Origin of the sequence: Streptomyces varsoviensis (assembly GCF_000718635.1) — a bacterium.
Taxonomy (GTDB): domain Bacteria; phylum Actinomycetota; class Actinomycetes; order Streptomycetales; family Streptomycetaceae; genus Streptomyces; species Streptomyces varsoviensis.
The window spans coordinates 341128-445802 of record NZ_JOBF01000013.1; the positions used below are offsets into that span (position 1 = coordinate 341128).

At 71.7% G+C, this 104675-nt stretch carries 89 protein-coding genes, 2 pseudogenes and 1 riboswitch (1 of these 92 running past the window's edge); of the genes and pseudogenes, 45 read left to right on the forward strand and 46 right to left on the reverse strand.

Features of this window, described 5'->3' with window-relative positions:
• Nucleotides 1-552: the 3' portion of a helix-turn-helix domain-containing protein gene (locus IF55_RS20120; RefSeq protein WP_030878606.1), read on the forward strand. The gene continues 309 nt to the left of window position 1, outside the view; 552 of the gene's 861 nt are visible here — the last part of the coding sequence; its start codon lies beyond the left edge, outside the window; it ends in the stop codon at nucleotides 550-552.
• A gap of 2 nt (nucleotides 553-554) precedes the next feature.
• On the forward strand, nucleotides 555-746 hold the full coding sequence (locus IF55_RS37385; protein WP_078644765.1) for a DUF397 domain-containing protein: 192 nt from the start codon (nucleotides 555-557) through the stop codon (nucleotides 744-746).
• On the opposite strand, the gene IF55_RS20125 is transcribed toward IF55_RS37385, so the two are convergent.
• The 6 genes from IF55_RS20125 to IF55_RS20150 all read right to left on the reverse strand — a co-directional run bounded on the left by IF55_RS20125 (nucleotide 718) and on the right by IF55_RS20150 (nucleotide 8919).
• On the reverse strand, nucleotides 718-1170 hold the full coding sequence (locus tag IF55_RS20125) for a hypothetical protein (RefSeq protein ID WP_048832208.1): 453 nt from the start codon (nucleotides 1168-1170) through the stop codon (nucleotides 718-720). The two genes, IF55_RS37385 and IF55_RS20125, sit on opposite strands and share 29 nt — an antisense overlap.
• Nucleotides 1171-1181: 11 nt before the next feature.
• Nucleotides 1182-5423 carry a DUF6531 domain-containing protein gene (locus IF55_RS20130; RefSeq protein ID WP_078644768.1) on the reverse strand — a complete coding sequence of 1414 codons (4242 nt, stop codon included), beginning with the start codon at nucleotides 5421-5423 and terminating at the stop codon, nucleotides 1182-1184.
• Nucleotides 5420-5788: a hypothetical protein gene (locus IF55_RS20135; RefSeq protein WP_030878615.1), complete on the reverse strand. Its 369-nt coding sequence runs from the start codon at nucleotides 5786-5788 to the stop codon at nucleotides 5420-5422. The genes IF55_RS20130 and IF55_RS20135 overlap by 4 nt, the downstream gene beginning before the upstream one ends.
• Before the next feature lie 243 nt (nucleotides 5789-6031).
• The gene (locus IF55_RS20140) at nucleotides 6032-7456 is read right to left on the reverse strand and encodes a M1 family metallopeptidase (protein WP_037963483.1); all 1425 of its coding nucleotides are present in this window, start codon (nucleotides 7454-7456) and stop codon (nucleotides 6032-6034) included.
• A 25-nt stretch (nucleotides 7457-7481) separates the two neighbouring features.
• Nucleotides 7482-8375: a M20/M25/M40 family metallo-hydrolase gene (locus tag IF55_RS20145; protein WP_037963486.1), complete on the reverse strand. Its 894-nt coding sequence runs from the start codon at nucleotides 8373-8375 to the stop codon at nucleotides 7482-7484.
• A 97-nt stretch (nucleotides 8376-8472) separates the two neighbouring features.
• Nucleotides 8473-8919 carry an ATP-binding protein gene (locus IF55_RS20150; RefSeq protein ID WP_030878620.1) on the reverse strand — a complete coding sequence of 149 codons (447 nt, stop codon included), beginning with the start codon at nucleotides 8917-8919 and terminating at the stop codon, nucleotides 8473-8475.
• Between the two features lie 275 nt (nucleotides 8920-9194).
• On the opposite strand from IF55_RS20150, the gene IF55_RS20155 reads away from it, so the two are divergent.
• Genes IF55_RS20155 through IF55_RS20165 form a run of 4 tightly spaced genes read left to right on the forward strand, consistent with a single transcriptional unit; the run spans nucleotide 9195 to nucleotide 10694 of the window.
• Nucleotides 9195-10076 carry a helix-turn-helix domain-containing protein gene (locus tag IF55_RS20155; protein WP_030878623.1) on the forward strand — a complete coding sequence of 294 codons (882 nt, stop codon included), beginning with the start codon at nucleotides 9195-9197 and terminating at the stop codon, nucleotides 10074-10076.
• Nucleotides 10077-10085: 9 nt separating this feature from the next.
• Nucleotides 10086-10268 (forward strand): DUF397 domain-containing protein, encoded by a 183-nt coding sequence (locus IF55_RS20160; RefSeq protein ID WP_030878625.1) that lies wholly within the window; start codon nucleotides 10086-10088, stop codon nucleotides 10266-10268.
• 27 nt (nucleotides 10269-10295) lie between these two features.
• A complete protein-coding gene (locus IF55_RS37390) occupies nucleotides 10296-10478 on the forward strand; it encodes a DUF397 domain-containing protein (protein WP_078644770.1) in 183 nt (60 codons plus the stop codon).
• A gap of 27 nt (nucleotides 10479-10505) precedes the next feature.
• The gene (locus IF55_RS20165) at nucleotides 10506-10694 is read left to right on the forward strand and encodes a DUF397 domain-containing protein (protein WP_030878629.1); all 189 of its coding nucleotides are present in this window, start codon (nucleotides 10506-10508) and stop codon (nucleotides 10692-10694) included.
• A 75-nt stretch (nucleotides 10695-10769) separates the two neighbouring features.
• Here IF55_RS20165 and IF55_RS20170 read toward each other — a convergent pair whose 3' ends face one another.
• Nucleotides 10770-11852 carry a ribonucleotide-diphosphate reductase subunit beta gene (locus IF55_RS20170; RefSeq protein WP_030878631.1) on the reverse strand — a complete coding sequence of 361 codons (1083 nt, stop codon included), beginning with the start codon at nucleotides 11850-11852 and terminating at the stop codon, nucleotides 10770-10772.
• A gap of 2 nt (nucleotides 11853-11854) precedes the next feature.
• Nucleotides 11855-14335, reverse strand: coding sequence for a ribonucleoside-diphosphate reductase subunit alpha (locus IF55_RS20175; protein WP_030878632.1), 2481 nt, complete (start codon nucleotides 14333-14335; stop codon nucleotides 11855-11857).
• Nucleotides 14336-14493: 158 nt separating this feature from the next.
• A riboswitch (cobalamin riboswitch) is annotated at nucleotides 14494-14616 on the reverse strand.
• Nucleotides 14617-15784: 1168 nt separating this feature from the next.
• Here IF55_RS20175 and IF55_RS20180 point away from each other — a divergent pair.
• Both IF55_RS20180 and IF55_RS20185 read left to right on the forward strand, forming a co-directional pair.
• Nucleotides 15785-17290: a TolB family protein gene (locus IF55_RS20180; protein ID WP_030878633.1), complete on the forward strand. Its 1506-nt coding sequence runs from the start codon at nucleotides 15785-15787 to the stop codon at nucleotides 17288-17290.
• A 302-nt stretch (nucleotides 17291-17592) separates the two neighbouring features.
• A complete protein-coding gene (locus IF55_RS20185) occupies nucleotides 17593-18828 on the forward strand; it encodes a TolB family protein (RefSeq protein WP_048832211.1) in 1236 nt (411 codons plus the stop codon).
• A 128-nt stretch (nucleotides 18829-18956) separates the two neighbouring features.
• On the opposite strand, the gene mctP is transcribed toward IF55_RS20185, so the two are convergent.
• The 3 genes from mctP to IF55_RS20200 form a co-directional block, all read right to left on the reverse strand.
• On the reverse strand, nucleotides 18957-20600 hold the full coding sequence (gene mctP / locus IF55_RS20190) for a monocarboxylate uptake permease MctP (protein WP_030878636.1): 1644 nt from the start codon (nucleotides 20598-20600) through the stop codon (nucleotides 18957-18959).
• A complete protein-coding gene (locus IF55_RS20195) occupies nucleotides 20597-20854 on the reverse strand; it encodes a DUF3311 domain-containing protein (RefSeq protein WP_030878639.1) in 258 nt (85 codons plus the stop codon). Before IF55_RS20195 ends, mctP begins: the two co-directional genes overlap by 4 nt.
• 198 nt (nucleotides 20855-21052) lie before the next feature.
• Nucleotides 21053-21826 (reverse strand): GntR family transcriptional regulator, encoded by a 774-nt coding sequence (locus tag IF55_RS20200; RefSeq protein WP_030878641.1) that lies wholly within the window; start codon nucleotides 21824-21826, stop codon nucleotides 21053-21055.
• A gap of 239 nt (nucleotides 21827-22065) precedes the next feature.
• Between IF55_RS20200 and IF55_RS20205 the strand changes: the two genes are divergently transcribed.
• The 6 genes from IF55_RS20205 to IF55_RS20230 all read left to right on the forward strand — a co-directional run bounded on the left by IF55_RS20205 (nucleotide 22066) and on the right by IF55_RS20230 (nucleotide 29980).
• Nucleotides 22066-23337 (forward strand): extracellular solute-binding protein, encoded by a 1272-nt coding sequence (locus IF55_RS20205; RefSeq protein ID WP_030878642.1) that lies wholly within the window; start codon nucleotides 22066-22068, stop codon nucleotides 23335-23337.
• Nucleotides 23338-23551: 214 nt separating this feature from the next.
• Nucleotides 23552-24544: a carbohydrate ABC transporter permease gene (locus tag IF55_RS20210; protein WP_030878644.1), complete on the forward strand. Its 993-nt coding sequence runs from the start codon at nucleotides 23552-23554 to the stop codon at nucleotides 24542-24544.
• Nucleotides 24541-25371, forward strand: coding sequence for a carbohydrate ABC transporter permease (locus tag IF55_RS20215; RefSeq protein WP_030878646.1), 831 nt, complete (start codon nucleotides 24541-24543; stop codon nucleotides 25369-25371). Before IF55_RS20210 ends, IF55_RS20215 begins: the two co-directional genes overlap by 4 nt.
• Before the next feature lie 9 nt (nucleotides 25372-25380).
• Nucleotides 25381-26916 (forward strand): glycoside hydrolase family 3 protein, encoded by a 1536-nt coding sequence (locus IF55_RS20220; protein ID WP_030878648.1) that lies wholly within the window; start codon nucleotides 25381-25383, stop codon nucleotides 26914-26916.
• 44 nt (nucleotides 26917-26960) lie between these two features.
• Nucleotides 26961-28031 (forward strand): SIS domain-containing protein, encoded by a 1071-nt coding sequence (locus IF55_RS20225; RefSeq protein WP_030878649.1) that lies wholly within the window; start codon nucleotides 26961-26963, stop codon nucleotides 28029-28031.
• A gap of 479 nt (nucleotides 28032-28510) precedes the next feature.
• Entirely contained in the window at nucleotides 28511-29980 is a 1470-nt protein-coding gene (locus IF55_RS20230; RefSeq protein ID WP_030878651.1) for a sensor histidine kinase, read from the forward strand.
• 135 nt (nucleotides 29981-30115) lie between these two features.
• Here the strand turns inward: IF55_RS20230 and IF55_RS20235 are convergent, their stop codons facing one another.
• Complete coding sequence (locus IF55_RS20235; protein ID WP_004937597.1) at nucleotides 30116-30373, reverse strand: WhiB family transcriptional regulator; 258 nt, start codon at nucleotides 30371-30373, stop codon at nucleotides 30116-30118.
• A gap of 321 nt (nucleotides 30374-30694) precedes the next feature.
• Entirely contained in the window at nucleotides 30695-31663 is a 969-nt protein-coding gene (locus tag IF55_RS20240) for a diacylglycerol/lipid kinase family protein (RefSeq protein ID WP_030878656.1), read from the reverse strand.
• Between the two features lie 264 nt (nucleotides 31664-31927).
• On the opposite strand from IF55_RS20240, the gene IF55_RS20245 reads away from it, so the two are divergent.
• Entirely contained in the window at nucleotides 31928-32368 is a 441-nt protein-coding gene (locus IF55_RS20245; protein ID WP_030878658.1) for a hypothetical protein, read from the forward strand.
• A gap of 51 nt (nucleotides 32369-32419) precedes the next feature.
• Here IF55_RS20245 and IF55_RS20250 read toward each other — a convergent pair whose 3' ends face one another.
• The 4 genes from IF55_RS20250 to IF55_RS20265 all read right to left on the reverse strand — a co-directional run bounded on the left by IF55_RS20250 (nucleotide 32420) and on the right by IF55_RS20265 (nucleotide 34848).
• The gene (locus tag IF55_RS20250) at nucleotides 32420-33337 is read right to left on the reverse strand and encodes an RNA polymerase sigma factor SigF (protein WP_037963494.1); all 918 of its coding nucleotides are present in this window, start codon (nucleotides 33335-33337) and stop codon (nucleotides 32420-32422) included.
• Nucleotides 33338-33353: 16 nt separating this feature from the next.
• Nucleotides 33354-33767 carry an ATP-binding protein gene (locus IF55_RS20255; RefSeq protein WP_030366270.1) on the reverse strand — a complete coding sequence of 138 codons (414 nt, stop codon included), beginning with the start codon at nucleotides 33765-33767 and terminating at the stop codon, nucleotides 33354-33356.
• A 198-nt stretch (nucleotides 33768-33965) separates the two neighbouring features.
• Complete coding sequence (locus tag IF55_RS20260; protein ID WP_030878664.1) at nucleotides 33966-34511, reverse strand: GNAT family N-acetyltransferase; 546 nt, start codon at nucleotides 34509-34511, stop codon at nucleotides 33966-33968.
• A gap of 76 nt (nucleotides 34512-34587) precedes the next feature.
• Entirely contained in the window at nucleotides 34588-34848 is a 261-nt protein-coding gene (locus tag IF55_RS20265; RefSeq protein WP_030878666.1) for a UBP-type zinc finger domain-containing protein, read from the reverse strand.
• 138 nt (nucleotides 34849-34986) lie between these two features.
• Here IF55_RS20265 and IF55_RS20270 point away from each other — a divergent pair, with 138 nt between their 5' ends.
• Entirely contained in the window at nucleotides 34987-36591 is a 1605-nt protein-coding gene (locus IF55_RS20270) for a Na+/H+ antiporter (RefSeq protein WP_030878668.1), read from the forward strand.
• Between the two features lie 25 nt (nucleotides 36592-36616).
• On the opposite strand, the gene IF55_RS20275 is transcribed toward IF55_RS20270, so the two are convergent.
• Nucleotides 36617-37540 (reverse strand): 1-aminocyclopropane-1-carboxylate deaminase/D-cysteine desulfhydrase, encoded by a 924-nt coding sequence (locus IF55_RS20275; protein WP_030878670.1) that lies wholly within the window; start codon nucleotides 37538-37540, stop codon nucleotides 36617-36619.
• A 354-nt stretch (nucleotides 37541-37894) separates the two neighbouring features.
• Here IF55_RS20275 and IF55_RS20280 point away from each other — a divergent pair, with 354 nt between their 5' ends.
• Complete coding sequence (locus IF55_RS20280) at nucleotides 37895-38680, forward strand: helix-turn-helix transcriptional regulator (RefSeq protein ID WP_030878673.1); 786 nt, start codon at nucleotides 37895-37897, stop codon at nucleotides 38678-38680.
• Nucleotides 38681-38754: 74 nt separating this feature from the next.
• On the opposite strand, the gene IF55_RS20285 is transcribed toward IF55_RS20280, so the two are convergent.
• Complete coding sequence (locus IF55_RS20285) at nucleotides 38755-39345, reverse strand: N-acetylmuramoyl-L-alanine amidase (RefSeq protein ID WP_030878676.1); 591 nt, start codon at nucleotides 39343-39345, stop codon at nucleotides 38755-38757.
• 166 nt (nucleotides 39346-39511) lie between these two features.
• On the opposite strand from IF55_RS20285, the gene IF55_RS20290 reads away from it, so the two are divergent.
• The 3 genes from IF55_RS20290 to IF55_RS20300 all read left to right on the forward strand — a co-directional run bounded on the left by IF55_RS20290 (nucleotide 39512) and on the right by IF55_RS20300 (nucleotide 41688).
• Nucleotides 39512-40423, forward strand: coding sequence for a glutaminase (locus IF55_RS20290; RefSeq protein ID WP_030878679.1), 912 nt, complete (start codon nucleotides 39512-39514; stop codon nucleotides 40421-40423).
• A gap of 75 nt (nucleotides 40424-40498) precedes the next feature.
• Nucleotides 40499-40720: a hypothetical protein gene (locus IF55_RS20295; RefSeq protein ID WP_030878682.1), complete on the forward strand. Its 222-nt coding sequence runs from the start codon at nucleotides 40499-40501 to the stop codon at nucleotides 40718-40720.
• Nucleotides 40717-41688, forward strand: coding sequence for a helix-turn-helix domain-containing protein (locus IF55_RS20300; RefSeq protein WP_037963499.1), 972 nt, complete (start codon nucleotides 40717-40719; stop codon nucleotides 41686-41688). Before IF55_RS20295 ends, IF55_RS20300 begins: the two co-directional genes overlap by 4 nt.
• Here the strand turns inward: IF55_RS20300 and IF55_RS20305 are convergent.
• Nucleotides 41622-42021 (reverse strand): annotated as a pseudogene (locus IF55_RS20305) (VOC family protein). The gene IF55_RS20300 and the pseudogene IF55_RS20305 overlap by 67 nt on opposite strands.
• Nucleotides 42022-42216: 195 nt before the next feature.
• Nucleotides 42217-43155, reverse strand: a complete 939-nt coding sequence (locus IF55_RS20310) for a beta-ketoacyl-ACP synthase III (protein ID WP_030878686.1) — start codon at nucleotides 43153-43155, stop codon at nucleotides 42217-42219.
• Between the two features lie 436 nt (nucleotides 43156-43591).
• Here IF55_RS20310 and IF55_RS20315 point away from each other — a divergent pair, with 436 nt between their 5' ends.
• Both IF55_RS20315 and IF55_RS20320 read left to right on the forward strand, forming a co-directional pair.
• Complete coding sequence (locus tag IF55_RS20315; protein ID WP_078644773.1) at nucleotides 43592-45169, forward strand: LCP family protein; 1578 nt, start codon at nucleotides 43592-43594, stop codon at nucleotides 45167-45169.
• Between the two features lie 118 nt (nucleotides 45170-45287).
• Nucleotides 45288-46667, forward strand: a complete 1380-nt coding sequence (locus IF55_RS20320) for a hypothetical protein (RefSeq protein ID WP_030878689.1) — start codon at nucleotides 45288-45290, stop codon at nucleotides 46665-46667.
• Between the two features lie 39 nt (nucleotides 46668-46706).
• Here the strand turns inward: IF55_RS20320 and IF55_RS37400 are convergent, their stop codons facing one another.
• Both IF55_RS37400 and IF55_RS20330 read right to left on the reverse strand, forming a co-directional pair.
• Nucleotides 46707-49874, reverse strand: a complete 3168-nt coding sequence (locus IF55_RS37400; RefSeq protein WP_078644816.1) for an HAD-IC family P-type ATPase — start codon at nucleotides 49872-49874, stop codon at nucleotides 46707-46709.
• Nucleotides 49867-50247, reverse strand: a complete 381-nt coding sequence (locus IF55_RS20330) for an ArsR/SmtB family transcription factor (protein ID WP_030878692.1) — start codon at nucleotides 50245-50247, stop codon at nucleotides 49867-49869. Before IF55_RS20330 ends, IF55_RS37400 begins: the two co-directional genes overlap by 8 nt.
• 336 nt (nucleotides 50248-50583) lie before the next feature.
• Here IF55_RS20330 and IF55_RS20335 point away from each other — a divergent pair, with 336 nt between their 5' ends.
• Nucleotides 50584-51459 (forward strand): RNA polymerase sigma factor SigF, encoded by an 876-nt coding sequence (locus IF55_RS20335; RefSeq protein ID WP_078644774.1) that lies wholly within the window; start codon nucleotides 50584-50586, stop codon nucleotides 51457-51459.
• 142 nt (nucleotides 51460-51601) lie between these two features.
• Here the strand turns inward: IF55_RS20335 and IF55_RS20340 are convergent, their stop codons facing one another.
• Both IF55_RS20340 and IF55_RS20345 read right to left on the reverse strand, forming a co-directional pair.
• Nucleotides 51602-51967 (reverse strand): hypothetical protein, encoded by a 366-nt coding sequence (locus tag IF55_RS20340; protein WP_030878695.1) that lies wholly within the window; start codon nucleotides 51965-51967, stop codon nucleotides 51602-51604.
• 216 nt (nucleotides 51968-52183) lie between these two features.
• Nucleotides 52184-53116, reverse strand: coding sequence for a LysR family transcriptional regulator (locus IF55_RS20345; RefSeq protein WP_030878697.1), 933 nt, complete (start codon nucleotides 53114-53116; stop codon nucleotides 52184-52186).
• Nucleotides 53117-53271: 155 nt separating this feature from the next.
• Between IF55_RS20345 and IF55_RS20350 the strand changes: the two genes are divergently transcribed.
• Complete coding sequence (locus IF55_RS20350) at nucleotides 53272-54633, forward strand: aspartate aminotransferase family protein (protein ID WP_030878701.1); 1362 nt, start codon at nucleotides 53272-53274, stop codon at nucleotides 54631-54633.
• A gap of 538 nt (nucleotides 54634-55171) precedes the next feature.
• On the opposite strand, the gene IF55_RS20355 is transcribed toward IF55_RS20350, so the two are convergent.
• Nucleotides 55172-55615, reverse strand: a complete 444-nt coding sequence (locus IF55_RS20355) for an ATP-binding protein (protein WP_063764011.1) — start codon at nucleotides 55613-55615, stop codon at nucleotides 55172-55174.
• Nucleotides 55616-55806: 191 nt separating this feature from the next.
• Here IF55_RS20355 and IF55_RS20360 point away from each other — a divergent pair, with 191 nt between their 5' ends.
• Both IF55_RS20360 and IF55_RS20365 read left to right on the forward strand, forming a co-directional pair.
• A complete protein-coding gene (locus IF55_RS20360) occupies nucleotides 55807-57216 on the forward strand; it encodes a carotenoid oxygenase family protein (RefSeq protein WP_030878707.1) in 1410 nt (469 codons plus the stop codon).
• A gap of 239 nt (nucleotides 57217-57455) precedes the next feature.
• On the forward strand, nucleotides 57456-57998 hold the full coding sequence (locus IF55_RS20365; RefSeq protein ID WP_245661257.1) for an N-acetyltransferase: 543 nt from the start codon (nucleotides 57456-57458) through the stop codon (nucleotides 57996-57998).
• Nucleotides 57999-58001: 3 nt separating this feature from the next.
• Here IF55_RS20365 and IF55_RS20370 read toward each other — a convergent pair whose 3' ends face one another.
• From IF55_RS20370 to IF55_RS20395, 6 genes are all read right to left on the reverse strand, one after another.
• On the reverse strand, nucleotides 58002-58487 hold the full coding sequence (locus IF55_RS20370; RefSeq protein WP_030878714.1) for a hypothetical protein: 486 nt from the start codon (nucleotides 58485-58487) through the stop codon (nucleotides 58002-58004).
• 175 nt (nucleotides 58488-58662) lie between these two features.
• On the reverse strand, nucleotides 58663-59139 hold the full coding sequence (locus IF55_RS20375; RefSeq protein ID WP_048832214.1) for a hypothetical protein: 477 nt from the start codon (nucleotides 59137-59139) through the stop codon (nucleotides 58663-58665).
• Complete coding sequence (locus IF55_RS20380; protein WP_157854298.1) at nucleotides 59136-59483, reverse strand: hypothetical protein; 348 nt, start codon at nucleotides 59481-59483, stop codon at nucleotides 59136-59138. Before IF55_RS20380 ends, IF55_RS20375 begins: the two co-directional genes overlap by 4 nt.
• A gap of 137 nt (nucleotides 59484-59620) precedes the next feature.
• Entirely contained in the window at nucleotides 59621-60031 is a 411-nt protein-coding gene (locus IF55_RS20385) for a hypothetical protein (RefSeq protein ID WP_157854299.1), read from the reverse strand.
• Nucleotides 60032-60134: 103 nt separating this feature from the next.
• Nucleotides 60135-61319, reverse strand: coding sequence for a helix-turn-helix domain-containing protein (locus tag IF55_RS20390; RefSeq protein ID WP_030878726.1), 1185 nt, complete (start codon nucleotides 61317-61319; stop codon nucleotides 60135-60137).
• Between the two features lie 100 nt (nucleotides 61320-61419).
• Nucleotides 61420-62058: an HAD family hydrolase gene (locus IF55_RS20395; protein ID WP_030878730.1), complete on the reverse strand. Its 639-nt coding sequence runs from the start codon at nucleotides 62056-62058 to the stop codon at nucleotides 61420-61422.
• A gap of 255 nt (nucleotides 62059-62313) precedes the next feature.
• Between IF55_RS20395 and IF55_RS20400 the strand changes: the two genes are divergently transcribed.
• From IF55_RS20400 to IF55_RS20410, 3 genes are all read left to right on the forward strand, one after another.
• Nucleotides 62314-62994: a nucleotidyltransferase domain-containing protein gene (locus tag IF55_RS20400; RefSeq protein ID WP_030878733.1), complete on the forward strand. Its 681-nt coding sequence runs from the start codon at nucleotides 62314-62316 to the stop codon at nucleotides 62992-62994.
• Nucleotides 62995-63202: 208 nt separating this feature from the next.
• The gene (locus IF55_RS20405; protein ID WP_030878736.1) at nucleotides 63203-63622 is read left to right on the forward strand and encodes a YciI family protein; all 420 of its coding nucleotides are present in this window, start codon (nucleotides 63203-63205) and stop codon (nucleotides 63620-63622) included.
• A 42-nt stretch (nucleotides 63623-63664) separates the two neighbouring features.
• Complete coding sequence (locus IF55_RS20410) at nucleotides 63665-64924, forward strand: RNA polymerase sigma factor (protein WP_030878738.1); 1260 nt, start codon at nucleotides 63665-63667, stop codon at nucleotides 64922-64924.
• On the opposite strand, the gene IF55_RS20415 is transcribed toward IF55_RS20410, so the two are convergent.
• A complete protein-coding gene (locus IF55_RS20415; protein ID WP_030878741.1) occupies nucleotides 64893-65939 on the reverse strand; it encodes an Lrp/AsnC family transcriptional regulator in 1047 nt (348 codons plus the stop codon). The two genes, IF55_RS20410 and IF55_RS20415, sit on opposite strands and share 32 nt — an antisense overlap.
• Nucleotides 65940-66082: 143 nt before the next feature.
• On the opposite strand from IF55_RS20415, the gene IF55_RS20420 reads away from it, so the two are divergent.
• Nucleotides 66083-67522, forward strand: a complete 1440-nt coding sequence (locus IF55_RS20420; RefSeq protein WP_078644777.1) for a carboxylesterase/lipase family protein — start codon at nucleotides 66083-66085, stop codon at nucleotides 67520-67522.
• A 63-nt stretch (nucleotides 67523-67585) separates the two neighbouring features.
• Here the strand turns inward: IF55_RS20420 and IF55_RS20425 are convergent, their stop codons facing one another.
• The 3 genes from IF55_RS20425 to IF55_RS20435 all read right to left on the reverse strand — a co-directional run bounded on the left by IF55_RS20425 (nucleotide 67586) and on the right by IF55_RS20435 (nucleotide 71394).
• A complete protein-coding gene (locus IF55_RS20425; protein WP_030878747.1) occupies nucleotides 67586-68593 on the reverse strand; it encodes a GNAT family N-acetyltransferase in 1008 nt (335 codons plus the stop codon).
• Between the two features lie 102 nt (nucleotides 68594-68695).
• Nucleotides 68696-70147, reverse strand: coding sequence for an amino acid permease (locus IF55_RS20430; protein ID WP_037963504.1), 1452 nt, complete (start codon nucleotides 70145-70147; stop codon nucleotides 68696-68698).
• Between the two features lie 290 nt (nucleotides 70148-70437).
• Nucleotides 70438-71394, reverse strand: coding sequence for a hypothetical protein (locus IF55_RS20435; protein ID WP_211270010.1), 957 nt, complete (start codon nucleotides 71392-71394; stop codon nucleotides 70438-70440).
• A gap of 336 nt (nucleotides 71395-71730) precedes the next feature.
• Here IF55_RS20435 and IF55_RS20440 point away from each other — a divergent pair, with 336 nt between their 5' ends.
• The gene (locus tag IF55_RS20440) at nucleotides 71731-72501 is read left to right on the forward strand and encodes a MerR family transcriptional regulator (protein WP_030878755.1); all 771 of its coding nucleotides are present in this window, start codon (nucleotides 71731-71733) and stop codon (nucleotides 72499-72501) included.
• Between the two features lie 178 nt (nucleotides 72502-72679).
• On the opposite strand, the gene sodN is transcribed toward IF55_RS20440, so the two are convergent.
• On the reverse strand, nucleotides 72680-73075 hold the full coding sequence (gene sodN, locus IF55_RS20445) for a superoxide dismutase, Ni (protein WP_030878757.1): 396 nt from the start codon (nucleotides 73073-73075) through the stop codon (nucleotides 72680-72682).
• 139 nt (nucleotides 73076-73214) lie between these two features.
• Here sodN and sodX point away from each other — a divergent pair, with 139 nt between their 5' ends.
• Nucleotides 73215-73676 carry a nickel-type superoxide dismutase maturation protease gene (gene sodX / locus IF55_RS20450; RefSeq protein ID WP_398243117.1) on the forward strand — a complete coding sequence of 154 codons (462 nt, stop codon included), beginning with the start codon at nucleotides 73215-73217 and terminating at the stop codon, nucleotides 73674-73676.
• A gap of 188 nt (nucleotides 73677-73864) precedes the next feature.
• Here sodX and IF55_RS20455 read toward each other — a convergent pair.
• Nucleotides 73865-74464, reverse strand: a pseudogene (locus IF55_RS20455) (CGNR zinc finger domain-containing protein); the annotation flags it as partial.
• A 93-nt stretch (nucleotides 74465-74557) separates the two neighbouring features.
• On the opposite strand from IF55_RS20455, the gene IF55_RS20460 reads away from it, so the two are divergent.
• Nucleotides 74558-75328: a class I SAM-dependent methyltransferase gene (locus tag IF55_RS20460; RefSeq protein WP_030878766.1), complete on the forward strand. Its 771-nt coding sequence runs from the start codon at nucleotides 74558-74560 to the stop codon at nucleotides 75326-75328.
• Nucleotides 75329-75660: 332 nt separating this feature from the next.
• On the opposite strand, the gene IF55_RS20465 is transcribed toward IF55_RS20460, so the two are convergent.
• The 3 genes from IF55_RS20465 to IF55_RS20475 form a co-directional block, all read right to left on the reverse strand.
• Nucleotides 75661-76413 (reverse strand): amino acid ABC transporter ATP-binding protein, encoded by a 753-nt coding sequence (locus IF55_RS20465; protein ID WP_030878769.1) that lies wholly within the window; start codon nucleotides 76411-76413, stop codon nucleotides 75661-75663.
• A gap of 5 nt (nucleotides 76414-76418) precedes the next feature.
• Nucleotides 76419-77366, reverse strand: coding sequence for an amino acid ABC transporter permease (locus IF55_RS20470; RefSeq protein ID WP_030878772.1), 948 nt, complete (start codon nucleotides 77364-77366; stop codon nucleotides 76419-76421).
• A 348-nt stretch (nucleotides 77367-77714) separates the two neighbouring features.
• Nucleotides 77715-78668 (reverse strand): ABC transporter substrate-binding protein, encoded by a 954-nt coding sequence (locus tag IF55_RS20475; protein ID WP_030878775.1) that lies wholly within the window; start codon nucleotides 78666-78668, stop codon nucleotides 77715-77717.
• Between the two features lie 663 nt (nucleotides 78669-79331).
• On the opposite strand from IF55_RS20475, the gene IF55_RS20480 reads away from it, so the two are divergent.
• The 3 genes from IF55_RS20480 to proP all read left to right on the forward strand — a co-directional run bounded on the left by IF55_RS20480 (nucleotide 79332) and on the right by proP (nucleotide 84058).
• Entirely contained in the window at nucleotides 79332-80600 is a 1269-nt protein-coding gene (locus tag IF55_RS20480; protein WP_030878777.1) for an NAD(P)-dependent malic enzyme, read from the forward strand.
• Between the two features lie 736 nt (nucleotides 80601-81336).
• Nucleotides 81337-82305 carry a zinc-binding dehydrogenase gene (locus IF55_RS20485; protein ID WP_030878779.1) on the forward strand — a complete coding sequence of 323 codons (969 nt, stop codon included), beginning with the start codon at nucleotides 81337-81339 and terminating at the stop codon, nucleotides 82303-82305.
• 301 nt (nucleotides 82306-82606) lie between these two features.
• Entirely contained in the window at nucleotides 82607-84058 is a 1452-nt protein-coding gene (gene proP, locus IF55_RS20490; RefSeq protein WP_030878781.1) for a glycine betaine/L-proline transporter ProP, read from the forward strand.
• Between the two features lie 133 nt (nucleotides 84059-84191).
• Here the strand turns inward: proP and IF55_RS20495 are convergent, their stop codons facing one another.
• The 3 genes from IF55_RS20495 to IF55_RS20505 all read right to left on the reverse strand — a co-directional run bounded on the left by IF55_RS20495 (nucleotide 84192) and on the right by IF55_RS20505 (nucleotide 86584).
• Nucleotides 84192-85265 (reverse strand): PadR family transcriptional regulator, encoded by a 1074-nt coding sequence (locus IF55_RS20495; protein WP_030878784.1) that lies wholly within the window; start codon nucleotides 85263-85265, stop codon nucleotides 84192-84194.
• The gene (locus tag IF55_RS20500) at nucleotides 85265-86152 is read right to left on the reverse strand and encodes a DUF4097 family beta strand repeat-containing protein (protein ID WP_030878787.1); all 888 of its coding nucleotides are present in this window, start codon (nucleotides 86150-86152) and stop codon (nucleotides 85265-85267) included. The genes IF55_RS20495 and IF55_RS20500 overlap by 1 nt, the downstream gene beginning before the upstream one ends.
• Before the next feature lie 243 nt (nucleotides 86153-86395).
• Nucleotides 86396-86584, reverse strand: a complete 189-nt coding sequence (locus IF55_RS20505) for a DUF6104 family protein (RefSeq protein WP_030878790.1) — start codon at nucleotides 86582-86584, stop codon at nucleotides 86396-86398.
• A 228-nt stretch (nucleotides 86585-86812) separates the two neighbouring features.
• On the opposite strand from IF55_RS20505, the gene IF55_RS20510 reads away from it, so the two are divergent.
• The 8 genes from IF55_RS20510 to fxsT all read left to right on the forward strand — a co-directional run bounded on the left by IF55_RS20510 (nucleotide 86813) and on the right by fxsT (nucleotide 99523).
• Nucleotides 86813-87178 (forward strand): CU044_2847 family protein, encoded by a 366-nt coding sequence (locus tag IF55_RS20510; RefSeq protein ID WP_048832215.1) that lies wholly within the window; start codon nucleotides 86813-86815, stop codon nucleotides 87176-87178.
• Nucleotides 87175-89259 (forward strand): VMAP-C domain-containing protein, encoded by a 2085-nt coding sequence (locus IF55_RS39790; protein WP_030878796.1) that lies wholly within the window; start codon nucleotides 87175-87177, stop codon nucleotides 89257-89259. Before IF55_RS20510 ends, IF55_RS39790 begins: the two co-directional genes overlap by 4 nt.
• Before the next feature lie 13 nt (nucleotides 89260-89272).
• The gene (locus IF55_RS20520; RefSeq protein WP_030878798.1) at nucleotides 89273-90274 is read left to right on the forward strand and encodes a MoxR family ATPase; all 1002 of its coding nucleotides are present in this window, start codon (nucleotides 89273-89275) and stop codon (nucleotides 90272-90274) included.
• A 14-nt stretch (nucleotides 90275-90288) separates the two neighbouring features.
• The gene (locus IF55_RS20525; protein WP_157854300.1) at nucleotides 90289-93564 is read left to right on the forward strand and encodes an SAV_2336 N-terminal domain-related protein; all 3276 of its coding nucleotides are present in this window, start codon (nucleotides 90289-90291) and stop codon (nucleotides 93562-93564) included.
• Nucleotides 93565-93629: 65 nt separating this feature from the next.
• The gene (locus tag IF55_RS20530) at nucleotides 93630-93833 is read left to right on the forward strand and encodes a hypothetical protein (protein WP_030878805.1); all 204 of its coding nucleotides are present in this window, start codon (nucleotides 93630-93632) and stop codon (nucleotides 93831-93833) included.
• A gap of 58 nt (nucleotides 93834-93891) precedes the next feature.
• Nucleotides 93892-95106, forward strand: coding sequence for an FxsB family cyclophane-forming radical SAM/SPASM peptide maturase (locus IF55_RS20535; protein WP_030878808.1), 1215 nt, complete (start codon nucleotides 93892-93894; stop codon nucleotides 95104-95106).
• Nucleotides 95106-96407 (forward strand): aKG-HExxH-type peptide beta-hydroxylase, encoded by a 1302-nt coding sequence (locus IF55_RS20540; RefSeq protein ID WP_078644782.1) that lies wholly within the window; start codon nucleotides 95106-95108, stop codon nucleotides 96405-96407. The genes IF55_RS20535 and IF55_RS20540 overlap by 1 nt, the downstream gene beginning before the upstream one ends.
• Before the next feature lie 104 nt (nucleotides 96408-96511).
• Nucleotides 96512-99523, forward strand: coding sequence for an FxSxx-COOH system tetratricopeptide repeat protein (gene fxsT, locus IF55_RS20545; RefSeq protein WP_030878814.1), 3012 nt, complete (start codon nucleotides 96512-96514; stop codon nucleotides 99521-99523).
• A gap of 106 nt (nucleotides 99524-99629) precedes the next feature.
• Here the strand turns inward: fxsT and IF55_RS20550 are convergent, their stop codons facing one another.
• Nucleotides 99630-99998, reverse strand: a complete 369-nt coding sequence (locus IF55_RS20550; RefSeq protein ID WP_030878817.1) for a MerR family transcriptional regulator — start codon at nucleotides 99996-99998, stop codon at nucleotides 99630-99632.
• A 170-nt stretch (nucleotides 99999-100168) separates the two neighbouring features.
• Here IF55_RS20550 and IF55_RS20555 point away from each other — a divergent pair, with 170 nt between their 5' ends.
• On the forward strand, nucleotides 100169-101110 hold the full coding sequence (locus IF55_RS20555; protein WP_030878819.1) for an alpha/beta hydrolase family protein: 942 nt from the start codon (nucleotides 100169-100171) through the stop codon (nucleotides 101108-101110).
• A gap of 70 nt (nucleotides 101111-101180) precedes the next feature.
• On the opposite strand, the gene IF55_RS20560 is transcribed toward IF55_RS20555, so the two are convergent.
• Nucleotides 101181-104675, reverse strand: a 3495-nt coding sequence (locus tag IF55_RS20560; protein WP_048832218.1) for a multifunctional oxoglutarate decarboxylase/oxoglutarate dehydrogenase thiamine pyrophosphate-binding subunit/dihydrolipoyllysine-residue succinyltransferase subunit, incomplete at its 5' end; no start/stop codon positions are given.

Consider the following 104675-nt stretch of genomic DNA (forward strand, 5'->3'; position numbering starts at 1 on the left):
GAGCTCGAACATCACTCGACAGCCGTGCGTGTAGCGGTGGTGGTCCATATCCCCGGACTGCTCCAGACCACTGAATACGCTCGCGCGACATTCCGCGAGAATCTCCCACCCCTGCGCCCGCACGAGGTCGAACACCGTGTCTCGTACCGCATCAAACGCCAAGCGATCCTCTTCGGGGCCAACCCGGCCCCCTACACCGCGATCGTGCACGAAGCGGCTCTGCGAATGGGCCATGGCGGCCCGAGGGTCACGAGCGAGCAGCTTGACCACCTCAATGAGATGAGCGAACACAGTCACATTTCCGTCTTGGTCATCCCGTTCGGCGAAGCCTCGTTTCCCATCTCGGGTCAGCCCATCACATATGCCGGCGGCCCGGTGCCCCAGCTCGACACGGTGGTGGTCGATACGGAGATGGGCTGCGACTTCCTGGACGCCGAAGCGCAGTTGACGAAGTACACCTCGGTACTGGACCGCATGGAATCCCGAGCCCTGGGCCCGACCCAGTCGCGGGACCTGATCCACCGCATCGCACAAGAGACTCGCAAGGGATGAGCATGCCTCCGCTTACTTGGCAGAAGTCCTCATACAGCAACGAGGGGGCCAACTGCATTTACGTGGCCGTGGCTCCTGGAGGAACTGTCCACATCCGCGAAAGTGACGCGCCTGAATCCCTCCTCACCACCAGGCCCGATGTGCTGCGCACCCTCATATCGGCCATTAAGGCCGGCCAGTTGGTGTTTGGCTGAAGACGACGGTCGGCCCGTCGTACGTGGTGAGTACCTGAACCTGGAAGCTGCGCGAGGGGAAGTTTCGGGCGAGGGCGGCTTCCCAGGAATGGGCGACTGCTTGCGCGATATCTTGGAGCGCGGCCTCGTCCTCGGCGGAATCGGTGCAATCGATGGCGTAGCCCAGGACGAGCCGGTTGAGCAGGTCCTCGATCCTGGGTACGTCGCCGTTCAGCTTCGTGTACCACTCTTCGAAGTTGCTCGGCTTGTACACGCGTTTCCGAAGGACGCAGTCGCGCACTACTACGAATTCGGGGTTCATGAAGTGGGAGAAAGCGAGCCACATTCCTATCGTGCAGTTGTCCGTCAGGAAGTCGACGGCGTCGAGGTTTCCTGTGTAGCCGTCAAGCCAAGACTTGATTTCGGAATGCTCTTTCGGGTCCACGGTTTCCTCTGCTAGTGGCCGATTGGAATCTCGTCCGGTCGGGCCGGCCTCGTCTCGCCCCAATTGTAATACGTCTTGCCGGTCTTCGGGTTTACGTGCTTTTCCATCGGTACCACGTGAGGTGGCGCGATTCCGTTGTGCACGGCAGAGTCGGGGTCTATGTCCACTCGCTTGGACATCGCCCCGTCGGCGTCGTAGACCGCGTAAGCCGTCACACTCCCGTCCTGTTTGCGGCGGACAAGAGTCTCATTCGGCTGTGCTGTCTTCGGGAAGCGGCCCTGGTGGTGGGTCGCGCCGGATAGGTCCAGGGTCCCGCACTTCAGCCCGAGCGCGTCCGACAGCGTCAACGGGTTGAGCACGTAGCGGTGATGGTTCGGGGCCGGTTCGAGGCCCAGCGGGTCCGGGCTGATGTAGCGGGCGGTTTCGGGGTCGTAGTGGCGGAAGTAGTTGTAGTGGAGGCCGGTTTCCGGGTCGGCGTATTGGCCGGGGAAGCGGAGAGGGCAGTCGGCGGTGTTGGTGTCCGTTGGGGACGGGAAACGCGAGCCCCACAGCGTGGTGCGGTGTTGCCAGGCCACCTCGGCCGAGGGGGTTATCAACTCCAGTGGTGTGCCGGCCGGGTCGGTGATGATGGCGTGGAAGTGCGTGGTCTCGGAGGGGTCCGAGAGGGTCGCGTATTTTGTTATCAGGGATTCGCCCGGCTCGCGGGTGAGGGGGCGGTGGTCGGTTTGGGTGAGGGGGCGGTGGGTGTCGGGGGCGTAGTCCCAGGTGGTGGCTCGGCCGGTGGGGGAGAGCTGTTCCGCCAGGCGGCTTTCGTCCCAGGTGAAGGTTGTTTCCGCCGCCACAGTGCCGTCTTCGCCGAGGCGCTGTTTGGATATTCGGCGGCCCAAGGGGTCGTACGTGTAGTGCCAGGTATCGCCCTCCGGGGTTACCGCATCCGTCAGGCGGTCTTCCGCGTTCCACCTGTACGTCCACGTTCTTACCTGGCCGTTGAGGAGTTTGCGGGTTTTGCGGATGAGGCGGCCTTGCGCGTCGTGTTCGTAGCGGGTGCGGCCCGCTCGCCGAATCAGCGTGCCGGTGAATTCTCGGTCGCCGGGTGATTCATGGGCCGGGGCCTCGGCCCGCGTCAGGTTCCCAGCGCCGTCATAGGCGTAGCGCTCCGTCCAGCCGTGGGCGTTCACGCCCGTTACCCGGCCCATCGGGTCGAGGTCGAATCGGCGCGTTCCCGAGGTCAGTTCGCGGATTTCGGTGAGGTGGCCGTCCGGGCGGTAGGCGTACGTCCGGTGTTGCAGCAAGCCGGCCGCTTCAGGGGTGTGGATGCTCTGCGTGGTCAGGCGGTCGTTCTTGTCCCAGGTCTGCGTCAGGCTCGCGCCGCCGGCCAGGGAGCGTTCCAATTCCCTTCCCGCCGCGTCGTACGCGAAGGTCAACGAACCGGCTTCCGAGTGGAGTTCGGTCGGCCTGCCCTCCGCGTCGTACGTCCACTCCGACGTCAGGCCCGACGGCGTCACCCTCCGCGTGCGGCGGCCCAGCGCGTCGTACTCGTACCGGGTGGCGCGGCCGTTCACCGTCTCCAGGACCGGCCGGCCCAGCGCGTCCCGCTCTATGGTCAGTGCCGCGTCCGCGTTCGTCGCGCCGGCCAGGCCGCCGGCGGCGTCGTACGCGTACGTCGTGATCTCGTCGGCGTCGGCGTCGGCGCCGGTGCGCTGTCCCACCACGCGCCCCAGCACGTCCCGCTCGAAGCGCAGCGTCTCGCCCGCCCCGTTCGTCCGGGAGATCAGTCCGCCCGCCGCGTCGTGCTCGTACGTCAGGGTGCGGCCGTTGAAGTCGGTCTCCGAGGCGAGGCGGCCCGCTTCGTCGTACGTGTACGACCAGGTCAGCCCTTGGGGGTTGGTGACCTCGGTCAGGCGCAGCTCCGTGTCGTACGCGAAGGCGTACCGCGTGCCGTCCGGGTCCGTCCGCGTCGCCGGTACGTCGAAGTGGGTGGAGGTCCGCCGGGTGGTGTTGCCGGCGGCGTCCGTGTGGGTCAGGAGGTTGCCCTCGCCGTCCCACGTCCAGGTCTCGTGCGTACCGTCCGGGTGTTCGCGGCGGCTCGGCTTGGACTCGGTGGTCCAGGCCATCCGGATGGTGTGCCCCAGCGGGTCGACGCTCTCGACCACGCGGCCGAAGGCGTCGCGGCGGACCGTGGTCGTGTGCCCCAGCGCGTCCGTCACCGCGACCGGGAGCCCCGCCGCGTCGCACGTCGCCGTCCGCGTGTGGCCGAGGGCGTCCGTGACCGATGCCAGGTGGCCGGCGGAGTCGTGCGCGTAATGCGTCTGCGCCCCGGTCGGGTCCGTTGTCGCGAGGACGTTGCCGCGCTCGTCGTACGCATGCCGCCAGACCGCGCCGCCCGGCTCGACGACCTCCAGCGGCCGGCACAGGTCGTTGTACGTGGCCCGGGCCGCCGCGCCGTCCGGCAGCGTCAGCTCGGTGAGATTGCCCGCCTCGTCGTACGCGTAGCGCGTCGTACGGCCCAGGGGGTCCGTGGTGGAGAGGGGGTTCTCGCCCCGGGCGTCCCACTCGGTCAGCGTGACGTGGCCCAGGGGGTCGGTCTCCGCGATCACCTGGCCGTCCGCGTTGTACCGGCAGGTCGTCCGGTGGCCGAGCGAGTCCGTGTACGTCGTCGTGCGCGCGGCGTCGTCGTAGGCGAAGGAGCCGTTGAAGACCCCGTCGCTGCCGTCGGTACGGACCACCCGCCCCCGGCCGTCGTAGATGTACGCGAAGGAGGTGCCGTTGCGGTCGGTCCAGGAGGTGATCCGGTCTTCGGCGTCGTAGGTGAAGCGCAGGGGCTTGCCGCTGGAGTTGATGACCTCGGCGAGGTTGCCGACCGCGTCGTAGCCGTAGCGCAGCACCACCGTCCCGCCGCCGGGGGACGGGCGTTGGTGCTCGTACGGCGACGGTGCCTCGTCCAGCAGGCGCAGCGCCGTGACCCGCGGGCCCTCGGTGTCCACGGCCAGGTAGTAGCCGCCCGAGTGACGGAGCCCCGTCGGGGCCCCGCCCGCCCCGCGCTCCACGTCGATGCGCGCGCCATTCCGGTCCGACCAGGACTCCAGCGGCAGGTGCACCGCGCCCTCGGCCGCGCTGGGGGCGATGTGACTGAAGGTGCGTACGACGCCGGTGTGCGGGTCGGTGACGGTGATGACGCCGTCCGGGCGGCCGTCCCACTCCAGCGGCCAGCGCGCGCCCTTCGAGGGGAAGACCCCCTCGCCCGGCCGCGGCACCGGGTACACCAGCCGCATCCCGTCCGCCGCCGCGAACACCACGCCCCGCGCGTCGAGCTGCAACGTCTCGTCCAGCGTCGAGACCCAGGTGGGGCCGAAGCACGTACCCGCCCGGTACGAGGACAGATGCGTACGCTCGAAGAGCAGCGGCAGGCTCCCCGGCAGCTCCACATCCGTGTGCGTCATCAGCATCGCCCCGGTGGCCACGTCCACCGGCTCGCCCTTGCAGGGCGTCTTGTCCGCCGGACGGGCAAACGGCCCCTCTTCGATGAGGTTGGGGCGCAGGTCCGGGCGGAGCAGGTTCTTGTACCCGCCGAACTGCCCGGCCCGTGAGGTGATCGGGCCGACGCCGCCGAACAGCCCGCCCCAGACCATGCCGCTCTCCGCGGCGTTGGAGACCTCGGTCAGGCTGAAACCGTGCTGCTGGCCCAGCGCGATGCGGACCGGCTGGGCGACGGCCGCGTCGATGGTCATCGAGAAGACGCCCTCGTAGACGGCGCCGGTCAGCATGCCGGCGGCGATCGCCGCGACCGATGCCTCGACCTCGACGCCCAGGCCGGCGGCCATCTCGATGATCCCGGCGGCGACCTCGTCCGACCCGCCCGCGGTGACGACGGTCAGCAGCACCCCGCCCGCGATGGCGAGCGCGTCGATGCCGATCTGCTCCCACAGCGTCTTGATGGCGTCGTCGACCGTGTCGGCGAACTTCTCCAGCGCCTCGGCCATCTTCCGGGACGCCTTGGCGAGGTCGCTGAGCCAGCCGCCGTCCGCGCCCTTGGCGTAGCGCTCCCAGAAGGTCCGGAAGGCGTCGATCGCCTCGCCCTTGTTGTTGTGGATGAGGGAGGTGGCCTCCCGGTTCGTCGCGCCCCGTACGTCGTCGACGCTGTCGGCGAACGTACGCCACGCGTCCGCGGCGTGCCGCAGGGTCCCGGAATTGGCGTCAGGCCACCACATGCCGAGCTTGAGGAGGATCTTCTTGGCCTCGTCCTCGATGCTCATTCGGCGCCCTTGCCGTGGCCCCCGCCGCCCTGGTGCTTCTCCTTCGTGAAGATCCCGGCGATCACCTCATCGTTGTCGACATGCCCGTCCGCCATGTCGTCGAGCGCCTCGTGGATGCTCACCAGCCCGAGGACGGCGATGCCCGCCACCCGCTCCAACTGCTTCTGGTTGGGGCTGTAGTCCTTGCCGAACTTCTTGCCCGGCTTGTCGTCGCCCCACGGCTCGCCGTACCCGTCCAACGTCGTGATCAGCAGCTTCAGCGCCTTGCTCAGCGCCACGCTCTGCTTCTGGAAGACGGGCGCCGCCGATTTGATGTCCGCCGTCTTGATGTTCAGTACCTTGCCGCTGTCGTGGCCCTCGCCCACCGCGCGCCGCCTCCCCCGTAAAACCAAGCCCCTCGCAAACCTTCAGCGTAGGAAGCGAGTGCCATGGGGCTGCCAATGGGGCGCAATGGATGAGTAAAGGGGGCGGGGGTCGTGGAGTGACATGCGGCACGGGGTGCGGCCTCATCGAAGTGCCGCACCCCGTATGCCCGTTGATCGCCGATCAGCGGACTACTCCGGCTACTCCGCCTACTTCACGTACTCCGCCTACTTCACGTACTTCGCCTACTTCGTCAGTTTCGCCAGCGAGCCCGGGTAGAGGTACTTCTTCTCCGGGATCTTGGTGCTGTGCACCCAGGCGTTGAAGAAGCCGGTGAGGTCCTTTCCGGAGACCTTCTGGGCGAGCTTTTCGAACTGCGGCCAGGTCGCGTTGGAGCCGCGATGGTCGTGGGTCCACTGCTTGAGCGTCGCGAAGAACGCCTTGTCGCCTACGGTGCGGCGCAGGGCGTGGATCATCAGCGACCCCTTGTCGTACAACGCCGGGTCCAATTCCCTGCCCTTTCCGGGGTCGTAGAGCTTTACGCCCCAGTACTCGGGGTTGTTCTTCTGCTCCTCGACGGTGTCGTGGTAGAAGTACCCGTCGATGTCGGCGCCCTTGTGCTCCTCCCAGAGCTGGCTGGCGTACTGCGCGAAGCATTCGTTGAGGCAGCCGTTGCGCCAGTCGGCGACCGTGACGCTGTCGCCGAACCACTGGTGGGCGTCCTCGTGGGTCATCGACATGTCGAACATCGACCCGTCGTACGTGGGGCGGGTCTGCGTCTCAAGGGCTCCCGGGCCGTCGCCGTCGCCGCCGCTCACGACGATGCCGCCGGCGGAGGAGAACGGGTACGGGCCGAATTTCGACGAGAAGAAGTCGAGGATGTCCGGGAGCAGCCCCTCCCATTTCTGGCTCGCCGCCTCGGTGCCGGGGCTGTACGCGTGAATGACGGGCGTACCGTCCTTGAGCTTCGAGTGGTGCACGGTGAATTTGTCGACGGCGAAGGCGGTCAGATAGGTGGCCACCGGGCTGTCCTCGCGCCAGCGGAAGGTCTTGGTGGCCTTGCCGTCGGCGCTCTCGCCGGTGGTGGTCTTGCCGGGCAGTCCGCTGCCGATCGCGGTCCAACCGTCCGGGACGGTCGCCGTGAGCTGGAAGGTGGCTTTGTTCGACGGGTGGTCATTGCTCGGGTACCAGTCCCGCGAGGAATGCGGCTCCCCGGATACGTACGCGCCGCCGTCTTTCATGGTGTTCCAGGCGCCGCCGACCGGTTTGCCGGCGTAGCGGACGCGGACCGTGAACTTCTTTCCCTTGGCGAGTCGCCGGCCGGGGGTGATGTCCAGCTTGTGTTCGCCGGAGCGGGAGAAGGATTTCGCGGGGGCGCCGTCGATGTCGACGGAGGCGACGGTGAAGCCCTTCAGGTCCAGGCTGAAGCGGTCCAGGTCCTCGGTGGCCTTGGCGGTGACGGTGGTGTCGCCGTCGAGGTAGCGGGTGCGGGCGGGGTCGTAGCCGACGCGCACGTCGTAGTGCGAGACCCGGTAGCCGGAGTTGCCGTCGTCGGGGTAGTAGGGGTCGCCCACGCCGCTGCCGCCGATGGCGGCGGAGGCGGGGCCGGTGGAGAGGGCGAGGCTGCCGACGAGCGCGCCGAGCAGGGCGAAGCGGTGGGGTGTACGCATGAGGTGGCGTCCGTTCCTGTCGGCGTCAGCGGGTGGTGGTGGCGAGCTTCCAGACCACGTTGGCGATGGCGTTGGCGCTCATGGTCTCGGTCTTCGGGTCCACGTTGTCGATGCGGTCGCACGCCTCGTGCAGGCAGTTCCCGACGCCCGTGGTGAAGCCGGAGGTGGGGATTCCGGCCTTCCCGAACGACTCGTGGTCCGAGCCGCCGACGCCGATGTCGAAGGTGGGGAGCTTCTTGGCCGCGAAATAGTCCTCGAACGCGTCCGTGGCCTCCTTGCCGTCGTGCACGACGAGCCACTGCCGCACGTTCTTGGAGCCGGTCATGTCGAAGTTCAGATAGGTGTCGATCTTCTTGCGCTCGGCGGCCGGGAGCTTCTTGAGGTACCGCGCGGAACCGACCAGTCCCTCCTCCTCCGCGTCCCACCACGCGAACCGCAGATGCCGCTTCGGCTTCAGATGCCCCTTGGCCACGGCCTGGGCCGTGGCCAGAACGGCGGCCGAGCCGGACCCGTTGTCGTTGATCCCCGGCCCCGCCGGGACGCTGTCGAGGTGCGCGCCCGCGAACAGCGTGTGGTTCGCGTCCCCACCCGGCCAGTCCGCGATGAGGTTGTGGCCGACGGCCCCCTTGTACGTGAAGGAGTCGACGCGGGTCTTGAAGCCCGCCTTGTCGAGCACGCCCTTCACGTATTCCAGCGACTGCTCATGCCCCTTGGTGCCGAAGGCGCGGTTTCCGCCGTCGCGGTCCGCGATCTTCTGGAGGGCGTTCAGGTGCGGCATGACGTCCTGCTCCGAGATGGCGGGCGGCCCCGCCTGGGTACGGGCCGGGTCGGCCCCAGCGGGCACGGCCCCGGTCCCGAGCAGCACGAGCCCGAGCCCCACGGCCCCGACCGTGTACGTACGACGGCTGGCCAACTTCATGGACACTCCTCCAGTCGGTCGAAACTCCAGCACCGAAAAGTGCCTTCGCCGACCAGACGCCCGACGGGGGCCGGGGTTGCGCCGCCCGCTCCGCGTATCACCCCGCGAGCTGAAACCACACGGCTTTCCCTGGCCCCGGCCCGTGCGCGCACACCCCCCACTCCGACGCGCACGCCCCGATGAGCAGCAGCCCCCGCCCGTTCTCCCGCGCGTCGCTCGGCGCGCTCTCCTTGGGCAGGCCCGGAGCCTCCTTGGGCAGGCCCGGAGCCCCGTCGTGGACCAGTACGCGCAGCGATCCTCCGACGTCCCACTCGGCGTAGAGCGTCACGGGAACCGAACACCCGCTGCCGATACAGGCGTTGACGGCGTTGGTGACGGCTTCGGAGGTGAGGAGTACGGCGACGTCGACGAGATCGGCCCGGCCCGCGGCCGCGAGTGCCGTGCGCATGGCCTGGCGGGCGGTATGGACCCACCCGGGGCGGGGTGGGAAGACGAGGGAGAAGTCTGGCCGCGGGGGTTCGGCGGTCGCGGTGCTGGGACACATGCGTGACTCCTTTGGTCACGGGGGGCCCAGTCCCCTGGCGGGCGCGGTCGCGTAGGCGCGGACATGTCGACGTGCTGAGGACACGTTGTGCGTACACGCCTACGGGACGCTTCCGGTTTACGCCGGGGCGGGCGATTCGTCTTCGACAGTAGGGAAGAGATTTCGTAAGTTACAACCGCTTCCGCGCTATCTCCCTCGGACGAGTGGGTCCGCAGCGCCTGCGTGGACTGGCAGTTGAGGGCGCGCGAGACTGTGCGGCGAGGTGAGGAGGGTGGATGCCACCGAGGAGTCAACCGAGCGAACGGCAGCGACGGCTAGGTGTCGAACTGCGAAAGCTGCGTATCGGCGCCGGGCTTTCGGGGGATCAGGCCGCGGCGATCATCGACGCGGACCGCCAACGCGTCAGCAATATCGAGGCCGGCCGTGTTGACGTGCCACGCAATGGCCTGCACAAGCTGCTCCGCGCCTACGGCTGCTCGGAGGGACCGCTCTTCGAGGGGCTCATGGCGATGGCACAGGACCGGGGGAAGGGCTGGTGGGATTCCTATGCGGATGTCATGGGGCGGCCAGCACTTGACCTGGCCGAATTGGAATCCCAGTCCGTCAGTATCCGGTCTCACGAACTGCTGCTCATCCCGGGCCTATTCCAGACTGTTGACTACGCGCGAGCCGTCTGCGAAACCGCTGACGGCCGCGAGGAGGTCGTGGGTCGGTATGTGGAGTTCCGCATTGCCCGACAGCAGATCCTCTATCGTGATACGCCCGTGGCCTGTCACGCCGTGATCCATGAAGCAGCGCTCCACACGCGGGCAGGCAGCCCCCGCACCATGCGGCAGCAACTGAGTCGGCTCATCGAGATGGCCCGGCTCCCCAATGTCACGGTGCAGATCTTCCCGTTCGAGGCGGGCGCGTACTCCGCGATCAGCCGTGCCTTCGTCATCTTCGGCCGCGCGACGCCGGACCTCGACACCGTGCGCCTGGAGCGTCCGGTCAACTCTGCAGTCCTGCGGGACGAGGATCAGGCGGGCAAGTACAAGAGGATTTTCGACAAGCTGACCGAGTTGGCGCTACCACCGGTTGACCCTGATACCCGCCCTGAGTCCCATGAAGCCCGGGATTCCTTGAGCCTCATTCAACATGTCATGTATGCCCTCTGAAGGAGTCACATGTCCAGCTTCATATGGCAGAAGTCGTCGTTCAGCGGTAGTGGCCAGGACGACTGCGTGGAGGTGGCGGCCGGGCTCGACGGCCGTATCCATGTCCGTGAGAGCGATGAGCCGGAGGCGGTGCTGGCGGCGAGTCGTTCCGCCTGGGGGGCGTTTCTCAGGAGCGTCAAGGCGGGTGGCTGAGGCGGTACGCGGCGTAGGAGGAGAGCCATGCCCAAGCTCATATGGCAGAAGTCGTCGTACAGCACCAGCGGGCAGGATGACTGCGTCGAGGTGGCGGTTGGGCCCGACGGTCGTATTCGTGTCCGTGAGAGCGATGCCCCGGATGTGGTACTGGCGGCGAGTCGTTCTGCCTGGGGGGCGTTGCTCAAGAGCATCAAAGCAGGTGGCTGAGGCGGTACGCGTCGTGAAAGGAAGGCCATGCCAGAGCCTCGTCAGTGGCAGAAGTCGAGCTTCAGCGGAGGCAGCACCAACGGTGAGTGCGTCGAAGTAGCGGCCGGGCTCGACGGCCGTATCCGTGTCCGTGAGAGCGACGCCCCAGACACCGTACTGGCGGCCGACCGCGCCGCCTGGAGCGCGTTCCTCAAGGCCGTCAAAGCCGAGAGCTGAGCCGCCGACGCGCCGGCGGGGGCATCCCCCAGCCGGCGCGTCGGCTCAGCCCGGTCCCGTACGGAACGGGACCGATCAGAAGTCGTCGTCGAAGGAGACCGAGCCCTCCACCGCCGTCTGGTAAGCAGACGCGCGGCGCTCGAAGAAGTTCGTCAGTTCCTGGACGTTCTGGAGTTCCATGAAGGAGAAGGGGTTCTCCGAGCCGTAGACGGGCGGGAAGCCGAGGCGCTGGAGGCGCTGGTCGGCTACGCACTGGAGGTACTCGCGCATGGAGTCGGTGTTCATGCCGGGGAGGCCGTCGCCGCACAGGTCGCGGCCGAATTGGAGTTCCGCCTCGACGGCCTCCTTGAGCATGGCGGTGACCTGGTGTTCCAGCTCGTCGTCGAAGAGGTCCGGCTCCTCTTCGCGGACGGTGTCGACGACCGAGAACGCGAAGTTCATATGCATCGTCTCGTCGCGGAAAACCCAGTTGGTTCCGGTGGCGAGGCCGTGCAGGAGGCCGCGGGAGCGGAACCAGTAGACGTAGGCGAAGGCGCCGTAGAAGAACAGGCCCTCGATGCACGCCGCGAAGCAGATGAGGTTGAGCAGGAAGCGGCGGCGGTCGGCCTTCGACTCCAGGCGGTCGATGTTCTCGACGGAGTCCATCCACTTGAAGCAGAACTGCGCCTTCTCCCGGATGGACGGGATGTTCTCGACGGCGGCGAACGCCGCCGCGCGGTCCTCCGGGTCGGGGAGGTAGGTGTCGAGCAGCGTCAGATAGAACTGGACGTGCACGGCCTCCTCGAAGAGCTGCCGCGACAAGTACAGCCGGGCCTCGGGGGAGTTGATGTGCTTGTAGAGCGTCAGGACGAGGTTGTTCGCCACGATCGAGTCGCCGGTCGCGAAGAACGCGACGAGCCGGCCGATCATGTGCTGCTCGCCCGGCGACAGCTTGGCGAGGTCGGCGACGTCGGAGTGGAGGTCGACCTCCTCGACGGTCCAGGTGTTCTTGATCGCGTCGCGGTAGCGGTCGTAGAAGTCCGGGTAGCGCATCGGGCGCAGGGTCAGCTCGAAGCCCGGGTCGAGGAGGTTCTTGGTGCCGGTGGTGGCAGTGGTGGCGGTGTGGGTGGCCGCGGCGCCGGTGTCGGGGGACGCGTTCTTCTCGGGTGCGGTGGTCATCGTTACTGGCACGCCTCGCAGGACTCGGGGTTTTCCAGGGAGCAGGCGACGGCCTCGGGATCGGCCGCCTGAGCGGGGACGGGGGGAGGGGTGGGGGCCGCCGCCCCGGGAGTGGGGTCGGGCGCGGGCTGCGCGCCGCCGCCCGTACCGCGCGCGGACTGGGCGATACGGGTCGCGGGCCGCGAGCGGAGGTAGTACGTGGTCTTGATGCCGCGCTTCCAGGCGTACGCGTACATCGAGCTGAGCTTGCCGATGGTCGGCGAGGCCATGAACAGGTTCAGCGACTGGCTCTGGTCCAGGTACGGCGTACGGGCCGCGGCCATGTCGATCAGGGCGCGCTGCGGGATCTCCCACGCCGTGCGGTACAGCTCGCGGGTCTCGGCGGGGATCCACTCCAGCTCCTGCACGGAGCCGTTGGACTCGCGCAGCGCGTCGCGGGTGCGCGCGTCCCACAGCCCCAGCGCCTTCAACTCCTCGATCAGATAGGCGTTGACCTGGAGGAACTCCCCGCTCAGCGTCTCGCGCTTGAAGAGGTTGGAGACCTGCGGCTCGATGCACTCGTACACGCCCGCGATCGACGCGATGGTGGCCGTCGGCGCGATGGCCAGCAGCAGCGAGTTGCGCATGCCGGTCGTGGCGATACGGGCGCGCAGCGCCGCCCACCGGTCCGCCCAGCGCGGCTCGGCGTTCGGGTAGTGGTCCGGATGGAGCACGCCCCGGGCCGTACGCGTCGCGGACCAGGCCGGATGCGGGCCGTGCCGCTCGGCGAGGGCGGCGGACGCCTCGTACGCGGCGAGCATGATGCGCTCGGAGATCCGGGTGGACAGCTCGGCGGCCTCGGGGGAATCGAAGGGCAGCCGCAGCCGGAAGAAGACGTCCTGGAGGCCCATCAGGCCCAGACCCACCGGCCGCCAGCGGGAGTTGGAGTTCCCCGCCTGCTCGGTCGGGTAATAGTTGATGTCCACCACGCGGTCGAGGAAGGTCACGGCGGTACGGACCGTGGCGTCGAGGCGCTCCCAGTCCATCTGGCCGTCCGCGCCCAGGTGCGCCGCGAGGTTGACGGAGCCGAGGTTGCAGACGGCCGTCTCGCCGTCGTCGGTGACCTCCAGGATCTCGGTGCACAGGTTCGAGGAGTGCACGACCCTGCCCGGCTCGGCGGTCTGGTTCGCGGTGCGGTTGGCGGCGTCCTTGAACGTCATCCAGCCGTTGCCGGTCTGCGCGAGGGTGCGCATCATGCGGGCGTAGAGGACGCGCGCCGGGATCTGCTTGACGGCCAGGCCCGCCGCCTCGGCCGCGCGGTACGCGGCGTCGAACTCCGCCCCGTACAGGTCGACCAGCTCCGGCGCGTCCACCGGCGAGAACAGCGACCAGTCGGCGTCGGCCTCGACGCGGCGCATGAACTCGTCCGGGATCCAGTGCGCCAGATTGAGGTTGTGCGTGCGCCGCGCCTCCTCGCCGGTGTTGTCGCGCAGTTCCAGGAACTCCTCGATGTCCGCGTGCCACGTCTCCAGGTAGACGCAGGCCGCGCCCTTGCGCCGGCCGCCCTGGTTGACGGCGGCGACGGAGGCGTCGAGGGTCCGCAGGAACGGGACGATGCCGTTGGAGTGGCCGTTGGTGCCGCGGATCAGGGAGCCGCGGGAGCGGATGCGGCTGTACGAGAGGCCGATGCCGCCGGCGTGCTTGGAGAGCCGCGCGACCTGGTGGTAGCGGTCGTAGATCGAGTCGAGCTCGTCCCGCGGCGAGTCCAGCAGATAGCAGGACGACATCTGCGGGTGCCGGGTGCCGGAGTTGAAGAGGGTGGGGGAGGAGGGCAGGTACGACAGCGAGCTGGTGAGCCGGTACAGCTCGGCGACGTCCTCCAGCGCCCGTACGGAACGGTCCTCGGCGAGGCCGCACGCCACGCGCAGCAGGAAGTGCTGGGGGGTCTCGATGACCTGCCGGGTCAGCGGGTGGCGCAGCAGGTAGCGGCTGTGCAGCGTACGGAGCCCGAAGTAGCCGAACCGGTCGTCGGCGCCGTCGGCGAGCGCCTGGTCGACCAGAGCGTCGAGCCGGTCGGCGTGCGCCGTCACGAACGCCGCGGTCTCGTCCGCGATCAGGCCCTCGCGGTGGCCGGTGGCGACGGAGGCCGAGAAGGAGAGCGCGCCCTGGCCGGCCGCCTCGGCGGCGATCGCGAGGGTCAGCAGCCGCGCGGCCAGCCGCGAGTACTCGGGCTCCTCCGCGATCAGCCCGGCGGCGGCCTCGGTGGCCAGCGACCGCAGTTCGGCCGCGTCCGAACCGGGATGGCGGCCGCGCAGCGCGGCGGCGGCGACCTTGCCGGGGTCGGTGGCGGGCAGATCGGCGGTGAGATCGGTCAGGGTGCGCAGCAGCGCGGTACCCGGGCCGTCGGCCGCTGCCTCGGCTGCCTCGGCTGAGGCGGCGTCGGCTGAGTCGGCGTTGGCTGAGACCGGATCGGCTGAGACCGGATCGGCGGGCGCGATGGTCACGGTGTGGCTCTCCCTCGCTCGGCGGGGGCCAGGAGGGGAGGGCGCGACGGGCGCGTACGGGCGCGACCCGGGAAAGGGCGCACCGCACGGCGTCCACCGGCCCAACCCACGAGGCCCGGACGTATTCGACGCCCAGGCCGGGCATGGCGGCTCGGCCAGGGGCGTACGTACTGTCGGCAGGTCCTCGGACTGGTGAGTGCTTAAATGCGCACACATACACCGTTGCGGGACAGTTCCGGATTCGCACCGGATTCCCCTGCGGCGACAGCGAGCATGAGCATACATCTTGTGCTGGCGGTCGCACGCACCCCCACATCTTGTGTCGCTCTCCGTGCGAAGTGGGAATAATGTGCCGGTGCCGGTGCCGGTGCCGGTGCCGGTGCCGCTGCCGCGGCGGGGCTTTGCCCCCTGGTGGTTCTGCCACGCTCCGGGGTGCAGTTCCCCCGCGCCCCGGGGGCCTTTCCGCGGCCGGCGGGCCGCTTCTCCGCGGCTGCCGCGCCCCTTCGGCACGGCCGTCCCGCCGCTTGGCCGTGACCTTCGCGCCGCTTCGGCGCGGCTTTGCCGGCCGCTGTTGCGGCGCGGGGCTTTGCCGCCGGCGGTTGCGGCGTGGGTCCGCCGCGGCTGCGGCGTGCTTTCGCCGCGGGGCGGCATAGCGACGGACGTAGGTCTGCCACGGGCTCGGCGTGGGCCGGGCGCGGGTCCGGGGCGGGTCCGCCGGGGGTCGGTTGAGGCCCGCTGTGGATCCGGCGGAGGCCCGCCGTGGGCTGGTGAAGGTCCGCCGTGGGCCCGGCGCGGGCCTGGCATGGGCCCGCCGTTGGCCCGCCGCGGGGCCGGCGGAGGTCTGCCGTGGGCCCGGCGGAGGCCCGCCGTGGGGCTGGCGGAGGCCCGCCGTGGGCTCGGCAGGGTTTCGCTGCGGGGGCGGCATAGGGACGGATCCCTGTGGGGCCGACGGAGGTCCGCCGTGGGCCCGGCGCGGGCCTGGCATGGGTCCGCCGTGGCTCTGGCGGAGGTGGGTGCGGCATGGGTTCGGTACGGGTCCGTCGTGGGTACCGGCCTGAGCCCGGCATGGGGCCGCCGTTGGTCCGCCGTGGGGCCGGCGGAGGTCTGCCGTGGGCCCGGCGCGGGCTTGGCGCGGCCCGGCATGGGTCCGCTGTGAGGTCGGCCGAGGCCCGCCGAGGGCCCCGCACGGGCCCCGTGGTTCCGGCATACGTCCGGCGTGGGGTGCCGTGGGTCCGCTGTCGTGGTGTCGGCTTCTTGCCATGCGCGTGGGCCCGGTGTGTTGGTTGTGCATGACACGGGCCCCGCTTTTCCCTGCTGCAACAAGCGTATTGACGCCTGGTCCCGTGCCCGATCCGTTGACCGTGCTCGGTCAGCGGAGTTGGCTCGTCCGCGGTCGGCCCGCCCCGGGCACCCGGCACCCGGCACCCCGTCACCTCAGGAGGAGACGAGATGGGCAGTCACACGCGTCACGCACGTCACGCGCGCATGGCCGTCGTCGGGGCCGGGATGTGCTCGCTCGTGCTGCTGCCGGTGGCGGCGGCAGCCGCCTGGCCGGAGGCGCCGCGTACGGAACGCGCCGGCTTCGTCTCCGGCGGCGCACAGGCCGCCGGCTCCTTCGGCGGCGCGGCCATCTCCGCGAACGGCCGCTACGCCGTCTTCTCCTCGGACGCCGCGGACCTGGTGCCCGGCGACACCAACGGACAGCAGGACCTCTTCGTCAAGGACCTGCGGACCGGCGCCACCGAGCGCGTCAGCGTCGCCTCCGACGGCACGCAGGGCGACTCCTGGTCGGCGGAGCCCGCGATCAGCGCGGACGGCCAGTACGTCGCCTTCACCTCGGCGGCCACCAACCTCGTACCAGGTGACGACAACGGCACGGCCGACGTCTTCGTACGCGACCGCCGCACCGGCCAGACCGAACGGATCACCGACGACGGTACGGGCACGAGCACGGGTACGGGCGCTGGCCCAGGGAACGCGACGGCCCGCGGCTCCCGAACCCCGGCGATCAGTGCCGACGGTACGGGCGCGGGAGCGGGAGCTGGTACGGGTGGCCGCACAGGGAGCGGGGCCCGCGGCTTCCGGTCACCGGCGATCAGTGACGACGGCGCGGGAGCGGGTACGGGAGTTGGCCCAGGGAACGCGACGGCCCCCGGCTCCCGAGCGCCAACGATCAGTGACGACGGCACTGGTACGGATACGGGGCCAGGCATCGGCGCAGGCGTTGGCACAAGGAGTGCGGCCCCCGGTGGCTCCCAGGCCCCGGCGATCAGCGCCCACGGTACGGACATGGGTAAGGGCACGGGCGTTGGAGCCGGCACGGCCCCGGGCCCAGGGCGCCCGGCCTCCGGCGGTTCCCGGGCCCCGGCGATCAGTGCCGATGGCGCTGTCGTCGCCTTCGTGTCCGACCGTTCCGATCTGGTGCCGGGGGACACCAACGAGGTGCAGGATGTCTTCGCGTACGACCGGCGTACGCGCGCCACTCGGCGTGTCAGTGTCGCGGATGGCGGCGGCCAGGCGGACGCGGCGTCCAACTGGCCGATCGTCAGCGCGGACGGCCGCCATGTCGCCTTCGCCTCGCGCGCGACCAACCTCGACGCCGGACCGCCGCCCCCGGATTCCCCCGCCCCGGAGCCCCGCCCGTACCCCTCGTACGTCCATGACCTGCGCACCGGCCGTACGCGCGCCGCGAGCGTCGCGTGGGACCCCGTACGGAACACCGGCAGGGTCGCCGCGCTCGGCGAGGACGGCCGTTGGGCGGTCTTCGAGGGCGGCGGCCCGGCCGTGCTGCGCGGAGGCGCGGGCCGCGCCATGAGTCTCTTCCTGCATGACCGCGACAGCGACAGCGACAGCGGCCTCGCGCCGACAGTCACCGCCCCCGGCCGGAACGTTTTCGCGCGCGGCGCCGCCCCCGGCGAGGCCGACGGCAGTCGGCCGAAGCACGGCACGGAGTAGGACACAAGCCGCAGTTCCCTCTGCCGCAACAGGCGTATTGAAGTCCTATGGGCCGTCCCACGCGTTGACCGTGTACGGCCGAGCGAGTTGGCTCGGTGGCCACGGAAGACTCTTGGGAGGGGAGAGTCAGGATGGACTTACCCAGACATGCGCCCAGACCTGCGCCCAGGCGCTCGCCAAAGCGCTTACCGGGTCGCCTGCTCCGACGCACGGCCGTCATCGGCACGGCAGCAGCCGCGCTCGCACTGCCGCCGACAGGAGCCGCCTGGGCCGGCTCGGGGGCGCGGCCGCACACGGAGCGCGTGAGCGTGGCCGCCGACGGGACGCAGGCGGCCGGCGGCTCGTACACGGAGGGGGTCTCGGCCAACGGCCGCTATGTGGTCTTCACCTCGGCGGCCGCCAACCTGGTGCCCGGTGACACCAATGGCGTGGACGACGTGTTCGTCAAGGACCTGCGGACGAAGAAAGTCGAGCGCGTCAGTGTGGCCACCGGCGGCGCCCAGGCGGATTCCCGGTCGTCCGGCGCGGCCATCAGCGCCGACGGGCGGTACGTCGCGTTCAACTCGGACGCCGCCAACCTGGTGCCGGGCGACGACAACGGCGCGGACGACGTGTTCGTACGGGACCGGCGCACCGGCCGCACGGAGCGCGTCAGCGTCGGCACGGCCACCGGCCCGCAGCTCTACAACGCCTGGATGCCGGCGATCAGCGCCGACGGGCGCGTCGTCGCGTACGCCTCGCGCCGCGCCGATCTGGCGCCGGGCGACACCAACAACGCCCAGGACATCTTCGCGTACGACCGCGGTACGCACACCACCCGGCGGGTGAGCGTCGCGAGCGACGGCGCGCAGGCGGATGGCCCGTCCACCGCTCCGGTCATCAGCGCGGACGGCCGCCATGTCGCCTTCACCTCGCGGGCGTCCAACCTGGACCCCGGCACGCCGACGGCCAAGGAGTCCGGCAAGCCCTCGGTCGCCAAGCCCAGGGAGTACCCCTCCTTCGTCCACGACCTGCGCACCGGGCGGACCCGCGCCCTGACGGTCGACTCCCAGGGGCGGACGGCCGGCGGCAGCGTCACCTCGCTCAGCGCCGACGGCCGGTACGCGGTCTTCCACAGCTACTGGCCCAACGTGGTGCCGCAGACCCCCACCCGCGAAGGGCGGATCTATCTGCGGGACCTCCGCGAGGGCAGTACGACCCTGGAATCGCTCGCGGGCGACGGCAGCCGGCCGGACAGCGCCTCGTACGGGGGCAAGCTCGCCGACGGCGGCCGGCTGCTGTTCTTCCACTCCTCCGCGACGAACCTCGTCCCCGGCGACACCAACAACGCCGCCGACATCTTCGTACGCGACCTGGAGACGGGCCGGGTCGAGCTGGTGAGCCTCGCCGACGACGACAGCCAGTCAACGACGTGGACGGACGCCGTCGACGTCGACGCCGCGGGCCGGATCGCCGTCTTCGATTCCGACGACAGCCACTTGGTCGCCGGCGACACCAACGGGGCCGCGGACGTCTTCGTACGGCACGTGGAGCCCTGAGCAGCACTGCTGAACGTACGGGCGGGGCCCCGGCTCGACAGCCGGGGCCCCGCCCTCTCCTCTCGTACGGCTCGTACGGCTCGTACGGCGCGTATGGCTCCCTGGCCCGTACGGTCCTTGCGTACGCCTCAGTGCCCGCCCGGCGCCCCCGCCGTCGCCGGCGGCAGCTCCGCCTGTACGCCCGGGTCGCCGACGTCCGCCGTGTAGTCCGACGGCGACGTCTCGTCCACGCCCGCCGGAGCCTTCACGGCCCGCAGCACGACGGTCAGCACGACCGTCACGATGACGTTGAGCACGAACGCGGTGAGCCCGATGTAGCCGATCTCGCCGATGCCCGGGATCTGGTCGTTGCTGCCGCCGAAGTGCTTCTGGGTGGGGCTCGCCACCCCGTACGCGGCGACGGTGCCGTAGACCATGCCGACCGCCCACCCGGCGAGCAGCGCCCACCGGTGGAACCAGCGCGTGAACAGGCCGCCCACCAGCGCCGGGAAGGTCTGGAGAATCCAGATGCCGCCCAGTAGCTGGAAGTTGATCGCCACCGTCTTGTCCATGGTGAGGACGAAGACCAGCGCGCCGACCTTCACCAGCAGCGACACCAGCTTGGAGACCTTGGCCTCCTGCGCCGGGGTGGCCGCGGGCTTGATGAAGTCCTTGTAGATGTTGCGGGTGAAGAGGTTGGCGGCGGCGATCGACATGATCGCCGCGGGGACCAGCGCGCCGATGCCGATGGCCGCGAAGGCGACGCCCGCGAACCAGTCCGGGAACATGTTCTCGAAGAGCTGCGGGATCGCGAGCTGGCCGTTCTTCACTTTGACCCCGGCCGCGATCGCCATGAATCCGAGCAGCGCCAGCAGTCCCAGCATCAGCGAGTACAGCGGCAGGATCGTGGTGTTGCGGCGGATCACGTTGCGGCTGCGGCTGGAGAGCGTCGCGGTGATCGAGTGCGGATACATGAACAGCGCGAGCGCCGAACCCAGCGCCAGCGTCCCGTACGCCCACTGCGCCTTGTCGCCGCTGGCCAGCTCGCCGCGCGGCTTCCCGGTGGCCGGATTGACCTGCTCGAAGGCGTGGCCCGCCTTCGCGAAGATGTCGTCGAAGCCGCCGAGTTTGATCGGGATGTAGATGATCGCGACCAGGATGACGATGTAGATCAGTCCGTCCTTGACGAACGCGATCAGCGCGGGCGCGCGCAGCCCGGACGAGTACGTGTAAGCGGCCAGCACGGCGAAGGCGATGAGCAGCGGCAGGTCCTTGACGAACCAGTTGGTGTTCTCGCCGCCGCCCACGCCCATCACGTCCAGGACCGCCTGGATGCCGACGAGCTGGAGCGCGATGTACGGCATCGTGGCGAGGATGCCGGTCAGCGCCACGGCCAGCGAGAGCCCCTTGGAGCCGAACCGGCCGCGCACGAAGTCCGAGGTGGTCACGTACCCGTGCTTGTGCGAGACCGACCAGAGCCGGGGCAGGAAGGTGAAGATCAGCGGGTAGACGAGGATCGTGTACGGGACCGCGAAGAACCCGGCCGCGCCCGCCGCGTACACGGCGGCCGGCACGGCGACGAAGGTGTATGCGGTGTAGAGGTCGCCGCCGAGCAGGAACCAGGTGATCCAGGTGCCGAAGCTGCGGCCGCCGAGGCCCCACTCGTCGAGGCTCGCAGCGTTGTCAACGTTATCCGCGCGCCGCCAGCGGGCGGCCAGGAAGCCCATGACCGTGACGGCCACGAAGAAGAAGACGAAGACGCCGAGGGCGACGCCGTTCACGCCGTGGTTCATCGCTGCGCACCCGCCTTACGGGCCCGCTCGTGGCGGCGCACGATGACGTACGCGATGGAGGTCAGCCCGGTCGAGATCAGCACCCAGGCCATCTGGTACCAGTAGAAGAACGGGATGCCGATGAAGGCCGGGTCGGTCTTGGCGTACGAGCCGACCCACAGGATCGCGATGAAGGGGATGACGAGGCAGACGCCCGCCACGACGAGCGGCGCCGTGACGATGGGCCTCCGCTCGGCCTTGGGTGGTTCCGACATGGCACGCGCTCCGTCCCCTTGACCGATCTTCTGCGTAATGCGCAGGAAATCTAGAGGAGCCGCCCTCCGAACGTCACCCCCCGTCCGCATATCGGTACGGACACGCTTCACGGACCCGCAGGTCAGGGGGTATGAGCGTCAACCCGCCACGAGCACGGGGCCCCCTCAGCCCCAGCGCCCCCCAGCCCGCAGACCCCCTCAGTCCGTCGGCCTCCGCAGCCGCGCGACGAACTTGTACCGGTCACCCCGGTACACCGAGCGCACCCACTCCACCGGCTCGCCCCGCGCGTCCAGCGAGTGGCGGGAGAGGAGCAGCATCGGCAGGCCCACGTCCGTGCCGAGCAGGCCGGCTTCGCGCGGGGTGGCCAGGGAGGTCTCGATCGTCTCCTCGGCCTCGGCGAGGCGCACGTCGTAGACCTCGGCCAGCGCGGTGTAGAGGGAGGTGTACTTCACCAGGGAGCGGCGCAGCGCGGGGAAGCGCTTCGCCGACAGGTGGGTGGTCTCGATGGCCATCGGCTCGCCGCTCGCGAGCCGCAGCCGTTCGATGCGCAGCACCCGGCCGCCCGCGGTGATGTCGAGGAGTCCGGCGAGCCGGTCGTCGGCGGTGACGTAGCCGATGTCCAGGAGCTGGGAGGCGGGTTCGAGGCCCTGGGCCCGCATGTCCTCGGTGTAGGAGGTGAGTTGGAGGGCCTGCGAGACCTTCGGCTTGGCGACGAAGGTGCCCTTGCCCTGGATGCGCTCCAACCGCCCCTCGACGACGAGTTCCTGGAGTGCTTGGCGTACTGTCGTGCGGGAGGTGTCGAACTCCGCGGCCAGTGCGCGCTCTGGAGGAACCGGGGTGCCCGGGGGTAGTGTTTCGGTCATCTCCAGCAAGTGCCGTTTGAGGCGGTAGTACTTGGGGACGCGCGCGGTGCGCGTCACACCGGCCGCGCCGACGGCGCCGCCCTCCGTGGTGTCCCCGTCGGTCGTCAAGGTGCGCCTTCCTGACTCCGAACCTGCTGCCGTCACCGGCTCCTCCGTCCATTCGCGTCACATCGTGGCACGGGCGCGGCCCGAGCGGACCTGTGCCGCGGCTCCGACCTCAGGTGTCGGTCCGATAACGGACCTGACAGCGACTCTTATACACCCTTGACACCCCAAAAGGTCTAGGCCAAGCTGCGAGAACTGGTCTAAACCATTAAAGACCACAGTCGGTCCTTGAGGAGAGTGCTGTGAAGCGTGGGCTCATAGCGGCGACGGGTGTCGCGGCCATGTTGGTGAGTGTTGCGGCCTGTGGGTCCGGCGACGGTGACAAGAAGTCGGGCGCCGACGGATTCAAGGGCGAGACCTTGAACGTCTGGTTCATGGATGGCTCGAATCCGGCGAAGTGGACCAAGGACGTCCAGGCCGAGTTCGAGCAGAAGACGGGCGCCAAGCTCAAGATCACCATCCAGAAGTGGAACGGCATCCAGCAGAAGCTGACCACGGCGCTCTCCGAGTCCAACCCGCCGGACGTGGTCGAGATCGGCAACACCCAGACGCCGATGTACGCGCAGACGGGCGGTCTTGAGGACCTGTCCGATCTCAAGAAGGAGATCGGCGCCGACTGGACCGAGTCCATCAACAAGTCCTCCATCTTCGACGGCAAGCAGTACGCCGCGCCGTGGTGGGCCGCCAACCGCGTCGTCGTCTACAACAAGAAGATCTGGGCCGACGCCGGCATCAAGGACACGCCCAAGACGCGGACCGAGTTCCTCAAGGACCTCGACACGATCAAGAAGAAGGGCGACGCCGAGCCGCTCTACCTGCCCGGCCAGAGCTGGTACGTCCTCGACGGCATGATCCTCGCCCAGGGCGCCGACGTGGTGAAGAAGGACGGCAACAAGCTCGTCAGCAACCTCGGCGACCCGAAGGTCGCCAAGGCCATGGACATCTACAAGCAGTACCAGGCGTTCAGCACCGCCCCGAAGGACAAGGACGAGGCCAACCCGCAGCAGGGCGAGGTCTTCGGCAAGGGCAAGGTCGGCGCGTTCATCGGCATGGGCTGGGAGGCGAACGTCGCCATCAAGACCAACCCGGCCATCGCCAAGGACATCGGCTACTTCACCCTCCCCGGCGAGACCGCGGACAAGCCCGAGGGCGTCCTCCTCGGCGGCTCCAACCTCGCCGTCGCCGCGGGCAGCAAGAAGCAGGACCTCGCCAAGGAGTTCCTGAAGGTCGCGCTGTCCGACAAGAACGAGGGCGCGCTGGCCAAGGAGGTCGGCAACATCCCCAACAAGCAGTCCCTGCTGGACAACGTCAAGGGCAACCCGGCCGCCGAGGCGGCGACCCCCGCCGTCGCGGGCGGCGGCACCACCCCGCTGGTCCCCGAGTGGGCCGCGGTGGAGAACGAGCCGAACCCGATCAAGGCCTACATGACGGCCGTCCTGACCGGAAAGTCCGCCGACGAGGCCGCCAAGCAGGTCGAGTCCGACATGAACAAGCGGCTCAGCCAGAAGCAGTGAGCCCGGCGGGCCCGCGCCCGCACGTCACCTCCGTACGGACCGGTGCACCCCGGTCCGTACGGACTTCCGTCCGTACGGACCCATAACGCCCGCCGGCCGACGGCGCCGCTCCGTCGGCCCCGGCCGCCCGGCCCGGGCCCCGGCTGCCCGCCGGCTCCGTACGGGCCCCTGGTACGACCACGCACGGCGCGCTCGGCGCAGGAAGAAGAACCCCATGTCCATCGAGTCGAAAGAGGTCCCCGCGGACCTCGTCGCCCCTGGGGCCGGGAGCGCCGGGCCACCACCGGGCAAGCGCGCCCGCGGCACCGGACAGGGCGCGAGAGGCGGCGCGGCGCCGTATCTCCTGATCCTGCCGGCGGCCCTGGTCACCGTCGTACTGCTCGGCTGGCCGCTGGTCAACAACGGCCTCATCTCGTTCCAGAACCTCAATCCGCGCCAGCTCATCCAGCACGTCACGGAGTGGACCGGGTTCGACAACTACTCCGGGCAGCTCGGCAGTTCGGACTTCTGGAGCGTCGTGCTCCGGACCGTCCTGTTCACCGCCGTCAACGTCTTCCTGATCATGCTGATCGGGTCCCTGATCGGGCTGCTCCTCGCCCGGCTCGGCAAGAGGATGCGGCTGCTGCTGATGCTCGGCCTCGCGCTCGCCTGGGCCATGCCCGTCATCGCCGCGACCACCGTCTTCCAGTGGCTCTTCGACGCGCGCTACGGCGTCGTCAACTACGTCCTGGACCAGCTCGGCTGGCACTCGATGGCCCACTACAACTGGATCGGCGACCAGCTCTCGACGTTCTTCGTCATCATCGTGCTGATCGTCTGGCAGTCGGTGCCCTTCGTCGCCTTCAACCTCTACGCGGCGACGACCACCATCTCCAAGGAGCTGTACGAGGCCGCGTCGCTGGACGGCGCCGGCGCCTGGAAGAGCTTCACCTCGGTGACGTTCCCGATGCTGCGGCCCTTCTTCCTGGCCACCACGTTCCTGGAGATCATCTGGGTCTTCAAGGCGTTCCCGCAGGTCTACGCCATCAACCAGGGCGGCCCCGACCACCTCACCGAGACCCTGCCCGTGCACGCGTTCGTGGAGGGCATGGGCAGCCAGCACTTCGGAGTGGGCGCGGCCATCTCCATCCTCACCATCCTGATCCTGCTGGCGCTGATGGCGTATTACTTCCGCATCGTCTTGAAGCAAGAGGAGGACGAGCTGTGAGGCGCTCACTTCTGGGCCGCGTCTGGCCGGGAGCGACCGCGGTCGTTCTCTTCATCGGCCTGGTGTTCCCCGTCTACTGGATGTTCGCCACGGCCTTCAAGCAGAACAAGGACGTCATCAGCGAGGTCCCGGTCTGGTTCCCGACCAGCCCGACCTTCGAGCACTTCGCCAAGGCCATGAACGCCGACGGCTTCTGGACGCTGGTCGGCAACTCCTTCACCGTCACCGTGCTCGCCGTCCTCTTCTCGCTGGTCATCGGCGTCTCCGCGTCCTTCGCGATCGCCCGTATGCGCTTCAAGGGACGCAAGAGCACCATCCTGGTCATGATGATGGCGCAGATGGCCCCCTGGGAGGTCATGGTCATCGCCATCTACCTGGTGGTGCGCGACGCGGACATGCTCAACAGCCTGGTGCCGCTCACCGCCTTCTACACGATCATGGTGCTGCCCTTCACCATCCTGACGCTGCGCGGCTTCATCGCCGCCGTGCCCAAGGAGCTGGAGGAGTCCGCCATGGTCGACGGCTGCACCCGCCGGCAGGCCTTCGTCAAGGTCGTCTTCCCGCTGCTGGCCCCCGGCCTGATGTCCACCTCGCTGTTCGGCTTCATCACCGCCTGGAACGAGTTCCCGCTCGTCCTCATCCTCAGCAAGGACCCCTCCGCCCAGACCCTCCCGGTCTGGCTCACCGGATTCCGCACCACCTTCGGCGACGACTGGGGCGCCACCATGGCCGCCTCCTCCCTCTTCGCCGTCCCCATCCTCGTCGTCTTCCTGATCCTGCAGCGCAGGGCGGTCGGCGGACTCACCTCCGGCGCAGTGAAGGGATAACGCTCGCCCATGACGACACTCGCACGCGACACCGACACCCTGACCCGAGACGCGCTCACCGTCCTGCAACCCGGCTTCACCGGCACCGAGGCCCCGGACTGGCTGCTGCGCAGGATCGGTGAGGGGCTCGCCTCCGTCGCCCTGTTCGGCCGCAACGTCGCCACGCCCGAGCAACTCGCCGCCCTCACCGCGCGGCTCCGCGCCGAACGCCCCGACATCCTCGTCGCCATCGACGAGGAGGGCGGCGACGTGACCCGGCTGGAGGTCCGTACCGGCTCCTCCTTCCCCGGCAACTTCGCGCTCGGCGCCGTCGACGACCCCCAGCTCACCCGGGCCGTCGCCCGCGAGCTGGGCCGCCGGCTCGCCGAGTGCGGCGTCAACCTCAACTGGGCGCCGTCCGCCGACGTCAACTCCAACCCCGGCAACCCGGTCATCGGCGTCCGCTCCTTCGGCGCCGACCCGCACCTCGTCGCCCGGCACACCGCGGCCTACGTCGACGGGATGCAGTCCGCCGGCGTCGCCGCCTGCACCAAGCACTTCCCCGGCCACGGCGACACCACCGTCGACTCGCACCACGACATGCCGCGCATCGGCGCCGACCTCGGCACCCTCTACGCCCGCGAGCTGACGCCGTTCCGGGCCGCCATCGCGGCCGGCACCAAGTCCGTGATGAGCGCCCACATCCTGCTGCCCGCGCTCGACCCGAGCCTGCCGGCCACCCTCAGCCCGACCACGCTGCACGGCCTGCTGCGCGCCCCCGAGAGCGAGGGCGGCCTCGGCTTCGACGGGCTGATCGTCACCGACGGCATGGAGATGCACGCCATCGCCGGCACCTACGGCATCGAGCACGGCAGCGTGCTCGCCCTCGCCGCGGGCGCCGACGCCATCTGCGTCGGCGGCAACACCGCCGACGGGGACACCGTGCTGCGGCTGCGCGACGCGCTCGTCGCGGCCGTACGCGCCGGGGAACTGCCCGAGGAGCGGCTCGCCGACGCCGCGGCCCGGGTGCGCGCCCTGGCGCGCTGGACCTCGGAGGCGGGCGCGGTGGGGCAGGAGGGGACCGCGCCCGCCCCCGAGGTCGGGCTCGTCGCCGCCCGCCGCGCGCTGCGGATCACCGGCGCGTACGAACCGGTCACCGGGCCCGCGTACGTCGCCGCCTTCACGCCCGTCGCCAACATCGCCGTCGGCGACGAGACGCCCTGGGGGCCCGGCGCCGAACTCGCCGAACTCCTGCCGGGCACCGCGACCGGGACGTACGACGGCGAACTCGCCGCCGCGCAGGGGACGCCCAAGACGATCGCAAATGTGCTCGACGCAGCCGGGGAACGTAGGATCGTCGCAGTGGTACGCGACGTCCACCGGCACCCCTGGATGGCCGACGCACTGGAAGCCCTCCTCGCCGCCCGGCCGGACACGGCCGTCGTCGAGATGGGCGTGCCCCAGGCGCCGCCCGCCGGAGCGCCGCACATCGCGACTCACGGGGCCGCCCGCGTCTGCGGACGGGCCGCCGCGGAGGTCATCGTCGGCAAGGGCGCCGGACGCTGAGCCCCGTGGTTCGTACGCAACACAGCCATTTGGAGGCACCCAGCATGTCCGCCACGATCCCCGATCGGCACAGCGAGCAGCCGGGCCGGATCATGTCCGGCGAAATCGTCGAGCAGCCCGCGGTGCTGCGCCGCATCCTCGACGAGGGCGGGCCGAAGATCCGGGAGATCGCCGAGGCCGTCGCCGCGAAGAAGCCGCGGTTCGTCCTCCTGACCGCGCGCGGCACCTCCGACAACGCGGCGCTGTACGCGAAGTACCTGCTGGAGGTGCGGCTCGGCATCCCGTGCGGCCTCACCTCGATGTCCACCACGACGGCGTACGGCGCCCAGCCGGACCTCACCGACGTGCTGGTCATCACGGTCTCCCAGTCCGGCGGCTCGCCGGACCTGGTGGCCTCCACCAAGGCGGCCCGCGAGGCCGGCGCGATCACGCTGGCGGTCACCAACAACGCCGAGTCGGAGCTGGCCGCGGTCTCCGAGTTCCACATCGACGTGCTGGCGGGCCCGGAGAAGGCGCTCCCCGCCACCAAGACGTACACCGCCGAACTGCTCTCCCTCTACCTCTTCGTCGAGGGGCTGCGGGGCGGCGACGGCGCCGCGGCGGCGGCCCTGCCCGACCTGGCCCAGCGCATCCTGGCCCGCGGCGCGGAGGTCAAGCAGCTCGCCGGCCGCTACCGCTTCGCGGAGCGGATGGTCCTGACCTCGCGCGGCTACGGCTACCCGACCGCGAAGGAGGCCGCGCTGAAGCTGATGGAGACCAGCTACATCCCGGCGCTCTCCTACTCCGGCGCGGACCTGCTGCACGGCCCGCTCGCCATGATCGACGCCATCTCGCCGGTCATCGCGATCGTCACCGACGGCAAGGGCGGCGAGGCGCTCCAGCCGGTCCTGGAGCGGCTGCGCGGCCGGGGCGCGGACCTCGTGGTCATCGGCGACGAGGCCGAGGTCGCCAAGGCGTCCGCGGGCTTCGCCCTGCCCACCGACGGCGTCCCCGAGGAGCTCCAGCCGATCCTGGAGATCCTCCCGCTCCAGCTCCTGGCCTACGAGGTCACCATCGCCCGCGGCCAGGACCCGGATGCCCCCCGCGCGCTGGCCAAGGTCACCGAGACCCGCTGAGCCCGTACGCACGCACGACAGGGCCCCTCACCCGCCGGGTGAGGGGCCCTGTCGCGCCGAAGTGGGCTCTCGCCGTCGTGAAAACACTTCGGGCCGCGGCGCCAGGACGGGACCCTCAACCCGACCGGCACCGCAGCCCGGAGCAGACATCGGCCGACCGGTGGCGCGAGGTGTGCGGGCCCCGCGGCCGGTGAGGCCGACTGAGGTCCGGGACGCGGTCAGGGCAGAGAGCGCCACGGTCCTCGATCCGCCCTCCTGTGCGGGGAGAGCGGAGGCTTTACCAGACCATTGTGGACTAGACCATTCGCCGCTGTCTATGCGTACGCCCGAGTAATGCGGGCCCGTACGCGGAAGATCCCGCGCCCCGGCGACTCCGGCGGCCGGCGGCCCGGCGGTCCGGCGCCTCGGCGACCGTACCGGGACAGCCGCCGACAACGGCCTCCCATGGGAACGCGGGTACGCTCACAGCCGTGCCTTCCATGAACGACCTGGTCCGCCAGCACACCGCCCTCAGCGACTCCGACCTGGAGTGGCTGCACCTGCTGGTCTCCGAGTGGCAGCTCCTCTCCGACCTCTCCTTCGCCGATCTCGTCCTGTGGGTCCCCACCCTCGACGGCACGCGGTACGTCTCCGTGGCCCAGATGCGGCCCAACACGGGGCCCACCTCGTACCAGGACGACATGGTCGGCCACCTGGTGCCGCGCGGCCGCCGGCCCATGCTGGACGCCGCGCTCGACGAGGGCCGGATCGTCCGCGAGGGCGACCCGGAGTGGCGCGAGGAGGTGCCCGTACGCGTCGAGTCCATCCCGGTCCGGCGCGAGGGCCGGGTGCTCGGGGTCATCGCCCGCAACACCAACCTGCTGACCGTACGGACCCCGAGCCGGCTGGAGCTGACCTACCTCCAGAGCGCCTCCGACCTCGCCCAGATGATCGCCGCGGGCGCGTTCCCCTTCCCCGGCCAGCAGGTCGACATGGACGCCTCGCCGCGCGCCGGCGACGGCCTGATCCGCCTCGACGCCGACGGCATCGTGCAGTACGCCAGCCCCAACGCGCTCTCCGCCTACCACCGGCTCGGCCTCGCCGCCGACCTCGTGGGCCACCATCTGGGCGAGACGACCGCCGAGTTGGCCCCCGCCCGGGGCCCCGTCGACGAGGGGCTGGCCAAGCTCGCCAGCGGCTGGGCGCCGCGCGAGTTCGAGGTCGAGGGCGAGGAGGGCGTCATTCAACTGCGCGCCATCCCGCTCAAACCGAAGGGCAACCACATCGGTTCGCTGGTGCTGCTGCGCGACGTCACCGAACTGCGCCGTCGCGAACGCGAATTGATCACCAAGGATGCGACCATCCGGGAGATCCACCACCGGGTCAAGAACAACCTTCAGACCGTCGCCGCGCTGCTGCGCCTCCAGGCCCGCCGGATCGGCTCGGGGGAGGGGCGGGACGCCCTGGAGGAGGCGGTCCGCCGGGTCGGCTCGATCGCCATCGTGCACGAGACGCTGTCCCAGAATCTGGACGAGCGGGTGGAGTTCGACGAGATCGCCGACCGCGTGCTGGCCATGGTCGCCGAGATCGCCCCGGGCAAGGTGACCGGCCGGCGCACCGGCCGCTTCGGCGTCCTCGACGCCGAGGTCGCCACCCCGCTGTCCATGGTGCTCACGGAGGTCCTGCAGAACGCCCTGGAGCACGGCTTCGGCCCGGGGGAGCAGGGCACGGTCGAGGTGCTGGCGGTACGCTCCGCCGCCCGCGAGGACGCGCGGCTGCGGGTCACGGTGCAGGACGACGGGCGCGGCCTGCCGCCGGGCTTCGACGCCCAGCGCGCCGGGAACCTCGGGCTCCAGATCGTACGGACGCTGGTGGAGGGCGAGTTGGGCGGGAAGTTCGACATGGTGCCCGCGCCCGAGCGGGGCACGCGCGTCATCCTCGACTTCCCGGTGCGCGGCGAGAAACGCTGAGAAGCCGCACCGCTGAACGGTCGCGGCGCACAGCACTGAGCCCCGGACCGTGGATACGGTCCGGGGCTCCACAACTCACGTTGCTGTGCGCATCGGGGGTACTGCGCGCTGCGGCTCGGGGGCCGAGGGGCGTCGTCAGGCGGTAGCGTTACGCGCCCGGTTGCGAGCGGCGCGGCGCTTCATCGCGCGGCGCTCGTCCTCGCTGAGGCCACCCCAGACGCCGGAGTCCTGGCCGGACTCAAGCGCCCACTGCAGGCACTGCTCCATGACGGGGCAGCGGCGGCAGACGGCCTTGGCTTCCTCGATCTGCAGCAGCGCAGGACCGGTGTTGCCGATGGGGAAGAACAGCTCCGGGTCTTCCTCACGACAAACGGCGTTGTGACGCCAGTCCATGGCTGCTACCTCTCCTCGTATTGCGGGTACGTCGCTTGTGAATGTGAACGCTTTCACGAATCCCCCCGCGAATGAAGGGCCGACGCCACGTCGAAGAACGCGTGTGGTCCTAGAAAAGAGGAGGGGGTTCGGGCTCTCAAGGGGGCCGGTGATGAGCGGCCGTCCCGATCGCCATGAAGAGAGTCGCAAACCTCGGCGACGGATACAACCCCTTCCGGAAAGTTTTTTTGGATTCCTCGGTGTCGGCTAGGTCACAGCCGTACTTCCAGTGGGTGGAACCCAGCCTAAACGTTCGAGTGGAAGGACTTTAGGCCCTACCACTCACACAATCACACGCAGTGCCCGGCGTACGCCTGTGAACGTCACACTCGTTCGCAGTCCCAGGTGGTCGCCGTCCATCTGGAAGGGCAGTGGCACCTGGGAATGCAAGGTGAAGGCCGTCAAGTCGTGCAGCCCCACCACATGCTTGCCGCGCGGGCCGCGCTCCGGCGTTGACGTCATCAACTGGGCCACGTACCGAGTCGCCGCAGGAGTCGACAACTTGGCGAATCCGAGCAGGTCAAGGGCGGTGTCGAAGGACGCCTCGGGGGTGGCGTAAACCGGCCTGCTGCCGAAATACGTCCACGGCGAGGTATTGCAGATTATCGACACCACGAGATCCTCGACCGGATCCTCGCCCGGCCGTTCGAGGGTGATGGTGCCGTGCCGGCGGTTCGCCTCGCCCAGGAATTGCCGCAACACCTGTCGTGCGTACAGGGCATGGGTCGAACGCTTGCCGCGCTCCCGCTGCTGTTCCACCCGCCCGATCACCCCGGCGTCGAATCCCAGACCCGCGCAGAAGGTGAACCAGCGTTCCGGGACGCCCTCGTCGTCCGTCCCCGGAGTTCCGGACGCGAGGCCGAGGCCGACCGTGCGCTCGGTGCCCTCGCGCAGCGCGTTCAGCAGCGCGCCGGTCGCCTCCACGACGTCGTTGGGCAGCCCCAGCGCGCGGGCGAAGACATTGGTGGAACCGCCGGGGACCACGGCGAGCCGGGGCAGGCCCGCCGGATCGGGGCCGCCGCTCAGCAGGCCGTTGACGACCTCGTTCACCGTGCCGTCGCCGCCGAGCGCCACCACCAGCTCGGTGTTGCCGTCCTCGGCGGCCCGGCGCGCGAGGTCGCGGGCGTGCCCCCGGTACTCGGTGGTCGCGACCTCCAGCTTCAGGTCGCTGGCGAGCGCGTGCACCAGGACATCGCGGGTGCGGGCACTGGTGGTGGTTGCCGACGGATTGACCACGAGAAGCGCGCGCATGGGCGCCAGACTACCTACCTGGGGGTATGTGTCCCGCTCCTGGCCCATCCCGCCACCCGGCTACCGGCCCGCCCCAGCCCCCGCTCCCGCCGCCCGCGCCCCGCCCGTACGGACGCGGCCGCGCCGGGCGTACGGAACGGGCCTCGCGGCCGTACACAGCCCGGCCCACCGGCCCGTACGGACGCGGCCCGCGCCGGGCGTACGGAGCCCGGCGGCGCACTCCCTGGAGGGCCCCGCGCGGGCCCGGCGGGCTACCCTTCAGGGGTGAGTCCCAAGCAGAGCCCCAACGCCGCCCCAGCCCCCGCGCCGGCCGGCCCGCGACCGGCCCGGCTGACCGCGGCGGCGGCGCTCGCCGCCGTCGAAGGCGTGGCCCTCGCCGGCCTCGGCATCTACATGCTGGTCATGGGGCTGGTGGGCGACCCCGACAACCGGATGCAGGCGGAGACGGGCGGGGTGACCGTGCTCGTCCTGGCCGCGCTGCCGCTGATCGCCGCGCGCGGGCTGCTGCTGCGGCGGCGCTGGAGCCGCGGCCCCGCGATGATCACGCAACTGCTGTCGCTGCCCGTCGCCTGGACGCTCATCAGCAACGGCGGCGCGCTGATCGCCGTCGGAGCGGTGCTCGCCGCCGTCGCCGTGGTCGTCCTGGTCTTGCTGGTCAATCCGACGGCCACCGAAGCGCTGGGCATCGGCCCCCGCGACGCGTAGCCCGGCTCAAGGCCGCCCCGAGGGGCGGCCGGGGTTTCCCGCGAGCCCGGGTCACTCCTCCACGAGCAGCTTGTCGCGGAGCTGCGCGAGCGTCCGGGCGAGCAGCCGCGAGACGTGCATCTGCGAGATGCCGACCTCCTGGGCGATCTGCGACTGCGTCATATTGCCGAAGAAGCGGAGCAGCAGGATCTTCTTCTCGCGCGGCGGCAGGTCCTCCAGCAGCGGCTTGAGGGACTCGCGGTACTCGACGCCCTCCAGCGCCTCGTCCTCCGCCCCCAGGGTGTCCGCGACGGCCGGGGACTCGTCGTCGGTGTCCGGCACATCCAGGGAGAGGGTGCTGTAGGCATTGGCCGACTCCAGCCCCTCCAGCACCTCCTCCTCGGAGATGCTCAGCCGCTCGGCCAGCTCGTGCACCGTCGGCGCGCGGCCGTGCTGCTGGGACAGCTCGGCGGTCGCCGTGGTCAGGGCGAGGCGCAGCTCCTGGAGCCGGCGCGGCACCCGCACCGCCCAGCCCTTGTCCCGGAAGTGCCGCTTGATCTCGCCGACGACCGTGGGCGTCGCGTACGTGGAGAACTCCACGCCGCGGTCCGGGTCGAACCGGTCCACGGACTTGATCAGACCGATCGTGGCGACCTGGGTCAGGTCGTCCAGCGGCTCCCCCCGATTGCGGAATCGCCGCGCCAGGTGCTCCACCAGCGGCAGATGCAGCCGCACGAGGTGGTTGCGCAGCTCGGCCCGCTCGGGCGAGCCCACCGGAAGCTCCCGCAGTTCGAAGAAGAGCGCTCGCGCACCACTGCGATCATGGGGGTCGTGGTGCTGGTGCCACGTCTGGTGCTGGTGCTGATCCATGTGGTCCGCCCGCTCTGGTCGGTCGCCGGGCTGCTCCGGCTCCACGTCCGCCGGGTGCGGCCGGGCAGGCTGTTGCGGGATGCCCGGGGCGCGCACTCCCCGCGATGATGCAGTACTCACGGAGCCCCCTCTTCTGTCACGGCTGTCCGGGACCTGCGCCGCGCTTCTTGTGCAGGCTGATGCTGACCGTACGGTCGTCGGCGACCGTCGAGTCGACCTCGCCGGCCAGCGCGGAGAGCACCGTCCAGGCGAAGGTGTCGCGCTCGGGGGCGCGGCCGTCCGTGGTGGGCGCCGAGACGGTCACCCGAAGCGCGTCCCCGACCAGGCGGAAGACGCAGCTCAGAACGGAGCCGGGAACGGCTTGTTGCAGCAGGATCGCGCACGCCTCGTCGACGGCGATGCGCAGGTCCTCGATCTCGTCGAGAGTGAAATCCAAACGGGCTGCGAGGCCGGCCGTCGCCGTTCGCAGTACCGACAGGTAGGCACCCGCAGCGGGCAGCCGGACTTCCACGAAGTCCTGAGTCCCGGGCTCGCCTGCGATAGGGGACACCCTCACCTCCAAGGTGGCACAAGCTTGTTGAGCTGTTACGAGCGCCGGTCCCGCAGTCCTCGTGACGGAGACTGGGGAGCCGGCGCGGCACATGGTTCGCCCGCGACGCTATCGCGATCCGGGTCGCGGTGCCGCAGCCCCGCGGCTGTCACTCATGGTAAGCCCATGAGTACGGACAGTGGCTAGGGGTCTGCGGCCTCAAATCGAAAGAGAAGTCGTCCTGTTGGCGTTTCCGTCACTCTCCGCTATCGCCGCGAGAGCGTGGAGCGGCTCCCCGGACAACCGTTGTACGGTCCAGCCGTCCATCGGCTCGGCGCCCATGGCCCGGTAGAAGTCGATCGACGGTTCGTTCCAATCCAGCACTGACCATTCGAAACGCTGATACCCACGCTCGACGCAGATACGCGCGAGCGCGGCCAGAAGCGCCTTTCCGTGACCTCCACCGCGCGATTCCGGCCGCACGTAGAGATCCTCCAGGTAGATACCGTGCGTGCCCGTCCACGTCGAATAGTTACGGAACCACAGCGCGAAGCCGACCGGTTGGGCCGGAACGCCGTCCGCGCCCGCGCCGTTTTCGTCGCTCTCCGCAACCAGAGCGAAGACCGCGGGATGCTCCCCGAAGAGCGCTTCGCGAAGCTGTTCCGCACTCGCCCGCGCGTCCTCCAGGGCCCGTTCGTACGCGGCGAGTTCGCGGATCATCGCGTGAATGACGGGTACGTCGGCGGGGACGGCGGCTCGGATCATGAGTGCATGCTAACCGGACGGTCCGACAACGCGATCGGCGCTCGCGGAGCGGGGGCCCCAGGGGCCGCCGGCGGCCTCAGACGATCCGCTGGTCCACGAAGCACCAGCGCCACGTCTCGCCCGGCTCGAAGCTGCGCATCACCGGGTGCCCGGTCTCCTCGAAGTGCCCCGTGGCATGCCGGAACGGGGAGGAGTCGCAGCAGCCGACGTGCCCGCACACCAGGCACAGCCGCAACTGCACGGGATGGCTGCCCGCCGCCAGGCACTCCGGACAGGTGTCGTTCAGCGGGGCCGGCTCGGGGCGCGGCAGCTCGGGAACATGGGGGCACTCGCTCATGATGACCAGGTTAGATCGGGTGGGCGGACACGGCCGCCCGTACGCCGCCCCGCACGACACCTCGTAGGGCCGTCCCGTACGGCCTCCCGCACGAGAAGGAGCCGTAACAGCACATGATCAGGATGGGTGCGTAGCTCGATGGACGTGATGCCACTGCTGATGCTCGTCGCGGTCAGCGCGGCCGTGGCGGGGGTGGCCCGCCGGGGGCCCGTGCCCGCACCGCTGCTGCTGGTCGCCGTCGGGCTCGCCGCCTCGTACGTACCGGGCACGCCGGACTACACGCTCGACCCCGAGATCGTGCTGCCGCTGCTGCTCCCGCCGCTCCTGCACACCGCCGCGCTCGACAGCTCGTACCTGGACCTGCGGGCCAACCTGCGGCCCGTCGCGCTGCTCTCCGTCGGCTACGTCCTCTTCGCGGCCGTGGCCGTCGGCTACGTCGCCTACCTCGTGGTGCCGGACCTGCCGCTCACCGTCGCACTGGTGCTCGGCGCGGTGATCGCCCCGCCGGACGCGGTCGCCGCCACCGCCATCGCGCGCCGGCTGCGGCTGCCCTCGCGGATCACCACGATCCTCCAGGGCGAGTCCCTGGTGAACGACGCCACCGCGATCACCGCGTACAAGGTGGCGCTGGCCGCGGCGGTCGGGGAGGGGGCCACCTGGGGCGAGGGCGTCAAGGAGTTCGCGCTCGCGGCGGTCGGCGGCATCGGCGTCGGCCTCGTCCTGATGGGGCCGCTGCACTGGCTGCGCAAGCGGCTGCGCGAACCCCTGCTCCAGAACACGCTCTCGCTGCTCATCCCCTTCGTCGCGTACGCGGCCGCCGAGCGGTTCGAGGCGTCCGGGGTGCTCGCCGTCGTGACCGTCGGCCTCTACCTCGGCCACCACTCCTGGCAGGTCGACTTCGCGACCAGGCTCCAGGAGGCGGCGGTCTGGAAGATGGTCGCCTTCGTCCTGGAGTCCTCCGTCTTCGCGCTGATCGGCCTCCAGTTGCGGGTCGTGCTCCGCGGCCTCGGCGAGTACGGGGTCGCCGAGGCCGTCTGGTACGCGGCGGCCGTCTTCCTCGCGGTCGTCGCGGCCCGCTTCGTCTGGGTCTTCCCCGCCACGTTCCTGCCGCGGGCCCTGTCCGCCCGCGTACGCGAACGCGAACCCGACACCAACTGGACGGCGCCGGTGATCGTCGGCTGGGCCGGGATGCGCGGCGTGGTCTCCCTCGCCATCGCCTTCTCCATCCCGCTCACCACGCACGAGGACACCGACTTCCCGGCGCGCAACCTGGTGCTGTTCCTGACGTTCACCACGGTGATCGCCACGCTCGTCGTCCAGGGCCTCACCCTGCCCACCCTGATCCGCGGCCTGAAGATCCCCGGCCGCGACGTACAGGCCGAGACCCTGGCCGAGGCCCAGGCCCAGAACGAGGCATCCACCGCCGCCGAGCGCCGGCTCGCCGAACTCCTCGCCGACGACCGCAACGCCCTCCCGCAGCCCCTCGCCGACCGCCTCCGCACCGTCATGGACCGCCGCCGCAATGCCGTGTGGGAGCGGCTCGGCACGGTCAACGAGACCACGGGGGAGTCCGCCGACGAGACGTACCGGCGGCTGGCCCGGGAGATGATCGGCGCGGAGCGGCGGGTCTTCGTGGAGCTGCGGGACGCGCGGCGCATCGACGACGAGATGCTGCGCACGCTGCTGCGGCGGCTGGACCTGGAGGAGGCCGCGGCGTATCGGGAGGAGGAGACGGCGGAGTAGCGGGACCGCCGCTTCGGGACTTCTTCTACGGGGCTGTGTCCCCGTGCCCCGTGATGACGGCCGCCAGGGTCGTGCCCCGGGGGAAGGCGCTCTCCTCGGCCAGGGTCGTCAGGCCGTAGAGCGCCTTGGCGACGTATACGCGGTCCAGGGGGAGGCCGTGCCGGGCGGCGAAGTCGTCGGTGAAGGCGTCGAGGCCCGCGGAGCGCTTGGCGTAGCCGCCGCAGTGGAAGCGCTCGTCGAGCCGCCAGTCGCCGCAGCGCGAGCCGAAGGCGGCGCGCTGGAGGCTTTCGACCTCGTCGGCGAGGAAGCCGCCGCGCAGCACGGGGAAGCCTATGGCGGACCCGGCGCCCGCGAGTCCGGCGGCGAGGCCGGCGAGGGTGCCGCCCGTGCCGCAGGCGACCGCGACGACGTCGGCGACGCCGCGCAGCTCCCGTCCGAGCGAGAGGCAGCCGGCCGCGGCGGCGGCGTTGCTGCCGCCCTCGGGTATGACGAAGCACTCCTCGCCGGGTGCGGCGGCGTCCAGCAGCTCCGCCAGCACCGCGGGCTCGGCCTTTCGGCGGTACGTACCGCGACTGACGAACACCAGCCGCATGCCGTCGGCGGCGCACTGGGCGAGGGAGGGATTCAGCGGCCGGCCGGCCAGCTCGTCGCCGCGTACGACGCCGATGGTGGCGAACCCCAGCAGCCGGCCGGCGGCGGCGGTGGCGCGCAGGTGGTTGGAGTAGGCCCCGCCGAAGGTCAGCAGCGTACGGCGGCCGGCCGCCGCGGCCGCCCGCAGATTGGGCGCCAGCTTCCGCCACTTGTTGCCCGGCAGATCGGGGTGGATCAGATCGTCCCGCTTCAGCAGCAACCGCACCCCCCGCCGCGCGAACCGCCCGTCCCGCACCTCCCACACCGGCGACGGCAACCGCGGCCGCAGCGCGCTCTCCACATCCAGGTACGGACTCACCCACCCATTCTCACCGCCGCCCCCGTACGACCGCGTGGCACCCCGTGCCGGGGCCTCACCGGGGCCCGCACCGGGGGCACCGGCACGGCGGCCAGGCGGCGGTGAGCAGGGGGACGGCCGGGCCGCCACTGCGGAATACGCGTTCAGGGCTCCAGGTGCGACCGCTGTCGCGGGACACCGCCATGCTCATCAAGCGGTACCCCTGGTCCGTCGGCGCTGCCGGTTCACGGTTCATCGGGGGATCGTGGCGCTTGCGCCGCTGCCCGCGCGGCGGCGTGGTAGGCGTCGGTCCGGCGTCGCTCGATAGGCGTCAAACCGGTGTCACTGACGGTGTCTCAGGGCTAACGTGAAGTCATGACTATCGCTGTGCATGTGCCGAATGACGCCCTGCGCGCTGTGCGGATCGGCTTGCGGCTGAGCCAGGACGACTTGGCGAAGGCGCTCCGCCGGGCGGGCAGCGAGCTGGGGGAGCCGAACGACGCCAGCAAGCGCCTCGTGCAGCGTTGGGAGGCGGGGATCAGCCGGGCGCCGAGGCCCGTGTACGCCCGTGCGCTGGAGCGCGTCACCGGGGTGCCCCTCGAAGCGCTCGGGTTCGCGCTTCCGGTGCCGATGGCCAGGGTCAGCGGAGACGGCAGGGGAGGCCACGACATGGCGCCGAGCCCCGGGGGCGTCGCCGCCGCGTCGGTGGGGCCTCAGCCCGGGTCACGCGCGGCCGGGCTGAGGTACGGGGGCGTGTGGCTGTCCCGGTACGAGTTCTACTCCTCCGGCCGGGACGCCGAACTCGAAGGCAGGCACTACGTGGTCCTCGTGCAGCACGGCAAGCGGCTGACGGGGCGGTCCCTGCGCGGGGCCTCGTCCCACCCGGACTCACCGCTGTCGCTGGACCTCACGGTGGAGCAGAGCGTGGTCACGGGCACATGGACCGAGCAGACGGCCGGCGAGGGCTACTACCAAGGGGCTTCGTACCACGGGGCGCTGCAGATGCTCGTGGAGCCGACCGGCCGCCGGATGGCCGGGAAGTGGGTCGGCTTCGGCAAGGACTTCGACATCAACACCGGCCCGTGGGAGCTGCGGCTGATGGACACGTCCACGTCCAAGGCCACGCTGGAGCGGTACAGCGTCCCGCCGGAGATTTCCTAGCCGGCGGGCGCGTGCGGCGGGGTGTCAGGCCGCCGCCCGCGGGGCGGTAGCAGGGCGCCTTGGTCGGTTGGGGGTTATTTGAGGAGGTCGTGGACGCGAGCGCGGAGGGAGTCCATGGTGAAGCCCTTGGGGTCTATCTTTCCGGGCTGCCATTCGAGGTGGCCGATGACGGAGCGCTCGGTCCAGCCGTGGTGGCGGCAGATGGCGGCGGCGGCCTTGGCGATGGCGGTGAGCTGGGGTTCGGGCCAGGGGTCTTTGCCGTCGCCGAGGTTCTCGCACTCGAAGCCGTAGAAGTGGACGTTGCCGTCGGTGTTGGCCTCGTTGACGTTCGGTAGGCGTTTCTCGGCGATGACGGCGCGCAGGACGTCGTCGTCGCCGCGCCCGGCGTGGTTGGCGCGGCCGTAGCCGACCAGGTGGATGGTGCCGTCCTTGGCGATGACGCCGTGGCACAGCGGGCCCGGCAGGTCCGCGTGGCCCTTGCGGCAGAGGTCGACGGTGTTCTTGGTGCCCTTGGTGACGGTGTGGTGGATGACGACGCCGTGGACCGGGCCCCAGTCGCCCTGCTTGTTGCGGTTGTGGGTGCGCCACTCGCCGACCTCCACGACGGTGATGCCCTCGTCCTTGAGAATGTCGATGAATCGGCTCGCGGACATGGGTGGGGCCATGGCCGCCTCCTTTCTCCGGTGCGGACGGGCGCCGGTCGCGTACACCCGTATGACCTGCTTCTACCGGAAAGTTCGCAGGTGAACCAGGTGTTCGGATATCGTGCGAGCCGATCCGGCCGCGGGCGGATCAGTACGTCGTCGCCGTAGGGACAGGAAGCTCGGGCCAGTGGATTACGAGGCCGTACTCGAAGAGGTCGCCGCGTTCGTGCGGCCGCTGGTCGGACGCGGCCAGGTCGCCCGGTACATTCCGGCGCTCGCCTGTGTGGACGCGAACGCCTTCGGGATAGCGGTCGCCGACGTCGACGGGGGTGTGTACGGGGTGGGGGACTGGCAGACCCCGTTCTCCGTGCAGTCCATCTCGAAGGCCTTCAGCCTCGCCCTCGTCCTCGCCGAGGGCGGCGACATGATCTGGGAACGGGTCGGCACGGAACCGTCCGGAAATCCCTTCAACTCGCTGGTGCAACTCGAATATGAGAACGGCATCCCCCGCAACCCGTTCATCAACGCCGGCGCCCTCGTCGTCACCGACCGCCTCCAGACCCTCACCGGCGACGCAGGGGCCGCCACCCTGGAACTGATGCGCGCCGAGAGCGGCAACCGCGACGTCCGCTTCGACCTGGAGGTCGCCGCCTCGGAAGGCGACAACGGCGACCGCAACGCCGCCCTCGCCTACTTCATGGCCAGCTACGGCAACCTCGACAACGACGTCCCCACCGTCCTGGACCACTACTTCCGGCAGTGCTCCATCGAGATGAACTGCCGCGACCTCGCCCTCGCCGGCGGCTTCCTCGCCCGCCACGGGCTGCGCGCCGACGGCACCCGGCTGCTGCCCCGCCGCGAGGCCAAGCAGGTCAACGCGGTCATGCTCACCTGCGGCACCTACGACGCCGCCGGCGACTTCGCCTACCGCGTCGGCCTCCCCGGCAAGAGCGGCGTCGGCGGCGGCATCGTCGCCGTCGTCCCCGGCCGCTGCACGATATGCGTCTGGAGCCCCGCCCTCGACCCCCGCGGCAACTCCGTCGCCGGCGTCGCCGCCCTCGACCACTTCACCTCCCTCACCGGCCTCTCGGTGTTCTGACCGCCCCGCACGCGGTGGCGTGCGCACCTTCGGGCACGAGAGCATCGTGGGACCTACCAGGAGGTGCGACACCCCATGGACCATGAGCTGCGCGCGGAGTACGAGAACGAGGCGGATGCCGGGCGGCCGGACGCCGAGATCAGGCTCTGGCACGTGGTGCGCCAATACGCCACCACCGCCATGTGCGGACGCGAACTCTCCCCCGACGCCCCCGTCCGCTCGGCCGACGCCTGGGGCAGCGGCGAGGTGAAGGTGTGCCACTCCTGCGGGGCGCTCTTGCTGCGCGAAGCGCCATGAGCGAGCCCTATCGCGAACGCCCCTCCGCCGCCGTGCGCGGCGCCGTCGTCTGGACGCGCACGGCCACCGGCGAACCTGGCCGGGTGCTGCCCGACGGGTGCGTCGACCTGCTCTGGATGGGCGGCCGGCTGCTCGTGGCCGGGCCGGACACCCGCGCCCACCTGCCCTCCCAAGCCCCCGGCGACCGCTGCTCCGGGCTGCGCTTCGCCCCCGGCACGGGCCCGCCGCTGCTCGGCGTCCCCGCCCACGAGCTGCGCGACCGGCGCGTACCGCTCGACGCCCTGTGGCCCGGCCCCGTCGTGCGGCGCCTCACCGAGCACCTCGCGGCCGCCCCACTGCCGGGGCGCGCCCTGGAGCGCATCGCTCTGGAACGCCTCGCGGCGGGTCAGCTCGCGTCGGACCGTCTCGCGGCGGATCGCCTCGCACCGGACCGTCTCGCCGCGGATCACCTCGCTGCGGACCGTCTCGCGGCGGATCAGCTCGCTTCGGATCGCCTCGCACCGGGCCGTACGCGGCAGCCCGGCCCCGGCGCGTACGGCCCTGGGCCCAGCCCCCTTCCGTACGGCCCTGGGCCCCGCCCCCTTCCGTACGACCCGGTGATCGCGCGGACCGTCGAGGCCATGCGCGCCGGGCTGCCCGTCGCGACGCTGGCCGCCGACGTCGGCCTGGGGGAGCGGCAGCTCCACCGGCGGTGCCTGAACGCCTTCGGGTACGGGCCGAAGACGCTGGCCAGGGTGTTGCGCATGAACCGGGCGCTGGAGTCGGCGCGGGCCGGGCGCCCGTACGCCGAGGTCGCCGCCGAGGCGGGCTACGCCGACCAGGCGCACCTCGCGCGCGAGGTGAAGTCCCTGGCCGGGGTCCCGCTCGGCGTCCTGCTCCGCGGGGCCCCGGCGGCCGGGGATCAGCCGGCGGGCAGCGGGGCGAAGAGGTCCACCCCATTGCCGTCGGGGTCGTGGACGATGGCGTAGCGCATACCCCAGGGGGCGTCCCAGGGAGCGTTCGCCCCCTCGTATCCCGCGCCCACCAGCTCGGCGTAGACGGCGTCGACCTCGGCCGGGCCGTCGCAGGCGAAGGCGAGCGAGACCCGCCCCGGCCCGCGCGACACCGCGAATCCGGGCTGGAACGTACGGATCGTCTCGACCGTGTCCCACGCCAGCCGCACCCCGCCGGGCAGCACCGTTTTCGACGTGCGGCTGTCCGTCGGCGTCGGCGGGGAGATCGAGGCCGAGCCTGCGGTAGAAGGCGAGGGAGGCGGGGAGATCGGCGGTGACGAGGGAGATGAGATCGAATCGCGGTGTCATGCGGGCAGGTTAGGCACCGCGCCGGCGCCGGGTCTTGAACGAATCGGACACCGCGTGGGAGGGACCGGCCGGGCGGGCGGGACCGGCCGGGCGGGCGGGCCCGCCGCTCGGCAGGCCACCGCACGGGCAGGCCACCGCACGGGCAGGCCACCGCACGGGCAGGCCCGCCCTCGCCGACGGGGCCGTCTCACGGGCTCACGGGCAGCGGATGACCTGGCCCGCGTACGAGAGATTGCCGCCGAAGCCGAAGAGGAGAACGGGCGCGCCCGGGGGGATCTCGCCGCGTTCGACCATTTTGGAGAGGGCGAGCGGGATGCTGGCGGCGGAGGTGTTGCCGGACTCGGTGACGTCGGTGGCGATGACGGCGTTGACGGCGCCGAGCTTGCGGGCGACGGGCTCGATGATGCGGAGGTTCGCCTGGTGGAGGACGACGGCCGCCAGGTCGGCCGGGGCGACGCCGGCCCGTTCGCAGACGGTGCGGGTGATGGGCGGGAGCTGGGTCGTGGCCCAGCGGTACACGGCCTGGCCCTCCTGGGCGAAGCGCGAGGGGGTGCCCTCGATGCGGACGGCGTGGCCCATCTCGGGGACGGAGCCCCACACGACCGGGCCGATGGCGGGTTCCGCCGCCGTGGTGACCACGGCGGCGCCCGCGCCGTCGCCGACCAGGACGCACGTGCTGCGGTCGGTCCAGTCGACGACGTCGGTGAACTTCTCGACGCCGACGACTATCGCGTTGGTGGCTGCCCCGGCGCGCAGTGCGTGGTCGGCGGTGGCGAGGGCGTGCGTGAAGCCCGCGCAGACGACGTTGACGTCCATGGCGGCGGGCGCGGCGAGGCCGAGCCGGGCGGCGACGCGGGCGGCGGTGTTGGGGCTGCGGTCCACGGCGGTGCAGGTGGCGACGAGCACGAGGTCGATGTCGGACGCCGCGAGCCCGCTGTTGGCCAGCGCCTTGGCGGCGGCGTGGGCGGCCATCGCGTCGACCGTCTCGTCCGGTTCGGCGATCCGGCGGGTGCGGATGCCGACGCGGGTGCGGATCCATTCGTCGTCCGTGTCGACCATGGCCGCCAGGTCGTCGTTGGTGAGCACCTTGGCGGGCTGATAGTGGCCGAGGGCGAGCACGCGCGACCCGGTCATCGGCGGTTCCTCCTGCTGGAGCTGGAGCTGGACGGTTCCAGCCCGGGACGGTCAGGCACGGGACGGTTCGAGGCTCAGGGGCGCTCGTACGAGCCCGTGGGCACCGAGCCGTAGCGCCTGCGCGCGCCCGGGAGCGCCGCTGGTTCGCGCCTCGATGAGTACACGTCCCGACTGTTCAAGTCTCGACCGTACGGGCCCGGGGCGCGGGCATGTGATCCACCAACGTTCGGCCGCCAGAACTGGCACAACCCGCAGGTCGGCCTGGTGTCAATCCTCCTTGAGGGCCTTGGTCCTGTTCTCGGCCCGACCTCCATGGGGGTCGCTGGGCACACCACATTACTTGCTAGATTGCGCAACTGAACAACCAATGCCCGTGGCAGTCCGTCTCATTTCCGGAAGCCGTGTGAAAGAGGCACGTGAGCAAGGTGGTGCGTACATGACCGGGAATCGCGGGGCGCGTGGGGCTCGCGGAACTCGTGGCAATAGGGGTAATAGGGGCAGTGGGTCCAACGGGTCCAACAGGGCCGGCAGGGCCAGCAGGGCCAAGCCCAAGAAGAGGCGGCTGCGGCTCTTCCTGGGGATCGGCGTCTCGCTGGTCGTGCTGGCCGCCGCCGGCGCCGGATGGGTCTACTTCAAACTCAATGGGAATATCAACACCTTCGCCGCCGACGGAATCGCCCGAGAACGCCCGAAGAGCGGCGCAGCCGGACAGAACGTGCTGATTATCGGCTCCGATGCCCGTACCGGTGGAAATGACAAGTTCGGCGGGGGCGACAAGGACGACGTAGGGCGCTCGGACACCGCGTTCCTGCTGCACATATACGGCGACGGCAAGCACGCCGTCGGCGTCTCCATACCCCGCGACAGCCTCGTGGACATACCGCCGTGCAAGCTGCCCAACGGCGAATGGACCCACGAACAGTCCAACACGATGTTCAACGCGGCCTTCTCGGTGGGCCAGAGCGCCAAGGGCAACCCGGCCTGCACCCAGAACACCGTGGAGAAGATGACCGGCATGCGCGTCGACCACACCGTCGTCGTCGACTTCGCGGGCTTCTCCGCGATGACCTCCGCCGTCGGCGGCGTCAAGGTGTGCCTGCCCAAGGACGTCTACGAGGGCGACCTCAACCCCAACAAGCACGCGCGCGGCGAGCGGATCTTCCCCAAGGGCGTGCAGAACGTCTCCGGCCAGAAGGCCCTCGACTACGTACGCATCCGGCACGGCATCGGCGACGGCTCCGACATCGGCCGCATCCAGCGCCAGCAGGCGTTCGTCTCCAGCCTGATCAAGAAGATCAAGGACCAGGGGCTCAACCCCACGACGCTGCTGCCGCTCGCGGACGCCGCCACCAAGTCCCTGATCGTCGACCCCGGCCTCGGCTCCGCCGACAAGCTGCTCTCCTTCGCGATGTCGCTCAAGAACATCGACCTGCACAACATCAACTTCATCACCGTGCCCTGGCGCTACCAGGGCGCCCGCGTCGCGATAGTCCAGCCCAACGCCGACAACCTGTGGGCGACCCTGCGCGCGGACCGCACCCTCGACGGCGAGTACGCGGGCGGCAAGCAGGACGACCCCAAGAAGGGCGACAAGGGCGGGAAGGACGGCGGCTCGCCGTCCAAGGAGCACGTCTCCGGCGACGGGGTCGCGGTCGCCGTCTACAACGGCACCACCGTCCCCGGACTCGGCGCCCGCGCCGCCGGCGAGCTGAAAGACCACAACTTCACCGTCACCCGCACCGACACGGCCAAGTCGCAGACGCACACCGGCACCGTCGTCCAGTACGGGCCCGGCGCCGAGGACCACGCGAAGACCGTGGCGGACATGTTCCCCGGCGCGCGGCTCCAGCAGGTCACCGCCCAGGGCGTGGCCGTGGTGGTCGGCAAGACGTACGCGGCGACGCCCGAGACCCCCAAGGGCGGCGGCGACACCACGCCCGACGCGCCCACCAAGGTCAAGGAGAAGTCCCGGTCGGCGGACCAGGACCCCTGCGCCGATCTCTCGTACGGGTGAGCGGGCCATGGGAACCGTCCACCCACGTGATCCGTTTCCGGGTAAACGGCGAGTAATTTCTGTATCGCACCCATATGTTTCGCGCCATATGTTTCGTACCGCACGGAGGAGAGCCCCCATGCCCGCCACCCGTAGGGCGCTGCCCAGGCCACTGCTGGCCCTGCTCGCCGCCCTGTTCGCGCTGGCCGGCGCGGGCATGTTCGCCCCGCCGGCCCACGCCGACTCCACCACCGGCCTCCCGAAGGTCGCCGAGGAGCTGCGCAAGAGCCCCGTCTACGTCGACCCGCGCGTCAAGGACCAGCTCCCGGACGCCGACGCCGAGGCGCTCGCGAAGAAGATCAAGGACGCGGGCAAGCCGGTCTTCGTCGCGGTGCTGCCAGAGAACTCCGAGTTCCCGAAGAACAAGAAGCTGCTGGGCAATCTGCGGAGCCTGACCGGCATCACCGGCGTCTACGCCGTCCACCTCGGCGACCGGTCCTTCAGCGCGGGCGCCGACTCCCGCGTGATGTCCCGGAACTCCGTGGACAACCTCGCCGACGCCGTGCGCACCTCCTACGGCTCCGACACCAAGGGCCTGCTCAACCGGTTCGTCGAGCAGGCCGACGACCAGGCCAAGGGGCACGCCCCGGACTCCTGGAGCGGCGGCTCCGACTCCGGCTCCGGGACCAGCACGGCCGGGCTGATCACCGGCGGCGCCATCGTCGTGGCGGGCGGCGGCGGCGCGTACGCCCTCTACCGCCGCAGTAAGAAGAAGCGCGAGGAGCGCGAGCGCGCCGAACTGGAGACGCTCCGCGTGGTCGTCGACGAGGACATCACCGCCTTCGGCGAGGAACTCGACCGGCTCGACTTCACGCCGGGCGGGCCCGGCGCCGACGACGCCATGCGCGAGGACTACACCCACGCCCTCGACGCGTACGACACCGCCAAGTCGCGCATGGCGGCGGCCACCAAGCCGCAGGACGTCCAGGGCGTCACCGAGGCCCTGGAGGACGGCCGGTTCGCGCTGGCCACCCTCGCCGCGCGGCGCGCCAAGAAGCCGCTGCCCGAGCGCCGCGTGCCCTGCTTCTTCGACCCGCGCCACGGCCCGTCCGTACAGGACGTCGAATGGGCCCCCGCGGGCGGCGCGCCCCGGACCGTGCCCGCCTGCGCGGCCGACGCCGCCCGGCTCGCCGACGGCGAGGAGCCCATGTCCCGCACCGTCCAGACCGCCGACGGCCCCCAGCCCTACTGGAACGCCGGCCCCGCCTACGGCCCCTGGGCAGGCGGCTACTTCGGCGGCGGCCTCCTCCCCGGCCTCCTCATGGGCACCATGCTCGGCTCCATGCTCTCCACCCCCGCCTACGCCGCCGACTCCTTCGGCGGCCCCGGCGACACCGGAGGCTTCGAAGGCGGCGACAACTCCGGCAGCGACTTCAACCCCGGCGACTTCGGCGGCGGCTTCGGCGGCGGCGACAGCGGCGGCTTCGGAGACGGGGGAGGCTTCGGCGGCGACTGGTGACGGGCGGCCGCGCCGCGCCGGGCCCGCCGGGCCCCGGCCTCAGGGCTGGGCCGGGGCCGAGTGTGGCGCGGCCTCTCTTGCTGCCGCGCGGCGGTCGTAGCGCGCTGCCGCGAGGGCGAGGACTGTTCCGTAGACGCTGAGTACGAGGGCCATCAGGCCGTAGTACAGGGGCGGGAGTGCTGTCATGCCGAGGAGGGGGGCGAGGGGGGAGAGGGGGAGGGTGAGGGCCAGGACGGCGAGGGCGGCGGTGGCCGCGCGTACCGGCGGGGAGGCGCGGCGGCCGCTGCGCAGGAGCAGGATGACGAGGGCCTGCGTGAGCAGGTTCTCCGTGAACCACCCGGCGTGGAACGCCTCCTGGCCCGAGCCATGGGCCAGGGCGGGTACGGCCAGCGCCAGGACCGCGAAGGTCGCGAGGTCCGCGCAGGCGTTCAGCACGCCGAAGCCGGAGACGAAGCGGGTCAGGGCGCGCGGCCGCAGCACGGTGGGCCGGAGGTGCGCGCCGGGGCCCGGGCGGTCGAAGGCCAGCGCGAGCTGCGCGGCGTCGAAGCAGAGGTTCTGCACGAGCACCTGCGCCGGGAGCATCGGCAGGAACGGCAGCAACAGCCCGGCCACGAGCATCGCTATGACGTTGCCGAAGTTCGAGGACAGCGTGATCCGCAGGTAGGCCGCGATGTTCACCGTCGAACGGCGGCCGGTGACGATCGCCCGGTCGAGCGAGGTCAGGTCCTTCGAGGCGAGGACGACATCGGCCGCCTCCCGCGTCACGTCCACCGCGTCGCGCGGGCAGATCCCGACATCGGCGGCGTGCAGCGCGGCCAGGTCGTTCACGCCGTCGCCCAGGAACCCCGTGGTGCGCCCGGCGGACCGCAGCGCCGCCACCACCCGCGCCTTGTGCTCGGGCGAGCAGCGCGCGAAGACGGTCGTACGGCCCGCCAGTTCGGCGAGCGCCGCGTCGTCCGACGCGTCGATACGGGCCGCCGTGACCACCTCGCCGGGCTCCAGGCCCAGGTCGCGGCAGGCGCGGGCCGCCGTGCCCGGATGGTCGCCGGTGAGGACCTTGACGTCGACGCCGCGCTGGGCGAGGACGGCCAGCGCGTCGGCGGCGGTCGGCGCGGGGGTGTCGCGCAGGCAGACGAAGCCGATGAAGGTGAGACCGCGTTCGTCGGCGGTCGTGTACGGGCGGCTGCGCGCGGGCCGTTCGGCGACCGCCACGGCCAGCACCCGCAGCCCGTCGGCCGCGCTCTCCTCGGCCAGCCGCAGCAACCGCGCCCGCTCCGTCTCGTCGAGCACCCGCCCCCGGGCGGGGATCACCCGCTCCACGCGCCCGTCCCCGACGACCCGGAGCAGCCCCGGGCCCGAGCCCGTACTGTCGGCGTGCTCCGGACCGTACGGGCGTCCCACCATGCCGCCGTCGTCGTCCGGCGCCCGTAGTCCGCTGCCGCGTTCCGCGTCGTATGCGCGTACGGCACCGTCGCCCTCGTCGTCGCCGGGCCGGTACCCGTCGTGTGCCTCCACGCCGTACGGGCGCGAACCGCCTCCGCTCTCGGCCGGGGCCGCCTCGTACGGACGTGGCGGGCCCTCGTGGGCGTCCCGGCCGGGCTGCGGCGGGGCGATGGTCCGGATGTCCGTACGGGGGCGGCCGTCCTCGCAGCCGATCGCGCGGCCGGTGCCGGGGCCGGCGGCGCCTTCGTCCGGGGCGCGCCCCGGACCCGCGGGGCTCGGCGCGACGTGTGAGCAGCGCTCCAGGACGTTTTCGACGGCGCCCTTGACGACGAGCGCGACCTGGCCCGTACGGCCGCCGGGCGCGCGGACGACGGCGGTCGACAGGCGGCGGGCGGCGTCGAAGGGGAGGGCGTCGAGGCCGGTGGTGTCGTCGGCGGTCGAGCCGCGCTCCTCGTCGGCGTCGAGGATGGCCTCGTCGAGGGCGTCGGGGGCGGGCAGCTCGGCGAGCTGGAGGGTCCACAGGGCGTTGACGGCGGCCCAGTGGAGCACGTCCGGGTCGGGCGCGCCGTCCGCGCCCACGGCGCGGTCGACGGCGGGGCGGTCCTGGGTGAGGGTGCCCGTCTTGTCGATGCACAGGACATCGGCCGCGCCGAGGTCGTGCAGGGCGGGCAGCCGCCGCACGATGACCTCGCCGCCCCGCGCGAGCCGGGCGGCGCCGCGCGCCAGCGCCGTCGTCACGATGACCGGCAGCATCTCCGGTGTGAGGCCGACCGCGACCGCCACCGCGAACGGCAGCGTCTCCATGCCGCGCCCCCGCACCAGCGCGTTGACCAGCAGCACCAGCGGCGCGGTGAGCAGCATGAAGCGGATGAGGGTCCAGGAGATCCCGTTCACCGAGCGGTCGAACGCGGTCGCCGGCCGCTGCCGCCGGTGGCTGTACGTACTGGAGAAGACGGTGTCCGAGCCGGTGGCGACGACCAGCGCCGTGCCGCTGCCGGAGGCGACGCTGCTGCCCTGGAAGCACAGATGGGGCTGGTCGAAGGGGACGGCGTCCGCGGTGCCGGGGGCGCCCACGTGCCCGGCGGAGGGAGGCGGCGTGGCGCCCGTACCCCCGGCGGCGTCCGGCGCGTGCTTCGCCACGGGCACGGACTCGCCCGTCAGCGCCGCCTGGTGCACGGTGAGCCCGGTCGCCCGCAGCAGCCGTACGTCGGCGGGGACGAGGTCGCCGGGGCCGAGCCGGATCACGTCGCCCGGCACCAGCTCGTCGACGGGCAGTTCGCGGACGCGCGGCGCGGCCGACTCCGCCGCCTCGGCTGCCTCGTCGCCCTGGGCCGCCTTGTCCGGGCGGCGCTGCACCGTCGCGGTGGTGGCGACCAGACTGCGCAGCGCCGCCGCCGACCGGTCCGCGCGGTGCTCGCCGGTGGAGCGCAGCGCGCAGCTCACCGTGACCAGCACCGCGATCACCAGGGACGTGCCCCAGGAGGCCGCGGTCGCGGAGATCAGGCCGAGGCACAGCAGGACGGCGGTGAACGGGTCGCGCAGGCTGCGCGCGAAGCGGCGCGGCCAGGAGGTGGGGCGTCGGCCCGGCACCGTGTTGCCGCCGTACAGCGCGAGCCGTTCCTCGGCCTCGGACTCCAGCAGCCCGCGCGGCCCGCTCTCCAGGGCGCGCAGCGCCTGGAGCGTGCTGCCCGCGCCCCTGGTCCGGATGGCCGCGGTCCGTGCGGTCGAGCTCGGGGAACCGGGGCCGGCGACGGCCTCAGGCACCCAGGCCACGCACGTGCCCGGACCTCGATCCCGCGTCGGTGTCGCGGGCGGCGAGCTGCCCGACCATCAGCCGCACGATGGTCACCACGTTCGGGTCGTCCACGAGGTAGACCACCCGGCGGCCTTCGCGGCGCGAGCGCACCAGCCCCGCCAGCTTCAGCTTCGCCAGGTGCTGGCTCACGGCGGGCAGCGCGCCGCCCACCCGCTCGGCGAGCCCGCTGACGTCGCTCTCGCCCTGGGCCAGCGCCCACACGATGTGCAGCCGGGCCGAGGAGGCCAGCAGACCGAAGGCCGCGGCCGCCTCCGACAGGACGTGGGCGGGCGGGTCCTGCGCGCCTTCCGCGTCCTCGGTTCTCCGGAAGCCTGCCGCCACTGTCGTTCTCCTGCCCCTGTCGGTCGGGGCGTCGATGCCGCCCCGAAGGGGTCATTCTAGGCGCCGGTGCGGCTCGCCGTCGTGGGCCGCGGGCTTGCGGCGACGTTCGGGGCGGGGCCTCGGGGCCTCGGCGCGGGCGGCCGGGAGGTCCGTACTCGGCGTACGCGGCGGGGGCGGGGCGGCCGGGCGGTCGACAGGCGGTGTTCGGCGCGCGCGGCGGGGAAGCCGGCGCTTACCGCTGAGTAACGATTGGGTCCATGACCCCACTTGCCCCTGCCGCCGCGACAAGCCATGCATGGGGCCCGAGACTTCGGGTAGGCGCGCCATCGCTGACATATGAAGGCCAGGGAGGGCGACGTGAATATCGCGGGCGAGACGGTCAGGGCAGTCGCGACGGTGGGCGAGCTGCCGTACATCGAGGAGCCTGCCGCGGTGGCACCGCGCGACGCACGCGACTTGTCGCGGCTGTTCTTCGACCGTCTCGCGGTGCTGGAGGAGGGGACGGCCGAGTACCAGTACGCGCGCAACACCCTCATCGAGATCAACCTCTCCCTCGTGAAGTTCGCCGCCGCCCGCTACCGCAACCGCGCCGACCAGATGGAGGACATCGTCCAGGTCGGCACGATCGGCCTCATAAAGGCCATCGACCGGTTCGACCTGAGCCGTGAGGTGGAGTTCACCACCTTCGCCGTGCCGTACATCCTGGGCGAGATCAAGCGCCACTTCCGCGACACGAGCTGGGCCGTCCACGTGCCGCGCAGGCTCCAGGAGCTGCGGGTGGACCTCGCCAAGGCCGCCGCCGAGCTGGCGCAGCGCCTCGACCACACGCCGACCGCCTCGGACCTCGCCGCGCACATGGGGCTCAGCGAGGAAGAGGTCATCGAGGGCATCGTCGCGAGCAACGGCTACACCGCCGGCTCCATCGACATGCCCGCCGACGACGCCCCCGAGCAGATGGGCAACGCCCTCGCGGACCGGCTGGGCGAGCTGGACCCGGGGCTGGAGGGCGTCGAGAACGTCACCGCGCTCAAGCCGCTCCTCGAAGGGCTCGGCGACCGCGACCGGCAGATCCTGCGGATGCGGTTCGGCGGCGAGATGACCCAGTCCGAGATCGGCGAGGAGCTGGGCATCTCCCAGATGCACGTCTCCCGGCTGCTCTCCCGCATCCTCTCCCGGCTCCGCGCGGGCCTGCTCGCCCAGCCGGCCGCGTAAGCCCGTAGTGCCCGGACGGTCGCGTTAGCCCTTCGTAGGCCCGTAGCGCCCGGTCGGCCGCGTAGGCCCGTAGCGTCAGCGCGCCTTGTGCCGCCGCCCTCCTCGCGTCCGCTTCGCGAGGAGGGCGGCGGCGGAACCCTTGTTACCGCTCCGAGGCGGGGTGCGTACGGGCGGCGCGGCGCAGGGTGATGATGAGCGCGGCCGACGCGGCGACGATCAGGGCGACGAAGCCGGGGTGGATGTCCTTGGACAGGCTCTCCGCGCCGTCGGGGCGTACCAGCCACACCACGAGCGGGATCGCGAAGGCGGCGGCCAGTATCCCCGCCGCCCCGCGCACCGCCCCGTCGCGGACGCGGGTGAAGGCGGCGATCAGGGCGATGACGACCGGTACGGACGCGAGCAGCGCGAACTCCCCGAGGACCATGATCGGGACCGCCCACGCGCTGACGGTCGCCGCCCGGGGGACGCGGGGGTCGGTGCCGGTGGGGGTCATGGACGGTGCTGACATGACGATCTCCTCGGGTGCGAGTGGCCGCCGCGCCCAGGCGGGTGGGGTGGGATGGGCGGTGGGATGGCGTCGCGACACCGGGTCGGTGAGTTGTCGGTTAGTCGCTATGCCCTTAGTTAGAAGTTATAACTAAGCCGAGTGGGCCCCGTCAAGAGTTTTCGCTACACCCTCTAACTGGAGTTTGAGGTTCATAAACTAACGAGACTCGGGCTGGGACTAGGGCCGAGCCTCGGACCAAGGCCCGGGCGGCGGATTCTCAGGCGGCTCGCAAGCGCGCAGCGCGTCCAGCACCACCCGCACCGCCGCGCGCGGGGGCGACCCGCGGCGGACGGCCGCCGTGATCGTGCGCGTCACCGGCGTAGCCAGCTCCCTGGTGGCCACGCGGTAGCGGCTGTGGTCGACGGCCAGGCCCGGCAGCAGCGCGATCGACAGCCCGGCCTCGACGTGCTGAAGGGTCATCATGTAGTTGCTGAACCGGCCCACCACCCGCGGCTCGAACCGCGACTGGCGGCACAGCCGCAGCGCGAGATTGGCCATGTACGACTGGGGCACGTCGAACGCCCACGGCTCGTCCGCGAAGGCCGCGATGTCCACGGCCCCGCCCCGCGCCGCGGGGTGCCCGGGCGGCAGCACCAGCCGGATCGGGTCCGTGGCCAGCGGCACGAAGTCGAGGTCCGGGCCCAGCGGCAGCTCGTCGAAGTCGGTGGTCGTGATGACGATGTCCGCGTCGCCGCCGCGCAGCGCGGGCAGGCTGGCGTGCGGCTCCAGCTCCAGCAGCTCCACGTCGAGGTGTGGGTACGCGCGGGCCAGCCGGGTCACCGCCGGCACGGCCATCGTGTGGATCGCGCTCTGGAACGACGCCAGGCGCACCAGCCCCGCCGGCTCCTCGCCGAACCCGCGCAGCTCCGCCTCGACCCCCTCCATGTGGTCGAGGATCGCCCGCGCCCGCCGCGCCAGGATCACCCCCGCCGGGGTCAGCCGCACCCGGCGCCCCGTGCGTTCCAGCAACTGCGTACGGGTCTCGGCCTCCAACACGGCGAGCTGCTGCGACACGCTCGACGGGCTCATATTGGCGGCCTGGGCCACCGCCCGGACCGTGCCCAGCGTGTCCAGCCTGCTCAGCAGCCGCAGCCGCCAGGGGTTCATCATCCGGGCATTATCCGGTCGCCGTCGTGCGGGTGGTGCGGCTCGCTGTCGGGCGGCTTGTACGGCCGAGGCTCGTACGGCTTGTACGGCGGAGCCGAACAGGACGGGCGGAATCGTGAGATGGACGCGCCGTTTCCACGCCCCCTACCGTCGGCGCCATGGCTGCTTCCACCCCCACCCCGCACCTCGCCACGCCCGCCGCGGACACACCCACCGCTCCCGCCGAGTCCTTCTGGGCCGACGCCGAACGGCACCTCGTCCGCTACGGCGGCGAGTTCACCCGCGAGATCATCGACCACGCCGCCGGCAGCTTCCTCTACACCGAGGACGGCCGGAAGATCCTCGACTTCACCTCCGGCCAGATGAGCGCGGTGCTCGGCCACTCCCACCCGGAGATCGTCAAGACCGTCCAGCGCCAGGTGGCCTCCCTCGACCACCTCTTCAGCGGCATGCTCAGCCGCCCCGTGGTCGACCTCGCGCGGCGGCTGGCCGGCACGCTGCCGGCGCCGCTGGAGAAGGCGCTGCTGCTGACCACCGGCGCCGAGTCCAACGAGGCCGCGATCCGGATGGCCAAGCTGGTCACCGGCAAGCACGAGATCGTCTCGTTCGCCCGCTCCTGGCACGGCATGACGCAGGCCGCCGCCTCCGCCACGTACAGCGCGGGCCGCAAGGGGTACGGGCCGGCCGCGCCCGGCAACTTCGCGATACCCGCGCCCAACACCTACCGGCCCGACTTCACCACCGCCGACGGCTCCCTGGACTGGCGCCGCCAGCTCGACTTCGCCTTCGACCTCATCGACGCCCAGTCCACCGGCAGCCTGGCCGCGTGCCTGGTCGAGCCGATCCTCAGCTCGGGCGGGATCATCGAGCCGCCGCCCGGCTACTTCGCGGCCCTGCACGAGAAGTGCCGGGAGCGCGGCATGCTGCTGATCCTCGACGAGGCGCAGACCGGCCTGTGCCGCACCGGCACCTGGTACGCCTTCGAGCGCGACGGCATCGTCCCCGACATCCTCACGCTGTCCAAGACGCTCGGCGCCGGGCTCCCCCTCGCGGCCGTGATCACCAGCGCCGGGATCGAGCAGGAGGCGTACGACCGCGGGTTCCTGTTCTTCACCACGCACGCCGCCGACCCGCTGGTCGCCGCCGTCGGCAACACCGTCCTCGACGTCCTGGAGAACGACCGGCTCGACGAGCGCGCCCGCTCGCTCGGCGCGTTCCTCCACCATGGCCTCGCGGACATCGCCGGCCGCCACGAGGTCGTCGGCGACGTACGCGGCCGGGGCCTGCTGGCCGGAGTGGAACTCGTCGTCGACCGCGAGACCAAGGAGAGTTCGCATGAGCTGGGCGCCCGGGTCACCCGGCGCTGCCTCGAACTCGGCCTGCACACGAACATCGTCCAGATCGCCGGCATGGGCGGCGTCCTGCGGATCGCACCGCCGCTGACGGCCACCGAGGCCGAGCTGTCGCTCGGCCTGGAGGTCCTGGACGAGGCGATCGGTGCGGCCGGCGCCGGGCGCTGACCAGGCGCTGACGCTGGTCTTTGAGCGGCGGCCACTGTGGGCCGGCTCCCGAGCGCCGGGCGCTGAGGGCCCCGGCCCCGAGCGCCGGGCGCGGACGGTCGCCGGCCCCGAGTGCCGGGCGCTGAGGGTCGGCCCGAGCGTCGACCGCTCAGGGCCGCCGGCCCTGAGCGCCGGGCGCCCAGAGAGGTTCGCGGCCCGCGTTCGCCCTGAGCCCGTGCCGCTGTCCTGGACCCGTACGCCCGCCCCTGGCCCGTACCCCTACGGGCGGGGGCGGACGAGGCACGGTAGTAGCGTCCCCGGCTCGGGCCGGTCACGCGCCTCGCGTCCGCACGGGCCTCATGCCCGTTACGCGCGTACGGGCCGTACGCCCGCCGCGCTATAGCGGCAGGGCCTCACGCGCGTAACGGGTCTGCCGCCCGTACGCCGCCGCGCCATAGGGGCACGGCCTCACGCCCGTAACGGACCTACCGCCCGTCGTAACAGACCTACCGCCCGTACTCCCGCGGTGCCCGCACCGCTCAGCGGCCGTACCGCTCGCTCATTGCCCCAGCGGCTGGATCGCCAGTTCTCCGGTGTCGCGGAAAGCGTCGGCTCCCTCCGCCGGCTGCGGTATGCCCGTCGGGGAGGGGCGCAGCCAGGTCGCGCGGACCGTTTTGCCCGCCGCGTGCGGGGCCACTTCGAGGCAGGTCGCCAGCCGCTGCACCATGTGCCAGCCGAGCCCGCCGCCCCCGCCGAGGTCCGGCGCGCGCGGTACGGGCGGGGCGGGGCTGGAGTCGTCGATCTCCAGCACCAGCCGGCTCTGGCAGGCCCGCAGGCACAGCCGCCACCAGCCGGAGGTGTGCCGGATGGCGTTGGTGACCAGCTCCGAGACGACCAGCATCACCGCGTCCCGGTCCGCCCAGGGGCAGTCGCTGGCCAGGAACTCCGCCGCGGCGAGGCGGGCCCCAGCGGCGTCGGACTGCTGGGACTCCATGACCACCATGTCCCGCCGCCTCTTCTCTTCCGCCGAAAACTCGTTCAAGGGATTCTCACCCGAGGAACGCTTACCCAGCGATCAGCGGCTCATGAGCACATCCGGAGGACGAGGGTATGCGCAGTGCGCTCTCGACGGAACCGCGGATTCGCTGGACCGTGGAGGGAAGGCGGAGGGAAGCTGCGGAGGAGGCGGTCACGATGGACCGTACGGACCCTGGAAACCCGTATTTGAGCGGCCTGTACGCGCCGGTGGGCGAGGAGGTCACGGCCCGGGAGCTGCCCGTCACCGGGCATGTGCCCGACGCGCTGAACGGACGGTACCTCCGCAACGGGCCCAACCCGATGGAGGTGGCGGACCCGGCCGCCCACCACTGGTTCACCGGCCAGGGGATGGTGCACGGCGTACGGCTGCGCGGCGGCCGGGCCGAGTGGTACCGCAACCGCTGGGTCCGCAGCGACGCCGTGGCCCTGCGGCTCGGCGAGAAGGTGCCGCACGGCCCGCGCCACCTCGACACGGACGCGGCGCCCAACACGCACATCCTCCGCTTCGCCGGCCGCTACCTGGCGACGGTCGAGGGCGGCCCGCTGCCGTACGAGCTGGACGGCGAGCTGAACACCATCGGCCCGCACGACTTCGGCGGCACCCTCCGGGGCGGCTTCGCCGCGCACACCGTCCTCGACCCGGCCAACGGCGAGCTGCACGCGGTGGCGTACTGCTGGGCGTACCCGTATGTGACGTACCTCGTCATCGGCGCCGACGGGCGGGTACGGCGATCGGTGGACGTCCCCGTCGAGGGGCGGCCGATGATGCACGACTTCTCGCTCACCGACTCCCACGTGCTCCTGTACGACCTGCCCGTCGTCTTCAGCGCCCAGGCGGCGGCCGACGGCACGGGCATCCCCTACGTCTGGGACCCCGAGCGGCAGCCCCGGCTAGGCGTGCTGCCGCGCGACGGCGACGCGGCGGACGTCCGCTGGCTGGAGATCGACCCCTGCTTCGTCTTCCACCCGATGAACGCGTACGAGGAGGACGGCCGCATCACCGTCCGCCTCGCCCGCTACGACCGGCTCTTCGGCAAGGGCAGCGCGGGCCCCGACGAGTCGCCGCCGCTGCTGGAGCGGTGGACCGTCGACCTCGCCGCGGGGTCCGTGGCGTGCGAGCGGCTCGACGACCGGCCGATGGAGTTCCCGCGCGTGGACCCGCGCCGGCACACCCTGCCGCACCGCTACGGCTACGGCGTCGTGGCCCCGGCGGAGGGCTACGCGGGCGCCGCCGCCCGCCTGCACCTCAGCGGACAGGAGGTGCCGGTAGCCAACCGCCGGGTGGGCGCGGGGCTGGTCAAGTACGACCTGGAGCGCGGCACCAGCGAGGTCCGCCACAACGCGCCGGGGGAGGACAGCGGCGAGGCCGTCTTCGTGCCCGCCGGACCGGACTCCGCCGAGGACGACGGCTGGCTCCTGTCGTACGTCTTCGACCCCGAGCGCGGCGCCAGCGATCTCGTCATCCTCGACGCGCGCGACATCACGGGCGACCCGGTGGCCCGGGTGCACCTGCCGGTACGGGTCCCCGTCGGCTTCCACGGGAACTGGGTGCCGGACGCGGGGTGACGGATCGCCTGAAGCCGGCGGCACGGGGCCATGGGCGCTATTTCCTCAACGTCCTTGCGTTGAGACCATGTTGGCGACCTGTGGTGCTCGGGCGACGGCCGGGTGCGGCGGTACGGGCGGCAACCGGCGGACCGCGGGCGGGTCTTGGGTGGGTCGCTGGTGGGTCTCGGGTGGGGCGCGGTCGGGCCGCGGGTGGGTCGCTGGTGGGTCGCTGGTGGGTCGCGGGTGGGGAGGGGCGCATGGCCGAGGTGTTCTTGCGGCGTCTGACGCGCTGGCAGGCCGACCAGCAGCGGGAGGCCGTGGCGGACTTGTACGCCGCCGCGTACCGCGGGGCGCCCGGGCGGGAGTTCGAGATCCGCCGGGTGTTCCTCGACCGGTTCGAGGAGCATGTCCAGCGTCCGGGCTTCGACATGGTCATCGCCGGGGGCGCGGGGCTGGCCGGCTGCGTCTACGGCTTCCCGCCCGACCGGGACGGCGAGTTCTGGCAGGGCTTCCGGGGCGGCATCACGCCCGAGGTCGAGGAGCTCACCGCCCTCGGCCGGATCTTCGCCGTCGCCGAACTCATGGTCCTCCCCGCGTTCCGCCGCGACCACGTCGCCACCCGCCTCCAGACCCTGCTCCTCGCCCGCAGCACCGCCCAGCTCGCGACCGTACTCATCGAACCGTCGAACACCCCGGCCCGTACGGCCTACCGCTCCTGGGGCTGGACGAAGCTCGGCGAACTGTCGCCGCGGGGCGGCAGACCCGAACTGGAGGCTTGGAGCCGGGAGTTGAGACCCTGACCGTCACCACCCGTTCCGGTCCGGTCCACGTGGGGTACCGGCACGTGGTCGTGGTGGCCGGCGCGTGCCGGGGCGGGTCTGTACGGCCTCGTGGACGGCCGTGCGCAGGGCGTCCGGTGAGGTGAGCCGCAGCCAGGGGCAGGGGGCTTCGGGCAAGATCCACAGCCGTTCCCCCTTGTACGTGCCGGGCGCGGGCGCGGTGATGGGGCTGCCGGGGGGCAGTACCTTCACGTGCTCGCTGTCGGCGAGTTCGTAACCGCGTCCGGGTTCGACGAGCCACCAGGCGGTGGCTTGGGTGCCGCACAGGAGGTACGGGCCGATGTGCCGGCCTCGGTAGGCGAGGTAGGTGGCGGTCGGGCTGGAGAGGACGAGCGACATCTCGATGGTGTCCCAGAGGCGGCCGTTGCTGAGGGTGGCGGTCCGGCCCTGCGCCCAGAGCGCGCGGACGGCGCGAGGCTCGTCGGAGGCCGCGGAGAGCCAGTGCGCCATCGAGGGTAGTGCGTTCCGGTGGTGTGGCGGGTGGTGTTCATGAGCGGTCCTGGGGGCTGGTATGGGCGGCTGTACGTCCGGTCAGGGGTGCGGTTACGTGAGGATGAGGACGGCGGCCCAGGCGAGGACGGCGAGTGCGGTGAGCACGAGGGCGAGACAGGCGGGCGACCCGCCGTCATCTGGCATCGGGAGTCACGGGCCGGCGGGCCCGGATGTCGGGCCCGAGCATCACGGTTCCACTCCCACTCGCCGCCGCAAAGGCGGCGGCGAGGTCGGCGGGGTCGGTCAGGAGCCCGGAGCCGTCCGGGCGTTGTACCCAGCCGCGGCCCCCGCTGTACTGGCCGACGGCGGGGCAGGGCAGACGCCAGCCCGGGCCCCGGAGCGTCAGCTCCGACAGGCCGCCGAGATGCTCCTGGGCCTTGTCGCCTACGAGCCAGCAGGCGAGGTTGTCTTCGGGGCAGCCGAGGACCGGCCCGAGCCTCCCCACGCGGCCGAGCGGCCGCATGACGTCGAGGGACGGCAGGAGCGGGGCCTCGACCACCGTCCACGCGGTGGAGGCGATCGGCGCGAGCCGATCGGCATTCCAGGCGCGCCAAACCGCGTCGGGACTGACCGCGCAGGACGCCAGCCAGGCATTGGCCTTTGCGCTCATGACTGGGGTCCCTCGTCGTCGCGGTTGATGTCCGCGGCTGCTGTGACCAGGGCGCGTACGGCCGAGGCGGGGCTCAGGACGCCGTCCGGCGGGATGATCCAGTGGGCGCGCGACCCTTCGCAGGTGCGCGGTGAGGGCAGGCCGATGTAGTGGGCCTCGCGTTCGGTGGTCGTCACGCACTCCACCGCCGCATCCCACCCGGCGGCGGTCCCGGGCGGCACAAGAACGACGTAGTTCCCGCCGACGCGGGCCACGGGCCCGGTGACCCCGAAGCAGTACATCATCGCCCGCACCCACCCCCGATGCCGCCCCGCCGCCACGCCGTGCACCAAGGAGGCGGGCAACTTCACCGCCTCCCACGCCGGCCCGACGAGGAACAGGGCAACGCCCCGGCGGTACCACTCGTCCGCGGCTGCTTGAGCCGCTTCCCGGCTGGCAGTCAAAAGCCTCGCCGCCGCGTGATCTTGTTGCAGGGGAAACATCATGAGCCTTCCCGGCGGTGGTGCGGAGAGTCGACAGCGGCCCGCAACGCAAGGTGCAGCAGATCGGGGTCCGTGATGCAGCGGCTGAAGGTGGGGGCGATGAGCCAGTGCAAGCCCGTCGTGTCAGCCGAAGGGGATGGGACGGCCACGTACGTGGATTCGCTGCACAGCACGGTCTCGGGCAGATCCCAGCGTCGAACGCAGCCGGACTCGACGAGGAAATGCACGATGCGGGTCCATGGATCACAGATGACCGGGCCGCATTGATCGCCGAGCCGTGTGATGGCGGCGGCGCCCAAGGTGTGCGGTGTGCGGACGGTGTCCCAGTACTCGCCTGCCGCGACGTGCCACACCGTGCCCTCGGGTGGGAGCCACGAGAACCAGGTACTGAGGCCGCCAGGGCCGTTCACCGGAGTCCGTCCCTGGCGCGGGGGCGGAGCGACGTGGGCGGGGCTGCATCGGTCATGGACAGATGGTGATCCCCGAGAAGGGCCCTGACTGACCCAGTGTGGGTCACCCCCTTGCGTGGCACCAATCGCAGAAGGCATCGAGTTCATCGCGCTCAGCCCGCTTGATGCGGCGGATCGTGGCGACGTCATCGCGGACCCACAAGTGTTCGCGGGCGTGCTGTGGGGCGATCCGGCGGGCGCGTTGCAGCGACTTGAACGCGGCGTCGGGCTTCGCGGACCACAACTCGGCGCGAGCCAGCTCGATGTAGAACCCGGATCGGCGCTCCTGGCCCATGTCGCGAGGAGGTGACCAGGAACTGGCGACATCCAGCGCGCGCTGAAGGTGCTCGCCGCCGAGGCTGACAGCCACGGAGACCTCGTGGATACGGGCCGAGTCCGGGCCGAACGCCGTACCGCAGTAGATGGCTTCGGGGACTCGGTCGGCGTGGGCGAGGGCTTCGTCCAGGTGCTCGGTGGCCGCGGCGACATCGCCCGCGCGGCCGGCGATGACGGCGGCCCTCATGTGCAGGGCGCCGCGTGCGGCAATGGCTTGTGGCCGGGAGGGCGGCGGCGCTGCATCGATGGCGGCTTGGAGGGCGCGAAGCCCGGCACCATGAGCGCGGGCGGCGAAGTGGACCTCGGTGCGCACGTAGGCGGTGTGGGCGTTCAGCAGAGGGTCCTCAGCGAACTCCGCCGCCCAGCGCATGAGGTCGATCAGCCGGGCGGACAAGTCATGGGCCCGGTACTTGTAGGCGACGGCGTCGGCTGTGCGGTAGGCCGCCACCAGCAGCGATGCCACTTCGGACCGTGTTTCCGCCGGGGCAGCATGGAAGGCACGGGACAACTCGGCCAGCAGTTCGGGTAGGTGGCGGGTGATGTGTACGTACTGGGCGCCGAGCCGCCACTGGACGGCTTTCCCCGTCGTTGCGGACAGCTCTTGCAGAGGACGGACGGGACCGTCATCAGGCATGTCGTAGGTGGCGATGACCGCGGACAGGGCTGGCATGGCCTGATGAACCCGGTTGTCGGACCGGCCGTGATCGGGCAGTAGCGCCGAGGGGTCGACGCCCAGAGCTCCGGCGATGGCGTCCAGGACACCGTCACCCGCCCCGCGGGCCCCGCGCTCGATCTTGCAGAGTGTTCCGAGACCGATGTTGGCGGCCGTGGCCAACTGCACCTGCGTCATGCGGGCCATCCGTCGCCGGTAGGCGATCCGCCGGCCTACTTCCAGGGCGAGTTCGGACGGCATAGGTACCCCCCGTTCGGTTGGTGCCACGCACCGAAGAGGATTACCACGGTGCAGGGTATGACCGGCCCACCAATGCTGCTGATGGGCCGAGTTGTTCCACCTATTCGTTGATAAGCGCGGTGAGGTCGGTGAGCGAGGAGATTCGCCAGTCCGCTGCGGCGGCCTCGGGGGCGTCAGCCCACAAGTGCCCCCACGGACCACGCCGGATGTGTGCCGCTCTCAGCCCCGCGGCCTTGGCGGGGATGACGTCGTTGGCGGGGTTGTCGCCGACGTAGACGGTTGCGTACGGCTCGGCCTGGGCGAGGTCGATAACGCGCTCGAAGAAGTGCGGTGAGGGCTTGGCGACGCCCCACTCCGCTGAGGTGGCGACGGCGTCGGCGGGCAGTTCGAGGGCGCGCAGGAGTTCGCCTACCCGGGCTGTCTGATTGCCGGCGACAACGACTCGTACGCCCAGCTTGCGGAGTCCGCTGAGGGCTGGGCGCACGTCGGGGTACAGGTCCGAGTCGTCGAGCGCTTCGCCCTGCCCAGCCGCCTCGCGTGCCAGGTACTCGGCGCGGATGTCGATGCCCGGGCAGGCGAGGCGGAGGGCATCGGCGTTGTCGCGCCCTTGGGCGGTGACGGCCCCGACGAGGGCCGACAGGGTGTGGCGGGGGATGTGCAGCCAGTCCGCCCACGATCCCCAGTACCGGTCGTCGTTGGTCAGCGTTTCTCCGACGTCGAAGACGATGGTCTCGATCACACCACGGCACACTACGGGGCGGTTGACCTGTCTTTCACCTGGTGTGCCGCACTCGCGGAGATGACAGATCCCTGTTCGGTGCGGCAGGAAGCAGGGCCGGGCGAATCAGGCGAGCACGAGGTGACCGCGACGGTCCTGGCTGCGGGGCTTCCGCGCGGCCGGTGGCGCCCCCGGGGAGCCGGGTGATGGCCGGCGGTGTCCGGGGCCGGCCGGTCGGCTCTGGGGCGCTGGGGGCCCGTGGCGGAGGATGCCGGTATGACTGGTACCGATACGCCATGGGGGCGATGGGAGCCCGCGCCCCTGTCCGAAGTGGCCGACCTCTTCTCGGCCGGTACGACGCGCGGAGCGCGGTGGTGGATTGCCGGTGGGTATGCCATCGAACTCGCCGTGGGCCGGGCCTTCCGGGACCACGGCGACATCGACGTTCTGCTGCTGCGCCGCGACCAACTCGCCGTGCAGCGCGCGCTGCACGGCTGGCAGTGGTGGGCGGCCGACCCGCCCGGCACGCTCAGACCCTGGGCGGAGGGCGAACCGCTGCCGGACCACGTCCACGACATCTGGTGCCGCCCCGGCCCCGCCGAGCCCTGGCGGATTCAGGTCATGCTCGACGAGAGCGAGAGCGAGAGCGAGAGCGAGAGCGAGAGCGAGAGCGACGGCACGGAGTGGGTCTCGCGCCGTGACAGCGGGGTGCGCCGCCCCATCGAGTCCATCGGCGCTCAGGCGCCCGGGCCCGTGCCGTACCTGGTGCCCGAGGTGCAGCTCTACTACAAGGCGCAGGACCCGCGCCCGAAGGACGAGGAGGATTTCGCCGCGGCGCTGCCGGTCCTCACGGCAGGGGCCCGACGCTGGCTGATGTCCGCGCTGGAGCGTACGTACGGGCGCCATCACCCCTGGTCGCGGCGGTTGGGGGCGGCGCGCGGCGGGTGTGCGCCGTGAGCCTTTCGGGTGGCGCGAATCCACCGACGGCGAGGTGTCGAGAACGGCCCGTCCGCTCCGACGTCTCCTGTGAGAGGCGCCCGGCCCACCGGGTGTCCTGGAGAGGCGCCCGGCCCACCGGGCGTTCTGGAGAGGCGCCCGGCCCACCGGGTGACCCGGAGAGGCGCCCGACCCACCGGGTGTCCTGGAGAGAGGATCGGTGAGGACGATGAAGTACCTGATCATGCTGCTCGCCAAGCAGTCCGACTACGACGCCATGAGCGGCTCCCCGGCCCCCGGCGAACCGGCGTGGACGGAGAAGGATCTTCAGGCCATGTACGGCCACATGGGAGCTATCAACGACAACCTCGCCGAGTCGGGCGAACTGGTCGACGCGCAGGGCCTCACCGAGCCCTCCCAGGCCAAGCTCGTCACCGCGGCGAAGGACGGCACGCCCATCGTCTCGGACGGGCCGTACGGGGAGGCCAAAGAAGTCCTCGCCGGGTACTGGGTGGTCGACTGCGAGAACATCGAGCGCGCCACACAGATCGCGGCCCGCGCCTGCGCCTGCCCCCATCCGGAGGGCGTGCGGACCTACCCGGTGGTGGTGCAGCCGATCGGGGAGGAGGGGTGTGGGGACGAGATGTAAGGGGCGGCGGGACGCCGGGGGCGGCCCGCGAGAGGTGGTGCCATGGAGGACGCCGTGGGGGACGAGGACCTGCTGCGCGGCCTCGCGCCGCAGGTCCTCGGCGCGCTCGTACGCCGGTACGGGCACTTCGACGCCGCCGAGGACGCGGTGCAGGAGGCGCTGCTCGCCGCGGCCGTCCAGTGGCCCGCCCGGGGCCGGCCGGACAACCCGCGCGGCTGGCTGATCCGCGTCGCCTCCCGCCGCCTGACCGACGAACTGCGCGCCGAGGAGGCACGCAGGCGCCGGGAGGAGAACGCCGCCGCCCTGACGCCGCGCGACGAGTTCAGCGCGCCGCCGCCCGGCGAGGGGCGCGCCCCGTCCGAGGACGACACCCTCCTCCTGCTCTTCCTGTGCTGCCACCCCGAACTGACCCCGGCCGCGCAGATCGCGCTCACCCTGCGCGCCGTCGCGGGCCTGACCACCGCGGAGATCGCGCGCGCCCATCTCGTACCCGAGGCGACGATGGCGCAGCGGATCAGCCGGGCGAAGAAGCGCGTCAAGGCGTCGGGGGTCCCCTTCGGCCGGCCGGACCACCCCGAGCGCGAAGAACGCCTGGCCGCCGTCCTCCAGGCGCTCTACCTGCTCTTCAACGAGGGGTACACGGCGACGTCCGGCAGCAGCCTGCAACGGGCCGAGCTGTCCGGCGAGGCCATCCGCCTCACCCACGAGGTCCACCGGCTCCTGCCGGAAGACGGCGAGGTGACGGCGCTGCTGGCCCTGATGCTGCTCACGGACGCCCGGCGCCCCGCCCGTACCGGACCGGACGGCGATCTCGTACCGCTCGCCGAACAGGACCGGACCGCGTGGGACCGCGAGGCCATCGACGAGGGGACGGCGCTGGTCGAACGGGCCCTGTCGGCTCGTACGCCGCCCGGCCCGTACCAGCTCCAGGCGGCGATCGCCGCGCTCCACGACGAGGCGGAGCGGCCCGAGGACACCGACTGGCCGCAGATCCTCGCCCTCTACCGTCTTCTCGAACGCCTCGCGCCCGGGCCCATGGTCACGCTCAACCACGCCGTCGCGCTCGCGATGGTCCACGGCCCGCGGGCCGGGCTCGGCCTCCTCGCGACCCTCGACGCCGACGCGCGGCTGGCGGGGCACCACCGCCTCGACGCGGTCCGCGCCCACCTCCTGGAACGGGCGGGCGATCTCGAAGCGGCGCGGGCCGCCTACCAGTTGGCCGCGAAGCGCACCGCCAGCCTGCCCGAACGCCGCTACCTCCAGGCGCGCGCTACCAGGCTGAGTGCGGAGAGCGCCGGATGATCCCGGTCCGCTTGACGGTCGACAGGATCGGGACCGTCTCGATGCCGGTGATCCGCTCCAGCGCGCCGACCGTGGTGGTGAGGAACGCGTAGAGCGCGTCCAGATCGGCCGCGGCCACCGCGACCAGCAGATTGGCCGGCCCGGTGGTGGCCGCCGCGAACCGCACCTGCGGGTGGTCGCTCAGCGCCCGCGCCGTCTCCTCCAGCCCGCCGGGCGTCACCGTGATCCACAGCAGCGCCTCGGCGTGCACGCCCAGCAGTGCCAGATCCACCTCGGTCGCCGGCCGCACGGCCCCGTCGCGTACGAGCGCGTCCAGCCGGCGTCGCGCGGTGAGCGCCGAGACCCCCGCGCGGTGCCCCAACTCCCCGTACGTGGCACGGCCGTCCGCCGCCAGGGCCTCTACGAGCGCGTCGTCGACGGCGGTTACGGGCGTGCCGGCGGTTACGGGTGTGTCGACGGGTACGGGCGTGTCGGCGGGTACGGGCGCGGCTTCCCGTACGGCGGTGGTGACGGGGCCGGGGGAGAGGAGGGCTAGCTGCTCAGGGGTCAGGAGCCCGGCCGTCCACCGCAGCGACGCCGGATGGACACGCATGAGACTGTGCGCGGTCCAGGAGTCGACGGCGGCGGTGGCGGGCAGATCGCGCAGCAGCAGCGCGTTGCGGGCGTCGGGACCGGCCAGGAACACGATCGTGCAGATCTCGTCGCCGCCGCCCATCACATCCACCCACACCGTGTCCTGCCGGCGCGCCAGCGTGGCCGCGACCGCGCGAATGCGCTGCGGGCGGCAGCGGACGCGCAACGCCATCGGGACGAGCCCGGTGAAGTGGGCGGGGCTGCGCACCGCCGTCGCCCGCAGCGTCCCGTCCTGGAACAGCGGCGCGGCCCGGCGCACGACCGTACGTTCCGAAATGCCCAGACACGCGGCGACGGTGCGCCAGGAGGCGCGGGGCGACGCGAGGAGCACGGCGGTGATCCGGCGGTCTGTCTCGTCGAGGGAGTGGCGCACATTCGGCATGCTAGGCCGCTTCCGTGTCCGTATTTCTCCTTGAGAGTGGAGAATCATGGCCACAATCGGCTGGAGCCCGTAAAACGATCACGAGGTCGATGACGAGACCGGCGACGAGACCGGTGCGGGGTGCGCACAGGGAGGCGACGACGATGACGGACGGCGCGAGGACGGACGGGGCGGCGGTGGGCGAGGCGACGGTGGGCGAGGCGACGGTGGGCGAGGCGACGGCCCCGGCAGCCGCCGTGGAAGACCGCCCGGTCGTGACGACGGACCGGGGCCGGGTACGGGGGGTGGTGGAAGGCGCGGTGGCGGCCTTCCGCGGCATCCCGTACGCGGCGTCGCCGGTGGGGAAGCTGCGCTTCGCGCCGCCACGGCCGCATGAGGGCTGGTCCGAGACGCGGGACGCGGCGCGATCGGGCCCGTCCGTGCCGCAGAACGCGTCGCGGCTGGAGGCGGTGATGGGCAAGCGCGTCCCGAACTGGGCGGAGGCCGACTCGCTCAACCTGAACGTATGGACTCCGGCGAGGCTGCTGAGCGAGTCGGAGCGCGACGGCCGACGCCCGGTCCTGCTGTGGTTCCACGGTGGGGGTTTTACATCGGGTTCAGGTGGTTGGGACTGGTACGACGGCGGGCGCCTGGCGGCCCTGGGCGACATCGTGGTCGTGACGGCCAACTACCGCTTGGGGCCGCTGGGCTACCTCCACCTGCCGGAGCCCGGCACTGACAACGTCGGCGTGCGCGACCAGGCGGCGGTGCTGCGCTGGGTGCACGCCAACGCCGAGGCCTTCGGCGGCGACCCCGGCGCGATCACGGTCGGCGGCCAGTCGGCGGGCGCGTACGCGTCCCTGGCCCTGGCGCTCGTACCGGAGACCCGCCCGCTGATCCGCCGCGTGATCGCCCAGAGCGGCCCCTGGGGCATGGAGCCGCAGGACCCGGACAAGGCGCGGGACCACACGGCGGCGCTGGTACGCCTCCTGGGCGTGGACAGCGCCCCCAACCCCGGCGACGCGCTCCGCGAACTCCCCGTCGAACGCCTCCTCGCCGCCTACGCCCAACTCTCCGCCGACCTGGCCGTGTCGGGCCACATCGACCCGCCGCTGTTCCCGGTCCTGGGCGGCGCCGGAATGCCGTCGAGCCCGCTGCCGCAGGCGGTCGCGAACGGGGACCTGGGGGAGACCGGCCTGCTGATCGGCACGGTGAAGGACGAAATGACGGCCTTCGTAGGAGCCGGCCCCCACGCCCAGCCCCTCACGGACACCGTGATGCGCACCCCCACCCTCGAAATCGCCGCCGCCCGCGCCGAACAGGGCGCCCCGCCATACGTCTACGAATTCGACCGCGAGTCACCGGACAATTCGGGTTTGGGGGCAACTCACTGCTCCGAACTCCCCTTCCTCTTCGGCACATTCGACGCCTTCGCCGCCAGCCCCATGCTCGGCCACCCGACTCCGTCGGACCGCACCCTCTCCACGGCCTTCGCCTCCGCCTTCGCCGCCTTCGTGGCCACGGGCTCCCCGACCGGCGAGGGCCTTGCCCCTTGGGAGGCTTACGGGACCGGGGAGGGGGACGGAGTGAAGCGGTTCGGGTAGGGCTACGCGAAGGGCGGGCCGCCGGTGAGTCGACGGCCCGCCCTTCGTCTGTTGCGTCCGCGCTCAGCCCAGTTCGAGGCTGGTGACGCCGTACGTGCGTGCTGTTCCGACGGACGGTGCGGGTCCGGCGTACATGCGGACGGTGTGCGAGGCGGGTGCGAGACCGTGGGCCGTGGCGAGGTCGTGGGCGGAGCGCTGGGGGTCGGGAACGTCGAGGGAAACCGTCTCCTCCGGGCCAAGACCGGCGGTGAGGCTGTCGAAGAGCGCCTCGGCGGCCTCGCGGCTGTCGGCGAACAGCGGCCCGACGCGGTGGCCGTCGCGGGCGGGGCGCAGCACTCCGTACCCGGCCACCTGACCGTCGCGCAGGTGTACGCGCGCGGTACGACCGGCGGCCGTCAGCCATCGGCCGAGGAAGGCCCGGCGGTCGGCGGGGAAGCACCGCCGGTCGTACGCGGCGATGGCGTCGAGGTGGTCCGCGGTGACGGGGACGGTCGCCGTGCCCGCGCCCGTACGGGCCGGGTCCGTGTCCGGGCCCGTACGCGCCGTACCCGCGCCCGTACGGCCGGAATTCGCGCCCGTACGCGCCGCTCCCGCGCCCGTACGGTCGGAATTCGCGCCCGTGGCGGCGGGCCCCGCGTCCGTACGTACCGGGCCCTCTCCCGCGCGGGGGCGGCCCGTGTAGCGGATGGTCTGGTACGCGGTCTCGAAACCGGCCCGCTGGTATGTGGCCTGCTGGGCGGGGACGCCGTCCAGGCCGACGGTCCGGGTGCCGGCGTGCGGGAACGCCGTGCGCCAGGTGGCGAGGCCGAGGCCCCGGCCGCGGTGGTCGGGGCGGACCATGTAGTAGCCCAGGAACGCGTACTCGTCCGAGTAGTTGGCGACCGATATCGCCGATACGGGCGCGGCGCCCGGCTCCAGGCGGCCGACGAAGAAGCCGGCCGGGTCGATCGGGTGGAAGGTGGCCGTGTCGCCGCGGCCGGGGTTCCACCCCTCCTCGGCGGCCCACTCCTCCACCTGGTGCCATTCGTCCAGGGAGGCGGTGCTGACGGTGAGTTCGCCGAGGGGGTGCATGGTATTGGCGTTTCCTCTCGCGTAGTTGACGGGCCGTTGGGCCCGGGTGGGGGCGGGGCCCTCTGCCCCGCCTACTGTCCAGAGCTGTCTGTTCCGCTCCGATCAGATCAGGTCCATGGCTGCCACCTCGTCGGGGCTGCCGTAGCTGACCGGTCCCTGGAAGCGCCGGCGGGCGGTGGCGAACCACCAGACCGTGGCGATCAGCAGGACCACGGCGAGCGCGATCGGCGCGTAGTTGAAGGAGGCCGGGGTGATCGGGGATGCCTGCGGCAGCATGAACAGCACATTGCTGATCACGATCCAGGCGACGGCCACGCCCGCGACGAGCTTGCCGTAACGGCCCAGATTCCAGGGGCCGGGCTGGAAGTCGTTCAGCCGGAGCCGGAGGAAAATCGGCACGCCGTAGGCGAGGAAGAGCCCCACGACATTGACGCTCACAATGGCCGTGAACGCGGTGTGCGACCACCAGCCCGGTATCACCAGCACCAGCGGGCAGGCGGCGGCGAGCCATACGGCCTTGACCGGTGTGCGTGTTCGCGGCGACACGGAATGCCACCAACGGGAGCCGGGCATCGCGCCGTCGCGGGAGAACGCGAAGATCTGCCGGGTATTGCTGGTCATGTTGGCCAGCCCGCAGAAGAGCATCGCGCCGATCACGATCAGCAGCAGTAGCTTGGCGGTGCCCGCGCCGAGCGCGTCGATGAGAATCTGCACCGGCGGCGCGGTGGCGCTCGCCTCGTGCGCGTAATCGCGGATCGCGTAGATCAGGGCGAGCATGAGGATGAGCCCGGCGATCGCGGAGTAGGCGATCGCGCGCATGATGCCCCGGGGCGCGTTGACGGTGGCCTGCACGGTTTCCTCGGACATGTGGAAACTGCCGTCGAATCCTGTGAAGGTCCAGCTCGTGACGAGCAGGCCGAGCATTCCGCCGTACAACCCGCTGGTGAATCCGGTGTTGTTGGCGAAATGGGTCACGAAGGAGGCGGGCTGGTGGTGCGTGGGGATCAGCACGAGGGTGAGCACGATGATCACCATGCCGACCAGCAGCCACCACACCGAGATCCGGTTCAGCACGGCGACGAGCTGCACGGTGTAGGTGTTGGCCAGCGCCTGGATCAGCAGGATCACGGCGGTGATGGCGACCGTGTGCTGGGCCGTGGCCTGGTAGGAGGGCCACTGCATGGAGATGAACGCCTGGATGAAGGTGGCGGCGGCGAAGTTGGTGGCGGCGGTGCCGCCGACCTGCCCGACGAAGTTCAGCCAGCCCGTGTACCAGGACCAGGCGCCGCGGTGCCGCTTGGCGAGCTTGCCGGCGGAGAAGTACAGGGCGCCGCTGGTCGGGTAGGCGGACGCGATCTCACCCATCGAGGCGCCGACGAACAGCACCATGACGGAAACACCGATCCAGCCGAAGACGAGAATCGACGGGCCGCCGGCGTTCATCCCGAAACCGAAGGAGGAGAAGATGCCGGAGATGATGTTGATGATGGTGAAAGATATCGCGAAGTTGTCGAAGGCCCGGAATCTCCGGGTGAGTTTTCGCGGATACCCCATGGCGTGCAGAGTGGCATCGTCGTCGAGGGCGTCGGGGACCGGCTCGTGACGTGGTTTCGAGCGGGACAGGGATGTGCGCTCGGACACAAACGTGGCCTTTCTGATGGAGGAGCGGAGAGCGGGAAGGGAATGGAAGGGAAGAGACGAGAACGGGGAGCCGGTGGGACCCCGGGATTTCTATGGTGGACGACGGCCTGCGGGAGAAAGGTGAAGATGAAGATAAAGATTCAGAATGATGTGGCGGAGAAAACGTCAAATCGGTCGGTGGTGGATGGTCGGTGTCGGATTCATCAGGCGGCGCCGGGTACGGGAAGCCCGCACGAACGCCTCGCCTTGGTCAGTTGCTCCTCCGGTTCGCCGAATGCGCTCCAGGGCATTCGGGATGCGTACGGGCCCATGGCCGTGAATACCTCGCGCGCCTCGAATTCGCATTTGGCCATGTAGAGCGCGTGCGCGAGATAGGCGAGGTCCAGGACCGGTGTGAAGGGGTAGCCGGCCACCTGGGGAAACCAACCGTGATAGATGCCCATCGCGGTCGCGCGCCATTGCGGCTGCTCCCAGGTCCGGTCGGCCAGCAGGGCGTTGGGGTCGTAGTCCTCGACCAGGGCCACCAGGGGGAGCAGCCGCAGCGCGGACGTGGTGGGGGCGCGCTGGCTGAGGAAGGAGGCGACGTCCCAGCGAGCGCTGGCGGAGCCGCCGTGGCGTGTGAAGAAGTACGCGAGGAAGCGGTGGTGCGCCTCCCGGTTCCAGGGGTCGAGCCGCAGAATGCGAGCGAAGAGATACCAGGGCCCGGGCGGCGCGGTCAGCAGCCCCGGGGGCGCGGGGTCGCGCGCCTTCTGGAGCCGGGCGAGCGCGAGTTGTATCACCCATGGCGTGGGGTCCTCGGGCAGCATCTCGGCCGCCCGTTCGCAGGCGCTCTGCGCTATCCGTACGAGCGCCCCTTGGCGCCGGTCGTGCGCGTCGGCCATGCGCAGCGCGCGCAGCATCGCCACCCGTGCCCAGAGCAGCGCGGCTTCCGCCCCTGGTTCCTCCGCTAACCACCGTTCGGCCAGATCCGAGTCGGCCGCCTCGGAAGCCAGTACCAGAGAACGGTGCGCTCGGAGGTCGAATTTGCCGCGGGCGTCCTTCAACGCTTCATGCGCACTGAGATACCGACCGGTTCGCACGTCCATACAGGCTCGCGCCAACTGACGATCATCGGCCGCCGGACGCCACACATACTGCCCCTCGAACGCGTCAACAGCCACGATCCCCTCCCGATCCCGAAGACGGCACCAGTCACGCGTACGTCCCGTCCGTACTGAATTCAATCGGATCTTTTCGCAAGATCCACCAGCAGCGGGCCATACCCTACTCACCGCTAAGGCGTATCGAAACTAGTCGCCTGGAATATCTGGTTCCATACCGTTTAGGGTTTCTACCGGTTATCCGTGTCCCGAGGGTTTGTGCATGCGTTTGGCATATGCCAGACGACAAACCGGGGTACGGCGGAAGCGAACATTCCGGCTTGTGGTTGACGCAACGTCAACTCCTACGGTCGTACGCACGGCCGGAACGACCGGCCCGGTGATGGGAGACAGGACATGGCCTGGTCGATCGCGGAGGTGTCCCGGATGTCCGGGGTGACATCCCGGACCCTGCGGCACTACGACGCGATCGGCCTGCTGCCGCCGGCGCGGACCGGGAGCAACGGACTCCGTTACTACGAGGAGTCCGAACTGCTGCGGTTGCAGCAGATCCTGCTGATGCGGGAGTTGGGCGTGGGGCTGCGCGAGATCCGCGCGGCCCTCGACAGCCGGACCGACCGGGTGACCGTACTCCGCGAGCACCACCAGCGGCTGCTGGCGGAACGGCACCGGCTGGAGACGCTCGCCCGCACGGTCGCGCGCACCATCGCCGAACTGGAGGACCAGGAGGACACCGTGGAGAACAACGGCACGATGAAGATCAACCGGCCGGAGAACCTGTTCGAGGGCTTCGACCCCGACTACGACGACACCGAGGTGCGCGAGCGCTGGCCGGCCGCGTGGGAGGAGGCCCAGCCGGCCATCCAGGCGATGACCGACGCCGACAAGGAGCGCTGGCAGCGCGAGGTCACCGCCCAGATGATCCGCCTCGCCGACCTCATGGCCGCTGGCGCCCCCGCAGCCCACCCCACGGTCCAGGCCGAGATCGCCACCCACTACCAGGGCGTCTGCCAGTACTGGACCCCCAACGCGGAGGCCTACAAGGGCCTCGGCCGCACCTACGTCGAAGACCCCCGCATGAGCGCCAACTACGACAAGATCGCCCCCGGCCTCGCCGAGTACCAGGCCGCCGCGATGACGGTATACGCGGACGACCACCTGAACTGACGGTCGGATAGGCCCTTCCCTCGGCCGTCCGCAGCCCCCGGGCCGTCGCTCGGCGGTGGGGCTGCGGCACCGACACGAAAACCGACGCGAAACAGGAAAAACACCGCTCGCCGGAGGGCTCTCAGCCTCCGGCGAGCGGTGTGTCGTGAGCATGCTGACAACGGTCAGCAGGGCCGGGTCAGCCCTTCTTGGTCTCCCAGAAGATCTTGTCGATCTGGGCGATGTGGTCGAGGGCGTCCTGGCCGGTCTTGGGGTCGGTGGAGCCCTTGGCCGTGCTCAGGGCCTTGAGGGTGTCGTTGACGAGCTGGTGGAGCTCCGGGTACTTCTCGAAGTGCGGGGGCTTGAAGTAGTCGCTCCACAGCACCGAGACGTGGTGCTTGGCGAGTTCGGCGCGCTGCTCCTTGATGACGGTGGCGCGGGCGCGGTAGTGGGGGTCGTCGTTGGCCTGGTACTTCTCCTGGATGGCCTTGACCGACTCGGCCTCGATGCGGGCCTGGGCCGGGTCATAGACGCCGCAGGGGAGGTCGCAGTGCGCGCTGACCTTTACTTTTGGGGCGAACAGGCGGGAAAGCATGTGCTGTCCTTCCTCGTGATCGTCTTCTCAGGTGCGAGATTACTCGCTGTGGGAAGGCTTTTCTCGGGTGCCCCGGGGTGCTTAGGACAAAAGTCCAGTGTCAGTCTGGGACAGGCGGAGGACCGGACCGGGAGGTGCCGTGAATCAGGAGCTGGTGTACGACCGCGGGCAGGAGCGGGATCGCGAGCGTCGGGGACTGCTGCGGATCGGGCTGGCGGAGGTGTACAACCCATCGATGGTGCCCACCCTGAACCCGGGCGACCACCTGGTGGTGCAGTACGGCGCGCCGGTCCGGCCCGGCGACATCGTGCTGATGCGCCATCCGTTCCGGCAGGACCTGCTGATCGTCAAGCGCGCCGTCGAGCGGCGCGAGGGCGGCTGGTGGGTGCTGGGCGACAACCCCTATGTGGAGAACGACAGCCGCGAGTTCGGCGCCGTCCCCGATGAGTTCGTCGTCGCCCGCGCCGTCGTCCGGCTGCGCCGCCCGCCGCGCGCCGGTCAGCGGTCGGCGGTGGCGCTGCTCTCCTGGGCCGCCTCCGCGGTCCGGCCCGTGCTGCGTTCCTCGCCGCGCTCTTCGCCTCGGTCCTCGTTCGCCCGGTAGGCCGTCACCTCGGCGCGGCTCGCCGCGAGCGGGTTCGTACGGGGCGGGGCCCCCGGGTTCGTACGGGCAGGAGCATCCGGGTTCGTACGGGAAGGAGCGTCCGGGTTCGTACGGGCAGGAGCATCCGGGTTCGTACGGGGCGGGGCGAGCGGGTCTGTGCGGGATGCGGCGGCTGAGTCCGTACGCGGCCGCTCCCGCGCTGGTCCCTCGCGTCCCTCTCGTCCCTCCCGCTCCTCGCGTTTGCGCGCGCGGTACGCCGCCACGTTCGCGCGTGTCGCACACCGGTCCGAGCAGTACCGGCGGGAGCGGTTGGTGGACGTGTCGAGGTACGCGTTGCGGCAGGGTGCGGCCTGGCAGATGCCGAGGCGGTCGACGCCGTACTCGGTGAGGTGCACGGCCAGCCCCATGCACGCCGTCGCCGTGTAGGTCGCGCTCGCGTTCACCGCGTGGTCCGCGATGTGCATGTGCCACTTGGGGCGGCCGTTGTCGTCACGGAACTCGTGGCCGGAGATCTGCGGGCTGACCGGGAACTCGATCAGCAGCGCGTTGAGCAGGTCCACCGCCCGTACCTCGTCGTCCTCGTTCGCCGCCTCGAAGACGGCCCGCAGCCTCGCCCGTACGGACCGCAGCCGCGTGACATCGGCGTCGGCGATGCGGCGGGCGGCCTGCGCGCCGTTGCCGAAGAGTTCGCGCACCGCGTCCGCGGAGGTGAGCGTGTCGACCCCGCGCGCGGGCTCCTCGCTGTTGACCAGCCGTACGGCGTAGTCCGAGTAATAGGCCAGTTCCACTTGTGGTCCTTACGGGAGCGGTCTAGGGTCGGTGGTGCCCGGTCGGTAATGGTCGGTTCTCAATCGAGGGTATTACGAATCGGAGGGGTCGCGATGACACACACGGCACAGCCCACCACCCCCGCGGACTGGGCGGCCTGGCAGGCCAGTTGGGACCGCCAGCAGGAGTGGTACATGCCGGACCGCGAGGAGCGGTTCCGCGTCATGCTCGACATGGTCGAGGCGCTCGTCGGCCCCGCGCCCCGCGTGCTGGACCTCGCCTGCGGCACCGGCAGTATCTCGGACCGGCTGCTGAAGCGGTTCCCCGAGGCCGTCAGCACCGGCGTCGACCTCGACCCCGCGCTGCTGACCATCGCCCGCGGCACCTTCGACGGCGACTCGCGCGTCGAGTTCGTCACCGCGGACCTCAAGGACCCCGACTGGCCGGCCCGCCTCCCGTACGACACATATGACGCCGTACTCACCGCCACCGCCCTCCACTGGCTGCACGACGACCCGCTGCGCGCCCTGTACGGGCAGGTCGGCCGTCTCGTCCGGGACGGCGGCGTCTTCATGAACGCCGACCACATGCCCGACGACACCACGCCCCGCATCAACGAGGCCGACCGCGCCCTGCGCCACGCCCGGCAGGAACGGGCCAAGGCCGAGGGCGCTCTCGACTGGCGCGACTGGTGGGACCTCGCCGCCGCCGACCCGCTCCTCGCCGGGCCGACCGCCGAACGCTTCAAGATCTACGGCGAGCACGCCGACGGCGACACGCCATCGGTCGACTGGCATGTCCGCACCCTCCGCGAGGCCGGCTTCGGCGAGGCGCGGGCCGTGTGGTGCTCGCCCTCGGACGCCCTGGTGCTCGGTCTGAAGTGATCTTCGGGGCTCGGAGGCTGTGGGGCGGGGCCTCGGGGCCCAAGGGTTTTGGTGCCTCTGGGGCCCGGGGGGCGCTCCGGGCCCCGCGGGATCTCCGACCCCCGCGGGATCTCCGACCCCCGCGGGATCTCCGACCCCCGCGGGATCTCCGGGCCCGCGGGATCTCCGACCCCCGCGGGATCTCCGGGCCCGCGGGATCTCCGACCCCCGCGGGATCTCCGACCCCCGCGGGATCTCCGACCCCCGCGGGATCTCCGGCCCCCGCGGGATCTCCGGCCCCCGCGGGATCTCCGGCCCCCGGGGGGTCTCCCTCTCGCCCCCCGCCCCCGCCCCTACAGCACCTTCGACAGGAACGACTTCGTCCGCTCGTGCCGCGGGTTCGTCAGCACCTCCCGCGGGTGCCCCGCCTCGACCACCACCCCGTCGTCCATGAACACGACCGAGTCGCCGACCTCCCGCGCGAACCCCATCTCGTGCGTCACCACGATCATCGTCATGCCGTCCTCGGCCAGCGAGCGCATCACGTCCAGCACGTCGCCGACCAGCTCCGGGTCGAGCGCCGAGGTCGGCTCGTCGAAGAGCATCAGCTTCGGCTCCATGGCCAGCGCCCGCGCGATGGCCACCCGCTGCTGCTGGCCGCCGGAGAGCTGCGCCGGGTAGTTCGCGGCCTTGTCGGCCAGCCCGACGCGGTCGAGCAGCCGCTCCGCCCGCTCCCGCGCCACCGCCTTGGCCTCCCGCTTCACCTGCACGGGGGCCTCCATGACGTTCTCGATCGCCGTCATGTGCGGGAACAGGTTGAAGCGCTGGAAGACCATGCCGATGTCGCGCCGCTTCTCGGCGACCTCGCGGTCCTTCAGCTCGTACAGCTTGTTGCCCTGCTGCCGGTAGCCGACCAGTTCGCCGTCGACCGACAGCCGGCCGGCGTTGATCTTCTCCAGGTGGTTGATGCACCGCAGGAAGGTGGACTTGCCGGAGCCGGACGGGCCGATCAGGCAGAACACCTCGCGGGGGGCGACCTCCAGGTCGATGCCCTTGAGTACGTGCGTCGGGCCGAAGGACTTGTGGACGCCCTCGGCCTTCACCATGGCGGTCATACGTTCCCCCTCCGGGTCCTCAGCGAGAACAGGTTGGTCCTGACCTTCTGCCACGGGGTCTGCGGCAACTGGCGCAGGGAGCCGCGCGCGAACCGCCGCTCCAGGTAGTACTGGCCGACGCTGAGCACGCTGGTCAGCACCAGGTACCAGGCGGCCGCCAGGAAGAGCATCTCCACCGTCGCGCCGGAGGTCCGGCCGACGTTCGAGGCGGCCTGCAGCAGGTCGTAGTACTGCACGGCGATCACCAGCGACGTGGTCTTGAGCATGTTGATGAACTCATTGCCCGTCGGCGGCACGATCACCCGCATCGCCTGCGGCAGCACGACCCGGCGCAGCGTCTTTCCCTGGCTCATGCCCAGCGCGTGCGACGCCTCGGTCTGCCCCTCGTCGACCGACTGGATGCCGGCCCGGCAGATCTCGGCCATATAGGCCGCCTCGTTCAGGCCGAGCCCCAGCAGGGCGGCCAGGAACGGGGTCATGAAGGACGACCAGTAGTCCTTGTAGATCGGACCCAGGTTGATGTACTCGAAGACCAGGCCCAGGTTGAACCAGACCAGCAACTGCACGTAGACGGGCGTGCCGCGGAAGAACCAGATGTAGCCCCAGGCGATCGACGAGGTCACCGGGTTCTTCGACAGCCGCATGACGGCCAGGATGATGCCGAGGACCACGCCGACGACCATCGCGCAGATGGTGATCCATATGGTGTTCCGGACGCCCTTGAGGATGTCGTCGTCGAAGAAGTAGTCGGGGACGGCGCCCCAGTTCAGCTTCCCCTGGGCGAAGGCGTTGACGAGCAGCACCAGGAGGGCGACCGTGATGACGGCCGAGACCCAGCGCCCGTAGTGCCGTACGGGTACGGCCCTGATGACCTCCGGCACGGCGGCGGGGGTGGGAGGAGGCGCGTCGCCCGGCTCCTCCGCCTTGTTGAGCTTGTCAGTCACGGTGTTGCCTTTCAGCAGGACCTTTCGGCGGAACGGCTCGATGGCGGGTCGGTGACGGGTCGGACGCGGACTCACCGCGACCGCTTCGCCCCCGATGTGGACGCGGACTCACCGCGACCGCTTCGAACCCGACTTGCGCGCGGCCTTACCAGCCCGCTTCGGAACGGACTCGGACGCGGGCCTGGACGCGGGCCTGGACGCGGACTCGGGCGGTGGCTCGGACGCGGACCCGAGTGTGGGCTTGGAGGCGGACCCGGGCGTGGACTCGGCGACCCGCCCCGGGCCCGACCCGGGCGCGGCCTTGCCCGCCCGTCTCGGCACCGGGGTACGCGCGGCCACGCCCGCCCTTCAAGCCCCGGCGCCGCCGTTGACCTTGGCCTCCTTGAGCGCGCCGGCCGAGACGCCCCACTTGTCGAGGATCTTCTGGTACTCGCCGTTCTTGATGATCGCGTCGAGCCCGGCCTTGATCGCGTCCCGCAACTGCGTCTGGTCCTTGCTGAGCGCCATGCCGTACGGGGCCGCCTGGATCTGGTCGCCGACCATCTCGAAGTCCTTGCCGCCGCCCGAGGTCTTCACGGCGTACGCGGCCACCGGGAAGTCGCTGGAGCCGGCGTCCGCGCCGCCGCCGCGCAGCCGGGTCTGGGCCTGCACGTCATCGTCGAACGCCTCGATCTTGATCGGGTTCGAACCGCACTTCTTCGACTGGTCCTTGGCCTTGTCGTGCGAGACCGTGCCGCGCTGCACCACGATCTTCTTGCCGCACAGGTCGTCCCAGCCCTTGATGCCCTGCGTCTTGCCCTTCGGGGTGTAGATCGAGACGCCCGCCGAGAAGTAGTCGACGAAGTCGACGCCCTCGCCGACCTTCTTCTTCGTGTCGGGGTCCACGCCCGTCTGCCGGTCCTTGTTGTCCGTCATCGCGGACATCGCCACGTCGTAGCGCTTGGAGCGCAGGCCGGCCAGCAGGGTGTCGAAGGTGGCGTTGTTGAACTGGAACTCGACGCCCAACTGCTTGCCGATGGCCGCCGCGATGTCCGGGTCGAGGCCGACCGTCGTGCCCTCCTTCTTGAACTCGACGGGCGGGTACGCGATGTCGGAACCGACCTTGACGACGCCGGCGTCCTGGATCCGCTGGGGCAGCTTGTCGTGCAGCGGGGCCTTGGAGGACGACGCCCGGTCGCCGCCGGACTTCTTCGTCTGGTCGCCACAGCCCGTGAGCAGCAGGGCGCCGGCGACCGCGATCGCGCCGACGGCGGCCAAACGGCTCCTGGCGGCGGTCGGACGCGGGGTGGTGCTTGCGGTCATTGCTGGTTCCTCCTGCGAGTGAGGGAGTAGCCGAACTGGTCGGAGCACACACCATCGGGCCTCGCGACCTCGTGTGATTTGGGCATCTTGCCATCTGGACGGCGCCGATCGGGGGGCCTGCGATGTCAAAATCGGATAACGGGCTCTTCCCGTGCGACGGCCGGACCGTGGGGGCGGATGTCCCACTGCACGGTACGGAGAGAAGAGATCTGGCTCACAGTCGCCTTGTCTCGCTATGCGGGATGCTCGCCGTGAATCGTGCGGTTTGCGCACCTTGGGGCCGTTGGCTCGCGCCGTACGCGGGCGGGGGCGACGCCAGGACTGGTTCACGGCCCCGGCCACCCCCTTCCCGGCCTCTCGCCGGCCCATCCCAGCCCCCTAGCCGACCCCGAATCCGGCCCTGACCTCGGGCCTTGGGGAATTACCCGGCCCCCTCCGGCGTCCTCCACGTGACGAAAGCGACTCGTAACCGCTCCGGGACTTGCGCTAGAAAGGTGGGCTACACCCCTCACCCGGGGCTCGGGGCGCGCGTGCGGCGCGCCCGGCGTCCGTATCAGCCCCCGCGCGGCGGCCCATCCGCCGGCCGGGCCACGGACGCGGTGCCCGCCCGCTCCGCAACCTGGGGCGGTAACCCTCGACGTACAGATGACAAAGGGGTCAGAAGTGTCAGCGGAGATTGTGAATCCTCGCAGCGACAGCAGCGACAGCAGCGACAGCAGCGAACACGGCAGTGACACCGGCGCCGACGGCGACGCCGGTACGGACACCGCCCGAGACGAGCCGTTCGACGCGGCCTTCGCGCTGCACCGCGGCGGCAAGATGGCCATCCAGGCGACGGTGCCGGTGCGCGACCGGGACGACCTGTCGCTCGCCTACACGCCCGGCGTGGCCAAGGTGTGCAGCGCCATCGCGGAGCAGCCCGAACTCGTCCACGACTACACCTGGAAGTCCCAGGTCGTGGCCGTCGTGACGGACGGCAGCGCGGTGCTCGGCCTCGGGGACATCGGGCCCGAGGCGTCCCTCCCGGTGATGGAGGGCAAGGCCATCCTCTTCAAGCAGTTCGGCGGCGTCGACGCGATCCCGATCGCGCTCGCCACCCAGGACGTGGACGAGATCGTCGAGACCGTGGTGCGGCTCGCGCCGTCGTTCGGCGGCGTGAACCTGGAGGACATCTCCGCGCCCCGTTGCTTCGAGATCGAACGCCGGCTCCAGGAGCGGCTCGACGTCCCGGTCTTCCACGACGACCAGCACGGCACCGCCGTCGTCACGCTCGCCGCCCTGCGCAACGCCGCGCGGCTGACCGGACGCGCGCTCGGCGAGCTGCGCGCGGTCATCTCCGGGGCGGGCGCCGCCGGGGTGGCCATCGCCAAGATCCTCACCGAGGCGGGCATCGGGGACGTCGCGGTCTGCGACCGCAAGGGCGTCGTCTCCGCCGACCGTACGGACCTCACCGACGTGAAGCGCCAGGTCGCCGGCTTCACCAACAGGGCCGGCCGGCAGGGCTCCCTGGCCGACGCGCTCGACGGCGCGGACGTCTTCATCGGCGTCAGCGGCGGCACGGTGCCGGAGGAGGCGGTGGCCAAGATGGCGCCCGGCGCGTTCATCTTCGCGATGGCCAACCCGAACCCGGAGATCCACCCGGAGGTCGCTCACAAGTACGCGGCCGTCGTCGCCACCGGCCGCAGCGACTACCCGAACCAGATCAACAACGTCCTCGCCTTCCCCGGCATCTTCGCGGGCGCCCTCCAGGTGCGCGCCACCGAGATCACCGAGGGCATGAAGCTCGCCGCCGCCGAGGCGCTCGCCTCCGTCGTCGCCGACGACCTCAGCCCGGACGTCGTCATCCCGTCCCCCTTCGACGAGCGCGTCGCCCCGGCGGTCACCGCCGCGGTCGCGGCGGCGGCCCGAGCGGAAGGCGTCGCCCGCCGCTGACGGTTGTACTGGCCGTACGGGCTCGTGGGCCGTACTCGGCTGTACGGGCCGTACGGGCTTGTACTGGCCGTGCGGGCTGTCCGGCCGTGCCGGCTGCACTGGCGGTGCCGGTTGTACTGGCCGTACGGGCTGCACTGGCTGTGCCGGCTGCACTGGCCGTGCGGGCTGCACTGGCTGTGCCGGCCGTGCGGCCTCGTGGCTCGCGCCGACCGCGCGGGGCGCGGATCTTTGCGGCCCCCGGGGCCGCGTTGGTTGTACGGGCGCGTGGCCGGTACCGGCCACGCGGATTTCGGCCCTCTGCGGCCCCGGGCGCCGCGCGGGCCGCACCGGCGGTGCGGGTCTCGGGGCTTCGCGGCCTCGGAGGCCGCGTCGGCCGTACGGGCGCGTGGGCTGTACCGGCGGTGCGGGTCTCGGGGGCACGCGCCCCCAGGACGCCGTGCTGGCTGTACCGGCGGCTTGGGTCTCCGTGCGGCCCTGGACGCCGCCATGGTTGTACGGGCACGTGAGCTGTGCCGACCGCGCGGGTCTCGGGGCATGCCGCGTCGGCTGTACGGGCACGTGAGCCGTACCGGCCGCGTGGTCCTCGGGGCGTGCGGCCCCGGACGCCGCGCGGGGCTGTACGGACCCGCGCTCGTACGGGGCGCCCGGGGGCTGAGCTGGGCCGGACGCGCGGGCCGTACGGGGGCGGGGCGCATGCCCACTTTCGCGGTGGCTGGTGGCGGCCTAGGTTGGGATCATGTTCGCTGCTTATGCTGCCAGGATCGACCGTGACCAGCCGTTGAACGGGCTTGAGACGGGGGAGCGGCCCGAGCCCACCGTCGATGGGCGGGCGGGGTGGACGGTCGTCGATGTGAAAGCGGCCTCCCTCAACCACCACGACCTGTGGTCGCTGCGCGGGGTGGGGCTGGGCGAGGAGTCGTTGCCGATGATTCTGGGCTGCGACGCGGCCGGGGTGGACGCGGACGGCAATGAGGTCGTCCTCCACTCGGTGATCGGGCAGACGGGCCACGGGGTGGGGCCGGAGGAGCGGCGTTCGATCCTCACCGAGCGGTATCAGGGGACGTTCGCCGAGCGCGTGGCCGTACCGGCGTGGAATGTGCTGCCCAAGCCGCAAGAGCTGTCCTTCGAGGAGGCGGCCTGCCTGCCCACGGCGTGGCTGACGGCGTATCGGATGCTGTTCACGAACGCGGGCGTACGGCCGGGGGACACCGTTCTCGTGCAGGGCGCGGGCGGCGGGGTGGCGACGGCGGCGATCGTGCTGGGGGCGGCGGCCGGGCTGCGGGTGTTCGCGACCAGCCGGCACGCGGCCAAGCGCGAGCGCGCGGTGGAGCTGGGCGCGGAGGGCGCGTACGAGCCGGGCGAGCGGCTGCCGCGGCGGGTGGACGCGGTGATCGAGACGGTCGGCGCCGCGACGTGGTCGCACTCGCTGAAGTCGCTGCGGCCCGGCGGCACCCTCGTCATCTCGGGCGCGACCAGCGGCCCGCACCCGGAGGCCACCGAGCTGAACCGGGTCTACTTCCTGGAGCTGAAGATCGTCGGTTCGACGATGGGTTCCAAGGAGGAGCTGGCCGGGCTGCTGAGCTTCTGCGCGGCGAAGGGCGTACGGCCGGTGATCGACTCGGTGCTGCCGTTGGACCGGGCGCGGGAGGGGTTCGAGAAGATGGCGGGCGGCGACCTGTTCGGGAAGGTCGTGCTGACGGTCTGAGCGGTCGCCCGCGGTCGCTGCGGTCGGCGGAGCGTCCCCAAGGGCGCTGACCGGGCCGATCCGTCACCTATGCGTTTTACCGCCCGTAACCCCCGCTACGGTCTGTTAGCGTTCATTACGGACCTACCCCGGTTGAATAGGGTAATCCGCCATCAAATAGGGTGATCGGCCCTAGTGGTCGCAGCGACCAAGGGACTGTAGTCCTGCCCGAAAGTGGCTTTCGTCCAGATAAGTCACCGGGGATGAACCAGGTATCACTGGGTAGTTGCGCTATGAACCTGTCCCCGACCGAAAGCCGCCCGTGCCTGTTCAGCAAGAACTCGAAGCCCCGGCCGTCACCCGGCACCGCCCCCTCGTCCGCGCCGCCGCGCGCCGCTCGAACCCGCCGCTGCGGCGCACGGACATCACGGTCACGGACGAGACGGCGGTCAAGCGGGCGGTCAAGGCCGCGGCGCTGGGCAACGCGATGGAGTGGTTCGACTTCGGGATCTACAGCTATCTCGCGGTCACCATCGGCAAGGTCTTCTTTCCGTCGGGGAACGACACGGCGCAGTTGCTCTCGTCCTTCGCGACGTTCGCGGCCGCGTTCCTGGTGCGCCCGTTGGGCGGCATGGTCTTCGGGCCGCTGGGGGACCGGATCGGCCGCAAGAAGGTCCTGTCGCTCACCATGATCATGATGGCGTCGAGCACCCTCGCCATAGGGCTGATCCCCGGCTACCAGTCGATCAGCTTCTGGGCCCCGGTCCTGCTGATCGTCTTCCGGATGCTCCAGGGCTTCTCCACGGGCGGCGAGTACGGCGGCGCGTCCACCTTCATCGCGGAGTACGCGCCGGACCGCCGCCGCGGCTTCTTCGGCAGCTTCCTGGAGTTCGGCACGCTGATCGGCTACACGGCCGCCGCCGGGCTCATCACGATCCTGACGGTGACGCTCTCCGACTCCTCCATGGAGTCCTGGGGCTGGCGCGTCCCGTTCCTGGTCGCGGGCCCGATCGGGCTGGTCGGCCTCTATATGCGGCTCAAGCTGGACGAGACGCCGGCCTTCCAGAAGCTGGAGTCGGAGGGCGCGTTCGAGAAGCGGGAGAGCACTCCGTTCCGGCAGATACTGACGACGCAGTGGCGCCCGATGGTGCTGTGCATCGCACTCGTCGCGGCGTTCAACGTCACCGACTACATGCTGCTGTCGTACATGCCCACCTACCTGTCGAACAGCATCGGCTACGACTCCACCGACGCCCTCGTGTCGATCATCATCGTGATGCTGGTCCTGATGGCCGCGATCACCTTCGTCGGACGCCTCTCCGACCGCATCGGCCGCAAACCCGTCATGATGGCCGGTTCGCTCGGCTTCCTGGTGCTCTCCGTGCCCTGCTTCCTGCTGATCAAGATGGGCACGGTCGTCCCGGTCTTCGCGGGCCTGCTGATCCTGGGCCTGTGCCTGCTGCCGTACGTGAGCGTGATGTCGTCCTCGCTGCCCGCGCTCTTCCCCACGGACGTGCGCTACGGCTCCCTGTCGATCGCCTTCAACATCTCCGTCTCCCTCTTCGGCGGCACCACCCCGCTCGTGGTCGAGGGCCTGGTCAGCGGCACCGGCAACGACATGATGCCCGCGTACTACACCATGCTCGCCGCCCTGGTCGGCGTCATCGCCGTCGTCACCATGAAGGAGACCGCGCGCCGCCCCCTCCCCGGCTCGCCCCCCTCCGTCTCCACGCCGGAAGAGGCCGCGGAACTGGTGGCCGCCTCGCGCCCGTAACGCGCCCCTCTCGCAGCTCGCAGCGACGGCCGCGGGCCCGTACGCATCACGCATCGTGCGTACGGGCCCGCGGCCGTCCCCTGTTCTTCCCCCGTCAGTCCCCCGTCAGTTCCCCCCCCTCAGTCCTCCGGCGTCAGTCCTTCGGCGTGCGCAGGAGGGCTTCGATGCGGGCCGCGGCCTGGGCCAGGTGGGCTCGGGAGGCGGCTAGCTGGTCCGGGGTGACGCCGTGGTCGCGGGCGGCGTCGCGGATGTCGTCGCGGAAGCGGTCGAGGAGGCGGTCGAGGTCGCGCGGCGGGTTCTGCGAGGCGGCGTCGTCGGCGGTGGCCCACTCCGGGGCGGGGTGGGCCGGCTCGGAGCCGGCGTCCTTGCCGAGGTCGACACGATCGACCGTGACCTCGGGGCCGGGCTCGGGGCGGCTGGTGTCCCAGGGCTGGCCCGCCAGCGAGCCCAGTTCCTTGGCCAGGGCGTTGACGCCTTCGAGGATGCCGCTGGGCCAGTCGCCGTGCCGGGCGTGTTCGCGGACCTGTTCCTGCACGCGCTCCTTGATGCGCAGCACCTCGTCGCGCGCGTGGTCCTGGGCCTGCTTGGCCTGGCGGCGGGCCTGCTGGGCGTCCTGGCGGGCGCGGCGGCTCTCCTCCTTCGCCCGGCGCGCCTGCTCCTTCCACTCCTGCTTGGCCTGCTTGAACTCGTCCTTCGCCCGCTGCCAGCTCTCCTTGTCGCCCCACACCCCGTCGAAGAAGTCGGACGCCTCCGGGAAGCCCATACGGGAGGAGGCCCCCGAATGGCCGGAGGGACCGGCGGAGGACCTTGAGGACTTCGCGCGGGTCTCGCGGGCCGCCTCGCGCATCTCGCGGCGCAGGTCGTTCGCCGAGCCGCGCACGTCCTCGCGGATCTCCGCGGCGAGTTCGGAGACCGACTCGCGGATCTCCAGCTCCAGTTCGGCCAGCTCGCCCTGGCGGTCGGCCAGTTCGGCGCGGCCCGCGTCGGTGATGGAGTAGACCTTGCGGCCGCCCTCGGTGGCGTGGGTGACCAGGCCCTCGGCCTCCAGCTTGGCCAGCCGGGGGTAGACGGTGCCGGCGGACGGCGCGTACAGGCCCTGGAAGCGCTCCTCCAGCAGGCGGATCACCTCGTAGCCGTGGCGCGGCGCCTCGTCCAGGAGTTTGAGGAGGTAGAGGCGGAGTCGCCCGTGGGCGAAGACGGGGGGCATCAGAGGTCCTTCCGCTCGGTGGCGTTCGCGGCCGTGCCGCCGGCGTCGGCGGTGTCGTCGGCGCCCGCCTCGGACCGCGGCCTGCGCAGCAGCGCCACCGAGCCCGAGACGGTGGTGACCTTGAGCTTGCCGCTGCCCGCCCCCAACTGTCCGGTGACCCGCTTGGCGCCCCACTGGCTGCTGACCCGGAGGTCGTCGAAGGCGTTGGAGAGCGCGCCGCTGGCCGTGTTGGCCTCGACCTCGGCGTCGGCCGCGTGTGGCAGCCGGATGGCGACCTCGCCCGAGACCGTCGTCAGGTCGATGCGGGAGCTCTTGGCGCCGGGGGAGAGGTCGACGACCATGTCGCCGCTGACGGACTCCGCCTTCACGGCGCCGCTGCCGCTCTCGATCAGGGTGAGGTCCCCGTTGACCGAGTTGAAGCGCAGGTCTCCGGTGAGCGCCTGCGCCTCCAGCCGGCCCGACACGGTGTCCGCGCGGACCTCCCCGGTCAGGCCGACGAGCGTGGTGTCGCCGCTCACGCCGCGGACGTCCGTACGGCCCGACACCCCCGAGACGACCGCGCCGGCCTCGACGACGCCGACCTCCACGCGGGTGCTCGTGGGGACGGTCAGCGTCACATGGGCGGTGCGCCGGCCTCCGGTGGGCGTGAACCACTTGAGGAAGTACTTCCAGGTGAGGTCGTCATAGGTGACGGTGAGGTCGCCGCCGTCGTGCGTGACGGTCAGCGGCGGGCCCTCTATCGCCGACAGCTCCAGCCGCGCGGGCCCGCTGTCGGACCCCACGACGTTGACCGTGCCGCCGACCAGGCGTACGTGGAGCGTGGTGACCGGATTCTCGAAGGTGAGTTTCCGCGGTGCGTCGAGCGACCACTCCGATGGCGCCGGCATCCAGGGCCTCCCTGAGTCGATGGGGGACGCAACATATCGCGTCTCTCTGCGATACACGATATATCGCGGCCTCTGGATGTCAAGCGAAGGTCGCCGGTCCGGTCGGGTGAGCCCCGCCCCAGTCCCGGCGACGCGATATGGCGCGAGTCGGCGGCGCCCGCGACCTCGTGGCCCGGGCCGGACCTCGTCCGCCGACCTCGCCCCCGGGGTTGCCGAGGTCGCCCCCTGCTCGTCCTGCGCGTCCTATTCGTCGTACTCGTCGTACTCGTCGTCCAGCCGCGCCAGCCACGTCGCCAGCCGCTCCACCGGCACCTCGAAGTCCGGGTTCAGGTCGACGAACTCGCGCAGCCGCTCGGCCACCCAGCCGAGGGTCACGTCCTCCTCGCCACGCCGGTTCTCCAGCTCCTCGATGCCGCGGTCGGTGAAGTACAAGAGTCGCTCCGAATGGTTCCGGGAAGTCCGGCGGATCCGGGTGGACCCGCGAGGGATTCGAAAGGGTGCCGACGGGCCCCGAGCGGTGCGCCGAGGACCCTCCCCACCAGGATATTGGCCCCCTGGCCAGGGCCGCCCGGCGGGCGCGGGGGTGCGCTCGGCAGCGGCCGGGGATACCCTTGCCGGACTCAACACACAGGTCGAGAGGCCCAGTTGACGGGGGACGGCATGGCTGACGCGATCAAGCAGGTGGTGCTGCCGGACGGCACGCCGGTCTGGGCGAGAATCTCGCTCGCCGAGGGGGCGGGCGGCAAGTACACCGAGACATGGTCCGGCGACGCCGTCGCCGCCCGGGTCGAAGGGCTGAACGAGCTGGTCAGAGGCGTCGCGGGGTCGCTGCGCGAGGCCACCCGGCGGGCCCGGCCCGACGAGGTCGCGGTCGAGTTCGGGATCGAGCTGACGGGCGGGGCGGGCAAGGTGTTCTCGCTGCTCGCCAACGGTGAGGCGAAGGCCGCGATCAACGTGACCCTCACCTGGAAGGGAGGCACGCTGGCCGCGCCCGACGGCGCGACCGGGGGGAGCGACGGCGCGTGAGCGTCTCCTGGAACGCGCTCGCGCGTCGTGTCCAGCGGGCCACGGTGCGCATCCAACCGGCCGTCGACGGGTATGCCGAAGGGGGGCTCCACCCCGAAGCCCTCGAAGACCCCGAAGCCCCCGGCGGCCGCGCCCTCGCCGCGCAGCCGACAGCCTGGGGAAGCGGGTTCTTCGTGGCGCCCGGCTGGGTGCTCACCTGCGCTCACGTACTGCGACGGGAGGAGGGGGGCATCGGGATGGGTGAGGGCGGCCCCGGCGTCCACGAGGTCGGGCTGGTCTTCGACGGCCGCAGCGCCGTCGGCGAGGTGCGCCACGCCCTGCACAGCCCCGAGGACGGCGTCGACATCGCCATCATCCGCGCGTACGACGCCGAGCCGCACGTCTTCCTGCCGCTCTCCGAGGACACCGGCGACCCCGGCGACCAGATCCTGTTCTTCGGCCACTCCCGCGAGACCGGGCCGCTCCGCCCCATCAGCGTCGTCGGCACGATCGGCGGCACCGTGGCCGCCACCCGCGGCGACAGCGCCAACGAGCAGTACCTCCTCGACGGCATGACGGTCCCGCGCGGCGTCTCCGGCGGGCCCGTCTACCACCGGGCGCGCGCCGAGGTCATCGGCATCGTCACCCACCAGGCCGACGACCGGCGCGGCGGCCTCGCCTCCTCCCTGATGCAACTGCGCGGCCTCTTCACGGAAGGCGCCGGCGACCTCTACCACCTGCTGTGGCAGGCCCACGACCACGCCCACTACACCCACCACTTCCGCCCCGCCCAGACGGACGGCCCGCTGCGCGCCATGGAGAGCTGGACGACCGTACGGGCGCGGGCCACCCCCGAGCACGGGCGGCCCGAGGGGCCGCTGAGCCACGCCCGGCGCACCGAACTGCGCGGCCTGCTGGCGGCGATAGCGCCGCCCGAGCACCCCCGCAGCGTCATCGCCGCCGTCGAGGCGGTGCGCGGCGACTGGGTCGAGCCGGACACCGTCCCCCACCTGTGGCGCGACGGCCTGGACCTGCTGTACGACGTGCGCGGCCGCACCACCTTGGAGGCGACCCTCCTCTACAGCGTCGCCGTCGCCGAACAGGCCCCCCTGGAGGACCCCGAGCCGCGCCGCCGGCTGCTGGCCTGGTACACCGCCACCGCCCGCGAGGACGGCCTCCTCGACCGGCTCGACGGCCCCCGCGAGGCGCTGCGCGCCTGGGGCGCCGCCGTCCGCGAGGAGCGCGCCGCCGCCGGGCTCGTACCGCTCGTACGGCTGGAGGTCTACGAGCTGTACTACCGCGCGGACGCGGGCCATTCGCGCGCCGTCCACTACGGCTGGACGCTCTCCGGCACCGACGGCGACGAGTTCGACACGGGCTTCCGCGGCCAGGACGACAGCGGCGTCCTGCGCGAGGACCTGGCCGGCCGGCTCCTGCGGCCGCTGGCCCGGGCCTTCGACTGGTCCGACCGGCCGGGCCGGCCCGCCGCCCTCGAAGTCCGGCTGCCGATCGGCCTGTTCGACCTCCCGGTGGACCGCTGGCCGGTCGCCGGACGCGATCCGCTCGGCGCACAGCGCCCCGTGACCGTACGCTGGGCGGAGCGGCCCGGGCCGCCGTCGTCCGGGCGGCAGTCGGAGGACAGCCCGCGGCGCGCCCACGAGCGCCGCTGGAAGGGGATAGCGGACGGCCCCCTGCGGCTGTACGCGCTGCACGGCGAGGACGGCGCGCTGCGCTCCACCATCACGCTGTCCGAGCTGCGGGAGGCGGACCCCAAGGCGGTCCCCGCGCTGTTCTGCCCGGCCGAGGGCCCGGTGCCCGAGGAGGTCCTGCTCCGCGTGGTGAGCGCCGGCCACGGCATCGCCGTATGGAACAGGGACGCCGCCTGGCGGTACGGCTGGCGGGAGTTCGAGCGCGGCCTCCGCGGGGCACTCGCGTCCGTGCCGCGACCCGACGCGCTGCCGGCGGCCCTGCACCGGCTCCGCGCCGGGGCCAACGCGCGGGATCCGCGGGCCTCCTGGTGCGAGGACCTGGCAGTACTGTACGACCCGGCCCCGGCCGCGGAAGCGCCGCCCGAAGAGGAATATCTGTGTGAACCGCTGTGACGAGGAGCGAGACGTGAACGACTGGCTCATCTACCGGGGCACGGGCGAGCCGCACCGCCGGATCGACGAGCTCCCCGCCCCGCCGCCGTGGCGCGACTTCGACGGCGGCCCCGAACTGGCGCCCGCCGACGCCGCCGACAGCTCCTCCCAGCGCCGGCTGGGACCGGTCGGGGAGGCCGAGCTGTTCCGCCCGGAGGGCGAGGAGCTGGAGCTGATCAACGCGGCGCTCTATCTGCGCAGGCCGCTGCTGGTCACCGGCGACCCCGGCACGGGCAAGTCCACGCTGGCCCACGCGGTGGCCCGGGAGCTGGGGCTGGGCCGGGTGCTGAAGTGGCCGATCGTCAGCCGCACGACGCTGACCGACGGGCTGTACCAGTACGACGCCATAGCCCGCCTCCAGGACGTACAGCTCGGCGGCGGGCCCGACCACGCGGTGGACGCGGCGGCGCCCCGCGGCATCGGCGGCTACATCCGGCTCGGCCCGCTCGGCACGGCGATGCTGCCCTTCGGCAGGCCCCGCGTGCTGCTCGTCGACGAGCTGGACAAGAGCGACATCGACCTGCCCAACGACCTCCTGAACATCCTGGAGGAGGGCGAGTTCCCCATCCCCGAACTGGAGCGCATCGCCGACCGGGAGCCCGAGGTCGACGTGCTCACCGACGACGGGCGGCGGGTGCGCATCACCGGCGGCCGGGTGAGCTGCCGGGCGTTCCCCTTCGTCGTCCTCACCAGCAACGGCGAGCGGGACTTCCCCGCCGCCCTGATGCGCCGCTGCATCCACCTGCCGCTCGGCCGCCCCGACAAGCACCGCCTCGCCGCCATGGTCCGCGCCCACTTCGGCGAATCCGGCGTGGCCTGCGGACAGGAGCTGATCAACGAGTTCCTGACCCGCTCCGCCACCGAGCTGGTCGCCGCCGACCAACTCCTCAACGCCATCTACCTCTCCAGCTACGCGACCAAGAGCACCGAGGACCTCGCCAAGACCCTCATGCGGCGGCTCGACCGGTCGAGGTGATGGATGTGTCCGCCGTGCCCGACGACCCTCTGGCCGATGTGATCGGCCTGCTGCGCGAGCACGGCCTCGACCCGTCGGCCGAGGAGGTCGCCGACGGGCTGTGGCTCGCCCGCTACGCCATGCCGCCCGCCGACCCGGCCGCCGCGGAGCCGCTTCCCGAGGCGCCGCCGCCCGCCGGCCTCCCCGAGGGCGGCGCGCGGCCGGGGGAGCCGCCGCCGGGCGAGGCGCCGCCCCCGGAGCCGAGGCGGCCCGACGGCTCCGACGCCTCCGATGACACGGACGGGCCGGACGCCGTCGCCCTCCACGCCGTCGGCGGCGCGGCCGGGCGGCGCACCGTGGCCGGGGTGCCCATCGCGGTGCCCGCCGCCGCCACCCTGCCCAGCCTCCTCAAACTCCAGCGCGCCCTGCGCCCGTTGCAGCGCTACCGGCCCTCGGCCCCCGCCATCCGGCACACCCTCGACGAGAGCGCCACCGCCGAGCGCAGCGCCCGCGCCGGGATGGTGCTGCCCGTCTTCAAGGCCGTCGAGCGGCGCGAGACGAGCCTCGCCCTGCTCATCGACGCCTCCCCGTCGATGGCCGTGTGGGACCGCACGCTGGAGGAGGTCCGGCAGGTCTGCGAACAGCTCGGCGCGTTCCGCGACGTCCAGGTGCACCGGCTGCACGAGGTGCCCGGCGGCACACCGCTGATCGGCACCGGCCCGCGCGGCCGCGAACGGCTGCGCGCCGCCGACCAGTTACGCGACCCCACCGGCCGCCGCCTCACCGTGCTCATCAGCGACTGCGTCGGCCCCCTGTGGCGCAGCGGCCAGGCCCACAAACTGCTGCACCGCTGGGGGCGGCAGGCCCCCGTCGCCGTGCTCCAGCCGCTGCCGCAGCGGCTCTGGTCGCGCACCAGGCTGCCCGTCGAGCCCGGCACCCTGCACCGCGACGAGGAGCCCGGCGCGCGGCTGCGGTTCGCCTCCGCGCGGCGCGGCCCGAGCTGGGACGGCGCCACCGCCGACCCCGCCGCCGAGGGCGCGCTGCCCGTGCCCGTACTGCCGCCCACCGAGGCCGCGCTGGGCACCTGGGCGCGGCTGCTGTCCGGCACGGGGACGGCCGCGGCCCCCGGCGCGGTCGGCTGGGTGCGGGCCGACCAGGAGGCCGCCCCGAGCGTCGAGGGCGGGCCACCGCGGCGCTCCCCGCGCGAGATCGTGCGGCGCTTCCGCTCGACCGCCTCCCCGGCCGCCGTGAAGCTCGCCGTGTACCTGGCGGCGGCCCCGCTGACGCTGCCCGTCATGCAGTTGGTGCAGCGCACGATGCTGCCCCACTCGGGCCCCGCGGAGATGGCCGAGGTGCTGTTCAGCGGGGCGCTGCGGCAGCTCGACGCGGCGGACGCGGACGATGGGGAGCAGTGGTACGACTTCCACGAGGGCGTACGGAACGTCCTGCTGGGCCCGCTGCCGCGGGACGAGGCCACCCTGGTGCTCAAGCACTGCTCCGAGTACGTGGCGCAGCGCTTCGGCACGGGCGCCCGCAACTTCCCGGCCGTCGCCGCGGCCCAGCTCACCGGCGTGCAGCGGGCCGGCGAGACGCTGCTGGCGGCGCCGGAGGCCGCGCTGCCCGCCACCGCCGCGCGCCGCGCCGAGGACCGCATGCCCCGCCCCTTCGCCGAGGTCTCCTACCAGGTGCTCCAGCGCTATCTGCCGACCCGCGCCGCCGAGCCCGCCACGCCGTCCCCCGCCGCGCCGCCCGGCGGCCGCGCCGGCGCCGTGGCCCGCGCCCGCGAACAGCTCGCGCGCTACGACGAGCGGGGCGCCGTCGAATGCCTGCTGGAGGCCGCCCGGCTGCTGCGCTACGCCGCCGAGTCCGCGGCCGGGCCGCGCCCGGAGGCGGAGGTGCTGCTGGCCGAGGTGCTGCTGCGGCTGTGGGAGGACCAGGGCGACCCCGGCGTGCTGCGGGAGGCGCAGGAGCCCGCCGCGGCCGCCGCCGCGCACCCCGACGCCGAGCCGCGCGCCCACCGGGTGTTCGGCAAGGTCCTGCACGCCAGCGCCCGCGAACTGACCTCCGCGAACGGCCCCGAGGACGCCGGGCAGTTGCTGCGCGCCGCCGAACGCGAGCTGCGCCAGGCCGCGGCGCGCGACGGCGCGGTCGGCGGCTCGGTCGACGGGGCGGCCCTCGACGCCGCCCTCGAATGGTCCTGGGTGATGTGGGACCTGTGGCGGCACACCGACGACCCCGGTTTCCTGGAGCGGGTGGTGGAGGAGCTGACGGCGCTGGTCGACGACCCCGCGCCCAGCCGCCGCCGGCTCGGCCCGCTCCACCTCCAGCTCGGCCGGGCGCACCTCGCGCTGGCCGGCGCCCAGTCCGCGCCGGGCGCCGCCCGCTCCATGGCGCTCCGGGCGGTCGCCCCGCTGACGGCCGCCACCGAACTCCTCGAATCCGTCGAGGCCCACGCGCAGTTGTACGTACGGGCGCTGCTCGACCTCGCCGACGCGCTGCTGCTCGGCGGCGAGGCCGGCCACGACAGGGTGCTCGCGGTGCTCGACCGCGCCCGGCAGCTCACCGAGGACACGCCCGTACAGGCCGAGACGCTGACCCGCACCGCCCGCGTGCACCGCGAGCGGTACGCGGCCTCCGGCGACCCCGGCGAACTGGAGCGGGCGGTGCGGCTGTACGCCGGGGCGCGCAAGGCGCTGCGCGCCGGGGACGCCGCCTACGCCGACGTGCTCACCGACTGGGGCGAGACCGCGCTGGAGCTCGCCCGCGCCGCGCCCGGCCGGGCCGGCGCCTCCGCCGCCGTGCGGGTGCTGCGCGAGGCCCGCGCCGAGATGGTCCACGACGACCCGCGGCTCAACCGCACGCTGCTGCTGCTCGGCCGCGCGCTCCTGCAGCGCTACGCCGACGAATGGGACGTCGTCGACCTGCGGGAGGGCGAGTTCATCCTCAGCCGGGCGGCCGCCGGCGCCCAGGACCCGATGCGGGCCGCCGCCGCCTGGTACGACCACGGGCGCGCCCAGGAACTGCTGGGACAGCCCGAACGCGCGGCCGACAGCTACGAGTCCGCCGCCGACGCCGCGCTGCTCGCCCGCGACGGCCTGTCCGGCGCGGCCCGCCGGGACGCCATGCGGATGGCGGCGGGCGCACTGCACCGCGGCGGTGAGGCGCTGCTCGACGCCGGGCTGCCGGTGGCGGCGCAGCGCTCGTACCAGCGGGCGCTGTACTGGTGGGACCTGCTGCCGGCGGCGGACGAGGGGGAGCGCGCGGCCACCGAGGAACGCCTCCGCCGACTCGCAGAGGATCACAGGCCATGAGTTTCCGCGCGGTAGCGAATGGGCACATGTTCTCAGCTAGGCAACGCGCTTGTGAGGAGAGCAGGTTGACAGACGACGGCAGCGACGGCCGTCCCGCGGGACAGGACGGCGAGGGGACCGCGGAAGGGGCCCTGCCCGATCTGACGGGCATCGACCTCGACGCGCTGCGCTCCCTGGACAGCCCGGCCCTGTCGGCGGTCCTCGACGTGCTGGTGCGCCGCACGGTGGAGCCCACGAGCGTGCTCTGCGCCTTCTCCAACGCGTCCTGACCGCCGGTTCCGGCCGCCTGGGGGAGAGGCGGCGACACACAACGAGGGGGGCCCGACGATGGCGCATCCGCACGCGCCCTGGCCGTACGACCGGCTCGACGTGGCCGCGCTGCGGGCCCGGGGCACAGCCCCCGTCCCGTTCCGCCAGTTCGTCCTCAAAGTCCACAGCCGCTGCAACCTCGCCTGCACCTACTGCTACATCTACGCCGGCCCCGACGGCAGTTGGCGCGACCGCCCCGCCGCCGTCCCGGACCGTACGGTCGAGCGCGCCGCCGAGCGCATCGCCGAACACGCCCGCGCCCACCGGCTGCCCGCCGTCGAAGTCGTCCTGCACGGCGGCGAACCCCTGCTCACCGGCGTCGGACCGCTGCTGCGCCACCGCGCCGCCATCCGCGCCCGCCTCGACGCCGGCACCGGCCTGACCACCACGACGCAGACCAACGCCACCCTCCTCACCGAGGAGCGCGTCGCCCGCCTCGCCGACGCCGGCCTCCGCGTCGGCGTCAGCCTCGACGGCGGACTGCCCCGCCACAACCGCGCCCGCGTCGACCACGCCGGCCGCCCCTCCTACGCCGCCGTCGCCCGCGGTCTGCGGCACCTCGCCGAGCGGCCCGAGGCCTACGCCGGCATCCTGTGCACCGCCGACCCCGCCACCGACCCCGACGAGCTGTACGACTCCCTCCTCGCCTTCCGGCCGCCCGCCCTCGACTTCCTCCTCCCGCACGCCAACTGGTCCGCGCCCCCGCCGCACGCCGACCCGGCCCGCCGCCGCACCGTCTACGGCGACTGGCTCGCCCGCCTCTTCGACCGCTGGTGGAACGCGGGCCCCGGCGCGCCCCGGGTCAGACTCTTCGAGGAAGCCGTACTGCTGCTGCTCGGCGCGCCCAGCGCCACCGAGGCCCTGGGCACCTCGCCCGTCGCCACCGTCGTCATCGAGGCGGACGGCGCGATCGAGCAGATCGACTCCCTGAAGTCCGCCTACGAGGGCGCCGCCGCCACCGGCCTCGACGTCTTCCGCCACCCCTTCGACGCGGCCCTCGACCACCCCGGCATCGTCGCCCGCCAGCTCGGCGCCGACGGCCTGTGCGACACCTGCCGCGCCTGCCCCGTCCAGCGAGTGTGCGGCGGCGGCAACTACGCCCACCGCTACCGCGCGGGCTCGGGCTTCCACCACCCCTCCGTCTACTGCGCCGACCTCCAGCGCCTCATCCGGCACGCGGCCCGCCGCCTCGAAGAGTCCGCCGCCCGCGCCCGCCACACCACGGCGGCCTGATGACCCACCGGATGCCCCCGCAGGTGCTGCGCGCCCTCGCCCGCACCCAATGCCCGCCCGCCGCCGCCGAACTGCTCGCCGCCTCCCAGTACAGCAAGCGCCTCCTCATGCTGCGGGCCCTCGCCGACGCGGCCGGCGACGACCCGCGCTTCGACGCCCACTGGACGCTGCTGGCCGCCGCCGAACGCGCCGACCCCGGCGCCGCCCGCCAGGCCGTCGGCTACCCCCTCGTCGGCGCCTGGGCCGCCCGTACGCTCCGCCTCACACACCACCACGAAGCGCACCCGAGCCCGGCAGGCCGTACGGGCGACAGCCCCGCTGACCGCCTCTCGGACGGCCTCGGGGCCATCGCCGCCGCGGCGGCCCTCCGCGCCGGCCTGCCCTTCCGCGTCCGCCTGCCGCTGCGCCGCGGCGCGCTCGTCCTGCCCTCCCTCGGCGCCATCACCCACCCCACCGCCCGCCACGTGACGATCGAGGGCGGCGGCGAGGGCGCGCCCTGCCCGCCCGGCTGCCGCTGGCTGCCGCTCACCGCCCTGCCGCCCGCCGGACCGCGGCACGTCCCCGTCGCCTTCGACGATCTCGACCCGCACCGCGTCCCCGACGGCGGCCCCGGTCCCGCTGTCGTCCCCACCGACCGCGCCACCGCCGCCGAACGGGCCCGCTGGCACACCCTGTGGCGCGACGCCGTGGCCCTCCTGGACCGCGCCGCGCCCGAGCGCGCCGCCGAACTCTCCGCGCTGCTCCGCTGCGTCGTCCCGCTCCGCACCCCCGCCGCCGGCCTGGTCGCCGCGACCCTGCCGGACGCCTTCGGCGCGGCCTTCGCCTCCCGCCCCGCGACCGCCCTCGACCTCGCGGCCACCCTCGTCCACGAGATACAGCACTCGAAGCTCGCCGCCGTCCTCGACCTCGTACCGCTGCACCGGGCCGGGCCCGAAGCGCGCCACTGGGCCCCCTGGCGCCCCGACCCGCGCCCGTTCGGCGGCCTCCTCCAGGGCCTGTACGCGCACCTCGCCCTCGCCGGCCTGTGGGGCCGCGTCGCCGCCCTGCACGGCCCGGAGCAGCGCGTCGCGTGGGACGCCCACGCGCGCTGCTGGGCACAGGTCGGCGCCGTACTCCCCGCGCTCGTACACGCACCCGAACTCACCCCCGAGGGACGGGAATTCGCGCAGGCCATGGCCGACGCGTACGCTCGGTTGCCCGCGTACCCCGGCGCACTCGGCCCCCGCGCGCGAGCCGCCGCCGAGGTGGCGGCGGCGCGGCGCGTTCGCCGCGGACCACGCGTGGGCACGGCTCTGCGGTAAGACAGGGAGAAACATCCGAGTGGGCGCCGGACACCCCGCCGACTCGACTGACGCATCCGCCCGGACACGAGCGGGCAACGAGCAGACACGAGGGGAACGGTCGGATGGCCGCACAGCGAGGCACCGGCGAGCACGCCGGATCACAGCAGTTCACCATCAGCTACGCCGGCTACAACCGGCCCTGGGCCGCGTGGATCAGCCACCGATTGCAGCGCCTCGGCCACCGGCCGGTGCTCCGCCGCTGGGACGGCTCGGTGGAGCGGCCCCTGGAGGCCGTCCTCGCCGATCTGCTCGCCCAGCCCGGCAAGACCCTGCTGATCCTCAGCGACTGGTACTTCTCGCTCGGCCCGCGCACCGAGGAGGAGTGGAACGCCGCGCTGCGCGCCGTCGTCGAGCCGCACGCCGGCCAGTTCGCCGCCGTAAGCGTGACGACCCGTCAACTACCGAGCGCGACCGGGCTGCTGGCCCCCGCGGACCTGTGGCGCATCGGCGCCGAGGAGAGTGAACGCCGGGTGCTGGGCCGACTGGGACTGCCGACCGACGGCCCCTACATCGAGGACGACCGGCCCGGCACCCCCCGCTTCCCCGACGACCCGCCCGAGGTCTGGGGCCCCGTACCGCGCCGCAACCCCCGCTTCACCGGCCGCGACACCCTGCTCAGCACCCTCCACGACTGGTTCGAGGAGGCCCCCAGCGGCGCCGCCGTCTGCGCCCTGCACGGCATGTCCGGCGTCGGCAAGACCCAGCTCGGCGCCGAGTACGCGCACCGCTTCGCCTCCGACTACGACCTGGTCTGGTGGGTCCCCGCGCACACCCGCGCCGCCATGCGCGAAGGGCTCGCCGCCCTCGCGCCCGCCCTCGGCCTCGTCGACGCCGGCAGCGAGTACGGCGAGCGCATCCGCGCCGTCCACGAGGCGCTGCGCGTCGGCAGCCCGCACAGCCGCTGGCTCCTCGTCTTCGACGGCGCCGACGACCCCGCCGCCGTCGCCGACGCCGTGCCCTCCGGCCCCGGCCACGTACTGATCACCACCCGCAACCGCGACTGGGGCGGCCACGACGCCGAATTGATGGACGTCCCCGTCTACGCCCGCGACGAGAGCGTCGCCTTCGTGCGCCGCCGCGCCGACCGGCTCAGCCCCGCCGAGGCCCATCTGCTCGCCGCCGCCCTCGACGACCTGCCGCTCCTCCTCGACCAGACCGCCGGCTGGCTCGGCCAGTCAGCGATGCCCGTCGAGGAGTACGTGTCCCTGGTCAGCGGCTCCGTCTCGGACTCCGAGGACGTCCTGCAGACCTCCCCGTCCTACCCCGAGGCGTTCCCCAAGGCCTGGGACATACTGCTCAACACCCTCCGCGAGAACATGCAGGAGGCCGTCGACCTGCTCCGGCTGTGCGTCTTCTTCGCGCCCGGCCCCGTACCGCTGCGGCTGCTGCGCGAGATGGGCGCGGGCCGGCTGCCCGAGCGGCTGAGCTGGCTCACCAACGACACCCTGAAATGGAACCGGGCGCTCAAGATCCTGATCCAGTACTCCGTCGTCCGCATCGAGTACCAGCAGGCCATCTCCGAGGACGCCGGCACCGGCGTCGAGACCGTCCAGATGCACCGCATGGTCCACGGCTTCGTCCGCGACACCATGTCCGACCGCGAACACACCACCCTCTCCCGCGTCGTCCAGGAATCCCTCGCCGCCGCCGACCCCGGCCGGGTCTCCGACAGCCGGCTCTGGCCCCGCTACGCCGAACTGGTCCCGCACCTCGAATCCTGCGGCGCCCTCGACAGCGACGACCCCAAGGTCCAGCGGTTCGTCCTCAACTGCCTGCGCTACCTCTACCAGCGCGGCGAGTTCCGCACCGGCCTGGAACTGAGCGAGAAGGTCCGCGCCGCCTGGAACACCCTCCTCGGCCCCGGCCACAACCAACTCGTCCTCCTCAGCCACCACCAGGCCAACATGCTGCGGATGCTCGGCCGCTACGAGGAGGCGGAGGAACTCAGCCGCGTCGCCGTCGACCAGCTCAACGCCCAGGACGACCCCGACGAACTCGAACTCCTCAAGGCCATGAGCGGGCTCGCCGCCAACGTCATGGCCCGCGGCCGCTACCCCGAGGCCCAGGGCCTCCTGGAGACCGTCTGGGAGCGCTACCGGGAACTCCTCGGCGACGACGAGCCCCGCACCCTCAGCGCCCGCAACAACGTCAACGTCGTACTGCGCCTCCTCGGCCGCTACCAGGAAGCCCTCGACCTCGACCGCGAGGACCTCGAAGCACACGAGCGGGTCCTGCGCACCCTGCACCCCACCACGCTCGGCAAGGCCCTCAACTACGCTTGGGGGCTGCGCCTCCTCGGCCGCTACACCGAGGCCACCTCCCGCCAGGAGCTCGGCGTCCGCCTGCACCTCCAGGTCCTCGGCCGCTACCACCCGCAGACCCTGATGGCCCAGCACAACCTGGCTCTGTGCATGCGCCGCCAGGACAGCGACCTCTCCGCCGCCGAGGCCCTGCTCCGCTCCACCCTGGAGCGCAGCGAACGGGTCCTGGGCCGCGACAACCCCGGCTCGCTCCGCGTCGCCTGCGACTACGCCAGCCTGCTGCGCGCCATCGGCACCGACCCCGACGAGGCCCGCCACCGCGCCGAGGACGTGGCCGAGCGGTACGCCGCCGCCATGGGCGAGGAACACCCCTTCACCATCGGCGCGTACGCCAACGTCGCGCTCGCGCTGCGGGAGTCGGGCGAACGGCAGGAAGCCTTCGAGGTGGCCGAGCAGGCGCTGCGGCGCATGCGCGAGGCCATGGGCGACGACCACCCCTGGACGCTGGGGTGCGCCCTCAACGCGGCGAGCTGCCGCAACCTCATCGGCCGCGTCGACGACGCCACCGAACTCAGCCGCGACACCCTGGCCCGCGCCCGCCGCACCCTGGGCGGCCAGCACCCGCTGACCCTCTCCTGCGAGGTGGGCCTCGCCGCCGACCTGCGCGGCCTCGGCCAGCGCGACGAGGCGGACAAGCTGGAGCAGGACGCCCTCCAGCAGCTCGCCCGGACCCTCGGCGCCCAGCACCGCCACACGGTCGCGGCCCGCACCCGCATCCGCCCGTTCTGGGACTTCGAGCCGCAGCCGGTGTAGGGGAGGGGGATTCGCCGTCGGTACGGCCGTACGCGGCGTCTCGTACGGCCGTACCCGCGGGCGGCCGCAGCCTTTCCAGGGGGCCTACTGGGGGCCTACTGGGGGCCTACTGGGCCTGGCAGTCCTTGCCCGTCAGGGAGTTCTCGACGGCGACGATCACCTCGCCCAGCCGGGCGCGGGCGCTCTCCAGCTCGCCGATCCTGCCGTCGATGCGGTCCCCTTCCGCCGCGAGCCGGTCCAGCAGCTCCGGCGTGGCCTGGCCGTCCACGACGTGCGGCAGCATCTCCCGGATCGACTTGCTGGGCACCGCGGCGGCGTACAACTGCTGGATCACCCGGACGCGGTGGACCGCGCTCTGCGGGTACAACCGCTGGCCGCTGGGGCTGCGCTCCGCGGCGAGCAGGCCCTGCTGCTCGTAGTAGCGCAGCGACCGCACGCTGACGCCGGTCGCGGCGGCGAGCTCGCCGATACGCATCATGACCTCCGCCGGGGCCCCCGGCCCCATCACCTGATCACTTGCCTCTGACACCAACGTCAGGTTTTAGCGTAACGCGCGTCGGCACCGCCCCCGCCGCCACGGCGGAGGCGCGGCCCCTGCCCGGCTGTCCGCCGGCGTCCCATCGGACACGCGAAGGAAGAACCCCCATGAGCGCAACAGACACGCCTGCCGCGAACCCGGCCGGCCCGGCCGCCGCCCCCGTCGTCTCGGTGAAGCCGGTGGTGCTGCCGGCCCCGGGCCGCGCCGAGGACCTGCGGCTGCGGATATCCGCGCCGGCCACCGGGAACGGGCTGCCGGTCCTCCTCTTCTCGCACGGCTACGGCTCCTCGCTGGACGGCTACGGGCCGCTGACCGACTACTGGGCCGCGCACGGCTTCGTGGTGATCCAGCCGACCCACCTCGACTCCCGGACCGTGGGGCTGCCCGAGGACGACCCCCGCAGGCCGAGGCTGTGGCGCCGCCGCGTCCAGGACATGAAGCTCGTCCTCGACCGGCTCGACGAGCTGGAGGCCGCCGTGCCCGGGCTCGCCGGACGCGTGGACCGCGGCCGCGTCGCCGCGGCCGGCCACTCCTTCGGCGGACAGACCACCGGCGTCCTGCTGGGTCTGCGGCTCCTCGACCCGGAGAGCGGGGCGAAGGAGGACCTGTCCGACGCGCGCGTCACGGCGGGCGTGCTGCTCGCCGCGGCCGGCCGGGGCGGCGCCGACCTGACGCCCTTCGCGGTCCAGAACCTGCCGTGGCTGAAGGCGCCGGACTTCGGGTACCTGGCCAAGCCGGCCCTCGTCATCGCGGGCGACAAGGACGAACTGCCGCTGTCCGTACGGGGACCGGAGTGGATGACCGACCCGTACCACCTGAGCCCGGCGCCCAAGAGCCTGCTCACCCTCTACGGGGCGGAGCACTCCCTCGGCGGCATCACCGGCTACGAGATCCGGGAGACCACGGACGAGCACCCCGAGCGCGTCGCCCTGATCCAGCGGACCACCCTCGCGTATCTGCGCCACGCCCTCGGCATCGAGGACGACGGCTGGACGGCCGCCCAGGAGGCCCTGTCCCGGAACGAGCTGGGGCGGCTCGAATCCAAGTAGGCCATGGTGTGAAGAGAGGCCCGGCCCCGCGCGACGCGGGACCGGGCCTCTCGGGTGTTCGGCGTGCTGGTCAGATGTCGAAGACCTCGTTGACCAGGGCCACCTGCTCCGCCTGGTGGCGCTTGTTGGAGCCGACCGCCGGCGACGAGCCGTGCGGGCGGGAGACCCGCCGCAGCCGCTCCGGGGCCGGGATGTCCGCGCCGACCGCCAGGTCGAGGTGGTCGATCAGGTTGAGCGCGACGAACGGCCACGCGCCCTGGTTCGCCGGCTCCTCCTGGGCCCACACGAACTTCGCCGCGTTGGAGTACCGGGCGATCTCGGCCTGGAGCTCCTCACCCGGCAGCGGGTAGAGCCGCTCGATGCGGACGAGGGCGGTGTCGGTCAGACCCCGCTTGGTGCGCTCCTCGGCCAGGTCGTAGTAGACCTTGCCCGAGCAGAAGACGACCTTGCGGACGTCCGCGGCGTTCACCGAGTCGTCGCCGATCACCGGCCGGAAGCTGCCGCTGGTGAACTCCTCCGCCTTGGAGGTCGCCGCCTTCAGACGCAGCATCGACTTCGGGGTGAAGACGACGAGCGGCTTGTGGTGCGGGTTGTGCACCTGCCAGCGCAGCAGGTGGAAGTAGTTCGACGGCAGGGTCGGCATGGCGACCGTCATGTTGTTCTGCGCGCAGAGCTGGAGGTAGCGCTCGATACGGGCCGAGGAGTGGTCCGGGCCCTGGCCCTCGTAGCCGTGCGGCAGCAGCAGGGTGACCCCGGAGGTCTGGTTCCACTTCTGCTCGGCGGACGAGATCAGCTCGTCGATGACGGTCTGCGCGCCGTTGGCGAAGTCGCCGAACTGCGCCTCCCACATGACCAGCGCGTCCGGGCGGGCCAGCGAGTAGCCGTACTCGAAGCCCATCGCCGCGTACTCGCTGAGCAGCGAGTCGTAGACGTTGTAACGGGCCTGGTCCTCGGAGAGGTAGAGCAGCGGCGAGTAGTCCTGGCCGGTCTCCCGGTCCACCAGCACCGCGTGCCGCTGGCCGAAGGTGCCGCGGCGGGAGTCCTGGCCGGCGAGCCGGACCGGGGTGCCCTCCATCAGCAGCGAGCCGATGGCCAGCGTCTCGCCGGTGCCCCAGTCGATCGTGCCCTCCTCGACCTGGGTGGCCCGGCGCTGGAGCTGCGGCAGCAGCCGGGGGTGCACGGTGACCCGCTCGGGGATGTTGACCTGGGACTCGGCGATCCGCTTCAGGACCTCCTGGGAGATCGCGGTCTTCACGGTGACGGGGAACTCCGCCTGCGGCTGCGGGACCTCGGCCGGGGCCGGGGCCGTGGTTGCCTCCCGGACCTCGGTGAAGACCTTCTCCAACTGGCCCTGGAAGTCCTGGAGCGCCTGCTCGGCCTCTTCCAGGGTGATGTCGCCGCGACCGATGAGGGACTCGGTGTAGAGCTTGCGCACCGAGCGCTTCTTGTCGATCACGTGGTACATCAGCGGCTGCGTGAACTCGGGGTTGTCGGTCTCGTTGTGACCCCGGCGCCGGTAGCAGATCAGGTCGATGACGACGTCCTTGTTGAACGCCTGGCGGTACTCGAAGGCGAGCCGCCCGACGCGCACCACGGCCTCCGGGTCGTCGCCGTTCACGTGGAAGATCGGCGCCTCGATCATGCGGGCCACGTCCGTGGCGTACATGGAGGAGCGGGCCGACTCCGGCGCGGCGGTGAAGCCGACCTGGTTGTTGATGACGACGTGCACCGTGCCGCCGGTGCGGTAGCCGCGGAGCTGGGACATGTTCAGCGTCTCGGCCACCACGCCCTGGCCCGCGAAGGCCGCGTCGCCGTGCAGCAGCACCGGCAGGACCGTGAAGTCCGTGCCGCCCTTGCCGATGACGTCCTGCTTGGCGCGGGAGATGCCCTCGACCACCGGGTCGACGGTCTCCAGGTGCGAGGGGTTGGCGGCCAGCGAGACCTGGATCTGCTCGCCGTCCAGCCCGGTGAAGGTGCCCTCGGCGCCGAGGTGGTACTTCACGTCGCCGGAGCCGTGCATCGACTTCGGGTCGAGGTTGCCCTCGAACTCGCGGAAGATCTGCGCGTACGACTTGCCGACGATGTTGGCGAGGACGTTGAGCCGGCCGCGGTGGGCCATGCCGATGACGACCTCGTCGAGGCGCGACTCGGCGGCCGAGTCGATGACCGCGTCGAGCAGCGGGATGACGGACTCGCCGCCCTCCAGCGAGAAGCGCTTCTGGCCGACGTACTTGGTCTGCAGGAACGTCTCGAACGCCTCGGCGGCGTTCAGCCGGCGCAGGATGCGGAGCTGCTCGTCACGCTCGGGCTTGGAGTGACCGCGCTCCACGCGGTCCTGGATCCACTTGCGCTCCTTGGGGTCCTGGATGTGCATGAACTCGATGCCGGTGGTGCGGCAGTACGAGTCGCGGAGCACGCCCAGGATGTCGCGCAGCTTCATCATCGTCTTGCCGGCGAAGCCGCCGACCGCGAACTCGCGCTCCAGGTCCCACAGCGTCAGCCCGTGCTCGATGATGTCGAGGTCCGGGTGCTTGCGCTGGCGGTACTCCAGCGGGTCGGTGTCGGCCATGACGTGGCCGCGGACCCGGTAGGAGTGGATCAGGTCGAAGACGCGCGCGGCCTTGGTGACGTCGTTCTCGTGCGAGACGTCGATGTCGCGGAGCCAGCGGACCGGCTCGTACGGGATGCGCAGCGCCTTGAAGATCTCGTCGAAGAACTCGTTCTCGCCGAGCAGGAGCTGGTTCATGATCCGCAGGAACTCGCCGGAGGCGGCGCCCTGGATCACCCGGTGGTCGTACGTCGAGGTCAGCGTCATGACCTTGGAGATGCCCAGCTTGTTCAGGGCGTCCTGGGAGGTGCCCTGGAACTCGGCGGGGTAGTCCATCGCGCCGACGCCGAGGATCAGGCCCTGGCCGGGCATCAGACGCGGCACGGAGTGCACGGTGCCGATGCCGCCGGGGTTGGTCAGCGACGCGGTGACGCCGGTGAAGTCGTCCATCGTCAGCTTGTTCGCGCGGGCGCGGCGGACGATGTCCTCGTACGCCTGCCAGAACTCGAAGAAGTTGAGCGTCTCCGCCTTCTTGATCCCCGCGACCACGAGCTGGCGGTCGCCGTTGGGCTTGACCAGGTCGATGGCGAGGCCGAGGTTGACGTGCTCGGGCTTGACGAGGGTCGGCTTGCCGTCCTTCTCCGCGTAGGAGTGGTTCATCGACGGCATCAGCTTCAGCGCCTGCACCATGGCGTAGCCGATGAGGTGCGTGAAGGAGACCTTGCCACCCCGGGCGCGCTTGAGGTGGTTGTTGATCACGATGCGGTTGTCGAAGAGCAGCTTCACCGGGACCGCGCGCACGGACGTGGCCGTGGGCAGCTCCAGCGAGGCGTTCATGTTCTTCGCGACCGCCGCGGCGGGACCCCGCAGCGGTACGTACTCGGTGCCCTCCGCGGGCGCGGCCGCGGGCTTCGCGGCGGGCTTGGCCGGGGCCGGCGCGGGCTTGGCCGCCGGGCTCGGCGCGCTCTCGGCGGCCGGGGCGCTCTTGGCGGCCGGCGCCGCGGGCGCGGCCTGGGC

Excerpts from the sequence above, each read along its gene's own strand:
- IF55_RS37385 (WP_078644765.1), top strand. The coding sequence starts at position 555 with ATGCCTCCGCTTACTTGGCAGAAGTCCTCATACAGCAACGAGGGGGCC.
- IF55_RS20130 (WP_078644768.1), bottom strand. The coding sequence starts at position 5,423 with ATGAGCATCGAGGACGAGGCCAAGAAGATCCTCCTCAAGCTCGGCATG.
- IF55_RS20140 (WP_037963483.1), bottom strand. The coding sequence starts at position 7,456 with ATGCGTACACCCCACCGCTTCGCCCTGCTCGGCGCGCTCGTCGGCAGC.
- IF55_RS20145 (WP_037963486.1), bottom strand. The coding sequence starts at position 8,375 with ATGAAGTTGGCCAGCCGTCGTACGTACACGGTCGGGGCCGTGGGGCTC.
- IF55_RS20150 (WP_030878620.1), bottom strand. The coding sequence starts at position 8,919 with ATGTGTCCCAGCACCGCGACCGCCGAACCCCCGCGGCCAGACTTCTCC.
- IF55_RS20155 (WP_030878623.1), top strand. The coding sequence starts at position 9,195 with ATGCCACCGAGGAGTCAACCGAGCGAACGGCAGCGACGGCTAGGTGTC.
- IF55_RS20160 (WP_030878625.1), top strand. The coding sequence starts at position 10,086 with ATGTCCAGCTTCATATGGCAGAAGTCGTCGTTCAGCGGTAGTGGCCAG.
- IF55_RS37390 (WP_078644770.1), top strand. The coding sequence starts at position 10,296 with ATGCCCAAGCTCATATGGCAGAAGTCGTCGTACAGCACCAGCGGGCAG.
- IF55_RS20165 (WP_030878629.1), top strand. The coding sequence starts at position 10,506 with ATGCCAGAGCCTCGTCAGTGGCAGAAGTCGAGCTTCAGCGGAGGCAGC.
- IF55_RS20170 (WP_030878631.1), bottom strand. The coding sequence starts at position 11,852 with ATGACCACCGCACCCGAGAAGAACGCGTCCCCCGACACCGGCGCCGCG.
- IF55_RS20180 (WP_030878633.1), top strand. The coding sequence starts at position 15,785 with ATGGGCAGTCACACGCGTCACGCACGTCACGCGCGCATGGCCGTCGTC.
- mctP (WP_030878636.1), bottom strand. The coding sequence starts at position 20,600 with ATGAACCACGGCGTGAACGGCGTCGCCCTCGGCGTCTTCGTCTTCTTC.
- IF55_RS20195 (WP_030878639.1), bottom strand. The coding sequence starts at position 20,854 with ATGTCGGAACCACCCAAGGCCGAGCGGAGGCCCATCGTCACGGCGCCG.
- IF55_RS20210 (WP_030878644.1), top strand. The coding sequence starts at position 23,552 with ATGTCCATCGAGTCGAAAGAGGTCCCCGCGGACCTCGTCGCCCCTGGG.
- IF55_RS20220 (WP_030878648.1), top strand. The coding sequence starts at position 25,381 with ATGACGACACTCGCACGCGACACCGACACCCTGACCCGAGACGCGCTC.
- IF55_RS20225 (WP_030878649.1), top strand. The coding sequence starts at position 26,961 with ATGTCCGCCACGATCCCCGATCGGCACAGCGAGCAGCCGGGCCGGATC.
- IF55_RS20230 (WP_030878651.1), top strand. The coding sequence starts at position 28,511 with ATGAACGACCTGGTCCGCCAGCACACCGCCCTCAGCGACTCCGACCTG.
- IF55_RS20235 (WP_004937597.1), bottom strand. The coding sequence starts at position 30,373 with ATGGACTGGCGTCACAACGCCGTTTGTCGTGAGGAAGACCCGGAGCTG.
- IF55_RS20240 (WP_030878656.1), bottom strand. The coding sequence starts at position 31,663 with ATGCGCGCGCTTCTCGTGGTCAATCCGTCGGCAACCACCACCAGTGCC.
- IF55_RS20260 (WP_030878664.1), bottom strand. The coding sequence starts at position 34,511 with ATGATCCGAGCCGCCGTCCCCGCCGACGTACCCGTCATTCACGCGATG.
- IF55_RS20265 (WP_030878666.1), bottom strand. The coding sequence starts at position 34,848 with ATGAGCGAGTGCCCCCATGTTCCCGAGCTGCCGCGCCCCGAGCCGGCC.
- IF55_RS20270 (WP_030878668.1), top strand. The coding sequence starts at position 34,987 with ATGGACGTGATGCCACTGCTGATGCTCGTCGCGGTCAGCGCGGCCGTG.
- IF55_RS20280 (WP_030878673.1), top strand. The coding sequence starts at position 37,895 with ATGACTATCGCTGTGCATGTGCCGAATGACGCCCTGCGCGCTGTGCGG.
- IF55_RS20285 (WP_030878676.1), bottom strand. The coding sequence starts at position 39,345 with ATGGCCCCACCCATGTCCGCGAGCCGATTCATCGACATTCTCAAGGAC.
- IF55_RS20295 (WP_030878682.1), top strand. The coding sequence starts at position 40,499 with ATGGACCATGAGCTGCGCGCGGAGTACGAGAACGAGGCGGATGCCGGG.
- IF55_RS20300 (WP_037963499.1), top strand. The coding sequence starts at position 40,717 with ATGAGCGAGCCCTATCGCGAACGCCCCTCCGCCGCCGTGCGCGGCGCC.
- IF55_RS20310 (WP_030878686.1), bottom strand. The coding sequence starts at position 43,155 with ATGACCGGGTCGCGCGTGCTCGCCCTCGGCCACTATCAGCCCGCCAAG.
- IF55_RS20315 (WP_078644773.1), top strand. The coding sequence starts at position 43,592 with ATGACCGGGAATCGCGGGGCGCGTGGGGCTCGCGGAACTCGTGGCAAT.
- IF55_RS20320 (WP_030878689.1), top strand. The coding sequence starts at position 45,288 with ATGCCCGCCACCCGTAGGGCGCTGCCCAGGCCACTGCTGGCCCTGCTC.
- IF55_RS20335 (WP_078644774.1), top strand. The coding sequence starts at position 50,584 with ATGAAGGCCAGGGAGGGCGACGTGAATATCGCGGGCGAGACGGTCAGG.
- IF55_RS20340 (WP_030878695.1), bottom strand. The coding sequence starts at position 51,967 with ATGTCAGCACCGTCCATGACCCCCACCGGCACCGACCCCCGCGTCCCC.
- IF55_RS20345 (WP_030878697.1), bottom strand. The coding sequence starts at position 53,116 with ATGATGAACCCCTGGCGGCTGCGGCTGCTGAGCAGGCTGGACACGCTG.
- IF55_RS20350 (WP_030878701.1), top strand. The coding sequence starts at position 53,272 with ATGGCTGCTTCCACCCCCACCCCGCACCTCGCCACGCCCGCCGCGGAC.
- IF55_RS20355 (WP_063764011.1), bottom strand. The coding sequence starts at position 55,615 with ATGGTGGTCATGGAGTCCCAGCAGTCCGACGCCGCTGGGGCCCGCCTC.
- IF55_RS20360 (WP_030878707.1), top strand. The coding sequence starts at position 55,807 with ATGGACCGTACGGACCCTGGAAACCCGTATTTGAGCGGCCTGTACGCG.
- IF55_RS20365 (WP_245661257.1), top strand. The coding sequence starts at position 57,456 with ATGGCCGAGGTGTTCTTGCGGCGTCTGACGCGCTGGCAGGCCGACCAG.
- IF55_RS20370 (WP_030878714.1), bottom strand. The coding sequence starts at position 58,487 with ATGGCGCACTGGCTCTCCGCGGCCTCCGACGAGCCTCGCGCCGTCCGC.
- IF55_RS20375 (WP_048832214.1), bottom strand. The coding sequence starts at position 59,139 with ATGAGCGCAAAGGCCAATGCCTGGCTGGCGTCCTGCGCGGTCAGTCCC.
- IF55_RS20390 (WP_030878726.1), bottom strand. The coding sequence starts at position 61,319 with ATGCCGTCCGAACTCGCCCTGGAAGTAGGCCGGCGGATCGCCTACCGG.
- IF55_RS20400 (WP_030878733.1), top strand. The coding sequence starts at position 62,314 with ATGACTGGTACCGATACGCCATGGGGGCGATGGGAGCCCGCGCCCCTG.
- IF55_RS20405 (WP_030878736.1), top strand. The coding sequence starts at position 63,203 with ATGAAGTACCTGATCATGCTGCTCGCCAAGCAGTCCGACTACGACGCC.
- IF55_RS20410 (WP_030878738.1), top strand. The coding sequence starts at position 63,665 with ATGGAGGACGCCGTGGGGGACGAGGACCTGCTGCGCGGCCTCGCGCCG.
- IF55_RS20415 (WP_030878741.1), bottom strand. The coding sequence starts at position 65,939 with ATGCCGAATGTGCGCCACTCCCTCGACGAGACAGACCGCCGGATCACC.
- IF55_RS20420 (WP_078644777.1), top strand. The coding sequence starts at position 66,083 with ATGACGGACGGCGCGAGGACGGACGGGGCGGCGGTGGGCGAGGCGACG.
- IF55_RS20425 (WP_030878747.1), bottom strand. The coding sequence starts at position 68,593 with ATGCACCCCCTCGGCGAACTCACCGTCAGCACCGCCTCCCTGGACGAA.
- IF55_RS20430 (WP_037963504.1), bottom strand. The coding sequence starts at position 70,147 with ATGGGGTATCCGCGAAAACTCACCCGGAGATTCCGGGCCTTCGACAAC.
- IF55_RS20440 (WP_030878755.1), top strand. The coding sequence starts at position 71,731 with ATGGCCTGGTCGATCGCGGAGGTGTCCCGGATGTCCGGGGTGACATCC.
- sodN (WP_030878757.1), bottom strand. The coding sequence starts at position 73,075 with ATGCTTTCCCGCCTGTTCGCCCCAAAAGTAAAGGTCAGCGCGCACTGC.
- IF55_RS20460 (WP_030878766.1), top strand. The coding sequence starts at position 74,558 with ATGACACACACGGCACAGCCCACCACCCCCGCGGACTGGGCGGCCTGG.
- IF55_RS20465 (WP_030878769.1), bottom strand. The coding sequence starts at position 76,413 with ATGGTGAAGGCCGAGGGCGTCCACAAGTCCTTCGGCCCGACGCACGTA.
- IF55_RS20475 (WP_030878775.1), bottom strand. The coding sequence starts at position 78,668 with ATGACCGCAAGCACCACCCCGCGTCCGACCGCCGCCAGGAGCCGTTTG.
- IF55_RS20485 (WP_030878779.1), top strand. The coding sequence starts at position 81,337 with ATGTTCGCTGCTTATGCTGCCAGGATCGACCGTGACCAGCCGTTGAAC.
- IF55_RS20495 (WP_030878784.1), bottom strand. The coding sequence starts at position 85,265 with ATGCCCCCCGTCTTCGCCCACGGGCGACTCCGCCTCTACCTCCTCAAA.
- IF55_RS20500 (WP_030878787.1), bottom strand. The coding sequence starts at position 86,152 with ATGCCGGCGCCATCGGAGTGGTCGCTCGACGCACCGCGGAAACTCACC.
- IF55_RS20510 (WP_048832215.1), top strand. The coding sequence starts at position 86,813 with ATGGCTGACGCGATCAAGCAGGTGGTGCTGCCGGACGGCACGCCGGTC.
- IF55_RS20535 (WP_030878808.1), top strand. The coding sequence starts at position 93,892 with ATGGCGCATCCGCACGCGCCCTGGCCGTACGACCGGCTCGACGTGGCC.
- IF55_RS20540 (WP_078644782.1), top strand. The coding sequence starts at position 95,106 with ATGACCCACCGGATGCCCCCGCAGGTGCTGCGCGCCCTCGCCCGCACC.
- fxsT (WP_030878814.1), top strand. The coding sequence starts at position 96,512 with ATGGCCGCACAGCGAGGCACCGGCGAGCACGCCGGATCACAGCAGTTC.
- IF55_RS20550 (WP_030878817.1), bottom strand. The coding sequence starts at position 99,998 with ATGCGTATCGGCGAGCTCGCCGCCGCGACCGGCGTCAGCGTGCGGTCG.
- IF55_RS20555 (WP_030878819.1), top strand. The coding sequence starts at position 100,169 with ATGAGCGCAACAGACACGCCTGCCGCGAACCCGGCCGGCCCGGCCGCC.